Annotated in this window: 84 protein-coding genes, 6 pseudogenes and 2 riboswitches; of the genes and pseudogenes, 24 read left to right on the top strand and 66 right to left on the bottom strand. The window is 37.9% G+C overall.

The genetic code is table 11. The features are described from left to right. Positions 1-235 (bottom strand): hypothetical protein (locus ACJ004_RS24980; protein ID WP_410895840.1); only part of this gene is annotated, 235 nt, incomplete at its 3' end. A gap of 691 nt (positions 236-926) precedes the next feature. Between ACJ004_RS24980 and ACJ004_RS24975 the strand changes: the two genes are divergently transcribed. Next, a complete protein-coding gene (locus ACJ004_RS24975) occupies positions 927-1,559 on the top strand; it encodes a histidine phosphatase family protein (RefSeq protein ID WP_410895839.1) in 633 nt (210 codons plus the stop codon). 198 nt (positions 1,560-1,757) lie between these two features. Further along, entirely contained in the window at positions 1,758-2,828 is a 1,071-nt protein-coding gene (locus ACJ004_RS24970) for a sulfite oxidase (RefSeq protein ID WP_410895838.1), read from the top strand. A 45-nt stretch (positions 2,829-2,873) separates the two neighbouring features. Here ACJ004_RS24970 and sdaAA read toward each other — a convergent pair whose 3' ends face one another. From sdaAA to ACJ004_RS24925, 9 genes and pseudogenes are all read right to left on the bottom strand, one after another. Next, positions 2,874-3,773: an L-serine ammonia-lyase, iron-sulfur-dependent, subunit alpha gene (sdaAA, locus tag ACJ004_RS24965; protein ID WP_410895837.1), complete on the bottom strand. Its 900-nt coding sequence runs from the start codon at positions 3,771-3,773 to the stop codon at positions 2,874-2,876. 53 nt (positions 3,774-3,826) lie between these two features. Continuing rightward, positions 3,827-4,486, bottom strand: coding sequence for an L-serine ammonia-lyase, iron-sulfur-dependent subunit beta (gene sdaAB, locus ACJ004_RS24960; RefSeq protein WP_410895836.1), 660 nt, complete (start codon positions 4,484-4,486; stop codon positions 3,827-3,829). A gap of 122 nt (positions 4,487-4,608) precedes the next feature. After that, positions 4,609-6,006: an amino acid permease gene (locus tag ACJ004_RS24955; RefSeq protein ID WP_410895846.1), complete on the bottom strand. Its 1,398-nt coding sequence runs from the start codon at positions 6,004-6,006 to the stop codon at positions 4,609-4,611. Between the two features lie 208 nt (positions 6,007-6,214). Beyond that, positions 6,215-7,195: an L-threonine 3-dehydrogenase gene (locus tag ACJ004_RS24950; RefSeq protein ID WP_410895835.1), complete on the bottom strand. Its 981-nt coding sequence runs from the start codon at positions 7,193-7,195 to the stop codon at positions 6,215-6,217. Between the two features lie 81 nt (positions 7,196-7,276). Then, positions 7,277-8,467, bottom strand: a complete 1,191-nt coding sequence (locus tag ACJ004_RS24945; protein ID WP_410895834.1) for a glycine C-acetyltransferase — start codon at positions 8,465-8,467, stop codon at positions 7,277-7,279. A gap of 610 nt (positions 8,468-9,077) precedes the next feature. Next, a complete protein-coding gene (locus ACJ004_RS24940; protein WP_410895833.1) occupies positions 9,078-10,424 on the bottom strand; it encodes a GntP family permease in 1,347 nt (448 codons plus the stop codon). 20 nt (positions 10,425-10,444) lie between these two features. Continuing rightward, positions 10,445-10,633: pseudogene (locus tag ACJ004_RS24935) on the bottom strand (gluconate kinase); the annotation flags it as partial. A 2-nt stretch (positions 10,634-10,635) separates the two neighbouring features. Then, positions 10,636-10,788 (bottom strand): annotated as a pseudogene (locus ACJ004_RS24930) (FGGY family carbohydrate kinase); the annotation flags it as partial. A gap of 4 nt (positions 10,789-10,792) precedes the next feature. After that, positions 10,793-11,512: a GntR family transcriptional regulator gene (locus ACJ004_RS24925; RefSeq protein WP_410895832.1), complete on the bottom strand. Its 720-nt coding sequence runs from the start codon at positions 11,510-11,512 to the stop codon at positions 10,793-10,795. A 290-nt stretch (positions 11,513-11,802) separates the two neighbouring features. Between ACJ004_RS24925 and ACJ004_RS24920 the strand changes: the two genes are divergently transcribed. The 3 genes from ACJ004_RS24920 to ACJ004_RS24910 all read left to right on the top strand — a co-directional run bounded on the left by ACJ004_RS24920 (position 11,803) and on the right by ACJ004_RS24910 (position 14,459). Continuing rightward, positions 11,803-12,489 carry a GntR family transcriptional regulator gene (locus ACJ004_RS24920; protein ID WP_410895831.1) on the top strand — a complete coding sequence of 229 codons (687 nt, stop codon included), beginning with the start codon at positions 11,803-11,805 and terminating at the stop codon, positions 12,487-12,489. A 178-nt stretch (positions 12,490-12,667) separates the two neighbouring features. Further along, a complete protein-coding gene (locus ACJ004_RS24915) occupies positions 12,668-13,681 on the top strand; it encodes a zinc-dependent alcohol dehydrogenase (RefSeq protein ID WP_410895845.1) in 1,014 nt (337 codons plus the stop codon). Between the two features lie 16 nt (positions 13,682-13,697). Then, positions 13,698-14,459: an SDR family oxidoreductase gene (locus tag ACJ004_RS24910; RefSeq protein WP_410895830.1), complete on the top strand. Its 762-nt coding sequence runs from the start codon at positions 13,698-13,700 to the stop codon at positions 14,457-14,459. A gap of 110 nt (positions 14,460-14,569) precedes the next feature. On the opposite strand, the gene ACJ004_RS24905 is transcribed toward ACJ004_RS24910, so the two are convergent. From ACJ004_RS24905 to ACJ004_RS24835, 15 genes are all read right to left on the bottom strand, one after another. Continuing rightward, complete coding sequence (locus tag ACJ004_RS24905) at positions 14,570-14,707, bottom strand: hypothetical protein (RefSeq protein WP_410895829.1); 138 nt, start codon at positions 14,705-14,707, stop codon at positions 14,570-14,572. A 146-nt stretch (positions 14,708-14,853) separates the two neighbouring features. Beyond that, on the bottom strand, positions 14,854-20,466 hold the full coding sequence (locus ACJ004_RS24900; RefSeq protein WP_410895828.1) for an Ig-like domain-containing protein: 5,613 nt from the start codon (positions 20,464-20,466) through the stop codon (positions 14,854-14,856). Positions 20,467-21,359: 893 nt separating this feature from the next. Further along, the gene (locus tag ACJ004_RS24895; RefSeq protein ID WP_410895827.1) at positions 21,360-22,103 is read right to left on the bottom strand and encodes an amino acid ABC transporter ATP-binding protein; all 744 of its coding nucleotides are present in this window, start codon (positions 22,101-22,103) and stop codon (positions 21,360-21,362) included. 20 nt (positions 22,104-22,123) lie between these two features. Next, complete coding sequence (locus ACJ004_RS24890) at positions 22,124-22,807, bottom strand: amino acid ABC transporter permease (RefSeq protein ID WP_410895826.1); 684 nt, start codon at positions 22,805-22,807, stop codon at positions 22,124-22,126. A gap of 11 nt (positions 22,808-22,818) precedes the next feature. Continuing rightward, the gene (locus ACJ004_RS24885) at positions 22,819-23,640 is read right to left on the bottom strand and encodes an amino acid ABC transporter substrate-binding protein (protein WP_410895825.1); all 822 of its coding nucleotides are present in this window, start codon (positions 23,638-23,640) and stop codon (positions 22,819-22,821) included. Between the two features lie 301 nt (positions 23,641-23,941). Next, positions 23,942-24,013 (bottom strand): sigma 54-interacting transcriptional regulator, encoded by a 72-nt coding sequence (locus ACJ004_RS24880; RefSeq protein WP_410895844.1) that lies wholly within the window; start codon positions 24,011-24,013, stop codon positions 23,942-23,944. A 505-nt stretch (positions 24,014-24,518) separates the two neighbouring features. Then, positions 24,519-25,676: a trans-sulfuration enzyme family protein gene (locus ACJ004_RS24875; protein WP_410895824.1), complete on the bottom strand. Its 1,158-nt coding sequence runs from the start codon at positions 25,674-25,676 to the stop codon at positions 24,519-24,521. Positions 25,677-26,015: 339 nt separating this feature from the next. Next, positions 26,016-27,281 carry a Na+/H+ antiporter NhaC gene (gene nhaC, locus ACJ004_RS24870; RefSeq protein WP_410895823.1) on the bottom strand — a complete coding sequence of 422 codons (1,266 nt, stop codon included), beginning with the start codon at positions 27,279-27,281 and terminating at the stop codon, positions 26,016-26,018. 263 nt (positions 27,282-27,544) lie between these two features. After that, on the bottom strand, positions 27,545-28,540 hold the full coding sequence (cuyA, locus tag ACJ004_RS24865) for a D-cysteate sulfo-lyase (RefSeq protein WP_410895822.1): 996 nt from the start codon (positions 28,538-28,540) through the stop codon (positions 27,545-27,547). A gap of 84 nt (positions 28,541-28,624) precedes the next feature. Further along, complete coding sequence (locus ACJ004_RS24860; RefSeq protein ID WP_410895821.1) at positions 28,625-29,008, bottom strand: RidA family protein; 384 nt, start codon at positions 29,006-29,008, stop codon at positions 28,625-28,627. A 244-nt stretch (positions 29,009-29,252) separates the two neighbouring features. Next, the gene (locus ACJ004_RS24855) at positions 29,253-30,692 is read right to left on the bottom strand and encodes a sigma-54 interaction domain-containing protein (RefSeq protein WP_410895820.1); all 1,440 of its coding nucleotides are present in this window, start codon (positions 30,690-30,692) and stop codon (positions 29,253-29,255) included. Between the two features lie 58 nt (positions 30,693-30,750). Further along, complete coding sequence (locus ACJ004_RS24850) at positions 30,751-31,935, bottom strand: MalY/PatB family protein (protein ID WP_410895819.1); 1,185 nt, start codon at positions 31,933-31,935, stop codon at positions 30,751-30,753. A 231-nt stretch (positions 31,936-32,166) separates the two neighbouring features. Then, a complete protein-coding gene (locus ACJ004_RS24845) occupies positions 32,167-33,597 on the bottom strand; it encodes an MBL fold metallo-hydrolase (RefSeq protein ID WP_410895818.1) in 1,431 nt (476 codons plus the stop codon). 57 nt (positions 33,598-33,654) lie between these two features. Beyond that, positions 33,655-34,863, bottom strand: coding sequence for an FAD/NAD(P)-binding oxidoreductase (locus tag ACJ004_RS24840; protein ID WP_410895817.1), 1,209 nt, complete (start codon positions 34,861-34,863; stop codon positions 33,655-33,657). Between the two features lie 34 nt (positions 34,864-34,897). Continuing rightward, positions 34,898-35,680: a sulfite exporter TauE/SafE family protein gene (locus ACJ004_RS24835; RefSeq protein ID WP_410895816.1), complete on the bottom strand. Its 783-nt coding sequence runs from the start codon at positions 35,678-35,680 to the stop codon at positions 34,898-34,900. Between the two features lie 702 nt (positions 35,681-36,382). On the opposite strand from ACJ004_RS24835, the pseudogene ACJ004_RS24830 reads away from it, so the two are divergent. Further along, positions 36,383-37,231 (top strand): annotated as a pseudogene (locus ACJ004_RS24830) (LysR family transcriptional regulator); the annotation flags it as partial. 382 nt (positions 37,232-37,613) lie between these two features. On the opposite strand, the gene ACJ004_RS24825 reads toward ACJ004_RS24830, so the two are convergent. Beyond that, the gene (locus tag ACJ004_RS24825) at positions 37,614-37,739 is read right to left on the bottom strand and encodes a hypothetical protein (protein WP_410895815.1); all 126 of its coding nucleotides are present in this window, start codon (positions 37,737-37,739) and stop codon (positions 37,614-37,616) included. A gap of 382 nt (positions 37,740-38,121) precedes the next feature. On the opposite strand from ACJ004_RS24825, the gene ACJ004_RS24820 reads away from it, so the two are divergent. After that, positions 38,122-38,676 (top strand): PadR family transcriptional regulator, encoded by a 555-nt coding sequence (locus ACJ004_RS24820; protein WP_410895814.1) that lies wholly within the window; start codon positions 38,122-38,124, stop codon positions 38,674-38,676. A 2-nt stretch (positions 38,677-38,678) separates the two neighbouring features. Beyond that, complete coding sequence (locus ACJ004_RS24815; RefSeq protein ID WP_410895813.1) at positions 38,679-39,152, top strand: DUF4188 domain-containing protein; 474 nt, start codon at positions 38,679-38,681, stop codon at positions 39,150-39,152. Positions 39,153-39,379: 227 nt separating this feature from the next. Here ACJ004_RS24815 and ACJ004_RS24810 read toward each other — a convergent pair whose 3' ends face one another. From ACJ004_RS24810 to ACJ004_RS24780, 7 genes and pseudogenes are all read right to left on the bottom strand, one after another. Beyond that, positions 39,380-40,756, bottom strand: a complete 1,377-nt coding sequence (locus ACJ004_RS24810) for an MFS transporter (protein WP_410895843.1) — start codon at positions 40,754-40,756, stop codon at positions 39,380-39,382. A gap of 103 nt (positions 40,757-40,859) precedes the next feature. Further along, the gene (gene deoD / locus ACJ004_RS24805; protein WP_168241928.1) at positions 40,860-41,579 is read right to left on the bottom strand and encodes a purine-nucleoside phosphorylase; all 720 of its coding nucleotides are present in this window, start codon (positions 41,577-41,579) and stop codon (positions 40,860-40,862) included. A gap of 295 nt (positions 41,580-41,874) precedes the next feature. Then, positions 41,875-42,615, bottom strand: a complete 741-nt coding sequence (locus ACJ004_RS24800) for a GntR family transcriptional regulator (RefSeq protein ID WP_410895812.1) — start codon at positions 42,613-42,615, stop codon at positions 41,875-41,877. Between the two features lie 199 nt (positions 42,616-42,814). Continuing rightward, positions 42,815-43,750, bottom strand: a complete 936-nt coding sequence (gene hprK / locus ACJ004_RS24795; RefSeq protein WP_410895811.1) for an HPr(Ser) kinase/phosphatase — start codon at positions 43,748-43,750, stop codon at positions 42,815-42,817. A 181-nt stretch (positions 43,751-43,931) separates the two neighbouring features. Further along, positions 43,932-44,891, bottom strand: coding sequence for a homocysteine S-methyltransferase (gene mmuM / locus ACJ004_RS24790; protein ID WP_410895810.1), 960 nt, complete (start codon positions 44,889-44,891; stop codon positions 43,932-43,934). Next, complete coding sequence (mmuP, locus tag ACJ004_RS24785; RefSeq protein WP_410895809.1) at positions 44,866-46,278, bottom strand: S-methylmethionine permease; 1,413 nt, start codon at positions 46,276-46,278, stop codon at positions 44,866-44,868. Before mmuP ends, mmuM begins: the two co-directional genes overlap by 26 nt. A gap of 83 nt (positions 46,279-46,361) precedes the next feature. Next, positions 46,362-46,466: riboswitch (SAM riboswitch) on the bottom strand. A 304-nt stretch (positions 46,467-46,770) separates the two neighbouring features. Continuing rightward, a pseudogene (locus ACJ004_RS24780) lies at positions 46,771-46,971 on the bottom strand (Gfo/Idh/MocA family protein); the annotation flags it as partial. 198 nt (positions 46,972-47,169) lie between these two features. Between ACJ004_RS24780 and ACJ004_RS24775 the strand changes: the two are divergent. Next, positions 47,170-48,624, top strand: a complete 1,455-nt coding sequence (locus ACJ004_RS24775) for a phospholipase D-like domain-containing protein (protein ID WP_410895808.1) — start codon at positions 47,170-47,172, stop codon at positions 48,622-48,624. 291 nt (positions 48,625-48,915) lie between these two features. Here ACJ004_RS24775 and ACJ004_RS24770 read toward each other — a convergent pair whose 3' ends face one another. The 11 genes from ACJ004_RS24770 to ACJ004_RS24720 all read right to left on the bottom strand — a co-directional run bounded on the left by ACJ004_RS24770 (position 48,916) and on the right by ACJ004_RS24720 (position 64,357). After that, positions 48,916-50,229 (bottom strand): 6-phospho-beta-glucosidase, encoded by a 1,314-nt coding sequence (locus ACJ004_RS24770; protein WP_410895807.1) that lies wholly within the window; start codon positions 50,227-50,229, stop codon positions 48,916-48,918. Beyond that, on the bottom strand, positions 50,229-50,540 hold the full coding sequence (locus tag ACJ004_RS24765) for a PTS lactose/cellobiose transporter subunit IIA (RefSeq protein ID WP_410895806.1): 312 nt from the start codon (positions 50,538-50,540) through the stop codon (positions 50,229-50,231). Before ACJ004_RS24765 ends, ACJ004_RS24770 begins: the two co-directional genes overlap by 1 nt. Before the next feature lie 244 nt (positions 50,541-50,784). Further along, positions 50,785-51,093: a PTS sugar transporter subunit IIB gene (locus ACJ004_RS24760; RefSeq protein WP_410895805.1), complete on the bottom strand. Its 309-nt coding sequence runs from the start codon at positions 51,091-51,093 to the stop codon at positions 50,785-50,787. A 28-nt stretch (positions 51,094-51,121) separates the two neighbouring features. Next, complete coding sequence (locus tag ACJ004_RS24755) at positions 51,122-51,646, bottom strand: RDD family protein (RefSeq protein ID WP_410895804.1); 525 nt, start codon at positions 51,644-51,646, stop codon at positions 51,122-51,124. Between the two features lie 115 nt (positions 51,647-51,761). Further along, positions 51,762-53,069, bottom strand: a complete 1,308-nt coding sequence (gene celB / locus ACJ004_RS24750; RefSeq protein WP_410895803.1) for a PTS cellobiose transporter subunit IIC — start codon at positions 53,067-53,069, stop codon at positions 51,762-51,764. A gap of 172 nt (positions 53,070-53,241) precedes the next feature. Continuing rightward, a complete protein-coding gene (locus ACJ004_RS24745) occupies positions 53,242-57,570 on the bottom strand; it encodes an InlB B-repeat-containing protein (RefSeq protein ID WP_410895802.1) in 4,329 nt (1,442 codons plus the stop codon). 245 nt (positions 57,571-57,815) lie between these two features. Next, the gene (locus tag ACJ004_RS24740; RefSeq protein ID WP_410895801.1) at positions 57,816-59,756 is read right to left on the bottom strand and encodes a BglG family transcription antiterminator; all 1,941 of its coding nucleotides are present in this window, start codon (positions 59,754-59,756) and stop codon (positions 57,816-57,818) included. Between the two features lie 295 nt (positions 59,757-60,051). Then, complete coding sequence (locus ACJ004_RS24735) at positions 60,052-60,768, bottom strand: SIS domain-containing protein (RefSeq protein WP_410895800.1); 717 nt, start codon at positions 60,766-60,768, stop codon at positions 60,052-60,054. A gap of 46 nt (positions 60,769-60,814) precedes the next feature. Continuing rightward, the gene (locus ACJ004_RS24730; RefSeq protein WP_410895799.1) at positions 60,815-62,182 is read right to left on the bottom strand and encodes a nucleotidyltransferase family protein; all 1,368 of its coding nucleotides are present in this window, start codon (positions 62,180-62,182) and stop codon (positions 60,815-60,817) included. Between the two features lie 90 nt (positions 62,183-62,272). Beyond that, entirely contained in the window at positions 62,273-63,400 is a 1,128-nt protein-coding gene (locus ACJ004_RS24725; RefSeq protein ID WP_410895798.1) for a MupG family TIM beta-alpha barrel fold protein, read from the bottom strand. Positions 63,401-63,436: 36 nt separating this feature from the next. Beyond that, the gene (locus ACJ004_RS24720; RefSeq protein ID WP_410895797.1) at positions 63,437-64,357 is read right to left on the bottom strand and encodes an N-acetylglucosamine kinase; all 921 of its coding nucleotides are present in this window, start codon (positions 64,355-64,357) and stop codon (positions 63,437-63,439) included. Between the two features lie 514 nt (positions 64,358-64,871). Here ACJ004_RS24720 and ACJ004_RS24715 point away from each other — a divergent pair. From ACJ004_RS24715 to ACJ004_RS24700, 4 genes are all read left to right on the top strand, one after another. Continuing rightward, positions 64,872-65,192, top strand: coding sequence for a YbjQ family protein (locus tag ACJ004_RS24715; protein WP_410895796.1), 321 nt, complete (start codon positions 64,872-64,874; stop codon positions 65,190-65,192). Between the two features lie 3 nt (positions 65,193-65,195). Beyond that, a complete protein-coding gene (locus ACJ004_RS24710; RefSeq protein ID WP_410895795.1) occupies positions 65,196-65,420 on the top strand; it encodes a hypothetical protein in 225 nt (74 codons plus the stop codon). Between the two features lie 228 nt (positions 65,421-65,648). After that, on the top strand, positions 65,649-66,269 hold the full coding sequence (locus tag ACJ004_RS24705) for a DUF2238 domain-containing protein (RefSeq protein WP_410895794.1): 621 nt from the start codon (positions 65,649-65,651) through the stop codon (positions 66,267-66,269). A gap of 301 nt (positions 66,270-66,570) precedes the next feature. Beyond that, positions 66,571-67,512 (top strand): COX15/CtaA family protein, encoded by a 942-nt coding sequence (locus tag ACJ004_RS24700; RefSeq protein ID WP_410895793.1) that lies wholly within the window; start codon positions 66,571-66,573, stop codon positions 67,510-67,512. An 86-nt stretch (positions 67,513-67,598) separates the two neighbouring features. Here ACJ004_RS24700 and ACJ004_RS24695 read toward each other — a convergent pair whose 3' ends face one another. Continuing rightward, on the bottom strand, positions 67,599-68,165 hold the full coding sequence (locus ACJ004_RS24695) for a TetR/AcrR family transcriptional regulator (RefSeq protein WP_410895842.1): 567 nt from the start codon (positions 68,163-68,165) through the stop codon (positions 67,599-67,601). 145 nt (positions 68,166-68,310) lie between these two features. Between ACJ004_RS24695 and ACJ004_RS24690 the strand changes: the two genes are divergently transcribed. Further along, complete coding sequence (locus ACJ004_RS24690; RefSeq protein ID WP_410895792.1) at positions 68,311-69,069, top strand: SDR family oxidoreductase; 759 nt, start codon at positions 68,311-68,313, stop codon at positions 69,067-69,069. A 136-nt stretch (positions 69,070-69,205) separates the two neighbouring features. On the opposite strand, the gene ACJ004_RS24685 is transcribed toward ACJ004_RS24690, so the two are convergent. Next, entirely contained in the window at positions 69,206-69,682 is a 477-nt protein-coding gene (locus ACJ004_RS24685) for a hypothetical protein (protein WP_410895791.1), read from the bottom strand. Between the two features lie 320 nt (positions 69,683-70,002). Then, entirely contained in the window at positions 70,003-70,152 is a 150-nt protein-coding gene (locus ACJ004_RS24680; protein WP_410895790.1) for a hypothetical protein, read from the bottom strand. A 197-nt stretch (positions 70,153-70,349) separates the two neighbouring features. Between ACJ004_RS24680 and ACJ004_RS24675 the strand changes: the two genes are divergently transcribed. Then, on the top strand, positions 70,350-70,805 hold the full coding sequence (locus ACJ004_RS24675; RefSeq protein ID WP_410895789.1) for a hypothetical protein: 456 nt from the start codon (positions 70,350-70,352) through the stop codon (positions 70,803-70,805). Positions 70,806-70,961: 156 nt separating this feature from the next. Here the strand turns inward: ACJ004_RS24675 and pdxR are convergent, their stop codons facing one another. Next, entirely contained in the window at positions 70,962-72,422 is a 1,461-nt protein-coding gene (gene pdxR / locus ACJ004_RS24670; protein WP_410895788.1) for a MocR-like pyridoxine biosynthesis transcription factor PdxR, read from the bottom strand. 55 nt (positions 72,423-72,477) lie between these two features. On the opposite strand from pdxR, the gene ACJ004_RS24665 reads away from it, so the two are divergent. Continuing rightward, complete coding sequence (locus ACJ004_RS24665; protein ID WP_410895787.1) at positions 72,478-73,023, top strand: pyridoxamine 5'-phosphate oxidase family protein; 546 nt, start codon at positions 72,478-72,480, stop codon at positions 73,021-73,023. 554 nt (positions 73,024-73,577) lie between these two features. Here the strand turns inward: ACJ004_RS24665 and glsA are convergent. Together glsA and ACJ004_RS24655 are read right to left on the bottom strand one after the other, a co-directional pair. Then, positions 73,578-74,507 carry a glutaminase A gene (gene glsA / locus ACJ004_RS24660; RefSeq protein ID WP_410895786.1) on the bottom strand — a complete coding sequence of 310 codons (930 nt, stop codon included), beginning with the start codon at positions 74,505-74,507 and terminating at the stop codon, positions 73,578-73,580. Positions 74,508-74,705: 198 nt separating this feature from the next. Continuing rightward, entirely contained in the window at positions 74,706-75,035 is a 330-nt protein-coding gene (locus ACJ004_RS24655) for a hypothetical protein (RefSeq protein ID WP_410895785.1), read from the bottom strand. 534 nt (positions 75,036-75,569) lie between these two features. On the opposite strand from ACJ004_RS24655, the gene ACJ004_RS24650 reads away from it, so the two are divergent. Further along, the gene (locus ACJ004_RS24650) at positions 75,570-76,508 is read left to right on the top strand and encodes an amidohydrolase family protein (protein ID WP_410895784.1); all 939 of its coding nucleotides are present in this window, start codon (positions 75,570-75,572) and stop codon (positions 76,506-76,508) included. Positions 76,509-76,541: 33 nt separating this feature from the next. Here ACJ004_RS24650 and ACJ004_RS24645 read toward each other — a convergent pair. The 8 genes and pseudogenes from ACJ004_RS24645 to ACJ004_RS24610 form a co-directional block, all read right to left on the bottom strand. Continuing rightward, a pseudogene (locus ACJ004_RS24645) lies at positions 76,542-76,861 on the bottom strand (DDE-type integrase/transposase/recombinase); the annotation flags it as partial. Between the two features lie 404 nt (positions 76,862-77,265). Further along, positions 77,266-78,231, bottom strand: coding sequence for a carbohydrate kinase family protein (locus ACJ004_RS24640; RefSeq protein ID WP_410895783.1), 966 nt, complete (start codon positions 78,229-78,231; stop codon positions 77,266-77,268). Positions 78,232-78,281: 50 nt separating this feature from the next. Then, complete coding sequence (locus ACJ004_RS24635; protein ID WP_410895782.1) at positions 78,282-78,485, bottom strand: hypothetical protein; 204 nt, start codon at positions 78,483-78,485, stop codon at positions 78,282-78,284. 224 nt (positions 78,486-78,709) lie between these two features. Beyond that, positions 78,710-79,612: an ABC transporter permease gene (locus ACJ004_RS24630; protein WP_374193787.1), complete on the bottom strand. Its 903-nt coding sequence runs from the start codon at positions 79,610-79,612 to the stop codon at positions 78,710-78,712. 89 nt (positions 79,613-79,701) lie between these two features. Then, entirely contained in the window at positions 79,702-81,261 is a 1,560-nt protein-coding gene (locus tag ACJ004_RS24625) for a sugar ABC transporter ATP-binding protein (protein ID WP_410895780.1), read from the bottom strand. Positions 81,262-81,344: 83 nt separating this feature from the next. Beyond that, positions 81,345-82,325 carry an ABC transporter substrate-binding protein gene (locus ACJ004_RS24620; protein ID WP_410895779.1) on the bottom strand — a complete coding sequence of 327 codons (981 nt, stop codon included), beginning with the start codon at positions 82,323-82,325 and terminating at the stop codon, positions 81,345-81,347. Between the two features lie 530 nt (positions 82,326-82,855). Beyond that, entirely contained in the window at positions 82,856-83,608 is a 753-nt protein-coding gene (locus tag ACJ004_RS24615) for a DeoR/GlpR family DNA-binding transcription regulator (protein WP_410895778.1), read from the bottom strand. Positions 83,609-83,757: 149 nt separating this feature from the next. Then, on the bottom strand, positions 83,758-84,672 hold the full coding sequence (locus ACJ004_RS24610) for a LysR family transcriptional regulator (protein WP_410895777.1): 915 nt from the start codon (positions 84,670-84,672) through the stop codon (positions 83,758-83,760). A 121-nt stretch (positions 84,673-84,793) separates the two neighbouring features. Between ACJ004_RS24610 and ACJ004_RS24605 the strand changes: the two genes are divergently transcribed. Continuing rightward, on the top strand, positions 84,794-85,114 hold the full coding sequence (locus ACJ004_RS24605; RefSeq protein ID WP_410895776.1) for a thioredoxin family protein: 321 nt from the start codon (positions 84,794-84,796) through the stop codon (positions 85,112-85,114). 189 nt (positions 85,115-85,303) lie between these two features. Here ACJ004_RS24605 and ACJ004_RS24600 read toward each other — a convergent pair whose 3' ends face one another. Then, on the bottom strand, positions 85,304-85,852 hold the full coding sequence (locus tag ACJ004_RS24600) for a DJ-1/PfpI family protein (RefSeq protein WP_410895775.1): 549 nt from the start codon (positions 85,850-85,852) through the stop codon (positions 85,304-85,306). A 206-nt stretch (positions 85,853-86,058) separates the two neighbouring features. Between ACJ004_RS24600 and ACJ004_RS24595 the strand changes: the two are divergent. After that, a pseudogene (locus ACJ004_RS24595) lies at positions 86,059-86,943 on the top strand (PhzF family phenazine biosynthesis isomerase). 183 nt (positions 86,944-87,126) lie between these two features. On the opposite strand, the gene ACJ004_RS24590 reads toward ACJ004_RS24595, so the two are convergent. Then, positions 87,127-87,714 carry an MOSC domain-containing protein gene (locus tag ACJ004_RS24590; protein ID WP_410895841.1) on the bottom strand — a complete coding sequence of 196 codons (588 nt, stop codon included), beginning with the start codon at positions 87,712-87,714 and terminating at the stop codon, positions 87,127-87,129. Positions 87,715-87,864: 150 nt separating this feature from the next. Between ACJ004_RS24590 and ACJ004_RS24585 the strand changes: the two genes are divergently transcribed. The 3 genes from ACJ004_RS24585 (at position 87,865) to ACJ004_RS24575 (ending at position 90,021) form a co-directional block, all read left to right on the top strand. Beyond that, positions 87,865-89,058 (top strand): MFS transporter, encoded by a 1,194-nt coding sequence (locus ACJ004_RS24585; RefSeq protein WP_410895774.1) that lies wholly within the window; start codon positions 87,865-87,867, stop codon positions 89,056-89,058. 553 nt (positions 89,059-89,611) lie between these two features. Next, entirely contained in the window at positions 89,612-89,863 is a 252-nt protein-coding gene (locus ACJ004_RS24580) for a molybdopterin-dependent oxidoreductase (protein ID WP_410895773.1), read from the top strand. A gap of 26 nt (positions 89,864-89,889) precedes the next feature. Then, positions 89,890-90,021: a hypothetical protein gene (locus tag ACJ004_RS24575; RefSeq protein ID WP_410895772.1), complete on the top strand. Its 132-nt coding sequence runs from the start codon at positions 89,890-89,892 to the stop codon at positions 90,019-90,021. 209 nt (positions 90,022-90,230) lie between these two features. Here the strand turns inward: ACJ004_RS24575 and ACJ004_RS24570 are convergent, their stop codons facing one another. After that, complete coding sequence (locus ACJ004_RS24570) at positions 90,231-90,674, bottom strand: carboxymuconolactone decarboxylase family protein (RefSeq protein WP_410895771.1); 444 nt, start codon at positions 90,672-90,674, stop codon at positions 90,231-90,233. Between the two features lie 262 nt (positions 90,675-90,936). Between ACJ004_RS24570 and ACJ004_RS24565 the strand changes: the two genes are divergently transcribed. After that, positions 90,937-91,428, top strand: coding sequence for an RrF2 family transcriptional regulator (locus tag ACJ004_RS24565; RefSeq protein WP_410895770.1), 492 nt, complete (start codon positions 90,937-90,939; stop codon positions 91,426-91,428). 275 nt (positions 91,429-91,703) lie between these two features. On the opposite strand, the gene ACJ004_RS24560 is transcribed toward ACJ004_RS24565, so the two are convergent. After that, positions 91,704-92,183, bottom strand: coding sequence for a hypothetical protein (locus ACJ004_RS24560; RefSeq protein WP_410895769.1), 480 nt, complete (start codon positions 92,181-92,183; stop codon positions 91,704-91,706). Positions 92,184-92,643: 460 nt separating this feature from the next. Then, positions 92,644-93,558, bottom strand: coding sequence for a DMT family transporter (locus tag ACJ004_RS24555; RefSeq protein ID WP_410895768.1), 915 nt, complete (start codon positions 93,556-93,558; stop codon positions 92,644-92,646). A gap of 114 nt (positions 93,559-93,672) precedes the next feature. On the opposite strand from ACJ004_RS24555, the gene ACJ004_RS24550 reads away from it, so the two are divergent. After that, positions 93,673-95,103, top strand: a complete 1,431-nt coding sequence (locus ACJ004_RS24550) for an aminotransferase-like domain-containing protein (protein WP_410895767.1) — start codon at positions 93,673-93,675, stop codon at positions 95,101-95,103. 88 nt (positions 95,104-95,191) lie between these two features. Here ACJ004_RS24550 and ACJ004_RS24545 read toward each other — a convergent pair whose 3' ends face one another. The 3 genes from ACJ004_RS24545 to ACJ004_RS24535 are packed head-to-tail and all read right to left on the bottom strand — an operon-like array spanning position 95,192 to position 97,714. Further along, positions 95,192-96,019, bottom strand: a complete 828-nt coding sequence (locus ACJ004_RS24545; RefSeq protein WP_410895766.1) for a MetQ/NlpA family ABC transporter substrate-binding protein — start codon at positions 96,017-96,019, stop codon at positions 95,192-95,194. A 20-nt stretch (positions 96,020-96,039) separates the two neighbouring features. Beyond that, positions 96,040-96,711, bottom strand: a complete 672-nt coding sequence (locus ACJ004_RS24540; RefSeq protein ID WP_410895765.1) for a methionine ABC transporter permease — start codon at positions 96,709-96,711, stop codon at positions 96,040-96,042. Then, on the bottom strand, positions 96,701-97,714 hold the full coding sequence (locus ACJ004_RS24535) for a methionine ABC transporter ATP-binding protein (RefSeq protein ID WP_410895764.1): 1,014 nt from the start codon (positions 97,712-97,714) through the stop codon (positions 96,701-96,703). The genes ACJ004_RS24540 and ACJ004_RS24535 overlap by 11 nt, the downstream gene beginning before the upstream one ends. A 93-nt stretch (positions 97,715-97,807) precedes the next feature. Continuing rightward, a riboswitch (SAM riboswitch) is annotated at positions 97,808-97,913 on the bottom strand. Between the last annotated feature and the right edge of the window lie 225 nt (positions 97,914-98,138).

Here is a 98,138-nt window from a genome sequence, read left to right as displayed (position 1 = left end):
TGTCCGAAGTTAGCACGACTTCGGACATGACCTTGCTTTTTGGCACTTCCTTGTCCGAAGTTAGTTCGACTTCGGACATGACCTTGCTTTTTGGCACTTCCTTGTCCGAAGTTAGTTCGACTTCGGACATGACCTTGCTTTTTTTGGCACTTCCTTGTCCGAAGTTAGTTCGACTTCGGACATGACCTTGCTTTTTTGACTCTACCTTGTCCGAAGTTAGCGCAACTTCGGACATGACCTTGCTTTTTTGACTCTACCTTGTCCGAAGTTACCGCGACTTCGGACATGACTTTGCTTTTTAAGCTTTACTCTATCCAAAGTTAGCTCAGCTTCAATCACAGCCTCGCATTTTAACTTTGCCTTTTCGGAAGTGGAACCGATATTTTAAACTGCCTCTATTTATGGTAAGGTTCACCGTATCATAAACAGTTACGTTTAAATTGCAAAGATTTCATTCACACATAAAACTGACGAAATCCATTTACCAAGACATTAGTTGCTAACCACATAGCCAGAACATCTTCAACACCTAAGCAATCCCTCCACAGACACAATCGTTATTTGGCGCGGTTTAGAATCTCTTTTCCTTTTGGATACATCGGCTGCCTTAAATCAGCCTTACTGGTGACACCGAAGTGGCGGTCCCCACGAATCCCCCCAAACTCAAGATTTACTTCTGATATTCTTCTAGTTACAAATGTCTCTGAATCATCTGCAATTAATACCGCCTTTATTTTTACCTACACTTTTTCCAAATAGAAAACTCATTTCCTTACAAACATTTCCTATTAATTCTTATTCTATAAATAATACATTAAAACTACAGTTGGACTTCACTGCTTGGTGTATTAAATTTACAAACTACTGGTAATGTATGGTAAAATTCATTTAATCAATTAATTCCAATACAAAGAAGGTGTTTACATTTGTCCTCTGAAAAAGAAGTGAATCTTTATTTTGTTCGGCATGGGGAGACCCATTTTAATGTAGAGAAACGATTACAGGGATTTTGTGATTCACCACTTACAGATAACGGAATTGCACAGGCTAAATCTGTAGGAATCGGTTTATCTGAATTAGAATTTAAAGCAGTATATGCCAGTGAAAGCCAGAGAGTAGTAGATACGGCTAGGTATGCCATAGGCCATCGAAACATCCCCATTATTACTGATCCACGTCTAAAGGAAATGAACTTTGGTGTTTTGGAATCCCTTTTACAAACGGAAATTCTAGCTCAATATGGGAATATCCTAGAGACATTATTTAGTCTTAATGACCTAAATATGTCAGCACCTGAAGGAGAATCCTACTTACAGCTTTTTTCACGAACAAGCTCTGCTATCAATGAGATCATTCATAAACATAAAAATGAGGGTGGGAATGTTCTAGTATTCTCACATGGGGTCACAATCGGCAACTATTTAATGCAATTAGCAAAAATGAGGAGTTATACTCACCATGAAAATTGTAGTGTTTCTGTGGTCAAATATTTAAACGGTGAATTTTATGTAGACAGGATTGCTGACACTTCTTTTAGAAATAAATACTACCTAAAGTAAAATGATCGACCTGAACCCATAAGACATCACCCTTTTCGGGCTTTATGAACCGCTCTTATCGACCTTCATTCAGACAGCTTCAGTTTTTTTCCCTACCCCTTTCCGAATGCGGCTTGCATTCAGACAAGATCTGGGTCTAATTAGAAAAAGATTATCATATTTATTTTTATTGAATCTTTTGTAGTTAGGAGGGAACTTATGCCCTATTCACAAGATCCAGTTATGAAACCACATCTAACGACACGTAGTTTACATCCTGAAAGTCAAGAAACACCCATTCAGTTTATAGAAACTGATATCATGAATAATCATTTATTTTATAGACAAAACCACTTTTCTTATCCTTCTCTTTCTTATTCCAACTATTGGCTTCCGATAAATGGCTCTGTATTAACCCAAAAGCTGCTTTCCATGCAAGATCTTCTTCAACTTCCATCGAAAACGGTTAAAGTAATCCTTGAATGTGCAGGAAACAAACGTAGTTTTTTTGACCCTAAAGTATTTGGAGAACAATGGGAAAAGGGTGCCATTAGCCAAGGTTATTGGAAAGGAGTTCCGCTGCGAACCCTCCTTGAACTAGCTGGAATAAGAGAAGGGGCAAAAGAAGTGATTGTAGAAGGATATGATTACGGAAAAAGGACCGACTTAGATTCCATTTTCACTTACGCCAGGAGTTTACCTATTGAAAAGGCACTTCATCCTGATACCATTATTGCTTATGAATATAATAATCAACCAATTCCGTTTAAGCATGGTTATCCATTAAGATTAATCGTTCCACAATGGTATGCTATGGCTTCCGTTAAATGGATTAAGCAAATAACTATTACTGATTCAAAATTTAAAGGACCATTCCAGTCCATTGACTATGTTTATTATCCACATAAAGAGAGTAACAAAGATGCTATACCCGTCACAAATATAAATGTTAATTCTACCATACAAAAACCCTTAGATATGGATGTTCTTAATACTGGTAAGCACTTAATTAAAGGTATTGCTTGGACAGGGAAAGGTTATATAACAAGGATAGAAGTCAGTACAGATAATGGGCAAACGTGGTCAAATACGAAAATCGAAAATAAAAATGCCGATGTTTATGACTGGGTTTCTTGGTCATATGAATGGTCTATATTAGAGAAAGGTGAATACACCATTTTGTCGAAAGCAACAGATTCTACTAATAGAATTCAGCCAACAACACCATTTTGGAATAAAAAAGGCTATGGATACAATGCAATAGATAAAATTAAGGTAAAGATAGAATGATACTTCAAAAAGCTGCCTGGAATGACCGGCAGCTTTTTGAAGTAGTTATACTAAATAATCCATCAGTTTTTCTTTTGGCTGGCCAAAGATTTCTGCTTCAAGCCTCCGTCCGGTCGGGGTAGCCGCCAAACCGCCTTCGGCTGTTTCCCTTAACGCAGAAGGCATTGACTGTCCGATCGCATACATGGCACTAATGACTTCGTCACATGGAATCCGGCTGGTTACACCGGCAAGGGCCATATCGGCTGCTGTCAAAGCATTCGATGCACCCATTGCATTCCGTTTCACGCAAGGCACTTCAACGAGGCCGGCAACCGGGTCGCAAACAAGACCCAGCATATTTTTTAAGGTGATGGCCATCGCTTCTGCTGATTGCTTAGGCGTACCGCCAGCCATTTCAACAATTGCAGCTGCTGCCATACCTGAAGCCGAACCTACCTCTGCTTGGCAACCGCCTGCAGCCCCTGAAATGGATGCATTGTTTGCAACGACAAATCCAAACGCCGCTGCCGTAAATAAAAATTCAATCATTTCCTGCCTAGTTGGATTGAGTTTATCCTTTACCGCAAATAATGTACCCGGGACAACTCCAGCCGAACCGGCAGTTGGCGTGGCACAAATGATTCCCATAGCTGCATTCACTTCATTCGTGGCAACGGCCTTGCTCACCGCATCTAACAGCAATGTGCCAGTGAGAGACTTTCCGCTCTTAATATAGTTTTGCAGCAATACTGCATCTCCGCCTGTGAGTCCTGTGCGTGATTTTACTCCATTTAACCCTCGATCAATAGCCCGTTCCATTACCGTCAGGTTTTGATCCATTTTAGAAATCACTTCCTCACGGGAAAGGCCAGTAACTTCCACTTCCTGACGAATCATAATTTCGGCTATTTTAACCTGATGTTGTTCCGCCAGTGAAACAAGTTCAGCTACATTACGAAACATAACATTTCCCCCTGAATCTTCTATTCATTTATGTTTAGTGCCTGAGAACACTATTATTCAACCATACGAATTACACTTAAAACGTTATCCAGCTTTTGCAGCTCGCTCACCAACTGGTTATTTATCTTTTCATCGGACTCAATGACCATTATGGCCATGTCGCCTTTATCTTTCCTGGCTACTTCCATATGGCCGATGTTTATTTTATTTTGCGAAAAAACAGTTGTTACCGAGCTGATGACTCCAAAACGATCATTATGCATGACCAGTATTGCAGGGTCACCCGATAATTTAAGTTGGAAGGAGTTGATTTCTGTTATTTCAATGGATCCTCCGCCAATCGAGATACCTATTATCTCCAACTCTTTATCTTCAGCAAAAAGATTTATCTTTACTGTATTTGGATGTTCTGTAACAGCTTCTTCCTCTTGAAAGATGACCTCCATACCCGATTGTTCCGCTATTTCCAATGCCTCGGGAATCCGCTCGTCGAACGTATCAAAATCCAATAATCCCGCAACAAGAGCTAAGTCTGTTCCATGTCCTTTATATGTCTTGGCAAATGAACCATAAAGCGAGAGGACGGCCCTCTTCGGCTGGGTCTCGAACAGGGTTCGGGCAACGCGGCCAATCCGGACTGCACCAGCAGTATGTGAACTGGAAGGCCCAATCATAATCGGACCAATGATTTCAAATGCTGATCGAAATTTCATTGTTTTCACCTGAGTTCTATGATTATTCTTTACTTAGATGTTACGTTTGCTTTCTTGGCATCCGGCCATTAAGAAAAAATAGGGACAATTTATAAAAACTGTCCCTATTCTGATATTAAAGTTTACATTGCTTTCTTATCTGTCAGATTTTCCGCTTGGAGTTCTGCAGGCACACGCTTGTTTATTCCAAAAGCATAAAAGCTGATTGCCACAATAGCCAGGAAGACGATACCAGCGATTAGTGAAACACGAGTGTCTTCGTTGAACCACATACCAACAAGCACCGCTGTCAGATAGGCAATTGTCACATAGTTAGTGACAGGCGCAAATGGCATTTTGAATGGATGGCTGGCCATTTTATCAGCATGGACTTTCCTAAACTTGATTTGGCTAATCAGAATGACAAACCAAGGAACCATCCCTGGAAGGACACTTGAAGCATAGACGTACACAAACAGTTTTTCTGGTGCAATGAAACTTAAAACAACGCCAACGCCAAGTCCGATCAGAACGCCAATGGTACCGAATAAAGGCACACCGCTACTTGAAACCTTCGCAAACGCTTTTGGAGCTTGTCCATTGACTCCAAGAGTATAAAGCATGCGCCCTGCGCTGTAGATCCCGCTGTTGCAGCCAGACATTGCAGCTGTGATAACAACAAAGTTAATGATTCCGGCTGCAGCTGTAATACCGATTTTTGCAAAAGTTGCTACGAACGGGCTTCCGAGAGAAGACAATTGATCCCATGGATAAACTGTGACAATAACAAAAATTGCGCCAATATAGAAAACGAGGATACGCCAGATTGTACTTTGAATCGCGTTTCTTATCGTTTTCTGAGGATCTTTCGCTTCACCGGCTGTAATGCCGATAAGTTCCACACCTTGATACGCACCAACAACAAGTGATAGGGCAAAGAGGAAACCTTTCACCCCGCCAGTAAAGAAGCCGCCATTTTTCCAGAGGTTTGATAGGCCGGTCGCTTCTCCTCCGTTGCCAAAGCCGAAGAATATAAGGCCGAAACCTGCAACAATCATCAATACAATCGTAACTACTTTAATCAATGCAAACCAAAATTCGAATTCACCAAATGATTTAACTGAAATAAAGTTTGCCGCTCCAAGGATAACCATCGCGATTAGGCCTGGAATCCACGCAGGAAGATCTGGAAACCAATACTGCATATATGTGCCGATTGCAATAACTTCCGCCATACCGACAACTACCCACTGGAACCAGTTACTCCAGGCAGTCATATATCCCGCTAATGGATGGATATACTTATATCCAAATGTTGCAAATGAACCTGTACTTGGTTCCAAATAGAGCATTTCGCCCATGGCGCGCATAATCAAATATAGAAAAATCCCCGTGATTCCATAAGCGAGCATGACGGATGGACCCGTCCAGCCTATTGTGCTGGATGATCCCATAAATAGACCTACACCAATTGTTCCGCCCAAAGCAATCATCTGTATATGGCGTGAACTTAAGCCCCTGCTCAATTCCTTGTTTGCCATTTCATTTCCTCCTCTGTACTGCTTATTGTCAAATTTCAAGCAAGATACATAAACACCCTTTGTTCACATTTTGTTAGGACAAGAAAAACTAGAATAGCATAATCCCCACGAAGTAGTCCACCCGAAAAATACAATTGTCTTTTTTAAACGGATGGATTATAATAGTTTCGTAGACGGAAGCTTATTCTCATTATCCATTTTTCAGAAATTAAAAGGCTAACGCAAGCTCCCTAAAAGGAATGCCTAATTTCTCTGATAAATTTTCCAGCATATCTTTTGTCATACGATCAAGATCGTATTGTGGATTGAAATCCCATTCTTCACGTGCGGCAGATGCATCAATGCTATTTGGCCATGAGTTTGCAATACCTTGCCGTACAGAGTCAACATCGTATGAGATTTCAAATTCAGGAATGAATTTCCTAATTGATGCAGCAATTTGTTCCGGCTCAAAGCTCATCGCAGTGATGTTAAATGCATTGCGGTGCTTCAATCGTGAAGGGTCAGCCTCCATCAATTGAATGATTGCATCGATTGCATCTGGCATATACATCATATCCATATAGGTTCCTTTGCCAATGAAAGATGTATATTTCTTGTTTTTAAGAGCTTCATAGTAAATATCTACTGCATAGTCGGTTGTTCCCCCACCTGGAAGAGTCTTGTACGAAATCAGACCAGGGAACCTTACTCCGCGTGCGTCTACACCGTATTTTGTGAAATAGTAGTCGCAAAGCAATTCTCCGGCTACCTTGGTTACACCATACATAGTGGTAGGCCTTTGAACCGTATCCTGAGGTGTCATTTCTGCTGGTGTTTCCGGTCCGAAAGCAGCGATGGAGCTTGGTATAAAGAGTTTCAGGTTTAGCTCTCTGGAAACTTCAAGTGCGTTCATAAGACCGCCCATATTCAGGTCCCATGCGAATTTTGGTTTTGTTTCTCCAACTGCCGACAGTAGGGCGGCAAGATGCATGAGGGTGTCAACTTCATATTTTTTGCAAAGTCCTAGCATTGCTTCGTAATCCATTACATCAAGGATTTCAAATATACCTCCTTCGATGACTGGATTGCCTTCGATCTGGCGAATATCTGTTGCAATAACGTTTTCTGTTCCATACATTACTCTGAGACGGTGTGTCAATTCAGAACCGATTTGGCCTAGACTGCCAGTAATAAGAATTTTTTTCATTTGACGGGACCTCCTGAGGTTTCTTCTATCATTTTTCAACTGATGCAAGTATTCTGTTATTCTTTATAAAAATTTAAACGATTAGATAATAGACAATTCTTTGCCTATTTTTTCATAGACTGCCAGAACTTTATCCAGCATTTCCTTGGTATGCGCAGCAGTAGGCATATTTCTAACCCTGCCAGTACCTCTAGGAACCGTTGGAAAGGTGATCGATTTTGCATAAACGCCTTCTTCCATCAGCCTGCGAGAAAATAATTGGGTAAGATCTTCTTTTCCTATGATGCATGGGGTAATTGGCGTTTCGGAATGGCCAATATCGAAACCAAGTTTCTTTAAGCCTTCTTTTAGATATCTTCCGTTTTCCCAAAGCTTTTCAACTTTTTCTGTCGATTCGGTCATAATATTGATCGCTTCAATACTTGCCGCCGCATCCCCCGGAGTCAATGAGGTTGAAAACAGGAACGGACGTGCCCGAACTTTCAACCAGTCAATCAGCTGCTCTGTACCTGCTACATATCCGCCTACGACGCCAATCGCTTTTGAAAGGGTCCCAATCTGCAGATCAATTCGGTCTGAGAGGCCAAAATGCTTGACTGTACCGGCACCGTTACCCATTACACCTGAGCCATGAGCATCATCTACATAGGTGATTAAACCAAACTCATCAGCAATTTCAACGATTTCCGGAAGCTTCGCTACATCACCGTCCATTGAGAAAACTCCGTCCGTGATGTACATGACTTTTTCGTACAAACCGCTTTCAACTGTTTCTTTCGCAACTCGGCGCAAATCGTCCATGTCCTGATGTTTGACGCGGATAATTTTTGCTCCTGATAATCTGCATCCATCAATTATCGATGCATGGTTCAATTCATCGGAGAGAATTGCATCCTTCTTTGTCATCAGGGCTGAAATGGCACCCATGTTGCAATTGAACCCGGATTGGAACGCAATTGCAGCTTCGGTATGCTTGAACTTGGCAATTGTTTTCTCTAATTCATTATGAATTGTCAGCGTACCATTGATGGTACGGACCGCACCAGCCCCCAACCCATACTCTTCGATTGCTTCATGCGCTTTTTGCTTCATTCTTTCATTATTGGCAAGGCCAAGATAGTTATTGGATGACATATTGATTAATGATTTGCCATTGATGGTAACTATAGGGCCGTTGGGTCCTTCTATAGAGTCAATGACATTGTAAAGGCCGTTTTCCCGCAACTCGTTCAGTTGGGGTGTTAAGAAGTCCTTTAAAACCTTTTTTGCCAAAATAATTCCTCCTTTTAAATTACCTCACTCAGGATTCTTCACATAACACCTACTCGTGTTTTTTCATCGGGAAAATTATTATAAAGTCAACCAACTTGAAAGCGATTCCAAACTGGCGCCAAAAAAAAGCAATTATATCTCGATAAATAATTACTCCCGAAATTTTTCAATCCTACTTTTGAACGCATGATGCTATGCAATGGAATTGAAAGTGTAATAATAAGCTAGTTTAGTTGATTCTTCTCTCAACCGTTTTAGCAATATATAGATTCCTATATTTCAGTGTTATTCTATAATTATGTTGAAAAACTGTCAATACTATTAAAAAAAACTAATCATTCAGACTAATGTCCTCCTATTAAAGAGACATAGATGACAATAGACAGAAGTACACCCTTAAAGAAAATTTCCATTAAAAATTTTTACATCCTTCTGAGAATCAAAATTGGAGCAATTACCTCTACTTTCCATTATTCCAATCTCTTTCAATATAAAAGAGAAATTAGAGGAGAATGGTCGAGGGTTTGTACCCCTGTTCAACATAAAACCCCCACTTCAAAGAAGTGAGGGTTACTGCCCATAAAAGCCTACCATATTTGTAAGTTTAAGTTTATACTAATAAACTTAGTAATAGAACAAATCCTAATCCAGATACCGAAATAATCGTCTCAAGTAATGTCCAAGTGGCAAATGTTTCTTTCATACTTAAACCAAAATACTCTTTAAACATCCAGAACCCAGCATCATTAACGTGTGAGGCTATCAAGCTGCCTGCTCCGGTTGCAAGTACAACTAAAGCTAGGTTTACATCGGTTTGACCCAACATAGGAATAACTAAACCAGCAGTTGTTAATGCTGCAACAGTTGCAGACCCTAAAGAAATACGTAAAATTGCTGCGATGATCCATGCAAGTAGAATCGGTGAAATGGAAGTTCCTTTAAATAATTCGGCTACATAGTCACCTACATGGCCATTAATTAATACTTGTTTAAAGGCACCGCCGCCCCCAATGATTAAGAGCATCATGCCAATGTGTGTAATTGCTTCTGTACAAGAATCCATTACATTTTTGATCGGTATCTTTCTTGCCAATCCCATTGTATAAATAGCAAATAATAAAGAGATCACCATGGCAGGGGATGCACCGCCAACAAAACGGATAATAGCAATTAAAGTATTATCTGCAAATCCCATTGTTTTTTGAAGTAACGTAATAATGGTAGCAATCGACATTAAAATAACAGGAAGCATTGCGGTAAATACACTGATTCCAAATCCAGGTGTGTCTTCAAGTTTAAATGTTTTTTGTTCACCTAAAGAGGCAATATTACCAGTTTTTGAAAATGAATCCGGTACCAATTTTTTAGCTAGCTTTGTAAATAAAGGTCCAGCGATAATGACAGTTGGAATGGCAATAATAAAACCGTAAAGTAATACTTGGCCAAGATCTGCACCAAATTCACCTGCAATGGTGGTTGGTCCTGGATGCGGCGGTAAAAATCCGTGTGTTACAGATAAAGCTGCTCCCATTGGAATACCAAGATATAAAATAGAAACCTTTAATTGTTTAGAAATTGCAAATACAATTGGAATTAATAAAACAAGTCCTACTTCAAAAAATAAAGCGATTCCAATAATGAATGAAGAAGCTACTACAGCCCATTGAATATTTTTCTCACCAAATTTATTAACCAGAGTGATCGCAATACGCTGCGCGCCTCCTGAATCTGCAATTAATTTACCCAGCATTGCACCAAGTCCGAAGATTAGTGCTATATGTCCCAGTGTTCCGCCTAATCCAGCTTCAATTGTTGCGATGATTTCATCTAATTTCATTCCAAGTGCTATGGCCACACCGAATGAGACAATGATAAGTGAAACGAAGGTGTTTAATTTTAAGCCCATGATTAATACGAGTAAAGCTACAATCCCTATTGCTACTATTACTAATGGCATGTTATTTCCCCCAATAATATTTATATATTTTTATTAATTAATCCCCTTTGATAATTGGCAATCCGTGTATAATCTTCTTCTAATACTCTCGATAAGTTAATAAATATTGGTAGTAATTGCCTATATTGTTTTGCTGCTTCTTCTTTAGGTGTATGTTTGTGGGTACTTCCAATCATTTCAGAAACAACTTCAAAGGATTCGATTTTCCCTAAATCTCTTCTGGGTCTTGTTCAGCTGTTGAAATATCAGGTGTGTAGAGTGGGTAACCCATATTCTCTTGGTGGGTAACTTCTCCTTTTTCACTAAATAAAACCGCTTTAGTGCTTGTCGTACCTATGTCTATACCTAACATAAAGGTAGTCATTTTTTTACTCTACCCCTCTAGATAGCATTTGTTGTGACATCCAAAGGTCTTCCACTTTCCCTTGAACATCATCAAAGTTTTGATGTAATGACTTGATCATAAGGTCTCTATTTTTTGTATTTATGGCATCGATATAGAGCTGATGATTTTCCATAATCCGTGTAAAATCATCATATTTTTCCTCGAGACGGGCTCGCATCGATAATAGAATTAAACTTTCCATTACAGGTTTTGCATTATTCCATATCAGCAAAATGTATGAATGTCCAATCGAACGAATAATCGTTTCATGGAATAAGAGATCTTGAAATGAAAACTCATCGGCATCTTTGTATTTTATGGCAATTTTCATCATTTCAAGTATTTTACTAAGTTCTCTTACTAACCCGTTAGTATCTATTTTTACGAGCCGTTCAAAAACAAACGTTTCTATTAGTATACGAACATCATAGATTTCTTCTATCTCTTTCTTTGTTAAACCAATGACAACTGCACCCATTCTTTCTAATCGAATCATATTTTCAGAGGCTAGTATTTTTAATGCTTCACGAATGGGTGAACGACTTACATTATGTTCTTCTGCTAATTTATTTTCCGATAAAATGGTACCGCTTTCAATCAAGCCGGAAATAATTTGCATTCTTAGCTCGCATGATACACGCTCACCAGCGGAAGCTTTTGAAAGCCATTTTGTGGGATATAGAAATTCCTTTGATTGGAGCATGAAGTCACCTCCTTTTCGAGTAGTAATATACTTGTATACAAGTATTATAAAACAGATTTTTCAAAATGCAAGCGCTTTATTCAATTCGACTTTCTTCATAAAACGCTTACATTTTGTTGTTGACAGGATAATCAATGTTCCGTAAAATAACACTTGTATACAAGTACACGGCAAAATGTACTATTCTTATGCGTTTAGAGGTGCTATTTCCATTCTGGATTTTTTTCCTCTATATTTACCTTATAAGAAGGAAATCTTTTCGCGCAGACTTATAGGGAGAGTTGAAAGGTATGCAGTATCCATCATCATGGCTACAAAGGGCTTCACTTGGGGAAAAGATCGTAAGTGAGTTAAGATTAAAAATTATTAGTGGCATGATTCATCCAGGCTCATTAATATCTGAAAATCAGATTGCGGCTGAATTCGGGACGAGTCGATCGCCAGTTAGAGAAGCCTTGAGAACGCTCTCTGGAGAAGGGTTGATCCGTTTAGAAAGGATGGGTGCTGTGGTATTAGGCTTAACATCAAAGGATATCGATGAACTAAATGATGTTCGTTTCATGATTGAAAGCTTTGTATCGCAACGTCTTTCCCAGATAGACCATGAGCCATTAGTGGAGACCCTTACTAAAATCATCGACAAGATGGAATTGGCGGGTAAGCACCAAGACTTTATTGAATTTTCTTATCAGGACCTGTGTTTCCATGAAGAAATGATTTTGGGGATAAACCATACAAGAATTTCGCATTTATGGAATAGTATACGGGAAATCGTCCTAACCGCTCTACTAGTGGCAACCAAAAAAAGATTTGTAGGAAAAACGCATGAAATAGAACCACTTATTGAAAAACACCGATTAATCGTCAATGCTCTAGTTTCAAAGGATTTCCATCTTATTGAAGTAATTATTCATGAACATTTTAAAGATACTCGTAAAACTGTTAGTGAAACCCTGTTAAAAATGAACGAGGATTAATTGAAGGGTAAAATCTTTTTTAGAAAAGAGATGGCCCTTTAATGATCAACTTGTCGACAAGTACACAACATACAAATATGAAGGGTAAAATCTTTTTTAAAAAATAGATGGCCTTTTATTGATTAACTTGTCGACAAGTACACAATATAAATAATTGGAGGTTATGAAATTGGCGGTTATGAAGGCGGGTTTGTTTATCTCTAAAAAAAAGGTAATGGTTGGTGAGCTTGATAAACCAACAGTAAAACAAGGAGAAGCCTTGATTCGAGTATCCTATGCTGGAATTTGTGGAACAGATATGATGATTTATTCGGGAAAACACCCTCGTGCAAAAGCACCTCTAGCAATGGGGCATGAGTTTAGCGGTGTAATTGAAGAGTTGAACGGAGAGTCAGCTTTTTCCGTGGGAGACCGAGTGGTTATTGAACCAACTCTTAGCTGTGGAACGTGTGAAGCCTGTAGGTCAGGACAATCTCATGTTTGTAAAACATTGAAGCTCATTGGCATCGATATGCATGGTGGATTTGCGGAATACGCAGTGGTTCCCCAGCATCGACTTCATGTGATTCCTGAGGGATTGTCAGATGCCCATGCGGCCTTAGCGGAACCAGTGGCAGTGGCTGTTCACACCGTGCGCCGTTCCAATCTTAAGGTAGGCGATAATGTTGTCATTTTAGGGGCAGGACCAATTGGTTTGCTCATTGGCCTAATGGCGAGACAGGCGGGGGCGAATCAAATCATCGTTTCCGATATTAGTCCTTACCGATTGGAAAAAGCAAGGGAACTTGGTTTTACCGCATTAGATGCTAAAGAAGTAGATGTAACAGAAGAAGTTTTATCCCTAACAAATGGAATTGGGGCAGATATTGTTTTTGAAGTGGCTGGTACACAAATTACGGCTAAGCAAATGGTTGAAGTAAGTAAAATTCAAGGACAAATCATGGTAGTTAGCGTATACAAGCAAGCACCAGCTGTAAATTTAGCAGGGATGCACTTTAAAGAAATATCGATGGCAACTACAAGATGCTACAGTGGAAGTGATTTTAGAACAGCTATTCAACTAATGGCAACTGGAAAGATTGATGTTTCTCCTTTTATTTCCCATGAGTTACCACTAGAGCAAATTGTGGAAGGGTTTAAGTTAATGGAAAATCCAGATGTTTCTTTAAAAATATTATTTCAACCTAATTGATTGAGGAGGAGCAAAGATGGTACTCGAATTATTTAAACTAGATGGAAAAGTTGCAGCAGTAACGGGAGCCACTAGAGGAATTGGACGTTCAATCGCTCTCTCTTTAGCGGAAGCGGGGGCAGATATTGCCCTCCTTCAACGTTCACCTGAACAATCTGATGTTAAGGAAGAAATCGAATCAATAGGTAGAAAATGCTTGATTGTTCCTTGTGATTTGGAAAATGCCGATCAAGTAAAATCCGCAATTCCTAATGTGGTTTCACATTTTGGCAAAATTGATATTTTAGTCAATAATGCAGGCATACAACGCCGTTCGCCTTCAGTAGATTTCTCAGAACTAGATTGGGATGATGTGATAAATGTCAATTTAAAGACAGTATGGCTCCTTTGTCAGCAGGCTGGCCGCTATATGGTTCCAAACGGAAAAGGGAAAATCATTAACATGGCATCCTTACTTTCCTATCAAGGCGGATTGACGGTTCCTGCTTATGCAGCAGCCAAAGGTGGAGTGGCTCAGTTAACGAAAGCATTATCGAATGAATGGGCCAAGCATCATGTGAATGTCAATGCGATTGTTCCAGGATATATTGCAACAGACATGAATACGGCACTCATAAATGATGAAACACGTAATCGACAAATTCTCGATCGAATCCCCTCTGGTCGTTGGGGAAATCCTGAAGATTTTAAAGGGACTGTTGTGTACCTTGCATCAGATGCATCGAATTATGTTCATGGACATTTATTAGCTGTCGATGGGGGATGGCTAGGTAGATAAATAGAGTAATGGGGTTGAGCATCATCGATGGAAGCATGCAAACTGGCGCATAAATTGTGCCAGTTGCGTGCTTTTTATTGTGGTGCTCGGCAACCCATAAAAAACCGCCTCTATTTATGGTACGGTTCGCCATAACATTTATACCTGCGGTTAATTCTAGCTGCCATAAAAAAAGCACTTGCCAATATGGTCGAATACGCTTCTTTACCGATTTCAAGATGAAATGTACCGAATTCTATCAATCTCATTCAAACTATACGAAGAGTTTGCAACTTAAGCAACTCTTCTTTTCGAGCTTCGACTTTCCGCATACAAAACAAAAAAACTCGCATTTTTCTTCTCATGACGAAGGATCATGAGAGGAAAATGCGAGTTAAAGACTACTGATTTTTTATTACTTTACTGTGATGGTACGTTTAACAGAACCACTCACGTTTCCTGCTTTATCTGCTACAGTAAGAGTAATCGTATGATTTCCCTTGCTCAATTTTGATAAAGACGCTGTAAATGTACCTTTACTTGAAACTGTCACTTTTGCTGCGGTTTTGTTGTCAATTTTCACAACAACTGAAGCGCCTGCTTCTGCAGAACCACTGATGCGAAGTGTACGGTTCTTACTGTCTAAAACAAAGCTTGAAATCTTCGGTGTGCTTGGTGCGGTACGGTCTAAAACTGTTACTTTTCGTTCCGCACTGACGTTACCTTTTTCATCTTTTGCTGTAACTGTTAAAACAGTCCCCGCTTTTTGCTTAGCGATTTCCATGATGACCTTACCGTATTTATTTGCTGTTTCTGTTCCAATCACAATGCTACCACGTTTCAAAGTTACCGTTGCGTTGCCTTCGGTTGTGCCGGAAACAATCGTGTCATGGTCTGTGACTGGTTTCACGCTTGGTGCAAGAGGAGCCGTCACATCAAGAACCGTGACAGAACCTGCTTTACTTTGGTTTCCAGCAAGGTCAGTCGCTGTGACTGTTAGTACGGTTCCTGCTTTTTGCTGAGCGATCGTCACTTTATAGTTTCCGTTCGCATCCGCTTTTGCCGTACCAAGCGCACCGTTTGTGCTGCTGACGACAACTGACGCATTTGCTTCTGCTTTACCTGAAACGAATTTATCCTTGTCGCCAACTTTTCCAACAACTGGCGCATTTGGTGCTGTACGATCTGAGACCGTAATCGATATTTCATCGCTCACTTTTTCGTCTGCATTGACCACGCTGATCGTTAACACAGTACCTGTTTTTTGCAGTTCCACTGGAAGCGTGAAGTCTCCAGCTTCATTTGCTGTTCCTGTCGCGATGACCGTTCCTTCTTTTTTCACAGTAACTGTTACATTTGGTTCCGCTTTTCCTGAAATGCTTGTTTCGTTATCTCCAAGACCTTTCACAACTGGTGCTTTTGGAGCAAGCGACACATCAGTGTTTACACTCGCAACATTTGAAGTGCCCGCGTTTAATCCACCTGTTACTATTACTCGGAATTTGTAAGACGTGTTTTCAGTTAATCCAGTGACAACCGCTGTGCTCGAATCGGCCGTTACAGGATTTGACGTGGTAGACTCCGTCCATGTTGCGCCATTATCACTTGATTGCTCAAGTTTCACCGTTGTTGCGTCAACAGCCTCTAACCAGTGAAGCGTTGCTGTATGATTCGATTTTGACGTATTTTTCAATGTGTTTACACGTGTTGAGATGCCTAACATATTGAAGTAATCTGTACTGTACTTCCCGCCAACCATCTCTTTTGGAGTGATCAACGCATCTGGATTTGATTTATACAGATTGCCAACCAGGAAATTCATATCCGTTGCATTGACAATGCCGTCTTGGTTTAAATCTTCGATCGGGAAGTTTGTTGCATTTTGAACCCCGAATTTATTCGCGACTTGCTTTACGTCCAAGACGTCAATCACGCCGTCACCATTCACATCACCGGCTGGAGCATAAGGCTGCTTGTTTGAGATGTATTTATACTCACCGACATCATCGCCCCATCGCGTTTTCTTGCCAAGCGTCACGGTCTGAATGCTCTTTAGGTGCCCCGGCGCTTCGAGAATCAATTTAACCGGGTCTTTTGAAAGCGGAATTCCTTTGACATCGATATATCCATATTCATCTATTGTTCCAGGATAGGTTGAACCGTCCGAAAGCTGTGCATACGCTTTCGCTCCTAGAGTGTTTAACTTCACCGTCCAGTTGTTTTGGAACGCTTGAAGTTTAACATAGGATGTAACCCAAGAATGTTTCATAATAATCTGGAAGCTGTTGATTCTGCTAAACGCCGTAATGTCCGTCGCTTGACTTTGACCATATTGCACCATGCTAAAGTTGGTTGTAACGTCATCTGGGGTTAATTTAGCGTTTTGAATATCCCAAAAGTCATCTGTTAATTTGAATGTAACATCCAGGAATGGCATATCCCCGCTGAACCCTTTGAAGTCATCTCCGCCGCTTAAATGAGCACCCACATTGATGTCGGTTACATTATTCGTATAGTAAGGGTCAGGCTTTCCAACCGGTGTATCCACTGCCACCTTCACTCCCTGTTCGTCTGCCCACTTTTGGAATTCAGGATTTACTGAAACACCTTGCAGCTGGAAGTTATCATGGTAGTAGGCTGCATCATAAGTTCCTGACATCATTTGTTTCACATTGTTTAGATTTAACGTCATCGTTACGGTATTATCTTGATATACTTTTTGCTTATCATACGTCGGCAGCATATATGGCGTGCCTTTTTTTACGAATCCATAATGATAGAAATCGTTCACTAATTCGGCGTTCCATGCCTTGTCACTTGGGAATAACGTGATGGTCGTTGGACCATTTTCGATATCGGACTTTTCAACACCGAATTTCGCATCACCATTTGCTTCGGCAGGGAAATCTCCCTCCGGAAAGTCAATGGAATTGTGGTAGTACCACAATGTGTTATCGGATTGAGTTACTCCAATAGGTGCTAATTGAGCGGTCCCCTCATCATAAAGGTTTGTGTGAACCCAGAACGCATTATACGTATTACCGTCTTGTTTTTCGTCCGTAAAGTCAGAATCGCTTAACTCATAAACGCCAGGTTTATAGTCTTTAAATGTCAATTTCGGTAACGTGTTGTCAATGACAATCAATTGAGATTTTTCATATGTTTTCTCTTTGCTGTTGGTTGTATCGGTTGCACGGAATTTTATTGTATATTGACCTTCTGGTAATGCTGCCGTCTTCGCAAACGGTCCGCCCTCGGTTGTTTCATTCTTTGGATCGCCGATAAACGGATAATAAGAGTTAGCGGAAAAGTTAACATATACATCCGTGTCAAGTGGTGTTGCTCCATTTGCGCTTATCGGTGATTGACTCGCTGCTCCAAGTGGTTTACCGTCTTTGTCATAGATAACCGCCCAAACGTACTTAATTGGGCTGTTTAATTTGAACTTTAAATAACGTCCAGAGTTTCCATTGAAGTCAGAATAAATAAGCGATGTTGCCAAACTGATTGCCGGGTTATCGATTCCAAGTCCGCTGATGCCCTTTTCAACCATACGAACAGCAAATGGAATACGATAATGTTCGTTTGGATTGTCATGGTTGACAATATTGACATACCCTTCGTATCTGCCAAATTGAGCGCTTCCTGGTACCGTAATGGATGCCGTAAAATTCTCAGTTTTACCTGCTGCAGCTGTAACGGAAGCCGGTGTTGTTACGGTTACATGATTGCTCGTGGCATCTTTGACATTGTTATTTGGTTTAATAAATTCAGCCGTAATATCAAATGTTTTATCATGAGCGCCCCGGTTTGTTACTTTCACCGTACGGCTGCTCGAGCTTTCGCCACTGTCTTGTTTGTATACGGCACCAAAAGTAAGGGAGCCTTTTTCATAGTTAAGCTTCACAGGGTTTCCGCTTAAATCCTTATCGGTTGTGTCCTGAGCTTTGAATGAAGCATCCGCATGAACCGCTTCTTTTACATCTACCAATCCTGCTCCCACTTCGTATACTGAATAGTCGCCGTTTAGTTTGTCTGCGGTATTCGTAAGCGCGGCTTTCACATCTGCCGGCGTATAGTCTGGATGAGCCTGCAAAATAAGAGCAGCAATTCCTGCTACGTGCGGAGAAGCCATTGATGTACCCGAAATGCGAGCATACGCGTTCGAATAATCGATTCCTGCTTCTGGACTGTGGATATATTCTGGATACGTTGAGTAAACAGATACCCCAGGCGCCACAACGTCCGGTTTAATGTCATAACTTGACGTAACCGGTCCTCTTGAACTGAAAGCTGCCAAATGGTTTCCTTCTGTTACAGTTGACCCGATCTCAGTAAACGTAATCGACGCAGTTTCTGCTGCTGCTTTTAAGCGCGCACCATCTACATTTGACATGCGGAATGTTGGGATAAAACCAACATCACTTGCTAAATAGTTATCGATGTCGCCGTCGATATTGTTATACATGATTGCCGCTACTGCGCCTGCTTTTTGTGCATTGACTATTTTTTCGGCAAGCGCATACGTTCCACGCGCAATCAATGCCACTTTTCCGTGCAAATCAAGATCTTTGAAATCATCTGCGCCACCTAAGCCAACAAATACAACTGGATATGTTTTGTTCGCTAGTGTTTCCACATTGTCATTGTACCCTTTTCCAAGCAATTTAAAGTTGGTGAAGGTTTCGTTTCCAACTGTTGCCGTTGCGGTCGGAATCGACATCGAGAAGTCACTTGCACCAACCGTAATTGGTAGAGCAGCTGCTCCAGGTGATCCAAGTGTCCATTCCTGCGGACCTGAGTTTCCTGCTGAAATGACGCACGTTACACCAGCGAGTGTCGCATTGTTCACTGCGATTGCTTCTGCTGATAATGGGTCGTTAGTCGGTGCACCAAGAGACATATTAATGACCTTCATGCCGTCACTAACTGACTTGTCAATTCCGCCAATAATCCCACTCGAATACCCAGAACCGTAAGGACCTAGTACGCGATAGACATATAAATCAACGCCAGGGGCAACCCCTTGTGCTGGACTTTCTACTTCGGCTTTCGATTGTGCTGCGATGGTTCCAGATACGTGCGTACCGTGGTAAGTCACATATTCATGTCCAGGTGTAACTGGCTTTCCTGCTTTCTCCCAGTCATCAGGGGTTGTTTCCATCGGATCTGCATCGTTATCGACGAAATCCCATCCACCTACTGAACTCGGAGCCACTTTGCTCGGATCAACGCCTTCTTGTTTGCGGTACCCTTTATACACATCCGTTAAATCCGGATGATTGTAATCAATCCCTGTATCTAACACGCCGACTTTAATGCCTTTTCCATTTACGCCTTCGTGATGGAGTTCATCAATACCGGGAAGCGGAATGGTATTTTCTTTTGGCGCTTCGCCTTGTCCGCTTTGCTGCACGGCTTTCATTTCACCCGGGTCAAGTTTGACGACCTCATCTGCGAGGACATGACTAACAAGTCCAGAATCGAACAATCTCTCAACCATGTTTCCTGGAAGCGTCATGGCTACCCCATTTAAAGCGTTCTTGTATTCGCTTGTAATTTGGATGTCAGATGCGTTTCCAGCATCTTCTTCACTCGCTGCAGTTTGCGCAGTCACAGCATTCACACTTACGCTTGCTTTGTGCTGAGACATTCCTACCACAAATGCACGAAATTGACTGTGTGAATCGTTTACGTCGCTTCTTTCTTCTTTTAACGATGTTTCTTCTCCAGCTAGTTGCGCCTGCATCACAGCTACTTTCGCCGGTGATTGCTTGAATTCAACAATGACACGAACAGGTGCCGCGCTTGATGTGTTAATTTTCGACGAAATTTTCGGACCACCTATGCTGATCTTATTTAATGCTGCAATCTGTTCTTTCGTTAACTGTGGTGCGCTCGCTTCCTGACGAAGAGGATAGCTAGGTGTTGATGTCGTCGCCAACACATTGTATGGGATTACCGAGGACATCAATAGACAGCTCAAGGTGGTATTTGACAATATTTTCTTTAGTTTATTTTTCCTCAATTCAATTCCCCCTATTTCGAATCTTTCGACAAATTAATTGCTTGTTTCCATTGTACTTTTAATTATTCATGTTGTGCATTGGGGGAATTTCGCTAAAAATCGATAAAAAAATCAAGTAAATCCGTGTGAAAATATCGTTAAATTTTTGTAAATCTTTATTTAACAGGCTTTTCGGAAATATTTATATTGGGTGAATTTTTAATATTTTGTGATTTATTTATACTAAAATACTAATTTAGATTTCTATTGTAAATTTTTACATAGAAAAAACTGCACCTCTAATTGTTAATGGTGTTTAACAATTGGGGTGCAGTTCAATTAATCTCTATTTACTCATCATTTATATAAGCAAAAACCATGCCAACTGATTTCTCCTATAAAACCGCATGGTTTGCGCACCCCGCTCTATGGAAATTCCCAATTTTGCTATCAGTCATATTAACCAAGCCTTTATCATCAAGCTTAAACTCTTCCTAGGACTAGGAACTAGTTTTGCATCTGTGATAAACTCTTCAAGTTATTTCTATAAAGTGATTCCCTAACATATCAGTTAACAAAATTTTTTTATATTTCGCTTAACTGAAATAGCATACAATACGGTATAACATGTTAAAGAAATATATACAGACTTTTTAAAAAGAAATTACGAATGGTGCAGCGAGTAAGAAGTAGACGAATGATAGGAAGAAAAGTTTAACAATGATAATGACTAAAAGCCTCAAGAACTGAGTTTAAAAAAAGCAAACAGAGCTACTTCTGTTTGCTTTTTTTCATTATTTAAATAGAGGAAAGGAAACCGATATTGTTTTTTCAATTAGATAACCATCGAAACAAAAATGAAAACGCATATTCATTCATTGCTGCTTTGCCAGATTATGCATAGTTAAATCGTTTTACGAACAAAGTTTATTTAAAAATTGTAATGTACGTTCATGCTCTGTATTTTCAAAAATTTGTTGTGGTGTTCCTTCTTCGACAATCACACCATTATCAATGAATACTACCTTATCCGCTGCCTCACGAGCAAAGTTCATTTCATGAGTTACAACAACCATAGTCATTCCTTCTTTAGCCAGTTCTTTCATAACCTTCAGAACTTCTCCTACTAACTCAGGATCTAACGCGGAAGTAGGTTCGTCAAAAAGTAGGACTTCAGGTTCCATTGCCATCGCTCGGGCGATTCCTACGCGTTGTTGTTGTCCCCCGGATAGCTGATATGGGTAGTGGTTTGCACGTTCCTTTAATCCTACCTTTTCTAGCAAGTGAAGAGCTTTAGTACGTGAAAGTTCTTTGTCTTGCTTACGAACAATGACCAGACCTTCCATAACATTTTCAAGTGCAGTCATATGAGGGAACAAATTATAACTCTGGAAAACCATACCTGTTTGTTGACGGAACTTAATTACCCTATCTTTTGGAACTTGTTTTTTATCCCGAAAATCCAAAGAAAATTTTCCAAGCGTGATAGTTCCTTTTGTAGGTATTTCCAGTAAATTCAAACAACGTAACAAAGTTGTTTTACCTGATCCCGAAGGCCCAATAATACAAACCGTATTGCCTTCCTCTATTTTCAAATCGATTCCCTTTAAAACTTCTGTTTGCCCAAACTGCTTATGCAGGTTCTTTATCTCAATCACTTGAATATCCTCCTATCAAATCAGCCCGCCACATATCGATCAAGTCGTTTTTCCATACGTCCTTGAGCGTTAGAAAGAACTGTACTGAAAAGCAAATAAATAAATCCTGCTAGACAATATAGTACCAATGGTTCATAGGTTGTTGCTGTAATTTGCTGAGCGATTCTAAACATTTCGGTCACTGTTATTGTAGCAGCCAATGATGTATCCTTTACCAAGCTAATAAAACTGTTTGACATGGGTGGGACAGACACCCTTGTTGCTTGAGGAAGAATAATCCTTTTTAATGCTTGACGATAACTCATCCCGATTGAATAAGCGGCCTCCCATTGACCCTTGGGAATTGAAAGTATAGCTGCGCGAATAATCTCTGAGTTATAGGCGCCAACACTAATAGTAAAACCGATAATAGCCGATGGCAGCGGACCAATTGTAATCCCAACACTTGGAAGACCATAGAAAATAATAAACAACTGAACAAGCAGCGGTGTTCCCCTAATTACCCATACATAAAATCTTGCAACAGCGTCGAGAGGTTTATTTCCCGAGATTCGAGCCAGTGCTGTAAGCAAAGCAAGAATGAGTCCCAGAAAAAAAGATATAAGAGTCAACGGTACGGTAAAAGCGATCCCTGCTTTTAACATTGGTAAAAATGAGTTTACAATGATGTCAATAATTCGTAGCATTCTTTCATCAGCAAACATTGGAACACTCCTTATTTTGAAACATCGGTTTCAAAGTATTTTTGTGAGATGCTTAAATACGTACCATCTTTCTTCATATCGGAGAGTGCTTTATTTACGGCCTCTACCAATTCTTTATTCCCTTTCCTAAACATAATTCCCATTTGTGCCGGTTCAGCAAGCTCTGCTACAACTTTAATAGGTGCATCAGGTTTTTGCTTTTTGAAATCGAGATAGGACAATCCATCATTTACAGTCGCATCAGCGCGTTTTGAAAGTATTAAATCAACGGATTGATTAAATCCTTCGACTCCCACGATCTCAGCACCGTTGGATATTGCTATATCCTTAAAATTACTAGTTAGTGTCTGAGCTGCTTTTTTTCCTTTCAAATCTGCAAATGATTTAATAGTGTTATTGTCTTTGTGAACAATCAAGAAAGGTTTTGACACAATATACGACTCAGAAAAATCGTATTTTTCCTGACGGTCAGGACGTATTCCTACTTGATTAACAATGATATCGAATCGCTTCGAATCAAGTCCTGCAAATATACCGTCCCATGGGGTTTCAATAAATTCTGGTTTCGCACCAAGTCTGTTCGCTACTTCCTCAGCGATTTCGATATCAAAACCAGTTAATTTTCCTGAAGCATCATGGTAGCTAAACGGTGCATAGGTTCCTTCTGTTCCAATTTTAATTTTTCTATCTGCTTTAATTTGCTCTAGCAGATTCTTACTCCCAGCTGCCTGATTATCCGGTTGAGTGGTTGCTTGATTTTGCGTTTTTCCACATGCAGTTAACATAAGTGCAACGAGTAACGAAAAAGCGACTATTTTAAAACTCTTTTTCATAAAAATATCCCCCTTTGTATTTATTGAATTAACCATTGCTCTCATACTGGATCTATACGCAAATCGTTTCTTCCTAAAAGTCTACAATTCTTTCTAATAAAATATTTAAGAAATAACACAATGTCATCTTGTCGTTCCCTTAGAGGTTTGGTATATAGGGAATGACATTAAGACGGTAATATAAATCTTCTTGAAATGCACCCTTTCCTCTGAATTTCTATGTGTAGCTGCAATCACTTTTACATTGATAGGAATGACTTTTTCCCACCAATACGTTCAATTGTTCTCTCCTGTAAAACTCTTAATAATTAGGTTGTAAGGAAAGTGGCATATCGCCTATTTCGTCTAGAAATATTGTCCCCCTTGTGCGCATATTCAAATTTTCCAATATTCCCTTCACGTCTTGACACTATGAAATCACCTCCCTCATAACCAGGTAATCTAGCAATAACAGCTTATTTTCTAGCAGAGAACTCATATGTTGTAAAAACCTTATCAACATTTCAGAGTTTCTAATCATCCTTTCTTTCTGTTCTCCTATCCTATTTCGATATGCGCCAGTTCCACTAATTCGTATGCCGTTTTCATTGAGTATTGTTACATCAAATCGAAGGACTTCAGTAATATTTTCTGAGAATGTTTGGACAATCGACGGAAATTATACTATTAAAAATATTTCTATTTATTTATATTTTTGTATTATTCTGATATTTTTTTATATTTATACTCTACACAAAAAATTATGAGTGGGTTGTTTACAACTTCTCGCCCTAGTGCCTTGGTGTGTAAATGAATGGATAAACTAGGATAATGCCGGGAGGATACCCGGAGTTTAGAGCTTCCTCCGTAGGTGGACAAAAAGTTCCTGATACCATCCGTTATTCTAATGCCATTTCGAGATCCTTCCATATATCTTCCACATCTTCAATTCCAACAGAAAAACGAACGAGTCCATCATTAAGACCAGCTTTTTCTCTTTCTTCTTTAGGGATAATCGCATGTGTCATCGAAGCTGGATGTTGAATTAGTGTACCTATGTCCCCTAGGGAAACTGCTAAAGTACACAATTTTACTGAATTCATAAGTTTAACACCTGTTTCGTACCCCCCCTTCAAGACAAAAGAAATCATTGCTCCAGGACCTTTCATTTGTTTCTCCATGATATTTTTATCTTCGAAACTTGCTAGTCCTGGAAAATAAACCTTCTCTATAGCCTTATGTTTTTCCAAGCGGTCAGCCAAAATTTGTGCATTTTCTTGTGAGCGATCCATGCGAATGTGTAATGTACGTATCCCTTGACAAAGAAGCCAGGCATCCATAGGGGCCAAATTTGCTCCCATAGTCTTCTGCACTTCTTTTCTCATCGGATCAATAATTTCCTTGCTGGAAATCACTAGTCCACCAATAAGATATCCATGACCGGACAAATATTTTGTTGCACTGTGGACGACAATATCAATTCCGCATAGAATAGGATTTTGCAAATATGGGGACAAAAACGTATTATCAACTACGGTCAAGATTCCCTTTTGCTTGGCGATCGCCGCTACACTTTTCATATCCACTAAGGAAAGCGTAGGATTGGAAGGTGTTTCAAAGTAGACCACTTTCGTTCTATCTGTAATGTGTGGTTCAAGCTCTTCCCCATTTTTAAATGGTACAAATGTTACATCAATTCCAAACTTCTTTACCGTTTTGGTTAGAAATGCATGCGTCGCCCCATACAACGCTGTGTGTGCAACAACGTGATCTCCTGTCTGCAAAATACCCAAAAGACAACCAGTTATAGCAGCCATCCCAGATGAGAACGCCAAACAACCTTCACCAAATTCCAATGCTGCTACCTTCTCTTCTAGCTCTCGTACATTTGGATTTCCCAGGCGTGAATACATAAATCCTGGATCTTCTCCTGCGAAGCGTTTTGCTCCAATTTCTGCATTATCAAAAACAAACGTTGAAGTCATATAAACAGGGGAGATGTGTGAGCCATGCCCTGGATCTTTATTTACTTTTACTAGTTTTGATGAATAGTTCATTATTACAACGCCTCCTAATTTTAGTAATCTGAATTGCTGTCGTTTTTATTTCTTCCTGCTTAGTTGTATACCCCTTTATCTTTGCCAAGATAAGTGGTTAAGGACTTGACATGGAGCCTCTATGGGTATAAAAGAAGTAATTCTTGCCATACCCTAAGTAAACAACTTTTTTTGCATTAAACAAAAGTCGAATTTCTCAGCATTAAAATTGAGAAATTCAGCTTTTTTCGTTACTTTACAAACGCGCCCGCTTGTAAGATCAAGAATGCCAAAGAACTAAAAAAATCGTTATTGTTATTTCTTCTTAAGATTAACTTCGATCTTTTACGAATAATCCCTTCAAGAAGAAATTTTTTGAGTGGGTTGAACATCCTCGCTATCTATTTCCTCAGGCTTTAGCTTTTTCATCGTAAATCCAGTAGCTGCATAAATAATATCGAATATTGGTGTAATAAAGGCTAGGTAAACATAAGGGAAAAATGCATATGGTGATACTCCTAGCATTTGCGAAGCGTATATCGCGTTAGAATTCCATGGAATAATAGGTGCTCCAATCGTCCCCACATCCTCAATATTACGCGAAAGATTTTCTGGAGCAAAATGATTCTTTTTAAAGACATTTCTCATAAGTGAACCTGTTACAATAGCTGTTAATAACATCGATGATCCAATTGCATTTGTAATAAATGCGATTAACTTAGTTACTAGTGTTATCTTAAAAATAGATCCCTCGGTTCGTTTTACTAATGGAAACACTAAAGCACTCAGAATACCAGACTCTTCTAACATGCCCGTAACACACATGGCTAAATAGACAACAAGAAATGAGCTCATTAAACTAAAGAGTCCACCTCTACTGAGGATTGTGTCAACTAATTTACTTCCACTTTCGATCACAAATCCATTTGTCATCATATTAAATATTTCACTTAAACCGTAACCCTGATTAAGAACAGCGACGATAAGACCACTAAACACGCCCATTAAAAGAGAAACAATAGATGAAACTCCTTTAATGAGCAGAGCCAATACAATAACAAGAGGAATTAATTGTATCCATGATAAATTGAAATTTTGCGTTAATGCAGAAGTTATTTCTTGAATCTGCTGCGGATTCATACCTTCTTTTCCATAGTTTAAACCTAAAAACAGAAATATTACCGCTGTAATTACATATGCTGGAACGGTTGTCCACAACATATGTTTAACGTGTGTCATTACTTTAGCACCAGAAACAGAAGACGCTAAAATCGTACTATCTGACAAAGGAGACATCTTATCTCCAAAGAAAGCTCCACAAATAATAGCACCAGCTGTCATGGGAGAAGGAACTCCAAGTGCATTACCAACTGCCATTAAGGCCAAACCAACAGTACCTAATGTCCCCCAAGAGGTACCTGTTGAAAGGGATGTTGCTGAAGCAAGGATTAAGGCCGTTATTAGAAAGTATTGTGGTGAAATTATTTCTAAACCCCAATAAATAACATAAGGGATTGTACCAGAAGACATCCAAGTGGCAATCATAACACCTACCACTAAAATAATTGTATTCGGCTCAAAAGACTGCTTTCCCTTATAAGGGCCATTTACTAAGTTTCTAGGCAATTTTCGCAAATGTTCTTACGAAAAGATGCCACGAAGCATCTAGTTATACGGGTTGATGAACTTATACGAAAAATAACAATCTATGCGAAAATAGCCTTTCGTAAACTAAATTCATTCATACAACTCTTTTTTTTAATCTGATGGACACATCTGAAGATATGTCCATCAACAGACACTTTTTAAATCGATCCATATAACATATTAATTTTCTCATCCATCCAGAAATACCACCCGTAAGAATAGGAGCAATTCCCTCTTAAACTTCAACAAAAGAGCGAAGTATTGGCGTATAACGCTGAGGCTCCGCCAGAATGTACAAATAGGATGTTATCGTCCGGCTTAAAGGTGCCTTTTTGTATTAGATCAATGAGTCCTGCTGCTGCTTTACCTGTATATACCGGATCCAGCAAAATCCCTTCTGTTCTTGCCATGAGCTTGACAGCTTCCACCATTTCAGGCGTAGGTAAAGCATAGCCTGGTCCGACATACTTATCAAAACACGTAACAGCCTCACGAGGGATTGCATTGGGAATGCCAATATGTGTTGAAGTTTCTTTAACAAGCTGAAAGACTTTCTCTTCTTGTTCCATTTTTCCTCTGCTTACGTTTATTCCGATTACCGGTATTTCACTTTGATTTCCATAAAAGCCAGTCACCAAACCTGAATGCATTCCCCCGCTACCGCTTACACAAACAACAGCATTCATATTGACTCCTTGATCAAAGGACTGTGCCAAAATCTCCTGAGCGCAAGCAACATATCCCGTTGCACCAATGCCATTCGATCCCCCAACCGGAATGATATAAGGTTTATATCCCTCATTCGTTACCTCTTTAACTACTTTCAGCATTTCTTTCATCAAGTCCGTCCCATTAGGTACAACCTTGACTTTTTCAGCGCCCAGTAAATGATACAGAAAATAGTTACCATTAAAATCTGGCTCAGAATTTGTTAAAAGCCCCTCTTCCAATACGAGAATGCACTTCATTTTCTCTTTAACAGCAGCGGCCAGCGTTAAACGGCAATGATTTGATTGAATGCCTCCACATGTAATTAACGTATCCGCGCCTTTTTCCAATGCATCGGCAACGAGGAACTCTAGTTTTCTTGTTTTATTTCCACCGGCCGTCAGCCCAAGTAAATCATCTCGTTTAATATAAATCGAAGGGCCACCAAGAACTTCAGAAAAATGATGTAATTTCTCAATGGGTGTATATGTTGGTGTATATCGTTGTCTAGGAAATTGTGCTAAATTCATATTAATCTCCTCCTGTATCCTCTGTTTAAAGCCATATGTAAATTAAGAAAAGAGAATATCAATCTGACGTTCTCTTTTCAATTATTATGATTGAATCATAGCAACCGCTTCGATTTCAATCAAAGCATCTTTTGGTAAACGAGCAACTTCAATCGCGCTTCTAGCCGGATAATTCACGGAAAAAAATTCTCCATATACTTGATTCATCGCGGCAAAATGATTCATATCGCTTAAAAAAACCGTTGTTTTTATTACCTGCTGTAAGCTTGCTCCCGCCGCTTCTATAACCTGCTTGAGATTCTCCAGTGACATCCTTGTTTGCTCCTCAATATTATCAGGCATTTCTCCGGTTTCAGGATGAATCGGGAGCTGCCCTGAAGTATACACTACATTTCCTGCTTTAATACCTTGTGAATAAGGACCGATAGCCTTGGGAGCTTCTTTGGTTATGATTGTTTCTTTTATCATAAAAACCACCTCTTTTTTTTTATAATCCTATTTAAAGGGAATTGTGTTTAATGTTCCTCTGAATCTGGCTGTTCTTTTATAAAAACTCTTTATTAATAATTTTTATAACTTTCAGTCATTTTATAATGTACCTCTACCTTCTGCTTTTGTCCTCACCCCTCACTCGAGAAAATGATAGAAGCACTCTCCCGATTTAATTTCAATTAACTTCTAATCAAGAAAAATAGTTATCATTTTAATAAAGTTAACATAATTTATATTTTTCTAACTTGCGATAAAGAGTAGACAGGCTAATCTGTAGTTCCCGGGCGATTTGTTCTTTATCATATTTTTCAGCTAAGAAGTAGCTCTGGATGACATCTCTTTCATATTCTGAAATCATTTGTTCTAAACTCATTCCTCTACTCTCGACTGAGAGTCGATCCTGTTGAAGTAAATAATCAGGTACATCATGGAAGCAGATAATATCTGATTCAGCCATATTGACCATATATTCTACGGCGTTTTCCAACTGCCGTATATTCCCCGGCCAATCATAACGTATAAGCCATCGCTCTAGCATAGGGTCAAGTCTCAGTGGAGACCTTTGCATGATCCTGCAATGTTTATGAATGAAATGATCGAGATACAAGACGATATCATCACGCCGCTCTTGCAAGGATTTAGTATAGAGGGGGATGACATTGAGACGATAGTACAAATCCTCGCGAAAAGTGCCCTTCTGCACCATTTCTTCCAGGTTTCGGTGAGTGGCCGCAATCACCCGTACATTAATCCCGATTGCTTTTTTTCCACCGATTCTTTCAATCTCTCTTTCTTGTAAAACCCGTAATAATTTGGGTTGCAGGAATAGAGGCATATCCCCAATTTCATCAAGAAAAATGGTTCCATTGTCCGCTAATTCGAATTTTCCTATTTTCCCATTCCGGTTTGAACCGGTAAATGATCCCCCCTCATAACCAAACAACTCACTTTCCAACAAGCTTTCAGGTATGGCGGCGCAATTGACTGCTACAAATGGATACGTTCGGCGCTTGCTTTCAAAATGAATCGCTTTGGCTAATAATTCCTTCCCCGTACCGCTATCTCCCCTTATCAGGACAGTGGATGGGCTGTTTATAATCCTTCTTGCTTTTTTAATCACATCTTGAAGCCCAGAATCTTTACCAAGAATGTTTTCAAAGGAAATGGTATTTGGGGGGACAGGGATATCCTCTTGAATTTTACAACCCTTTTCTTTAACATGGTCTAGCATTGCTAATTTATTGCCTAACAATGTACTACCATTACTTAAAAAACGTATCAGCTTCTCTGATTCTATAATCATTTTTTCCTTTTGTTTATGAGAAAAACCAATCATGCCAATGACGCCAACTAGTTTATCTTGCTTTACAATAGGAAACCCAATGGTGGCGAGTTCTTTGCATTGGTTAACGAATTGACACTTCATACATTGCGACTCATCTTTTTTTACATCGTAGATTACTCCAGGCTCTCCAGTTTCCAATATCATTTTGAAAAAGGAGCCTTCCGGAGCCGCTTTGCCAATGAGCTCTTTATAATAGCCGGTCCCGCTAATGCGAACTCCCTTTTCATCAAGTACAGTTATATCCAAACCAAGGATTTCTGCCGTGTTCTCCGTGTAGTCTTGAATAAACTGCTGTATGCCAATAAAGCCTGCCATATGATCCTCCTCTCCTAAAGCGTTATATGGAATAATAAAAAAATTATCACAAAATAACTTAATGAACTTTACATAGAGAAGCGACAGCGTTTTCTATTCCACCCAGCGCATTTTTTAACATCGAACGCGGGCAAGCAATATTTAGCCTCATAAATCCTTCACCTTCCCTACCGAAAATGTGTCCTTCATTCATTGCAACTCTTGCTCTCTGTAACATAAATTCATCCAGTTCTTTAACTGAAAAACACAATTCCCGGCAATCCAGCCATACAAGGTATGTGCCTTCTGGCTGGATGACGTTGATTTGCGGAATGTTGTTGCGGAAGTAACTCAGAGTGTACTCCAAATTCCCCTGCAAATATTCAAGGAGCTGATCCAGCCATTCTTCTCCATAGCGGTAAGCAGCCTCTAACGCAACAACGCCAAATATGTTTGGCGAGCCAATGGATAGTGTATGAAGTTCCTGATTATACCTATCGCGCAGTTGCTGATTTGGAATAATAATACTCGACGTCTGCACACCCATCAAGTTAAAAGTTTTGCTTGGCGCAATACAGGTAAGGGAATGATTCGCAAACTCTTCTGAAATGGAAGCAAAAGGAATGTGAGTATGTGTCTTATAAACAAAATCACAATGAATTTCATCTGCTACAACGAGAATGTTGTGCTTTAGACAAATCTGTCCCAACCTCGTCAATTCTTCTTTACTCCATACCCTTCCGATCGGGTTATGAGGACTACATAGAATGAACATTTTTACCGATGAATCGATCTTTGCTTCCAAGTCTTCAAAATCAATGAAATAACGTCCATTTTCAAGCATAAGTGGGTTGGTTACAATTTCACGACCAGCCGCTTGGATCACACGGGCAAAATGATGGTATACAGGCGGTTGGATCATTATTTTGTCTCCAGGCTTCGTAAAAGACTGAATCGCCAATGATAAGGCCGGAATCACGCCTGGGCTGTGGGTAATCCATTCTTTCTTAACGGACCATTGATGTCTTCTTTTTAGCCAGTCAACAATGGATTCCATATAGGAATCAGATCGAACAGCGTAACCATATACACCGTGCTCGGCCCGTTGTTTTAACGCTTCGATGACAGGTTTTGGTGACTGGAAATCCATATCGGCCACCCACATCGGAATAACATCCTTTACACCAAATTGATTTTTAAGATTATCCCATTTTTCACAATCAGTGCCCAGGCGACAGATTTCTTGGTCAAAATTATATTTCATGAAGTATCTCTCCTTCTCATGTTTGCTTTTGCATACTGCTTCTTACGTAATTTATATAAGCAATTTTCATGCGACTTATTTCCCTTATAAAATCGCCTTTTTTAATAGAAATTCTTGATTGAATTCCGAATACCGCGAATGTCAATTTTATAAACGCTTTCATTATAAACATTGGCAAGTTTGCAAACATGGTAAATATTTCGCATAGATGAAAAAATTCAAAGATTTCATTTATAAATCTCTAGTGGTTCGCAACTTTTCCTGTTTTCTCCATTCCTCATAACCGCCCACAAGACTTTGTACGTCTTTAAAACCATGAACTTGCAGAAGGCTTGCAGCGATAGCAGATCTTCCGCCAGTTTTGCAATAAACTAAAATGGGTTTATCATGCGGAATGGTGTGTGCCTGTTCCTGCAGATGACCGAGCATCACGTGCTTCGCCTGCGGAATATGTCCTTCTTCCCACTCGCCCTTACTTCGGACATCAAGTACATATATGCCTTCTGTTTGAATTGCGCCCTCTACCTGATCCAATGTCACTTCTTCATATTTCATTCCACGCGAATCAGATTCACCTAGCAGCTCCATCACACATGAATCCATTGTGGCAACGATACAATCCAATCCAATGGACTGGAGATCCTTCACGATATCTGCCACATCCGTATTGGTTGCTAGAAGATAGATTGACTGGTCATAATCCAACAGCCATCCCGCCCAAGTTACAAATGAATTATTATAAGGGATATTAATCGTGCCTCGTATATGCTTGGCAGCAAAATCACTGGCTGGACGCGTATCAATGGCCATTCCCTGTTCTACCCATTCCTGCACAATTTCTATCGAAACCTCCATACGAAGCGGTACTGCCATCCTTTGGATTTGCTGTGCCCCCTCTTTATTCAACCGCTTCATCATTGAAAAATAAGGGGGTGCCTCCGGCTGTCCAGCCAACAGCGCTTCTATAAAACGATCCTCGTTATCATATTGCAATGCCCAATTTGTCCGTTTTTCATAGCCGATGGTTGAAGAAGGTACTGCTCCTAACGCTTTACCACAGGCACTGCCCGCTCCATGTCCTGGCCATACTTGCAGATAGTCAGGAAGCTTTTTAAACTGCTTTAGTGACCGATACATCATGCGTGCCATTTTTTCTGAGGAACCTCGTACCCCCACGGCTTTTTCTAATAAATCGGGACGCCCCACGTCACCGACAAACACAAAATCTCCGGTAAATATGCCGATCGGGCCCTTGATAGATGCACCGCCATCTGTTACAAGCAGCGATATATGTTCAGGTGTGTGTCCTGGTGTATGCATCACCTCAAATTGGATATTTCCAATGGCAAAAACATCTCCATTTCTAAGATAAAAGTGTTCATACCCAGTTGCGTACTCATATTTCCAGTCCGGTCCTCCTTCATCAGAAAAATACAATGTGGCTCCCAGCCTGGAAGCTAGCTCCTGCGAACCAGACAAAAAGTCCGCGTGGATGTGTGTTTCCGTTGCTCCCACAATCCGAACACCATGTGCTCTTGCTGTTTCTATATAAGGTTCTATATTGCGTGACGGATCAACAATGATTGCTTCGCCCGTATCCTGACATCCCACAAGGTATGAAGCTTGAGCCAGTTTCTCATCATAAAAGTATTTGAGTAACATCAGTCATCCTCCTTTTAAGCGCTTGCTTTTGTTTTGTTATGACCATCAGAAACATGATCACATCCTACCCTTGAGCATTCCCTTCCAATACATAACAGGAAGGAAGTTTTTCTTCAATACATACATACTGAACCTCTCGCGTGCCTGATTAATCGGGAAGGTTTCTTGCGGCTGTAAATCATAATTGAATTCAGCCAGTATAAGCCGTCCATATCCGGTAACAAGCGGGCATGATGTATAACCGTCATATTGATGAACCAATGGTTTGGCTCGCATCCGATGAAGTAAATTTTTTACAAGTACGGGTGCTTGTTTACGAATCGCAGCCCCCGTTTTCGACGTAGGCAGGTTGGTGCAGTCCCCAATGCCAAATACATTGTCAAAGCATACATGCTGCAGCGTATATTTGTCTACATTCAGCCAACCATTACTTGCCGCAAGCGGGCTATTCTTAATAAAGTCAGGGGCGCTCATTGGTGGTACCACATGAATCATGTCATATTGGATACTTACACGCTCTTGTGTGTTCAGATTTTCGAATGTCGCTTGCTTTTTTTCACCATCGATTTCAATGAGATGGTGCATAAACCATGTCTCGATTTCTTTTCGTTTTATTATTTTGTTAAGTGCCTGTTCATATTTTTCCACATTGAATATGCTTGGGCTGCCTGAAACAAAAATAACTGAAGAGTGTGGTCGCACTCCTGATTTTCTGAAATAATCATCCGCCAAATACATGATTTTTTGAGGGGCTCCACCACATTTCACCGGAGTGTTCGGATTGGTAAAGATGGAAGTTCCCCCTTTGAAGTTGCGGATCGATTCCCATGTGCTATCAACATAATCATAGGAGTAATTACTACATACCCCATTCTTTCCAATGCTTTTTTTTAATCCTTTGATTTTATGCCAGTCAATTTGAATCCCAGCCGCAACAACCAGATACTCATAGTGCAGTTTCTTTCCAGATGCTGTTACAACCGCATTTTCATCTGGTTGAAATACGGTAACCGCATCCTGCACCCACACGGCTCCACTCGGAATAACGGATGCTTCTTCCCTTTGTGTCACCGTTTTATCCGCTTCGCCAGCTCCGACAAGCGTCCATAATGGCTGATAATAATGTTTTGTTGCGGGTTCAACGATGGCAATATTTCCGCTTAGGCTGAGTGATTCACGCAGGAGACGGGCTGCAACCGTAATTCCAGCACTCCCACCGCCTATAATCAAAATTTTGTAATGTATCTCATTCTTCACCTTTGGCATTCTTATCTCCTCATCTCCATTTTAGTAAAGCGGCTCACAAATCTAAGGCTTCAGCATTAATAATCAGCATGTAAATGGCTACCAACATAACGACACCGGAAAATATATGATGGAGTGTACGCTGTTGTTTACTTAAGCGTGCCGCAAGCCAAGCCCCCACCATTCCACCGCCAACTCCGCCTCCAACAAACGCCAACATAACCCACCAGTTCACGAGACCGGATAAACTGTAGCTCACCGCTGTTGTAAGTCCAAATGTGCCGACTGATACCAATGAGGATCCAATTGCCGCAATCATTGGCATTCTTGTCGCGAAAATCAAGCCTGGAACAATCAAAAATCCGCCGCCAATCCCGAAAAAACCGGATAACAGTCCCACCAGGATAGCCATGATGATTAGCTGTGGCAGTTTTACTTGATTTTTAATATCGTCTGCTTGACTCTTCTTTTTCTTTGGCATAGCCATTTTTACACCCATAACAATCATCAGAATAGCAAAAAGAAACAACAACTGTTTCCCAGGTACCAACTTTCCAATCATTGATCCTGTATAAGCACTCAGGGCACCAGGGACTGCAAAAACAATCGCCGCTTTCCACTGCACATTTCCGGCTCGTGCGTGTGGAATTAGGTTTGCATAGGCATTTATGGCAACGGCTGACGCTGAAGTGCCAATTACCACATGAGGATCTTTTATACCAACAACGTAAAGTAAAAGAGGAACAGCAAGAATGGATCCACCTCCGCCGAGCAAACCAAGTACGAATCCGACAATAGTTCCTGAAACAATGGAGAGGAGCACTTGAAACGTTGTCACTCTTTTCTGAGACTCTCACAGAGTAGTTGGTGATTCATCTCCTCCCTCCTTTCTCTATTTACTTATCATTATATATTGCAAGAACCATGCCAACTGATTTCTTCTGTAAAACTGCTTGATTTGCGGACCCCACTCTTTGGAAATTCCCAATTTTGCTATCATTCATATTAAAAAAACCTTTATCATCAAGCTTAGACGCTTCCTAGGACTAGGAACTATTTTTGCATCTGTGATAAACTCTTCAAGCTATTTCTATAAAGTAATTCAACTAACATATCAGTTAACAAAATTTTTTTAGATCTCGTATAACTGAAATAGCGTACAAGAACATGTTAATGTGTTACCTCTGATAGGGATAGCACCATATACCCATCAAGCTAATTAACTCGAAATAAAAAAAGCTTGAGAAAATTTTTTTGTCCTCAAGCTTTTTTACATTATCAATATTAAAGCTAACTGACCCATAATGCCCCGTGAGAAAAAAATCCTATAACAACAGTTTCAAGGAAAATTCAGAAGGGAACAATTAGTACTTCCTTATGCCATAAAAGGGACAGATTCTTGAATAAGAGAATGAATTAGTAGGAGGGAATCGAGCCCTAAGATATTCAATTAACTTTCAGTTTACTATAATAAATTATCATTTTTATACAATTAAGTAAGCTAAAATGGAAAGACAGATAGATGTAATCCCCATCGCGATTTTCACGTGCAGCAGAAGAATTACATATGACTCAACCTGCAGTAGGCCAATATATTCAATCTTTTGAGCGTACAATGGGGACAAAATTGTTGGAGCGCAGTAATAAATTTGTACGCTTAAATAAAGCTGGGGAAATTGTCTATCATCACGCAAAAGAGATATTAGGTCTCTATACAAAAATGCATTACTTGATAGATGATCTAACCAACAAGATGAGTGGACCTCTTTCAATTGGTGCCAGTTATACATATGGGGAATTCGTTTTGCCGTATGTTATTGCAAAAATGTATAGGAAATATCCATTAATCACTCCAACCATTACGATTGGGAACACAAAAGAGGTAGCAAAATTAGTTTTGGGGCACCAATTAGATGTGGGAATTATGGAAGGGGAATTCAAAGATAAAAATTTAGTAATCGAACCTTTTGCAGAAGATTCCATGTATCTGGTGGCATCACCAAAACATAGCTTGGCACAAAAAAATGGTGAAATTAACATATCAGAATTAGAGGAAGAAACGTGGATTGTCAGGGAAAATGGTTCTGGAACTAGAGAAGTAACTGAGAAAATGTTCAGATTATGTGAAATCATTCCGAAAAAAAAATTGGAGTTTGGAAGTACACAACTAATTAAGGAATCTGTAGATGCAGGTCTTGGTGTTAGTCTACTTTCTTACTGGGCGATTCGTAAGGAATGTTCAATGGGCTCTTTAAATGTCATAAACGTAAAACAACTTCCATTTATACGGAAATTTTCAGTTGTCTTACGATCCCCATTCCAGACTAAAGCGTTAAGCGTATTTTTAGAACTATTAAGAGAAAGTAATAAGGCCATACCTGATTTATGAAGTAGTTGCAGTTTTGTTGCATTATACAATAGGGCGCCATTCTTTAACAAGAAGGCATCCCCTTCTATTGGGACATATGATGGAGTAACGAAAAAAGCCCAATTTCTCAATATTAATGATGAGAAATTGGGCTTTTTATATTGGCATTTCCTTAACGCTGTAAATACGCGGTTATCTTAACTCGTATATTGAATCCGTGCCTGTCACTCCCCGAATTTTCTTGTTTCACAACGATGTTCCACGAATAACTTTAATCAATATAACAAATTTTTATAGTAAACCAATCGAATTGTTTCATTCCCTGCTATTAATTGCATCGGATTTTTAAAATCATTAACCAATACCTGAACTTCATCATTTTCGTGAATGATTCCAGGCCTTTCTACTGCACATACGATCCCCCGACGCTTATAACCTGACGTACAAAACGGAAGGATAACTTTTCATGATCTTCATAATGCTTTTGGATTTCATCACCAGGTAAGGTACAAGGCTGGTTTTCACCCATACATATTAATCCTGCTCCACTTGGAAAAAGGATACGTGAACCAATGGTGAGTTTTGCATAGATTTAATGCTTTTCTGCTGCATCAAAAATCCACCTCTACAAGTAGTTAAAAAGTCTCAATCAAAGTAAATATTATACAATATCTTCCATTATTACTTTAACTACGATTTTTATAGATTATGAACCTATACAAAAACACATACGGCTACACTCACTCTCTATTAGTATTACTCATCAAAAATCAAAACGATTGATTAGTTTTTTTGTCCATTTATAACAAGTTTTAATTATTTTTTCTATTCTGAAAATTAATTTGTTATTTTTTAGTTTATTTAATAATATATATCTAAAGGATATATATCTTTTAGATAGGTGAGGATATTTGAAAAATTATAACGATACAATCTATGCGATTTTAGGAATTTTAACCACTGACTGCAAATCTGGTTACGCCATTAAACAACTCATTGATCAGAGCTTAAATCATTTCTGGAAGATAAGTTATGGTCAAATATACCCGACTCTTAAATTAATGGTCCAAGAGGAATTAGCAGAAGTTCGTACTTCATCAAACCCAGGAAAGCCGGATAGAAATGAGTACTTCCTCACATTAAAAGGAATAGAAACTTTAAAAAATTGGTTGGAGCATCCCATAGAACAACTACCTGTTGAACGAAATGAAATTTTGCTCAAATTGTTTTTTGGACGCTATCAGTCCAGAGAAAAGACGGTCTTGCTTCTAGAGAATTACAAGCAAAAGTTAGAAGGGCGTTACCAAACTTACTTATCGATCGAACTAGCCATTGTTAATCACAAAGATAACGAGGAAGATTCAATGTATTGGTTGTTTACATTAGATTATGGAAAAAGGACCACGAAGGCTGCCATGGACTGGTGCGAGTTTACTCTTGAGAAGTTTTTAACTAAGGAGGATTAGTAATGGCCAAACATATCTATACTGGGCGTTATACCACTGAGAATACAGAGGATATTGTCGTTTTTATTATAGGAATGAGAATTAACAAGCGATTTTCATTTCATAAGTGGTTACCAGTATTTAATGCAATGCCTGGAATGATTAAGGAGCTTTATACGAACAAAGATGAATTGGGATTTTTATCGATGGAAAGCTATTTTGGACTTAGAACGACAGTAATGATTCAATATTGGCGTTCAATGGAAGACCTACTTGCTTATGCAAAAAATGAGAAGCATTTGAGTGCTTGGAAAAATTTTAATAAAAAGGTAGGAAACAATGATGCTGTTGGAATTTACCACGAAACCTATCAAATAAAAAATGGATCTTATGAATCTATTTATGGAAATATGCCCCACTACGGCTTAGGTAAAGCACTGAAACATATTCCAATTACTGCAAAACGAAATTCAGCTAAAGAACGCCTAAATCATTAGCGTTTCCGTGCATGTCAAACCCCGGATTTTCTTGTTTCACAATTCACATTCATAGGCCTTGCCACCTAGGATGGCTGTTCTACAATTCATCGTTTGCTCCTGACTATATGATTACTGTCGATGTCTATATTGTTATTTATTAGTATTTAATCCTAACAAATATAAAAGAGCGTGGCTTAATGCCAAGCTCAGTCTATATTACAGCAGGGTGATCACGTCTTAAATATTTATTTTGAAAATCGTCCTACTAACGCCCAATACAGGAATAAGCTAAAAACAGTAATGAGTGAAAGGACCAATAAAATATTACTATATAAGGAAGCGTCCGGATTACTTAGATATTTAAGGATATTTCCTCTCATTGATAAGTGATCCATCATTGCTGCTGTATAGGCTATACCAATGGAAGCAGCTACATTAAGAATCAAATTAAAAAATCCAACCGCTGTTCCCGAGTTTTCTTTCGCAATCGTGCTAACACATGAATCAATCATCGGAGCATACATAAACGCAAACGAACTAGAGAATAGAATCATGGAAATAACGAACACAATCACAGAACTTTGTACAAAAAATCCGCCCACCAATAGACTGGTGGTAATACCAGCCATTGCAATAGTAATACATTGCTTGGTTCCTAATACTCTAGCAATTTTTCCAGAAAGTGCCCCAACAGTGGCAGCTAAGATATAAGCCGGGATTAGCAATAATGAAATAGTATCAAGTTTCAAATTATAAAGCTTTTCAAGGAGAAACGGAAACAAGAAAATATACGCTAATTGCACGGAGTAAATAACAAAAGCGATCGCTAACAAAGAGATGAAACGCTTATTTTGGAAGAATGAAATGCCAATGAATGCTTTGGAATCCTTGCTGATATACACTAAGAACAAGGCAATTGCGACAATAAACACGAGAAGATAAATATAGTTAAAACCAGTAATATATAACAATAGGGATGCAGCAATGGCTCCTACTAAAAATAAGCCAATTATATCAATATTACCGCCTTTCCTTTCTTCTGTTGGAAGATGCTTCAAAATAAAAGGAAGGAAGAAAAGGGTAACTAATGGAACTAAAAATAGAGTTGTCCAATGAAAATAAGTGGAAACATATCCCCCAGTCAAGGCTCCGATTACCTGTGAAAGGGCAAAACTGCTAGTACTTAAACCCAAAAACTTCTTTTGTTCCCTTGGAGGCAAGTGTTTAGTCACAAATATTACATATAACGTTTCAGCTGATGCCAGCCCGGCGGTTTGAATAATGCGTGATAAAACAACCAGAATAAACGAATGCTGAAAAATATAACCCAAAACTGAACCGATACATATTAATATAATACCCACGATAAAAAGTCTTCTAATACTGATGGAATCCGCCAGGGCTGCGTATACCACTGCTCCGATTCCAATCATAAGTCCAGCCAAGGTGGATTGCCAGCTAACCGTGGTCGCAGATATATTAAAATCTTTGGCCATATCTACCGAAATAATTTTAAATGAATTGTCAATGACCAAACATAATAAAAATAATAGCAGGATAATAGGTACAGCTTTTTTTACATTATATTCTTGAGCTTCCGTCACACTTACACTTGCACTCATTGTAGTCATTTTACTATTCTCCTTCTCTTCCAGAAATAAGTCGTCTTTATGGTGACTAGTCAATGCCTAGACTAGGGGCTGCCACTTTAGGATAGTGCTTGGCTTAAGCAAGTTTCAATGCAATTTCCATCATATTAGTAAATGCTGTTTCTCTTTCTTCCGATGTTGTTTGTTCATTTCTAAAAATATGGTCACTTACCGTTAAAATCGTAAGCGCATTAACCCCTGCATAGGCAGCATTCATATAAAGTCCTGCAGTCTCCATTTCAACACTTAAAATCCCCATTTTACTCCACTTTTCTACCGCTGTTGGATCAGCATGATAAAAAATATCACTTGAAAGAACATTTCCAACATGTACTGGAAGACCTTTTTCATCAGCCACTTTTTTGGCTTTTTCCAATAACGAAAAGGAAGCAATATTCGAATAGTGTCCAGGAAGATTATATTGGTGTACATAATGGGAATCTGTCGAGGCACCCATTGCGAAAACGATATCATACAAGTTCAAATGATCCTGAATGGCTCCACATGAACCAATGCGAATTAAGTTTTTTACACCGAATACATGAATCAGTTCCCAAGAATAAAGACTCATGCTAGGCATCCCCATGCCTGTTCCCATAACCGATATTTTCTTTCCATTATAGGTCCCTGTATACCCAAACATGTTACGAACGGAATTGAACTGTACCACGTCTTCCAGGTAGGTTTCGGCAATAAATTTGGCTCTTAATGGGTCCCCTGGTAATAGGATGGTCTCTGCAATCTCTACCCCATTTGGTTTGATATGCGCTGTTTCTTTTAGTTCAGTTGTACTCATTTTTCATTTCTCCTTTTTTAGAATTTTGCGGAATTACCAAAAGTAAAGTTCATTCTTTTTGTTCCGCTTACATTTACTTTAAGGGTAAAGCTTCTCTTTTATACAACATTGTATAGTTGTATAAAAACTTGTATATGATTTAATACTGAAAAGAATATCACACCATGAATTCGTTTACAATCTATTTTTTTACAAACAAATAAAAAAAACAGTGCATTTCATAAGAAATGACACTGCTTTCAATGGCATTATTTATCTTTTGTCAGCTTGAAAAAATCGTCTTCATTCGGTTCAGTTATTTGGATGCATTAATTGTTATTTGACTAAACTCAGTTGGGATATAGTATTTATTATAGACAACAGGATATTTGTCACTTATGTATACACTTTCTAAAATCAAATCACATTCTTCTCCGTTGAAAATTTGATATTTTAGTGATGGTGTATTGATGGATTTGGAACGCTTAATTTCGATCGTTGATGAATTCGCAAGTTCATATACTTTTTGATCAAGCATTTCTAATAATTGTTGTTCATTCTGTAAATCTAAATTTAATTCAGAAACTGCTTCTATGGCCATTATGGTAAAAGCATATGCTACTACCTGTTCACCGCTTTTATACCAGCGTTCAAAAGCAACAACTGCGGTCATATCGCGATGTAATACTTGTTTAGCATAGTCGCTTACCAGTTCAATTCTAAAATTCAATTCTACGTCATCCACGTTTTCCGGATAGCATTTGTATAAAGGGTTCCCCAGCTTTTCCAATCCAGCCATATTTCTATTATGATGAAATTTTGTAATAAAATTACCTTTCCCATGGATATTTTTTACCAATCCATCTTCTTGCAATAGCGACAAAGCATGCCTGAGTGTCATTCTGCTGACACCAAATACTTTTGCCAATTCAGGTTCCGTTGGCAGCCTGCTATCTGGAGGAAACGTTCCATCCATAATAAGTTTATACAATTTATCATAAACAACGGCAAATAATGGCCGTTTGGTTTTACTAAGATTATCAAGTTTACTATTCATTTTCCCTACACACCTTTAAATAGACTTGCCTATCCATTATATAAACAACCTAAAATACAATACAAGCTAATCCCTGTTTATTATACTTCTATATATTAATAATCTATGGAATAGTGTAGGGAAAGCGGAAAAGGTTATCTCCGGTTAATATAGTGAGGATTCCCTTTATTCTTCATAAAAACCTCATTTGCATATGAAGTTAATCCATACCAGATTTCATGATATCAGCCTCAACTCTGCTCATGAATTCCTCTACTGCGCTGTATCCTTGCTGCTTTAAATACCAGTTATTTGCTGCTGCCTCTATTAACCCTGCCACATCACGTCCAGGCTGAAGTTGGATTTCCAACGAAGGAATTTTAACACCCATATAGTCGGTATAATGATATTCCTGTTCTAAGTCATTATATAAGGCATCCTTTTCCCACTTCGTCAAATGAATATCAAGGGATATTCGTGTTTCATCCTGAAAAGCCTTACGACCGTACAAGCGGACTACATTTAATAACCCGATACTACGGAGAGCCAAAAATTCCTTAGTTTTCCCATCATGAGTACCGAGAATGGTTTGTGTACTCAGCTTCTTTAGAACAACGTTATCATCCGATACTAGCCGGTGTCCGCGGCGAATTAATGTGTGGGCCGTCTCGCTTTTTCCTACCCCCGAACTTCCACGAAGTATGATTCCAATGCCAGACACATTCATACAAACTCCATGAATAGTTATTTCTGGTGCTAGTTCCTTTACCAAAAACGCATCCAATTTAATGATAAACTCTGAAGTAATCTCAGGCTGGTTTGTTACTAACAAGGGGATACCCTGCTCTGTACAATGGTGAATTAAATAGGTAAGTCCTTCTTCACCAGCTGTTACGATAAAGCACGGCGGATGATAGTGAACAATATTACCGATACGAATTTTACGTTCCTCTTTACTTAACTTATGTAAGTACGTAATTTCCTTTTTTCCTAAAATTTGAACCTGTTCTGTTGGAAAAAAGTCAAAATGGCCTACAAATTCCAGTCCCGGACGATGCACCCGTGATTGCGTAATGATCTTCTTCAAGTGGCTTTCTCCAGCCAGTACTTTCAATGAATACTTTTGAACCAAGTCTTCTACTGTTATTTTTTTCAACCTATTCTCACGTCCTATTAAAACTTTAATAATAAAATTATACTTAAGTTCACTGGAAACGTCATCCATTTAGGATTTGATTCCTTAGAGGTGGAAAAGTTCTAAGAAAAAGAGAAGAGAAATGATCCAAGACAATCTTTCTCTTCCTACAAGTATATATCAATAATAATAGAAATGGCCTCTATTTATGGTACGGTTCTCCGCGCCACTTTTTTGAAATCTCTTCAATATGATGAGGTGCTGTTCTACAGCATCCCCCTATTAGTCGTGCCCCTGCAAGGTACCATTCTTCAGATTTAAAGTCGAGCCCATCACATACTTCTTGACCATGCCATGTTTTAGTTTCTGGATTATAGGTTTCACCAGAGTTCGGATAAACAATAATCGGTTTTTGGGCGTTTGTCCGCAACTCTTTGATCGCTTCCGTCACGATTGTCACTGGTGCACAATTGAGACCAATGGCAACAATTTGTTCGTTGTCACCAAAAACTCCCGCGCACTCTGCCAGCGGCGTACCGTCACTTATCGCTTTCTCATTTTTCAAAGAAAAGGATAGCCAGGCATATGTATCTGGAAATTCCTTCAACAATAAAGCTAATACCTTCGCTTCCTGCAGGGAAGGAATCGTTTCGAATGCTAATAAATCAGCTCCTGCTTCAATCAACGCTGACATTCTTGTGCGATGAAAGTCTATTAATGTTTCATCCGTAACACCGTAGTTTCCTACATACTCTGAACCATCTGCTAGGTAAGCCCCATAAGGTCCAACGGATGCGGCAACCAATGGCTTAGGTCGATTGGTTTGTGTATTTTCCTGCCAAAAATCATCTCTTGCTTTTCTCGCAAGTAACACAGTTTTCTTAATTAGTTCTAAAGCTTCTTTCTCTTGAATACCACGCTTGGAAAAACCGTCAATGGTTGCTTGGTAGCTTGACGTTATGGCGCAGTCCGCTCCAGCATGAAAATAGTCAGAATGAACCTGATAAATCAATTCTGGATTTTCAAGTAATACACGTGCAGACCAGAGGGGATCGTCCAAATTACACCCATGCGACTCAAGCTCTGTGGCTAAAGCTCCGTCCAGCAGCATAATAGAATGTTCGGATAAAATAGCCTTAATAGGGTTGATTTTGATGGACATAGTCTGCTCCTCTTTTCTTCTTTAAACTTTGTGTTAGATAATAACTTCCATAGCAAAACAATATAAATGGTATGCCGCAATAAAGTGCAATTCGTTGTGTCGGATCAAAGGCTATGCCAATACAAGAAGCAAGACAGAGTATAAAAGAAGCGATTGGTACCAAAGGATAGAATGGTGTACGATAAACCAAGTCCTTTACGGAATTTCCTTCTTTAATATATTGTCTGCGAAATAAAAACTGTGAAGCACTAATACTTATCCAAACGACCACCACAGCTAGGCCCGAAATGGATACAAGTACGATATACACTGTATCTGGTGCAATAATACTTGAGAACAAAGCTAAACCACCGCCAAGCATACTGAAAATGACTGCATTTATTGGAACACCTTGTTTTGTTAATTTTGTAAAAATTGGTGAGATCGTATTCTTATCTGCAAGTGACCAAAGCATTCTTGAAGAGGCATAAAGACCTGAGTTTGCAGCCGATAGAATGGCTGTTAAAATGACAAAGTTCATCATATCAGCTGCATATGGGACTCCAATTTGTTCAAGAACGGCAACAAAGGGGCTCTCTAATACTCCTGCATCGGAAGTAGGCAATAACGCAGATAATACAACAATTGTTCCTACAAAAAAGATAATCAATCTCCACAATGTTGTCCGAATGGCCTTTGGTATCGTTTTTTCCGGATCTGCTGTTTCCCCCGCTGCAACTCCTATTAATTCCGTTCCTGAAAAAGCAAAGTTAACCGCAAGCATGGTCATGACAATCGCAAAAGCACCATTTGGAAATAAACCTGCACTTGTAAAATTAGAGAAGAACGGTGCCGATTCGGAATGGGTCATCGGAACAAAACCTACCATTGCCGCTGCTCCTACACCAATAAACAGAACGATCGCTATGACCTTTATAGACGCGAACCAGAATTCAGATTCAGCGAAAAACCTAACCGTCAGTATATTTAAGACAAAAACCAAAATAGCAAACAGCAAACTCCAAATCCAGACATTAACGGATGGAAACCATCGCTGCATTAATAATCCTGCAGCCGTAAATTCAGAACCTAAAGCAACCGTCCAAGTTAGCCAGTACAACCAAGCAACGGTATACCCCGTCCCTGGTCCAATATATTTAGTCGCATAACTGTGAAAGGCACCCGTTTCAGGCATATGTACGGAAAGCTCTCCTAAACATAGCATGACGAGATAAACCACTAGTGCACCAATCAGATAGGACAGAATGGTCCCAAACGGGCCAGCTTGTTGAATCGTGTAACCCGAACTTAAGAATAATCCTGTTCCAATCACCCCGCCGAGCGATAGCATGACTAAATGTCGTGTTTGCATTTGTCTTTGAAATTTTTGCTTGCTTTTCTTTTCCATCATAGTCTCCTTTTCCAACATCCAGAAAAAACAAAAAACGCACTCTGATAAATGAGTGCGTTACTGATCAATAATAACGTAAGCTCTTATCTATCAAGGGATCACACCCGATGGAATTAGCACAGTGTCATATTAGACCTGCTGCTGAGGTTTCATAGGGCCAGTCCCTCCACCTCTCTGGATAAGAAATATTTTTTTATAACTCTACCAATCTATGAAATATCTGTCAATCTATTTCTGAGTTTTTAAAATTTTAAAACCCTTACAAACAAAAAATATTATAATGGCTGTTATAAAAAAAAAATCTCTCCTTATAAGATTTTTCTGCAAGGAGAGACTCTATTTAAATAGTAACAATACTATTTGTTTCTGCTGCTTCTATAATCCCTAAAATGACTTTAAGAGAAGATAATGCATTGTCGCCTGTTACAAGTGGAGCATGATCAAGATGTACACATTCAATAAAGGCATCGATTACACCACTGTTCTTCCTGAGCGTTCCTTTTTAAAGAACCACGTTGAGTTTGTTTTTTTTACACCCCATTGCTCTGGTCCAGAGTGTCCAAACGTCGTTCTAAAAGTAAGTACTTTTCCAAGCTCTCCATTCTGTATGATTTCTTTAGCCTTTTGATGGGCACCAGTAAACCGTTGATTATGATCCACCATTAATTTTTTTCCAGATTCCATTTGGGCATCGACTAAGTGGCGGGTCTTTTTGAACAAGAAACAAGAAGACACACCCATAAAAGGGATGAAATGACAGTAATTTGAATGAAGAAGAATAAAAATTTACAAACTCTTTATAAACATTGTGAGAGTTTCTAATCTTTGCAAATTGTTTATTTGCTAAAATAGAAATGTTTCAAACTAAAGAAAAAAGGTGGCTAAGAGATGTCCAAGAATTTATTTAGAAGAATTTCCTTACTGATTTTTGCAGCAGTATTAACGTTTAATTTTGTCCCAGACGTTAATAACAAGGTTAGTGCAGTAACCTATGATTCTGAAACAGTATCCTTCGGTCCAGGTCAAGCGGTAAACCTGGTGGACGCACTAATTACGGAGGTTAATAAGGCAACTTCCACAATTGATGGAGCATTTTATGAAATCCGTTATCAGCCATTTGTTGACGCACTTATTCAAGCAAAGAACCGCGGAGTAGCGATTCGCATTGTAACCGATTCAGATTACATTTCCAACACCTTTACACAGCAACTCATCAATGCGGGCATTTCTGTAAAAGGAGACAACCGATCTGCATTAATGCATAACAAATATGCCATTATTGATGGAAAAGAAGTTTGGATGGGTTCAACTAATGTTACCGATACCTGCAATGCTAATAACTATAATAATACAATCCTATGGAATTCTTCTTCTCTTGCATCTATCTATAAAACTGATTTTGAAGAAATGTTTGTATACAACCAATTTACAAAGACTGCTTCTCCTTCCACAATAAGCTCGCAAAAGGTGACCGTTTCAACCTCAACGGCAAATATACCTGTGGAAGTTTATTTTGCTCCTGAAGACAATCCGATTACTTCTATTATCGATGTCATAAATAACGCTAAATATAATGTTTACTTCGATTACTTCTCTTTTACAGATGATAACGTAAGAACAGCATTGATCAATGCGAAAAACCGCGGGGTAAATGTTGAAGGAATATTTGACAGCAGCCAATATGGGAGCAACGGTCCATATGGGGAGCTTGCTTACCTGGCAGAGGCTGGAATCCCAGTCAGTATTGCAGATAACCCTTATGATGGAAAATTGCACGATAAAGTTTTGATTGCTGACAAAGGATATACAATCGCTGCTGTGGTTACAGGTTCTTTTAACGCAAGTGCAAATGCAAATGACACCAACAGTGAAAACCTAATGGTCATCCATGATAAAGCTACTGCTGACAAATACTATAATGAGTTTTTAAGAATAAGCGGTTCCTATGGAAGGGGTAGCGTTTCGATTGATAAGAGCACTGTTTCGGCTGGAACAAATCAAACGATAAATGTGACTCTTCGTGCTCCGTCGACTTATCCGATTCAAAAGGTAGAGATTATGGCTCCTCCTAAATGGCCAGATCCAACTGCGGCTACTGTTACAGCTACAAAGAGTGATGGAACAAACCTTTCAAGCCAGTTAAAGTTTTCTGGAAATTATGTGTATATTGACACGGCTGGCCTTGCAGGAAACCAAAGTATCACCTTTACTTTTTCTGATTGGCTGTCTCCTACCATTCTTGGAGATTATACCTGGTATGCGCAAACCATAACAAGCTCAGCAACCGATCCATATGATTACTTACCAGTAAACTACCAAGCTGCCACTCTAAGTGTGCAGTAAAGGCAGGCGAGGGTGACATTAAGGGTGATTCCACGATCGTAAGGTCATCATTCTTAGTTATATCATTAACAATACAAAGCGAATTATTAAATAATCTAACTAGATTGGTTGTTTCATTATGATTTTTATTATAAAAATTGCGTTCAAACACAATATAAATATATAGATTAACATCAACAAAACCCACCGAATAATGATTCGGTGGGTTTTATGTGTCAATGTGATATGAATACCACTTTTTTTTATTATCAAGAAATCAGATAAAAAATCTGACAATCGGATTGGTTATTTTTAAAAAAATCTTGGTAAATATGCTTTGTGCGCCTCTAGCATTTCGTCTACAATAGCTATAGCCACTTTATCGTTAGCAACAAGCGGATTGATAGTCAATGCAACGATTGCTTTTTCACGACTTCCTTCTACCGCAGCCTCAATTGCCATCTGTTCAAAAGATTTAATCGTTTGTATCAATCCTCGAACTGGAACTGGCAATTCTCCCATCGTTAATGGAACCGGACCATCCTTCGTAATGACACAGCTAACTTCAACAGCACTGTTATATGGCAGGCCTAAAATTGCCCCTTTGTTCATTGTATTCAATGGTTGAATATCTCGCGTATCATTGTAAATAGATGAAATCAAACGACAAGCCGCATCGGAGTAGAATGCTCCACCACGTTTTTCTAACTCAGGTGGTTTTACATCTAGCGTTTCATCTTTATATTTTTCAAATAGAGATGCTTCAATCCGTTGTACGACTTCTGCACGTGTATCATTAGACTCAAATTCTTTCAATTCTCTTGCCAACATCTCAGATGTTTTGTAGTAGTAGTGATGGTATGAGCATGGGATGACATTGATACCTTTGAGGAATTCAGGTGCCCACTCCTCTGCGTCAATATTTTTCACAAAACTTGCATTTGCAGGATCCATTATCATTTCAAGAACTTTATCTTTTACACTAACTCCATCTAAATAAACATCTAATCCAAAAACCATATGATTAAGACCTGCAAAATCAATACGAATACGAGAGTGATCCACGTTTAAAAGTTCTGCAATACCCATTTCCATTCCAATCGGTATATTACAAAGGCCAATAAATCTCTTAATATTTGAATATCTTAATGCTGCCTCTGTAACCATACCTGCAGGGTTTGTAAAATTAAGTACCCACGCATTTGGACAAAGCTCTTCAACTTCCTTACAAATATCCAAAATAACTGGAATCGTACGGAGCGCTTTAAACAAACCACCTGCACCGTTGGTTTCTTGACCAATTACACCATAACTTAATGGAATTCTTTCATCAAGTGCACGTGCAGCCAATTGCCCAATACGAAGTTGTGTAGTAACGAAATCAGCATCTTTCAAAGCTTCACGACGATCATAAGAAAGGTGAATTTCAATTGGAACCCCAGCCTTTTTTACCATGCGCTCTGCTAGCGCTCCAACTGTTTCTAATTTTTCACGACCTGCTTCTACATCAACAAGCCAAAGTTCGGTAACTGGTATTTTATCATAACGCTTTATAATACCTTCAACTAGTTCCGGCGTATAACTAGAGCCCCCACCTATTGTCACAATTTTAAATTTCTTTGACATTATTTAAGGCCCCTTTCATACAATTCAACAATCTCTTTTGCTAAGTCTTTTACGGTCATCGCATTCATCAAGTGATCTTGCGCATGAATCATTAAAAGTGAAATTTCTGTTGGATTTCCACCAATCTCTGATTGAATTAACGATGTTTGAATATGATGTGCCTGATTTAAAGAATCATTTGCTTCTTTTAATTTCTCCCGTGCTAAATCCATATTCTGTTCTTTTGCGGCATGAATGGCTTCCATTGCTGCACTTCGACCATTTCCACCATGTAAAATCAATGTAAAAATTTCTGTTTCATGTTTTACCATAAAACTGACCTCCTTTCTCTTTCAAGAGAAATTTTGAAACTCTGAAACCTTATGGCCACAAATTTTCTATGTTAAAAACCCCTTTGGGTATTCTTGTATTCTATAAATATTCAAAACTTTCAATCTAATATTTTTTATATTATCATGTATTTTTTCATGTCATTCATAATGCCTTTTGAACTCAATGTATCTTTTGATTTCAAGAGGCATTATGTAGGAAGAAACACTTCTTTCGAATTGTATACTACTTATTTTCTTTTAGTTTTATTGCTTGCTCGAGAATAGCTTCACCATTACACATGCCATAATTCATCATATCAATCACTTCAACTGGAATATTTTTCTCTCCACAGATGTTTTTCATTTCGTTCAAAAGAAAACGTACTTGTGGTCCTAACAATAACACATCAACCTCGTCGATTTGTGAGCGAACAACTGATTCAGAAACTGCCCAAATGCGAGCTGAGATCCCTTTTGCCTCAGCAGCTTTTTCCATTTTTGTTACGATTAGACTTGTAGACATACCGGCAGAACAACAAAGTAAAATATTCATTATTATTTCCTCTTTCTTTATTAAGCTTTTAAAGGTCGTTCTTATTGGATACTACTAATCGAGCGACTCGATCGTGTGCAGCTAATGACTTTGGATTAGCAAATATGCTTATAACGGATATCAAGAATGGGATGCCTTGAAAAAGAAACATCAATAAAAATTTAAAGAAACTTCTAACAATCACTAATAATACATAAGCAAACTTACCTTTTTTGTTATTGATGTGTGTTAATTTCAATCGAAAGATCATCTTCCCAATTGTAGATCCTCTTAATAAAAGCGTTGTTAAGACGTCATAACAAAACCAGATAAAAAGCGATTGGAGAAAGGCTTCATTAAAAAGAGCCATTACCTGTACAGTAGCATCTTGACTAGCAGCTTCACTTATTGTTTTTTGAACTTCAATCATCTTTGTTAAGACTCCAGGAAAGTTTGGAAATCCGGTTATTCGATAAATAATTGAAAGTAGGATTGAGACTATCACCGCATCTATGACAAAAGCAGCCATTCTTTTTAATCGAAATTGAGTAAATAATTTCTTTTTGATGTCCATAGTAAGTATTCGCATATAAAAATTAAGGATTCCATTTGGATCTATCCTATTCAACAACGAATAGGATGGGTGTCAAACTTGAAAAGATTGACACCCGAAAGAAGACAGGCCTTAATTAATTATTAGCTTTCTCCATTTCTAAGTTTTTCTTATCCCACATTTTAATGAATGGGAACCAAATTGAAAAGGCAACTGCAAAAGCAACCAATTGCATTACAACACCCATAATTTTACCACCAGTCATAAGATAACCACTGATGAAATATGGTGTTGTCCACGGAATGATTGTACCATTCGTATATGGGAAAATACCCATTGATGTACCAAAATAAGTAACTGTTAAAACTGCTACTGGTGCAAGCATGTAAGGAATTATTAAGAATGGGTTTAAGACAACCGGAACTCCAAACATAATTGGTTCGTTGACGTTAAAAATGGAAGGTCCGATTGCCAAACGTCCAACTTTCTTAAGAAGGTTCGATTTTGCTAAAAACATCATATAGATAGCAACTGGTAAAGTAGCACCTGATCCACCCATCCAGATACCATTCTCATAGAATGTATATGTAATGATATGTGGTAGTGTCTTCGCACCCTCTTTTGCTGCTGCTAAGTTTGCATCTGCATTTGTAATCCAAATAGGTTCCATAACAGAAGTGATGATTGATGAACCATGGATTCCAAAACTCCATAAGAGATGTTCCATTAAACATGCGATAAGAGTACCAATGTATGTTGAACCTAAAATCGTAAATGGTTGTGTTACAACCTCCTGTATAAAAGTTGCGAAATTTTCCCAACTGGTTTGTGCAAATCCAAATCTAACAAATAAGAAGAAAATAATAATAACAAAACCAGGAATAAGGGCTGTAAAAGAACGCGCAACTGTTGGTGGTACAGTATCTGGTAACGTGATGATAATCTTCTTTTGTAAGAAGTAACGATAAATTTCAGCGGTAATAATTGCAACAATTAATCCAACAAACAAATACTGTGCACTAAAAACATCAGGTGACCAAGCTGATACGCTTTCTTTATCAACCGTGAAAGTGCTCATAATGTTAACAATTAAATATCCTGCTAATGCTAAAACACCAGCTGGAACACCGTCAATATTCTTTCCATCGACTTTATAACTGCCTGCAAGTGAGTAAGCTACACCAAACACAGCAATTAAAGCGATGATACCCATTGTGCCGTTATAAACGATGTCTCCAAAAGCATTCCAATTGTCTCCAAAGGTTTTTGCCATGAAGTTTTGATACCATTCTGCTTCTAACCAAGCTACGATAATGAAAAACGAACCAATTATCATTAACGGCATTGCAAACATAATACCGTCACGTAAGGCAAGCAAATGTCTTTGATTACCTATTTTCGAAGCAATCGGTAAAAATTTCTCTTCAAAAAAATTACTTTTCATTGAATTATCACTCCTATAAGGAAGGATCTTGGTAAATCAGTAATTTTCCCTTATACCAAGATCCTTTTAAAATATATTTATATAAATAAGGAATAATATTAATTAGCTTTTGCAAATACTATAGTTACGTCGCAGCAGTATACATTAACATTATTTACACTATTTCACTTAATTAATAAAGTTTGTATTTTACAACTGTTGTGTATTTACTGTAAACTTTAACTTTTCCAACAACAGTGTAAGAACGAACTTTAAAGTAGTAAGTTTTACCTTTAACTAGTCCTGTAGCAGTAAAAGTTCTTGTTGTGGTTGTTTTTGTCACTTTGCCTGTGAAATTGCTTGCTGTTGCGCGATCAATTTCATAGCCTGAAACACCACTTACTGCAGTCCAAGTTAACTTAATTGAAGTCGTACTTGCTTTTGCCGCTTTTAGGGCAGTTGGTGACGCAACCATCCATTTTGCGTAAAGTGTTGAATTTGCTGTTAATTTATCAGTTGTAAAGTTCCAAGCTGTTTTAAACGCTGCATCTTTGTACCAACCAACAAAGACAAATCCTTTTTTCGTTGGATTAGTAGGTTTTGCAATTACAGTATTGTAGTTTGCTGTTTTATTAGTTACTGCGGAACCACCGTTACTGTTAAATTTCACTGTGTAACTATTGATTTTCCAATGAGCAGTTAGCGTATCACTTGCAGATACTCCTGTATTGAAGTTAAATGGTACTGTTTTTGATACTGCTTCATTGTACCAGCCTGCAAACGTGTAACCTGTTTTAGTTGGTGCTGATGGTGCTGTAATAGCAGTTTTGTAACCCGCAGTCACCGAATTTACTGTTGATCCACCTTGTGAATCAAATGAAACTTTATATGTCGGATTCTTAGAAACAGGGCTTACAAATGTCATCACGTGACTATCGTTTGGAAATTGAGCTTCCCCATTAAGTGTCATACCTGAGTATATAACTGTTGCAATGATGTTAGCTGGTTTTTCAGTCTTATACGTAATGTTTCCAGTTTCCTCATCAACCGCTACATCGTCTGGTGAAGATGATTCGTAACTAACTTCTACAAATTTGTTTCCGTCTGTATTTCTTTTTGGATCCGCCATTGCAACTTTTAACCATGTCGGATAGGCAAAAGTAACCTCGTCAACCTTAGCAGGCGCAGTCTTTTCTGCTGATTTCTTAGGGTCAACAACTTTGATTGTGTATGTTATTTTAGCAGGTGTTCTAAAGAATCCATCAATAACATACGCTGTAACCGTAGAAGTTCCTGGTTTTAAAGCAGTTGCATAAGCACCATAGTACTCGCCATTTACACTTAAATCGGTTGGACGTACGTTTCCTTCATCACCGTAAGTTGCTATATTTCTTAGGTCAAGAACTTGAGATGTATTTGCTTCAGGATTGATTTGTGTAGGTAATCCATTGCTATATCCTGCTTGATCCCAAGCATTCGTTGCCCAAGACACATTTCTAACATATCCCGTTGTTTTAGCATCAAGCTTTACAGAGTCACCCACATTAATTGTAAATGTATGTGAATCTGCATTATATTTCGCATGAGGATTCATAGATGCTAAATTAGTTGGGTATGCAAGGCTTTCTGTACCATTATTTACTGGTGCAGTAACTTTTGATCCTAAATCTTCTACATAAGCAGCATCTTCAGGGTTTTGCGTGATCCAGTAAGGCATTGAAATTACAGTTGAAGATTCCATTGATCTGCTGTTACCAGAGTCAATTGTTCTTCTATCCATCGTTCCGAAAATGTTTGTGTTGTATTTTGACATCATAACTTCATCACGTGGGATTAATTGGTCAACCATAAGATTTGGTGCTACATGTGTTACGTCATTTCTGTTTGCAGAAAGAACATCCCAGTTCATGAAATTGTTAGGTATACGTGACATGTACCATTCTGAACCTGCAAGGTCAACTTGTGCATTTCCGATATCAATCCCTTTAGCTTTCAATGCACCTAGAGAAGCTGCATAGAAAGTTGTCATGAATGGGTTTTTCTCTCTCTTTTCGTTTGTCCACCATTGGTTCATGCCTTCTAAGATTTCATCACCGTTAAACTTATCAGCATGGTGAGATAATGTGTAGTATGCTAGTGCTTCTTCTTCTTCATCAGAATAGTTCATGTATGATTCGTGAGTTACACCGCTTACACCGATATCATCACCGTTATGAGCAGCAATACCAAAGTATCTTGCAAGATATTGTAATGTCATATCAAGCATCGATTTTGAGTTATGTGTTTTTGGATATCTTACTTCAAAATCATTGTGTTGATTAGCCTTTTCTGGCGCTTTTACGCCATTCATTACTTTGTATTCGTTTTCAAAATCAAGTGGTTTAATTACATCAATGCCTTGAGCTTCAAGGATTGCTTTTTCTTCAGGAGTATAATCACCCAAATCTCTTGCAACTACAAGTGCTTGTAACTGTAATTGTGCATTTAATGGACCATCTTCATAGTCTGCGTCTCTTCCCCATGCATCCTTATTACCATCAAGGTATTCTGGGTTCAAATTTGCCCATCTAGTTGGAGCATTTGGAACGTTTAATCCATTTCCACGAATGGTTCCCTCATTAAAACGGGATTCAGCTGCGTTCTCACCATTAACAGTCAATTGGAAATAGTTGTTTAGAACTAATGCATTTGTGTGGTTAATCATATCATTTTTGATTAGCGCTGCTAGTTCTGGATCCTCTTCTTTGAACGCTTTATATGCTAGATCAAGTGTAAAATAATGACCTACTAATTCATCTGTAGATGTTGTTGCTTTGTAAACAACTTTATTTGAGTCTAAAGCTTTTGTATCAGCGTCAAAATCACCGTTTTGGTTTGCAAAAATTTCTGTTAAACGTGAAGGTACTGCAACTGTGTCATAAGCTTTAAGAGCAGGATTAGTTCCATTTTTGAAAGATCCTGGGGCATTATAGTAAACTGTGTTTCCATTTATATCTGTAGTTTGTCCTGCCTTCTTTTTAATCCATGCATTATCCCAAGTTTCAGCTTCTGGAATTGTAGCGCCATTGTTACTTGTGTTAACTTTGTACGATCTAGCAAAGAAACCAGATGAAGCAGGTTTTTTTGTGTGATCTAATGTATACTTACCATTTTCATCAACGTAAACTGGCTTTCCTTCGTTCGCTGTAAGCCACGCTTTTGCTTCATCGATGGTTGATACGTTTCCACCATAAGAGTTAACAACATACACATAGTCGTTTACATTGTTTTTAGATGTAACTTTTAATTGCGTACCAGATACATAACCAAGAGTTACGATGGATTCAACTGCACGAATAGCAGATGCTTTTGCATCTTTTGTTCTAGCATCAGATTCTCCGAAGTTTTCCTTCATGTAGTTGTATCTCCAGATTTCACCAGAAGCATACATTGTCGTCCATAGACCATCATTGTCTGTATCACCTGTTGCTCTAGCAGCGTCTTTATCAGCTGTCATAAGGGCTTTAATCATATCCGCTGTAGAAGAGAAAGACATACTACCAGATTGGAATCCGAATCTATCTGTATAGTTTCTAGAAATTTCTGTTTGAAGTAAAGCTTTGCCCATTAGGGACATTTGCTTTCTCACAATGTGAGTTGCATTTCCTTTTTCGCCTAGAACCCAAAGTCCATTATTACCATCAGGCATAATGTTGGTAATCACTTCTTTTGCGTTAAATGTTGCAGCATTACCAGCATTATTAGTACCAGAACCTGAAGATTCACCAGTTTGAGGAATATATCTTCCACCTTGCAAATATTGAATTTGATCAGCTGAAGAAAGATTCGGATCATAGAGTGTGATCGCATCAGATACGATACCAGTAATTACGCCATGAGGCTTATCTTCTTCACCAAGAAGAATTTTATCATTTGACTTGATTAAAGTATCTTTTGAAACCATCCATTTTACGCCATCTTCTCCATTAACAAAGCCAACATAGCTTTTAGAAGGGAATTTCTTTCCTGATGGAGCAGTAGGAATATTTGTTGTTTGCCAAGTCGATGTTGAAAGGGCAGCTGGGATATTTGCATCCCCTGCATTGTAATAGTAAACTACTTTTTCAAGATTTATAGTTGCCTGTGACTCTGTTACTGTAACAGTAATGTTCACAGTTGCAGCTGCACCAGTTGAATCTACTCCAGTACCAGTGATTCTTGCAGTACCACCAGACACACCTAAAATCTTCCCGCTGTAATCACCATTTTCGTTGCCAATCATATCAACATAGGCAACATAGGGATCAGAAGTTGTCCATTTTACTGGCTTTGTTGTATCTAAACCAGTAGGTTTTGCATGAGTGATTTGTGTAGTATTCATATAAATGCTTGTGCCAGTTGAAACATTTTTTACAGTAAAAGCTTGAGTTGAAACAGTAGGAGCAGCTTCAACAACTATACTACTAAAATTACCTGCAACCATTGAAAGAGCTAAAGCAGTAGCTGAAACAGATCTACTAAAACGCCATTTACTTCTTTTCATTTATCTTCCTCCTAAGTAATATATTCGAATCAATTTTCTAACTCATAGATTTAACCATACATTATAAACAAGTCCTTACTTTTTTCGCTTCTAACCTCCTCCATACTTTGTGGGATTATAGCTTTAAAAAATTTATCTATACAACTATTCCTTTCTTCAAACGAGTAATCTATCTTACCAATTTGGTAGAATTGCAATGAAAGGAACAATTTATATCGTAAAGTTAATTACTTTTCTAATAACTATTACGAACCATACTGAAACAAGATCTTTGAAATTTCATACTGAAAATCGTTGAAATTATTTGATTTCAAGACTTTCTGTTTTGCTTCGGGATGATCCATTAAATGTAAAAACAATCGACTTAACTCCTTGTGTAAAAATAAGTCTCCAGCGCGTAGATTAATTAAAAAAAGTATTTGTACTACTTTTCCATCGTAAGTCGGTGGATTCTTAAATATCACAACACTTATCGAATCTTGAATAGCAACCATTTTTAATGCATGTGGCACTGCAATCCCATTTTGAAGAATCGTCGATATTTTTTCTTCTCGTTCAACAACCAAATCAGGAAAGTCAGGTGTTGCAAAACCCAGTTCAACAACTCTTTTTGCTTTTTCTTTAATGAAAGCTTTGTAGTCAAAAGACTCTCTACTTTCTTCTATATAAAACAATTCTGAATGAAATAGAGATAAGAGTGTTGGTACATTTTCCTTAACTCTATTCGCTGGGTACCTTGTGAGCGTACGACGAATTCTCTGGATATCTGTTTCAGTTAATATTGGTGCTACTTGAATATACGGAATAGAACTATTGTCAAAACGAATCGGATGGGATGAAACTAATAAATCATATTCTTCTAGATGAACCGATTGAAGTTCACTATACAAAACGATGTCAATTGTTGCACCCTGGAAAAGTGATGCGAGTTTCATTTTAAGTAAATCGGCCGATCCTGCTCCTGATCCGTACGATAGGAGAATTTTTTTGTAGGAACTTAATTGCTTGTGCTTCTCCCTTTCCATATGGGCTGCAAAATGCATTGTAAGGTATCCCATTTCATCACTAGAAAGTTCGAATCCCCATATTTCCTTTATCATTTCAGAAAATTTTAAAGCAATCATAAAGACATCGGAATATCTACTGTATACATCATCTATCAATGGATTTGTAAGCTTTAAATTGAAATATAACCTTCTTAACAAAGGATACATATGCATCATAAGCATATCCAAAAGTAGCTGATCACCTGTAAACTGCGTCAAGAAAGTTTGATCTAATTTCTCCAAACACTGCTTTAGTTTTTGTTTCAAATCATTCTTTTCTTGTTCCTCAATATCATCCACACTCGATTTACCACTTAAATGTGCAGCAAGATAAATAATCTCACTCTCTGGTAGTACGACATGATATAGTTCAGAAAGAATTTCACAAATTCTCTTGGCTATATTCATATACGATGGCTTGATCAGGGAAACATCTAACTTCTTTTCTTGATTAGGCAATATAAAATTGTGTTGAGTTACTCGAAACGAGAGTATTTGAATATGTCCTAAAATGTTCTCTAGTGCAAAATAACTCAATTTCAAATGATTGTTTTGTACTTCTTCACTCAAAACAGTTCTAATTTCTTCAAGTGGAAACGCTTTCTCGAAATTTAGATAATTAGATTTCTTTAACAATCCTGTTTCTTTTTGACTTAAGAAATAGGAAAACGCCCTTCTAAAATTAGTTTCGTCACCTAGTAAACGAACACCGTAATGTGATTTTGTTTCTACTTTTAGATCAAAAATCCTCACTTGCTTTTCCACTTCAATCATGTCGCTAAATACTGTCGATCTGCTTATCATTAGGCTATCAGCAAACATATCAATGGTTTGAAACTCAGTCGTTTGAAGCAGGAGCATAATGATATTGATTACACGAACACGAGGTAAATCTGGGGCTAAAGCTCCCTCAATTTCTTTCATATACGATTGAACCATTTCTTGATTTACTACATGAAGTAAATATCCTTCACCACGTTTTTTTTGAATAACAAATCCAGATTTTTCGCCAATAACGTTTAATTCTTTCAATTCATTTCGTAATGTCCGATTTGAAATAGCGAATTCTGATTCAAGTTCATGTGATGTTAGTGATTTTCCTTTTTGATACAAATATTGCAAAATTAGATCTCTTCGCATACATTACCTCATCACTCTAGATATTACTTTAGTATTTTAAGTATAATTCCCACCAAATTCATTTAACAGTTTGAATTTTTCCAACTTTTTTAGCAATATGCAACAAATTTATCATTGCTATCGTATAACTTTTGTACTACAAAAAGCACAGGTACTTTTTAGTAATTTCAAGGTATATCGCTCTCTTTTTGAACTTTTAATGTCTTTATTGATCACAAAAAAACGTTCCCAAGACCTGGGAACGCTTCTCTCATTAAGCTCATCCTCACTTTTCTAGTTACTTTTCAGGGCTAAATTAAACCCCATAATACTTCGCAAAAAGTTGTTTATTCCATTCATCTCCACCATCAACATTCGAGCTCTTAAACACTGGCGGTTTCAGTCCAGCTTGATGGTATTTTTTTGCTAACAAAATCGAAATGGTTTGAGCAACAAAAGCTCCCGCCATAGTAGAAGTTGCTCCCATACCAGTGTTGGCTTCTTCTACATAAAAAGCAGCATCCCCAGGTCCGGTACAACTATCAATGACTACATCACTAAAGCCGTAAAGATATTTTCCGCTACTGTGTCTTGATTTTGAGCCTGCAGGATGATTCGGATTCGTAAAAGCTATGACCTTTGCACCACATTCCTGTGCCATTTTTGCCAATTCAACAGTCATTCCATTTCTTCCTGAATTGGAAGCAATGACAAGCACATCCTTTGAGTTTATTTTGTATAAATCAAAGATAACTTTTGCATAGGCTTCTATGCGTTCGATCACAGTACTTTTTAAAGGATGATCGTGTAAGAAAAACTCATTCGGCAAAATAGGAGAAACTTGAGCAAATCCACCCGCTCTTACATAGAATTCTTCTGCAAACATATGTGAATGACCTGAACCAGTAACAAGGAAGCGACCTCCATTTTGAAGTGCTTCAAAAATGCATGTTGCCGATTCATCCATTTTTTCAATCTGTGTCGTATACAGTTTTTCGAGATTTGCTGTCACATATTGATAATAATTCTCCATTTTAACTATTCCCTCCTTTTATTGATTTGAGTACCCAAAAATGTAATTACCACCCGTACTTATTTTCGCTCCATTTTTTTATAATTAGATCTTGTTTTACGAAAACAAGGCTATTTTTTTCGATATCTTTATCTATGATTGCACCAGCTCCGAGAACACTATAAGCACCTATTTTACAGCCAGGCATAATAATAGTATTTACGCCCGTTCTGCAATAGTCGCCAAGATAAGCAGCATTTGAAAAATGTAACGGTACTTCTTTTCGTCCATTCACAACGTGCTCAGTTTCTCCATCATCAAAGCGTAATGTTCCGCAAACGGTTGCTGCTCCAATATCCGTATGACTGCCAATTGCACCATAAAACTCGCCATAGTGGTAAAGATATACCTTATCCATCACCATTCCACCAAGGAACTCTGCACAATGGTCGAATATACAATTCGATCCTATCGATACTCCATCATAAATGATGCAGTAATTACTAATTTTTGTATGATCACCAATCACGGCATTGCCATTAAAAATGGCTCCATTATCAATGATTGTATTGTCACCCACAATCAGGTTACCATGAATGACAACTCGATCACCAATTGAGGAGTTCATGCCCAGTTTTACATGGCCATGAATGGTTGCATTTGCTGAAATCGTCGCACCTTCTGCTAGTTGGTTCTCTTGTAGTGCATGACAAAAATGGTCCACCATAAATTGGTTCGCTTCTAACATATGCCAAGGCTTGTCAATATCAAAGAAATATCCACTACATTCGATAGCATTCAAAATTACGTTTTCAAGCGACTTCAGAAGTCCAGCTTCAATATATCTCTCTTTTGGAACACCTACACCAACTTTTACATCTGGAAAATAATCTGGAGTTCTTTTCACATAATCTAAAAGTGTATCGTCAAAGTGAAATCCTGCAAATTGATGGGTAATGCTGTTCCCACGATAGTGGGCACCGATCGACTGAACGAACCCATTCTCCATACTCGCACCAATCCAGTTTCTTGAGGATTCCTCTAAATTTTTCAACAACACAGTAGGTTGTATCGAATTCACTAAATTCTCTAGATCTTTTTGTTCAATGATGGTATCCCCATAGAGAACGATAAAATCCTTCGTATCAGAGAGTTTCTCAGCTCCCTTTACCAGACTTTCTGCGCTTCCTAAATTTGTTTGATCACTTACAAATTTAACGTTTTCTATATCTGACAAAAGATTTTCTATTTCTCTTTGATGTTCTTCATTAACGACAACAACAATTTCTTCTATTCCCATTGCCACAATGGATTCAATGTTATAGCGGATTAATGGCTTCCCTGCGATTTTTATTGTTGTTTTGGAGCGAACCGCGTTGAAAGGAAACATTTTACTACCTTTACCCGCCGCAAGAATAATGGCGCTTTTCGCCATTCCATCACCTCCGGTTTCATTCACATTTTATAACCTTGTTTTAAACACATCGAATTACAGTCTAAAATCATTTTTCTACTATAAAAATTTTTACTTATATTCTACTAATCTAAATTTATTTTTCCCTGCTGAAATATAAGGCAATAAATCTTTTGCAAAAGGATGAACAAATCCAATGACATTGTGCTCAACCGATTGTCCTAAATCTTTCAATGAGATTTGTACTTCCCCTTCATATTGCGCACTTCTATTATTTAAAACAGAGATTGTATATTTTCCTCTTGGTGCACAAAAGCAAGGAGGTACTTCTATTCCTCTCGTATCAGTCGCCCGAATTAGATTTGCAGGCTGATCCACTCTTGAAATTAGGACTGACTCTTGAATTGTTATTTTTGTATTTTGAGGAACAAACTGATTAAATACAACTGGAATCTCAATATAATCTTGTTTGTAGCACCTTGCCATTTCGATAAGCTCTGAAAGGTCGGCAAACGAGTCACCAATTAGCACATCATCAAAACCATTTGCAAATAACTCTAACATCGCAATATGACAAGGCAAAAAGCGGTGTTTTTCAATCGTACAAACCCCATGACCTAAGTGGTGCAAATCTTTAGGCGAAAGTTGCGATGCAATAAACCCACCGACCGGCACACCGAATGAGACAAACAGGTCGTTAATTGGGCGAATGTCCTCAAGAGACAATGCTGTATCTGGTAGTGGGAAAAAATTGTGACAAGCCGTTAGTTGACCAAGATTTCCTTCTTTTTCTACCGTTTCTAAAAATTCACGACATTCACGTATAGCGCTTCCATTCTGATTATCAGAAGAAGACATCGAAGCGTTTACTTCTATTTGAATCCCCTGCTGATTTTTTGAAAGAAGTGCTATTTCTTGGCTCGTAAAACCTCCATCAATACGGAGTTTTGTGATGCCCATATTTTGTAACGCTGTAAGATCGTTTGATGTACAACCCAACTCGTTGAAAACTTCATCATTCATATCAGCTGATACAGTCATACCAAGTTCTTTACAGTAACTTAGTATGTCATTCCAAGTGTTCGCATTTACATCCTCTGCACCTTCAAAACCATGATTATTTAAAATCAGTGAAACAAATACTTTTTTAAAACCATAAGAATTGGCCTTTTCCAAATAATCTTTAATTTGATCTACTGGATAAAAGTTGGGATACACACTAATTCCTATTTCACGCATGTTAATTCCTCATTCCTTACTATTCTTAATTTGTATTTACTTGTACCCCGCACCAATAATAATGGCACCGAATACTGGATCATAAAGTGGTGCAGAAATCTCTACTTGTGGTAAAACCACACTTAACTTCTCTTTTAACGAACCGAAATAATCTGTTGATTTCGTCAACAAACTGCCTGCAACAGAGAGACAGAACTTTTCTGACCCCATTTGTCGACTGATTCCAACGACTAAACGAACTAATTTCTCTAGTTCTGCTTCAACAATCGTACGAGCAGCTTCGTCTCCTTTTGCCCATGCTTCTAGGATAATTGGCGTACATGAAGCTACCATGTCAACTGGTATCGTATCTCCCAAATATAATAAATCCATAAATTCTTCTGGAATAGTCAACTGAAAATGAGCGAGCAACTTTTCTGTAAATGATGTAGGTGCAATCACTTTGTCGTACTCTTGCATAACAGCTGCAATCGCATGTCGACCAATCTGGAAACCGCTTCCTTCATCACTTATCACTCCGCCCCATCCACCAGTGCGTACGATTTTTCCTTTTGAGTCAATTCCCACAACAATGGAACCTGTACCAGCAATCATCAAAGCATCTTTTCGATGTCCGTTGCCACCAACAAGGGCAATTTCTGCATCATTCACCACTTCTAGTTGGCAAGTAAATCCACTTTCTTTTAATGCAGACAGATAGATTTCAACATCCTTCGGTCTATCGACACCTGCAGAACCTAATACGAGAATCGCATTTTGCAGTCGCTCTTGAAAACAAGAGACTAATGCTTCATAAATTTCACGAAATACTGGTCTAAGACCTTCTACGCCGATGTTATTATAATTTGACATCCCAAAATTTTGGTCAAATAGCGTTTCTCCATCTGGTCGTTCTTTGACCATGACTCTCGTTTTCGTTCCTCCACCGTCCATTCCAATAATCAATCTATTACTCATTATCTGTCCATTCATCCTTTCATTAATAATTTATTTCTTTCTAAAAGCAAAATCTTGCGCCTTGATTTTATGGTTATCAGATTTAAACAAAAAAAATTGAAATAGTTAGAACATCAAAAAACACAACTATGTTATTCATCGAATAAACCTAGATCCTACTCTAGTTTATTTAAGTATACTTACCACCCAATACATTAAACAGTTGGATTTTTTCCAACATATTTAGCAATATTATTACGCATATACCCGGTAGATTTAAGGGATACCATGGTAGATTAGACGACTTTATCGTAAATCTTCGAAAAATAGGAATGCTCTATTGCAGATAATTGCCAATCGTCCCTCCAACAGAACCTGAAAAACTCACGGCAACCCCTTGGGATACTTATGACCGTTTTGGGATATTTACAACGGAAAAAGTCGAAATAATTGTTATAACAATTAATGGTATTTATATCCAAAACACAGTAAAATTAACTTGTATTAATCATTTTTGGTTAAGGAGCGGATTCATTTGATTATCGTAACAACCGAGAATATTGCTAACCATAAAATTACAGAAGTATTAGGTCCAGTATTTGGATTAACTGTTAGGGCAAGAGGAATTGGTAAAGATATCGTTGCTTCTTTTAAGGGGCTGATAGGCGGAGAGATCAATCAGTATACAGAAATGCTTGAAGATGCCAGAAAACAAGCAATGGACCGTATGGTGAAAAACGCTTCGTCAATGGGGGCAAACGCGATAATTATGATGCGCTTTGACTCGGGTGAAATTGGTCAAAATATGAGTGAAATTGTAGCTTATGGAACCGCTGTTATTGTGGAAAAGGTATAACCAATGAAATGGATTGTTGGCTTTTACGGTATCCAACTGTTAATACTGATTATTTTAATCATCGGATCGTGGTTCATTTGGGACCGCCGCTTCAAAGCAAAACATGGTCTGCAAGTACCTAAAGGCTTCGTCCGAACAAATGAAGTATCAATCGATCCAACCACAAATAAAAGATTAGTCGTTTATTTCAACCCGGAAACCGGAGAGCGCTTTTATAAAGAAGAATAATGCAATTTATATAATTATATTTAAAAGGAGCCACCGGCATTTATTTTTAAAAACCGAGCTCCTTTTCATTTTGTTTTCTTATTTATAAAAACACGCTTCTATTTATGATGCGGTTCACCATGATGTACCTAAATGAGGTTTTACAATTTTAAATCTATACCTCTTTCTATACTATTTAAATGTTTAGCAAATACTAAATACAACTTGTATTCTGATGGAGTGATTTGAATGTCACGTAAAAAAGATAGTTCGATACATTTTTTCTTGTTATTTGTTGTTATGCTTGTTCTTATTTGGTCCCTGATTAAACCTGAGGCAGGTTATATGGTTTTGTTGATGGAGGTTTTACCTTCAGTATTAGTTTTAATATTATTGGTATCAACATACAATCATTTTCGCCTTACCACTGTTTCCTATGTCATCATTACCCTTCTTGTCATTTTAACGTTTATAGGAGGGCATTATTCTTATTCGAAAGTTCCTCTCTTTTCATGGATCAAAGATTATTTTGGTTTACAAAGAAACCACTATGATCGGTTCGGTCATTTTCTTAAGGGGGCTATGGTCATAGTTATAATAGAGATATTATTAAGGAAAACAGCTTTATTGAAAAGTAAAACGACAAATTTTATTGCTCTATGTATAACACTAGCAATCGGGGCTTTCTACGAAATCATTGAGTGGGCAAGTGCAAAAATAGGGAAAGAAGGGAAAGTCACAAAAGATTTTTTAGGTATGCAAGGAGACATATGGGACGCCCAGTGGGATATGGCATTTTTACTAGTAGGTTCCATTCTTTCGCTTTTTTTCACAAAGATCCTTTATAAAGAATTAGAAAAATCTAGATAATCGGCTACATAAAATAACGTAGGTACAAAATTTAAGAAACAAGAGAGATGACCAAAAATATGCAAGTTATTATTCATAACTTGGTATTTTTGGCTTGTCATTATTTTCAAATACAAAACCTCATTTACTTATGGTATGGCTACCGTATCTAATTGAACAATGGTTTTATTTGTCGCTTACCCATTCCAAATTTGTTCACAAATTGTCCACAATCGCCTTTTTATTTATAAAGAATCTAGGAAAAAATGGTAATACGAAGCATGGGGATGTTTTCGTATTCTATTTTTAAGGAGGGGTGAGCGTGACAATAAAGCGTTTAGCTTTGTTAATTATTTTGCTCACATATTTATTAATTGTTTTTGGGGGCTATGTGGCGTCATCAAAGTCTGGGATGGGATGTGGACCTGAATGGCCCTTATGTAATGGTGATGTTGTACCAACTTTACATGGGGACACCTTGATTGAATTCACACACAGAGTGATTGGGGCAATTCTCGGTATTGTTTCTTTTATTCTATTCGTCAAAATTCTACGTACAGAAGTAAGTCCTTCGGTTCGTACTGTTGGATACTGGATGCTTGTTTTACTTATTATTCAAGTGGTTCTAGGTGCAATCGTTGTGTTAAAAGATTTGCCCACTAGTATTATAGCAAGTCACTTAATCATTGCTATGCTCTTTCTGACAAGTCTCATCTGGATTTGGCGACGCACAGAAGAAAATGCAGATATCCAGCACCACCCTTCGGCCCATTCTAAGAAAAAACAAAAAGAAATTAAACTTCACTTCAATATTGTTCTGATTCTTTTACTACTTATTTTGGGATTTGGGGCATATGTGAAACATGAGTCTTTGGGAATGATATGTGGTGCGTTAGAGTGTAGAAATTCATTTTTACCAAAGACAGGTCCTGAATTCATTCAAACCATTCATAGAGTTTTAGCTTTCGTTTCAGCATTGTACATCTTCTTTCTCGTCTATTTGTCTTTCAAAAAGGGCTGGGGAGAAAAACTGCAGAATAGAATTATTTTTTCAGCCATAACGGTTCTCATTCAGGAAGTATTAGGCGTCCTTACAATTATAAAGGTTATTGATATTTCATGGGCAATGCTTCACCTTGCAGCAGGTACGCTCTTGTTCGCCATAGTAACGGAGGCACGGGTTTATATTGGTTCTGCTGCCTTCTTGAAAACAAGGCTGAACATTGTAACGAACCATCCGATTATAAATAAAACAGATGTGTAGAATAGAGGGTGTTCCAAAAATCTAGCTTTTTGGGCACCCTTTTTAGTATCATAATTGTTTTTTTCAATTTATATGAGCAAGGTGAACTATGTGTCTGTTCTCATATTTAAGATTTGAACAAGCTGATTATTTAAATAATTGGCATCATAAGAAAAGTCATTTTGATACCATTCAATAATCATGCCAATAATGGCATTAGCTTGATAGGCAAAAAAGAGTTGATGATTTACGCCTTCTTTAAGCCATCCATCTTTATCTTGAAGTAACAAATGCTTTATTTCATCGAATAATAAATAATAGTACATTAATGGAACTTTTTTTGACAAAACAATCCGGTAGAATGGTTTATATTTTTCGATATGATGAAAAATACGAATTGTGGAAGGATCTAATTCAGTGATTTTCAATACAGGCACGCGGCGATAAGGCTCTTGATAAGAACGTGCCAAATCTGCTGTAATTTCTTTAAAATACTCCTCAAATAAATCTTCTATTTGTGCATAATGCAAATAAAATGTACCACGATTAACTCTTGCCTTTCTGCAAATCTCCGAGATTGAGATGATTTCTAGACTTTTTTCTTTTAATAATTCTAACAATGCGTTATGAAGTGCCTCTTTTGTTTTCACTATACGCAAATCTGTTTGCAAAATTTTTTTCACCTCTTATTGAACACATCTCTTATTATTTGTTAATTATTAAACAAATATCGATTTTTTGCTTATTGTAGGCGTTTTCATATATTATTATAATATTTATTGAACAACTGTACAATAAAATGCAAGGGGATGGTTTCGAATGAGATTACAAGGAAAAGTAGCAATAATCACTGGCGCCGCTTCAGGCATGGGAAAATCAATAGCAGAAGGTTATGCAAAAGAAGGGGCAAAAGTCGTTGTATCTGACTTAAACTTAGAAGGTGCAAAAGATGTAGCAGAGAGTATCAAGGCTACAGGTGCAGAAGCCATTGCCATTCAAACAAATGTAGCTTCTGAAGAAGATTTAATACGTCTATTTGATGAAACAAAACAGGCTTTTGGAAAACTAGATATTCTTGTCAACAATGCAGGCATCATGGATGGGATGGAGCCTGTTGGTGAAATTTCAGACGAACGCTGGGAAAGAGTCTTTTCTGTTAATACACTTGCAGTTATGAAATCAATGCGTATCGCGGTGAATCTATTTTTAGAACAAGGACACGGTACTATCGTCAACAATATTTCCGCTGGTGGATTATACGGAGCACGCGCAGGTGCTGCATATACAGCTTCTAAGCATGCAGTAGTGGGCTTAACAAAAAACACTGCATTTATGTATGCAGACAAAAACATCCGTTGTAACGGTATTGCTCCTGGAGCAGTTATGACTAATATTGCTGCTTCCATGAATAATATAAGCGAATTTGGTGCGAGCCGCCAGGCATTGGGTATGGCTATTAACCCACGTGCTGGACAACCAGAAGAAATTGCAAAAATGGCCATCTTCTTAGGATCAGACGAAGCTAGTTTTGTAAATGGACAAGTTATTGCAGTAGATGGCGGTTGGACTGCTTATTAGTGGTCTTTGTATAAAAAGGGCTTAGTTCACTTGAGCTGAGTCCTTTGTTTAACCTTACCTTAAATTCATCTTGCACGTTTCGCTTTTATTTAAAACAGTGTAACCCCTAATAAAATGTGTATCATCACTAATTGGGTTACCGATAATTTATTGTTTTTAAATGTTGAATGTGGATGCCTATATGTCCAATGCCAATTATGATAGCGGATGTGGTCAACCAAATAACTTTACCATAAATACCTAATAGCAAAAAAGCCATGACAGGCAGACTAGCACCGGGTACAGGAATTCCACAAAAACTTCGATAAAAATTTTCTTCCGTATGCTCATGAATAAAATATCTAATCCAACTAATCTCATATAAAATCATCAGAAAAAATGATGCTATTATCCACCAACTCCATGCTGAAAACGGAGTAATGTTATAATCGCTAAAAATCAGTATGCTGCAAGTACAGCACACTTGTCCAACACGCTCAAACAATAGTAATATTTTGTTTTCTTGGGTAGTGTTATAGTCAATTGGCTTATTCTTACTCCATATGGTGTTTGGAATCCATAACATCAATAAATATATCAGACCTACATATGAAAATCCTAAATGACCTAACATATATTACCTCCTGATAAGATTCTATAAATTTAATTATCTATGATTACTTATTTTACCATTTAACAAGGAGCCGAATCTTACACAAAAAGGAAATTATTATGAATTTTTCTTCAAAGTTTAGGAACAGGCTTTCACCATCTTTACATTTATATGAGCATAAATGACATAAACGAAGAATTCCTTTAGTACTCCCAGTCCAAACTCAACTTTATGAAGGAATCTTTTTAAATCATTACCTACACATCTTGAGTATCCAACTAACTTCCCATCCACTTCTACAACCAAAAACAGATTTCTTTGATGGTTCGTATCTGCTTCGATTATTTTTTCAAAACCTGACTCGTCGATGAACGCCTCTCCCTTCTCCCTTGTAATCTTAACAAAGATAAATCTTTTGCATCACTTTTCTTGGCAGACCTAATCGCATAGTTTAATTCTTTAACTTTGAAGTCTTTTTGGTTAATTATCATTTACTTTACTCCTTTATTTTTAAAATCTCATTCATTAGTTTTGGGTTCGCGATATTCACCAATTTGATCTTTACACATAAATTAGGATGATATGTTCAAGAAGGTAGGTATGTGTCTTGTATTACAATCATTATTATCGTGGTAGACAAAACACGGCTTCACAAATAGATTTTCATTCTTTCCATGGTATCGTAACTATGATAAGTGATTTTATTATTGGAGCAAATAGCGAAAGCGACGGATGTTATAAATTAATATCTGTAGAGGATGGAGTGGAAGGAATCGCCAATTTCGTTGTCTCTCCTACAACTTACTTTGTTGACCAAGCAATGGTGGCTGTCGGAGATAGGGTAACGGGCTATTATGATGCGAATGCCCCCGTCCCTTTAATCTATCCACCACAATATCGTGCACTTGTCATCGTAAAACATACTCCATCCCAAAATGTAAAAGTTGACTATTTTGACTCTCAACTTGTGAGTAGTGATGGCCAGTTAAAATTAAATCTATCCCCCTATACCCAAATTCTCTTGCCAAACGGGGAAGCATTTTCAAAGAACATTGGAAACCGTAATCTCATAGTGATCTATGGCCCTGCCACAAAAAGCCTCCCTGCTCAAACCACCTCTTTTAAAATTGTAGTTTGGTGTTAAAAGGTTTTGTTTGAACGGTACCTTGCCCCTTCGCGTAATCGCAATTCGGTCAGGTACCTGTTTATTTTTAAAAACCTCATCTACTGATCTGAAGTGAAGCGACCCCTGAAAGTTTAAAAATGAGATTTTATAATTCTAATTTAGTCCATTTTTTTATCATGCCTCACCAATTTCCATCCCCGGAAGGCAGCTAGCGAGCAATCTGACTCCTTTATCAATTTCTTCAATCGATAAACCACCAAATCCTAACATGATATAGGAATGACTCTCGGGAGTTGGCTGAAGCCAAAACATTGCCGGTGAATAAACTTTGACACCCTTCTTTTGACCCCTTTCGATCAGTTCTAAGGCAGTTATCCCTTTTAGTTTCAATAAGATATGTAAGCCTGACTTTTCTCCCACTATTTTTACTTGAGTGCCCATATATTGTTCAATACTCCTTATCAGAGCCTGGTGTTTTCTTTGGTACATCTTTCGCATTCTTCGAATATGCCTTTCGAATTCTCCAGATTGTATGAACAGGGCTATTGCCCTCTGAATAATAGGAGAGACAGATTGGTTATAAGCCGCGAACTTTCGTGAATACTGAACTATTAATGAAGGTGGAAGTACAATATAACTTAATCTGGCTGAAGGAAGAAAGGATTTAGAAAATGTACCTAAATAAATAACCCTTTCCTCTTCATCCAGGGATTTTAGAGAAGGAATTGGCTGGCCCAGGTATCGGAACTCCCCGTCATAATCATCCTCGATAATGTATCCCCCAGTTTGATACGCCCATTTTAGCATTCGCATTCTTTTCGAAATGGACAGAACCATACCAAATGGAAATTGGTGAGAAGGCGTTAAGTATACGGCTTTTGCCCTACTCTTTCGAAGGTATTCCACTGACAATCCGTCCTTCTCAAGAGGCACCGGTTCAATATGGCATCCCTGATCTTCCAAAACCGCTCGAACACCATTGTAACCTGGTTCTTCCATTGCCACGGTTTTTCCCCTGAGTGCTAAAAGTTGGCAGATCAGCGTCATGGAGGCCTGTGTACCTGCTGTTGTCAGAATTTGTTCTGATGTAGATCGCACACCCCTCGATTGCAGTAAATAGTTTGAAATCTCCTGCCGTAATGCCAAATCTCCCATTCTTTCACTATACTGATAGCTCTCTTGATCAACTGCATCTGTAAGACATTTTTTCCACTGTTTTAAAGGGAATTTCTCAATATCGACATTCCCATATTCAAAATCAACAATGACCTCGCTTGGCGGCTTACATTCCAGCCTAATAGGATGCTCCCCCGCAATCGGATGCAAAAAAGGTTTCTCAATCTCACATACCCATATTCCACTTTTAGGGACACTTTCAAGGTATCCCTCTGATTGTAATTGCTGATAGGCAGCCTCAACTGTGTTCCGGCTGACCTTTAAATGAAGGGTTAGCTGGCGAATGGATGGCATCTTCATTCCTGGTAAAAGCCTGCTTTCTTCAATTTCCTTCTTAATCCAATGATACAACTGCATGTATAATGGCTCTGGCAATTCCTTTTGTAAAAATGGGGTAAGTTCCAAAGTCAACCCTCCGTCTGTCCCTATTAAACTTTTAAATTCTGTCACTTTTCTCATGTACAGAAATTTCTTACAATGATTTTATCATTATTTAAGAGAGTGGGGATGAAAAATGAATAAGATTCGCCAAGAAAAATTAGAATGTACTGATGATAAGCGTATTGAACTGTTTTTAAGCCAGGCACGGACAGGTTATCTTGGATTAACGGATGGGGAGGTTCCATATGTTGTCCCTTTGAATTTCGTTATGATGAATGAGGCCTTATATTTTCATGGAGCTGCACAGGGGAGAAAAATAGATTTGATTCATGCCAATCCCAACTGTTGTGTCACAGTATCTGAAGATTATGGAACTATGGTAAGTCCTATACCAGCCAAGACAGATACTGCTTACATGAGTGTGATGCTGTTCGGAGCACTCGAGGCGGTTACTGATTTAAATGAAGCAACAGCCGTAATGCAAGCCATGCTGGATAAGTACGTACCCGGCTACTATAATAATAGCCTATCACAATCCCACGTTGAGAAATATCGCTCCTCACTAGGGAGTCATACTTTGGTTTATCGACTAGTTCCCAGCATACGAACAGCAAAAGAAAATCAATTGAAACCGCATTTGTCTTTTTACTCAGGCAGGAAAGTTGATATGGATATTTAAAGCTTTGGAAAATGGACCGACTAGAGTCCATTCCAACTGCATTCCTCATCATTGCTTCGTTAACAAAGATAAAGGAAAGGAAGCTAAAATTTTTAATCAGGGTCATTACACTTTTAGCTTTTGAATACTGAATCTCTTTGTTTGCCTCCTTTAAATTTACATAGTTCAACTTTTTTGGATTTTTGCCTACTAAACCAAGCAGGAACCAAATGACTATACTTAAAATAGGCAAGATAAACAGGATATATTTGGAACCCCAGTTATCTGGTGTTTCCCCACTATAATAGATAGCGAACAGTGCCTGGCACTGTTCGGTCCACTCGGTGTATAACGAATAATGAAAAACACAAAGAGAAGCCATCGTATTTGTAACAGCCTGCATTCGATTTTGCAGGTTTATGCTTTTATGGATTCACCGAACCTTAAATCAATAGATGTTAATGAAAGTACACCTATCAGCAACCGGAACCTGAAAATACAAGTTTTGATTTACTGAACACCGTTTCCTTAGCCAATCATAAAAATACCCCATCTGTCATTAAGTGGGATTGCTCTCAAAACATACTCAACCGATAATTCTTCGATAAAAGTTCCAAAAGTTTAAGCCCAGCCACACTGTTCCCTTTTTCATCTAATGCAGGGCCGAATATTCCAATTCCGAATTTGCCAGGAACGGCTCCCATGATTCCGCCAGATACACCGCTTTTTGCCGGTATACCTATTTTTATCGCGAATTCGCCCGATGCATTATACATTCCGCACGTAACCATAAATGTTTTGCAAATTCTTGCTACATCGTCGGGCATGATCCTTTTCCCGTTAAGAGGATCCACTCCATCCATTGCAAAAATCATGCCGATCCTCGCTAAATCCAAACAATTCATTTCGACTGCACACTGCTTTGTATATAAATCCAATAACGTTTCAACATCCTCCGTGATGATTTTATGCTGCTTGAGAAAGTAACATAATGCCCGGTTTAAATGGGCCGATTCAAATTCAGAACGGGCTACCTTCTCACTATATACAACGGAAGGGTCGCCGGCCAATTCCCGGATAAAGCCCAATAACCGATTGAACCGCTCCTCTACCGAATCCCCTTTTATCATATGGGTCACGACAAGCGCTCCTGCATTGATCATTGGGTTTAAAGGTTTAGCAGGTGCCATTGTTTCTAGTTTGGCAATCGAATTAAACGGGTCTCCCGTAGGTTCCATACCAACCCGTTCAAAAACATAACGAAAACCTCTTTCCATTAATACAAGAGCTAAGGTTAGTACCTTTGAGATACTTTGTAAGGTAATGATTTTATCAATATCTCCAGCTGAGATACATCTTCCATCAGGATAATTTATGGCAATGGACAAATCATCTGGATTGGCTTTACGGAGCTCCGGAATATAATCTGCAACCTTGCCATCCTTTGTATATCTTTTTGCTTCTTCCACTAATTGCTTTAATTCATCACTTTTTTGACATGGCACTAGTCATCACCCATAGTAGTATGGGCGAATAATAGGGGGTTCATTCACCTGTATTATGAGCAACGCGATTAACTTTTTCTCTAGTTCTCTTTAGAAATTTATATGATTGACAGAAGATGAAAGGGAAATAGTAACTTGTTGTAGTTTTAAGGATAAAGAAATGAAATGGAGGAATTCAGAAAAAACTCTAAAAGAACATTAGCAAAAACATACTCTTACATTTTCTTCTTTCTTTGCTGTTGCTAAGCAGTTTAAAATAAAATTCAGGATTTGTTTTTTATCCCAAGATAAATCATCACTTTCTAACCGTGAATCCTTATTATCAAATAATTGATTGTAGGCATTCAAAGCCTTTTCAATTTGTTGTATGGAGAATGTAGAAACATCGCCTATTCCACTAACCCCTGCATTGTAATGATTTGCATCAAGTAAACTGTACAATATTTGAGCATTGTAATTCCCCATGCTGAAACGTGCATACGCAATTTCTTCTCCTGCTTTATTGAATCCTGAAATATCGTGGCCCATTGGTTATCCTCCTTCAAATTTTGTATTTCATTTCCAGAAATAATAGTCTTATTCTTTAAATACTTAAAAGTGATATAAATAGTTTGCTTGAACTTATCACTCATTTCAGGTCTGTTTTTTATATAAATATATTTTAAAAAAAGTATTAGTGAAAAAAAGGGGTGTTAAGGTGGATTAACTTGAAGATCCATTTAAGAGGTTGTTTAAAAACGTTGGGATCATTTATCAGTTGTTTTCATGTCTTTGTTTTATCTTTCATATTGAAACTAGTATGGTTTTATGTTCACAAAAGGTTTAAAACGATGAATTTATAGTGGAAGATTGCAATTTTACAAGAAAGATATTTGTTCATTTACAATTTCTACCTCCTTTCCGAAAATATTATATCATATTAAACTTCATATTCATTTAGACTTTACAAAATCTTTTCTACAACTATGTGAACAGATTGAAAATTCCCATTGACATAAAAAACAGGGGGACGGTTACTGGAAACATTAATTTATTCAAAAGAGAAAAAGGAGCGTGATTACTTTGTTTGATATGCATGCTCACTTCATTCCGCCAGATGTCTTGCTTTGGCTTAAGGATAACCAGAATTTGGTTCAAGCAAGATGGGAGAAAAAATCGCCAGATCAAGCTGACTTTCTTACAGTAAATAATAAATGGGGATTTGAGCTGAAAGAGTCATTTATCAATCCTGGATTATATCTGCAGGAACAAGAAAATGCTGGCGTTTCTCATTCCCTTGTCTCACCTATTCCCCAGCTTTTTATGTATGATTTTCCTGAATATATTACAAGTGAGCTTTCAACAGTCTACAATCGTTCACTAGGCAATTGGATTCATGACAACAGTGAGCGATTATCGGCACTAGCTACCATTCCATTAAACAATCCTGTTCATGCAGCGAACGAATTAAAGCATGCGATGAATTTAGGATTAAAAGGAGCCATTATTGGGCCCGGGCTATCAAATGTCATGTTAACAGATGAATTTTTTACTCCTTTTTGGGAGGAAGCCAATTATCAAAAAGCCATTATTTTTATTCATCCTCTGCTTTGTGAGGATCCGCGACTTCAGAAAAGGATGATGCCTAATCTAATTGGGGTTCCGTGGGAAACAACCATTTGTGCTGCAGATTTATTGTTAAGTGGTTTGCTGGACAAATATCCAAATGTAAGAATTTTGCTAGCTCATGGCGGCGGCTTACTTCCCTACCAGATTGGTCGTTTAAATAAAGGATATGAAAAATGGACAGGGGTTTCCGCTTCATTGCAAGCTCCTCCAGAAGAGTACTTGCGTCGCTTTTGGTTTGATAGCGTACTTTGGAACAATACAAGTTTGAATTTTCTTATAGAAATGGTTGGATCCGATAGAGTGGTTCCTGGATCGGATTTTCCTTTCGACCTATGTGCTTGGCCTCCTATAGCAAATAATGAGAGTGGAGTTAAATCTCTCCTATCTATCTAAAGGAGTTATTGTAGAACGACAAGTAGTCAAGGCCTTCTGAAAGCGCTTGACTGCTTGTGTATCTCTTGATTTGCTATAGATAAAAATCAATGGGATCCCTTCTACATCTACTGCCCCATATAAGTAAACCCATTGTTCTTTTACTTTTACATATGTTTCATCTACTCGCCAGCGCTCGTTTGTTAGCTTCATGTTCCGACGAACTCAGTTCTCTATCTCAGGACCATATTTTTGGTGTCCCTTCCGCATAATCATTGTTTGCGCTTGAATCAGCTTCGTTCACTTTTGATTTCCACTAAGTCGCGAATACTTAGATTGTTCCATAGGTACCACCTTACTGTTAAAAGGAATATTTCAGATTGATAATACTTTTACCATTGATAGGAGTGAAAAAACACCTTAGTATGTAACCTTTTTACAAACTTTTTAACATATATGTCATGGCATTCCTATTCCTATATAACTAAAGCTTAGCAGCAATTACCAAACCGGGATGGTTGTATCTGGCAGCGGGAGTCAAGAGGATGCTCGGAAACAGAAAAAAATCCAACGAATGGCCGTACCTCATCTGTATTAAATTTTCTTTTTTTCCTCCATATCTAATGTCCCCTTTTTTCACTTTTGAACCTGTAATATTCCTCTAAATTGGGAGCATATTTCTTGAATTACTTGAATGCTTTGAAGAAGTGCTTTAAGAATGACTTCTATCTAATTCTTGTAATCATACTCTTTAAACTCACTGAATGAGTAAAAATGACTAAATTTTTAATATATCCTCTTCGTTTGGTAAGGAAGATATCGCTCCTACCCTAGTACATACTAGTGCCCCTACTTTATTTGCAAATAGAATGATCTCTTTCAGTTTACTAAAATCATTGAGAATTGTGTTAATGGACTCAAAGTTTGCAAACTGATATAAAGCAGCACCGACAAATGCATCACCAGCACCCGTAGAGTCAATTGAATTTATTTCTATACTTTTTATTACACTCACATCATTTCCATTTGAAAGAAGTGTACCTTCACTTCCAAGAGTCACAGCCACAATTTTCGCTCCTAAATTATGGAGCTTCTCTATTCCTTCATACTTATCCATTTTTCCTGTGATAAGTTCAAGCTCTTCTTCGCTGACCTTTACAAAATCAGCCATGGATATACCTTTTCTAGCTAAATTAATAAATTCATAAATTCTATTTCTCCATAAATCCTTACGGAAATTAGGGTCAAATGATAGGAATATTCCACTATTTTGCGCAAACTCCATTGCATTAAAATAGGTTGTTTTAAAAGGGTCATCAAGTAACGCTGTTGCGGATCCAAAGTGTATTATTTTTGCTCTACTTAGTCTATCTAAATTTAAGTTTTCGTCTGCTAGATTTTGATCTGCTCCTCTATTGAATACAAAATCCCTTTCACCGTCTGCTTGGAGAGAAACAAATGCTAAGGTTGTTGGTGCTATATCATCAGTAACAACCATTGATGTATCTACACCCACCTTACTTAAAGTTTCTATCAAAAATGATCCAAATGGGTCATTTCCTACTTTTCCAATAAGGCTCGCTTCCCCACCTAGCTTTGAAATGGTAGCTGCTACATTCGCTGGAGCACCTCCAGCCTTCTTTAGAAAATGATCACCTTCTTTTAAATTAACACCAATATCTGTACAGTAAAAATCGATTAACAGCTCTCCAACGCACATAACTGAGCGGTATGTTTTATTCATTTATTTTCCACTCTCCATTCTTATCCCATCTTTTTTCAAAATTAAAAGGTTCATGGTCTTTTATCCACATTAAAGAAGGTAGTAAAAAAAACAGGAGAAAGTGCATTCAGGGTTTGCCTTCCTACTTCTTCCTTTTGAATTTTTTTATGTATGGAGTGGATTTGCCGCTGACTTCGTTGGTTATGCATTTGTCCAGAAAAACCAATTCCAGTAAATTCAACAGCAAGTCCCCCCTTTTGATCGCAAAACTGCAAGAAGATTGAAGGCCGTCGATCATTCGACAGCCTTTATAAAGTCTTAATATCAATGAAAAGATTTCCTTATTAATAGGAAAGATATTTAATCATTTTTACTTTTTATTACTCTTGTCTTAACATTATTAAATTTAGTTGTTGAACTCCACACATTTAAGCCAATGAAACCCTTTTAAATGTCTGTTCTTTTGCGTTTTGAAATTCTTATGTGAACTTGATAAGAATTAAGCTGCACTATTTCCACGTAAGCGATCTAATAAAACCGCGGCAACAATTACTCCACCTTTGACTACAAGCTGCCAATAATAGTTAACGTCCATTAGAGTTAAGCCATTACTAATAACGCCCATAATTAATACCCCAATGATCGTTGCTTGTATCTTTCCTTTACCACCTGTTAAACTTGTTCCACCCAAAATAACCGCTGCAATTGCATCTAGCTCATACATTTGACCTGCAGTTGGTTGACCAGAATACAACCTGCCAGCTAACACGACCCCACCTAAACCTGCTAATAATCCACTAATGGAATACACATTAATTAATGACTTCTCAACCTTAATCCCTGTTAATCGTGCTGCTTCCTCATTTCCACCAATGGCATAAATATGGCGGCCAAACATGGTATACTTTAAAACATAAAACATAACGATATAAACAAAAATCATGATATAGATAGGAGTTGGTATTCCGAAAATAGCTCCGCCACCAATGAATTTGAACGTTTCATTTTGTAAAACAATCGGATAACCACCACTAATGACATAAGCAAGCCCTCGAACATAGGTGAAACTACCTAATGTAACAATAAATGCTGGTAATTTGGTTTTAGCAGTGAAAAATCCATTTATTAGTCCTACTGCATACCCTACAGCCACACCTGATATCATGGCAATGACGGGGTTAACTCCTGCTGAAGAGACCATAACTGAAATAACACCGGATAAAGCAACTGTTGACCCGACCGACAAATCAATTCCACCAGTTAATATCACAATTGTCATTCCAGCAGCTAGCACAGCAATGATGGAAACCTGCTTTAATACATTTAACATATTGGCCGTTTCTAAGAAATTAGGCGCGGTAAAAGAAAGGACTACACATAATAAGATTAAAATCATTATCATACCTAATCGATTCCATAATCCGTGAAGGATCTTCCCAACATGAAGGCTTTCTCTTTGTGATATTGTTTGAGTATTTCCCCTCATTTTCTTTACTCCCCCCTAGTAGCTAAGTACATAATTTTTTCCTGTGTGGCTTCTTCCCTCGAAAGTTCTCCTGTTAATCTTCCTTCGCACATGACGAGGATTCGATCACTTACGCCTAAAACTTCCGGAAGCTCAGATGAAATCATTAAAACTGCCAAGCCATTTTCGGCAAGCTTCGAAACAATTTTATGTATTTCAGTCTTTGCCCCAATATCCACACCTCTCGTAGGTTCATCAAGCAGTAATACTTTAGGTGCGATGGACAGCCATCTAGCGATCACAACTTTTTGTTGATTACCACCACTTAAGTTCGATACCTGCTGTTCCGGTGAGGCAATTTTTATGTTTAGTTCTTTTATATAACGATCAGCGGTAGCATTCACTTCTTTCCAACTAACAATTCCAGCCTTCGTATGCTTTTTCAACTCTGCCATTAAAATATTCTCTTTTACGGACATAGATAAAAATAAACCTTGCTCTTTCCTGCTTTCAGGTACATGAGCAATTCCATTAGCCATTGCGTCTATGGGGGATTGTATTTTAACGGACTTTCCATCTACAAATATTTCCCCACTTACTAACTCAGATGCACCAAATAGGGCCCTAACTAACTCTGTTCTACCTGCACCTACAAGCCCTGCTAAACCAATAATTTCACCTGGGTAGATTTTAAACGAAACGTTTTTAACAATGGTGTTATCAGATACATTTTTCAGTTCTAGAACAGGGGAACTGCTTTTTGAAAGTTTTTTTGGATCAGGTGACTTATCTCGATTAAACAAATCTTTTAAATCACGACCTACCATTAGCTTCACAAGGTGATCGGGGTTTGTCTCTTCAATGGGGCCACTTGCAATCCACTCACCGTCACGTAAGACAGTAAATCTATTAGCAATCGTAAAGATTTCTTCCATTCTATGAGAAATATAAACGATGGCAACACCCTGTTTTTTTAAATCCTCAATAATATCAAATAGTTTCATAATTTCTTTATCTGTTAAAGAGGCAGTTGGTTCATCCATAATAAGAACCTCTGCCTTAAAGGATAACGCTCGAGCGATCTCTACCATTTGTTGTTGAGCAACGCTTAGGGTTGAAACCAATTGGCGTGGATTAAGATTAGACCCCATTGAATCTAACACCTTTTGTGCACTTTTATGCACCTCTCCCCACTTAACCATCCCTAGCCGATTTCTCGGAAAGGTTGAACCCATTAAGATATTTTCACTAATCGTCAAATTTGGAGAAAGGTTTAACTCCTGATGAATGACACTTATTCCTTTGTTCCTTGCATCAACAGGATCCTTCCACAAAGTCGCCTGACCTTTAAAATAGATTTTTCCACCATTATTATCAGGTGTATGGATCCCTGCTAGAATTTTCATAAAAGTTGACTTTCCGGCTCCATTCTCGCCCATTAATGCATGTACTTCGCCTGGAAAAAGTTCAATTTTCACATTGTTTAATACGGTTATACGTGAGAACGTTTTACTAATCCCTTCCATATTCAACACTGGATTCTTATGTCCATGTTGAACCTTCAATAACCTTTCTGTAACAGCCATACTTTTATCTCACCCCTTTTTTTAATTTAAAAAAAGGCTGAATAAGGGGTCTTTCCTTATCAGCCCTATTGATTAGAGGAGGCTTACCACCCTTGGTAAGAATCTAATTTATCTTGAGTAACAAGTTTAACCGGGACTTTAATAAGATCTTCTACATCTTCACCATTTTTCACTTTCATTCCAATTTCAACAGCCTTTTTCACCATTTCGCTTGGTGATTGTGCTGAAGTTGCCCTAATAGTACTTCCCTTTTTTGCCATAGCTTCTGTAACTTCAGGAGCACCATCTACACCCACAATGAAAAATTCATCTTTACGATCAGCTTGCTCTTGAGCAATTTCAACTCCGATTGCTTCAGGGTCATTGATAGCAAATACTGCGTCAATAGAACCTGATGGATTAGCTTGTAAAATACTTTCCATAACGGTTAATGCCTTTTCACGATTTCCTTCGCCGTTTTGCTTCGCTACTATTTTAATTTTAGAATCTTTAATAGCATCCTCAAACCCTTTAATACGGTCTGTTACTGCTGAAACAGGAGGTCCATCAATAATAGCAATGTTTCCTTTTCCACCTAATTGTTCAATGACATATTCTCCAGCTAGTTTACCAGCTTGATAGTTATCCGATGTAACAGTAGCATCGACACCACCTTCAGCATTCGTATCTACAGCAATTACAGGAATACCAGCGTCTTTTGCCTGTTGAACAGCTGCTGCAATTCCTTTTGTATCAACAGCATTTAATAAAATAACATCCACATTTTTTGTAATGAAATTTTCAATTTGAGAAGTTTGCTTTGCGAGATCATATTCAGCACTTTCAACAAAAACCTCTGCACCTAATTCTTTCCCTGCTTCTTCCACCCCTTTCGACATGGCAACAAAAAAAGGATTGGCCAAAGTACCCACAGTTAATCCAATTGTTAACTTTTTGTCACCTTTTTGCTCTTTCTTATCTTTCGTAGATTCACTTGATGATTCACTAGCACTAGTACACGCAGTCATCACAACCATTACAAACATTAAAACTAGTATTAATAGCATTTTTACATTTTTTCTCATTATGATCCCCCTATTTTTAAAAGATTACTTACAGGAATTTAGATATTGTTATCGCTTTCAGTATTAATTCATCACCACCTTAAATAACATTTTTTGCTAATTTAAATTCTACTGTTAGCGTTTTCATCTTTTTGAAAACAATTTCATTCTAATGGAATATTTTTTTAATTTCACTTGGTTGTTTTTGATTGTTTATGCTCGTTTTTGAATGTTTTAAGTTAATTCAGATTATATTATGCGTGTTTATAATTGTCAATGATGGCATATTTATCCATAAGTTATAGTAAAATAATAAAATATTAACAATTTAAATAAATAATCCATATTTTTCTTTTGATTTATTATTCTGGTAAAATACGACTTAAAATATAAATAAAATTATTTATAAAGGGAAAAAAATCAATCTACTATTTCCAATTTGGACAACAAAAAAAAAGCTGAAACTCAGAAAGTCTATAATAGACATGAGTCAGCTTTCATTACTTGCTATAAACAACTATGCTTAGATAAGACAGCGCATAGGCGATATCTTATTTCTTTACGAGAATAATGTCTGTTTTCTCCTTATATTTTTCAAATTCTACGCTATCTTCTTCATTCGTAATAATTTTTGTCTGCTCTAATTTCGCAAACTTAGAAAAAGAAACTTCTCCAAATTTTGTATGATCTGCTAATATAAAAGACTCACGTGCCAAAGAAATTGCTTTTTCTTTCATTTGCGCCTCCATCGGATCTGGGGTAGTTAATTCTAAATCATAATGAATGGCGTTGGCCCCTATGAAACACTTATCAAATCTGTATTTTTTTATACTTTCATAAGCATGAGGCCCAACAGACGCTTTCGTATTCTTTTTAATAAATCCACCAATAAAATATGTACATATATCATTTTCAAGTAATGCTTCTAAATGATCAATTCCATTTGTTACTACAACGATATCTTTTTGTTTAATATGTTTTATCATCTGATATGTTGTTGTGCCGGCATCGATATATACACAATCACCGTCCAATATAAGACCTGCTGCATATTTGGCTATAATAGCTTTCTCCTCAAGATTCTGAGTGATTTTTTTAAACACACTTGGTTCATCTCGTTTTTTATGCAAAAGTGAAGCTCCACCATGAACGCGCTTTAGGTAGTTCTGCTTTTCTAATTGATCTAAATCACGGCGCAGGGTAGATTCAGATGTATTTGTTAATTCAACTAACTCTTGAACCATAACATTCTCTTTTTCTTTTAGTAGCTTCAAAATTATTTGATGTCGTTCTGAAATAAGCAAGATTTCTTCTCCTTAAAAATAGAGGTAATTAAAGATGAAAATTACAAGAACTCTGGTTAACAAATTTACAGTTCTCTTTCTAGATGCTTCTATTATAAAACACCAACAAAAAAAATGGTGGAAATAGTAGGCATGCAAGCATGAATCCATTATCTTTTTTTCACTACCACAGAATGATAACTGTTAAACAACTTCAATGATAAATTCTTGGTGAATTCTTGTGCCTCATGAATAAATGCTGTTACCGCAGGGCTTGTATACTCTGTTGAACGGACCTCAATCCCTAAATTTTGGTATACTTGCGGGCTTAAATAAGAAGCAGTGATCTTGGACAAGGTGGAGGGGATGGCTAGCTCCGGAAGAATCGTATTTCCGACCCCTTCTTGAACCATTGCGATGATGGTAGCGATATCACTGACTTCAAATTGAATATTCGGTGAGAAACCTTGTTCCTTAAAAATCGCCCGGATGACATGACCACATTCTTTTAGCATGATGAGAGGTTCACTGGCTATATCCTTTACTTCGATCGATGATTGATGACTCAGTGGATGGGCCTCTGGTACAAAAACGATCATTTTATCCTGCAGTAAAGGAAAAAATTCGAATTCATGCTTTTCTTCCGTGACCACGGCCACATCCACGACTGACATTTTAAGCCAATTTCTAACCTCTTCATAATTCCCCTCATAAAGCACTACCTCTACTCCGGGAAACCGTTTTTTAAAGGAGCTGATCATTCCTGGCAGTAGTTTGGCTGACATGCCCGAAATGCTGCCGATTCTAATCGTCCCTGTTTCAAGTCCCGTGATTCCGGATGCCTCATTGATGATCTTTGTTTTAATCATGATTAAATCTCTAACTAAGCTCGCGATGCGTTCGCCGACTTTCGTCAAACTGACTCCAGTCCTGTGCCGATTTAATAATTTTATATTTAGCGCTGATTCCAATGCTGCTACCGCTTGACTAACTGCCGATTGTGAGAGGCCGATTTGCTCACCAGCTTTTGTAAAACTTTTTGTTTCTACTACCTTTAAGAAAACCTCTAATTGAAATAGAGTCATAGGATCCCTCATTTCTATACATTAGTTTTTACTTATGTATAATATTCAAAGTATTAATTTTACTTATATCATGACTCATCATATACTACAATCAAAGACGAACAGAAAGGTGAGATTGTTCATGAGCATTTTACAGGCAGATGGTCAGGAAATTCTAAAGGAAATTCAATCAAGCAAGTCGGTACTAGTCGATTGCTGGGCCGCATGGTGCCCTCCTTGCAGGTTGATAGGAGCCGTGTTAGAGGAAATTGATCTAGAATTTGATTTAAAAATTGTAAAGGTTAATGCCGATGAAAATGTCGATTTTATAAGTGAGTATCAAGTATTAGGAATACCTACATTATTGCTATTTCAGAATGGCCTGCTTGTGGGGAGGACATCTGGTTTTCAACCTAAGGCTGTGCTTGTCGAGACCTTAACAAAACATGGATTGATAGAATAAATGATGCTTTTAATCTCTTTCCAACTTAATAGTTGTTTGCAATCGAAAAATTATCACGAAACTCGAGATTTTCAAATACTGTTAGGATGAAATTATAAACAGCCCCTATCAAAGTTGTTATGTCATTACACACAAAAAGGTTCACAACTTCGTGAACCTTTTTATTGTCTTCTTTTGGTTTCTACTTTTTCAGTTTAAAAGTTTAATAAACTCTTTCATAAATCCAGGTAGATCTGGCCATGCATGCCCTGAAACGAGATTGCCCTGAACATGGAGAGGATTCTCAATATAGGTCGCCCCAGCTGCTTCCAAATCTGGCTTGCAGGCGATATAGGCGGTCAGCTCTCGACCATCCAAATATTGGCGAACGGTTGTTAACACCTGGCCTGCATGGCAAATTGCCGCAACAGGTTTATTTGCTTCAAAGAAATGGGCGACAATCCTTGGAACATTTTCATTTAAGCGAATGTATTCCGGAGCCCTTCCCCCAGGAATAATTAGCCCGTCAAATTCTTCCGGATTTACATCTTCAAAAGCTAACTGTGCTTCAATTAAGTATCCTTTTCTTTCCGTATAAGTATCCCATCCAATGAAGTCATGGACTACTGTTTGCAGTTTCTTTTTTGATGGTGCAGCTATTTGTACATTGTAGCCTTCTTCAAGACAGCGAAAATATGGATAATAAATTTCCAACGCCTCTACAGCATCTCCAGCAATGATTAATACTTTTTTTGACACCTTAACTACTCCCTCTCTTAAAAAATTAGGCTGTTGCCAATATTTATATATTCTAATTTCTTCCTATAATTTCCTTTAATCTAAAAATAAATAATGTTGTTTATGTTGACAAGAAAAAGAATAGTTCGATAGAGTTTTAGTTAAAGGATGACAATGCAGCAATTAATTGATTAGAAAATAAAATGATGGAATAGGGGGAAATGAAAATGAAATCAGTTACGGTTTATCATTATGATGCATTTAGTACAGAACCCAATAAAGGGAATCCTGCAGGAGTCGTGTTAAATGGTGACCGACTGACGGAAAAGCAAATGCAGGAGGTTGCCTATTAAGCAGGATTTAATGAAACAGCTTTTCTATTGGATTCAAGTACAGCTGACCTTAGAATACGTTATTTCACCCCCGGCCATGAAATGAACCTATGTGGCCACGGTACAATGGCTGCTATCTATGCCTTAAAAAGGAATGGAACCATCCCTCAAAAAGAAAACTTAACCATTGAGACACTTGCAGGAAATCTGCCCATAAAGATTTCAAGTGAAGATAATCGGATCACTATGAAACAGGCTTCACCTCAGTTTGCAGAATTTAATGGATCAGTGGAGGCTTTGGCTGACTCCATTGGGCTGGTAAAAGAGGAGATTGACGATGCTTTACCAATCCTCTATGGCAGTACAGGTATCTGGACTCTATTAATTCCAATAAAAAAACTCGAATCTTTTAAAAAAATGAGACCGAACAACCCATTATTCCCTTCTATTGTAAAGGAAATGCCAAAAGCATCTATTCATCCCTTTTGCTTAGATACCTATGATATTGATGCCCATATGCACGCACGGCACTTTTCGTCCCCTTTTTCTGGAACCATCGAGGATCCCGTAACCGGTACAGCTTCAGGCGTAATGGGAGCGTATTATGCAAAATACATAAAAAGCGATTTTGAAAAAACTCTCCATCTTTTAGTAGAACAAGGTCAGGAAATAAATAAGGATGGCAGGGTCATGGTGCATGTCACGAAAAATTACGATCAATATGAAATAGAGATTACAGGAAATGCCGTATACGTAAAAGAGTTTGAAGTGCTTTTATAGACAAGAAAGCCGCAGTGTCAGGAGTTGGCTCCCTAACTGCGGCTTAAGTGATGTTTAATGTATTTCAATTCTTTTTTGTTCAATTTTAGGAATGCTAATAAAATTCTCCTTTTCGGCTTTTACATTTGAATCCAGGCAATCCTGCCTCGATACCATAATAGTCTCCGCAACAAAACACTCAAGTTATTGCATCGGATTGGCAAAATCATTAATCCAAATTTGAACTTGGTCATTTTCGTGAATTTCCCCTGGCCTTTCTACTGCACAGACGATCCCCCGTCGCTTATAACCCGCACGCACAAAACGGAAAGATAACTTCTCATGGTTTTCATAATGCTTTTGGATTTCATCCCCAGGTAACGTACAAGGCTGGTTTTCACCCATACATATTAATCCTGCACCACTTGGAAAAAGGAGCCGTGATCCCATGGTAAGCTTGGTTAATTCCGGAAATCCTTTTACCAAGATATTTGCTCCTAACCACTCTGGAAGCACCGAGTCGACCCCTAATTCTTCTGCAATCCTGTCTAGTTCTTCCTCAGAAACGATCGTTATTTGGCGCCGGTTTAATATCTCTGTTCCTCTTGGATACATCGGCTGTCTTGAATCTGCTTTACTAGTTACACCAAAATGGCGATCTCCACGAATCCCGCCAAATTCAAGATTCGCTTCTGAAATTCTTCTAGTCACAAATGTCATTGGGTCATCTGCAATTAATACCGCGTTTATGCTTGCCCATACTTTTTCCAATAATAAGACCCCTTTCCACATAAAAATTTCCAAATATTCCTTAATCTATAAATAATACCACACACCCATCCTGCACTCAGGGCTTCTTCGTTAATTTGTTTTATGGTATGATTATTTAATTGTTTACCTATCCTATTACACATTTTCATTCATCTAAGAAAAGAGGTATTTATGCAAGACACTGTATTATCTAAGCAACATTGGTTTCTCATCTTAACACTTACATTACTAACATTTGTTCTCGGGACAAGCGAGTTTGTTATCGTCGGGATCTTAACTGATATTTCCTCGAATCTTCATATCACAAATGCAAAAGCAGGTACTCTTGTTTCTGCCTTTGCCATTACTTTTGCCATAGCTACACCACTCGTTATGTCAGCAACAAGCCATTTTCCAAAGCGCAAATGGATGTTGTTTTTGATAGGATCGTTCATCATCCTGAATGCTTTGTGCGTGATATCGACTAGCTACATCATGCTCCTTTCCCTTCGGATGATAACCGCAATTGTAACAGGTGTTTTAATCTCACTTGCGATGATTGTTGCCAGTGAAACGATACCAATCACAAAACGTGGAATTGCTATATCATGCGTTTTTGGTGGGTTTACTCTCGCCAACGTGATTGGCGTACCCATTGGAACGGTCATCGCTAAATGGTACGACTGGCATGCAACCTTCCTATTAACAACTTTTCTGGGTGGAGTTGCATTTTTGGCATCTATCTTGAATTTGCCTAAAAAGCTCAGTCAATACCGTAGTTCGATGCGTGATCAATTTTCTTTGTTGACACACCCACGAATACTAATGGCTTTTTTCATTCCATCTCTTGGATTTGGAGCCACGTATGCCGTTTTTACTTATCTTGTTCCCATCCTAAAGCAAATGGAAGCACCCAGTAGTTCCATTAGTTTAATCTTGTTTGGCTACGGATTTATTTCGATTTTTAGCAACATACTCGCTGGAAAAATTGCCAGCCACAATGCAATTGGACGCCTTCGGTTTGTTTTCCTTGTCCAAGCTTTTGTTCTGGTCAGTTTATATTGGACATCCAATCACTTTATCTTTGGATTGATTAACATTGGCATGATGTCATTAATGGCCATCCTTTTAACAACATCTACCCAGCTTTATTTGATAGACCTTGCCAGTATTTATCAACCAAAAGCAACCGGACTCGCGGCTTCATTGATGCCAGTCGCCAGTAATGTGGGGATCGCCTTTGGCTCCGCATTAGGAGGCATTGTTTACCATCAAGGACCTTTGATGAATGTAACACTTGTTGGTGGGTTCATTGCTATCTTTGCAAGTCTTCTAACTTTCCTAAGTCATCGATTAGACCGACAACAAATGAAACTATCATTGTAATACCTTGCTCTTATATAGATTCATTACGGTTCACCGTAACCAATTTAACAGAAATGATTTTCATTAAATATCTTGTCGATGAATAAATATTCTAATTTTTAATAGCCACGTATAGTGTTCATTGTTAAGAACTTTTGAAAACTAAATAAACACCAAAAAGGTTTGATACTCTTATTGAGCATTAAACCTTTTTTATTAGACGGAATTTTGTACCTATGGTAATTGAATGAGTTAGGGCGGAAGATATGGTTGACCTAAATGCATAGAAGCCCTATTTAATTACGCGTAGTTTACAACCTGAAAATCAGGAAACACCTATTCAGTTTGGCGAAACTGATATATTGACTAACCATTTATTTTATAGGCGTAATCACTTTTCATATCCTACACTTTCCTATTCAAACTATTGGCTGCCTATAAATGGATTGGTCACATACCCCAAGAGTTCTTTCCATGCTAGAAATTGTAAAATTGCCTTCAAAATCATTAAAAGTTGTCCTAGAATGTTCAGGCGACAAGCGTAAACTTTTGAACCTAAAGTATTTGGAGAACAATGGGAAAAGGGTGTATTAGCCAAGGCTATTGGAAAGGCGTTCCTTTACACACTTTACTTCAACTTGCTGGCATAGTAGGCGGGACAAAAGAAGTTGTCGTAGAAGGAGACGATTATGGAGAAAGAACTGACTTAGATAAGGTTTATAGCTTCGCTAGGAGTCTGCCAATTGAAAAAGCACTTCACCCTGATACCCTTGTTGCTTATGAATATAATGGTCAGTCCATTCCATTTAAGCATGGTTATCACTGAGGTTAATAGTTCCTCAATGGTATGCAATGGCCTCAGTTAAATGGATCAAACAAATAAGTATTATAGGTTCTAATTTTATCGGACCCTTTCAATCAATAGATTATGCATATTACCCAAATCAAGGGAATGACTATGATGCTTTTCCTGTCACAGTTTAAGTACAATATTTCACAAATATGTGTAATAAGAAGAAGGAGACCATCATGCTAGATAATTATAGAAAGTTCTGAAATGAAATAAGCTAAACCTAGCAAGAGTATTTTCAGGAACTATATAAGCATAAAATGCAAAGCATCCAAATGAACCAGTTTGGATGCTTTTTGTCTACAATCTGAGACGAACACTATAAGATGTTCATTGAGAGTAATTATTTATCAGTTGCTGTATTACCCATTGAAATCGAAATTCTATTCCAATTGTTTATTTGATTGATTATTAGAACAAGGTCAACATATTGTCTCTCGTCATAATGTTCACGTACTCGTTGATAAAGTTCATCGGGTACACGTTTTGTCGGGATTAAAGTTACATACTCTGTCAACTCAAGAGCTACTTTTTCTGCATCTGTGTAAAATGTGCACTCTCTCCAAGCACTAATACAATATAAACGTTGTTCCGTTTCTCCCATTTTTCTAGCATCAGCTGTATGCATGTTAAGACAATATGCACAACCATTTATTTGAGAAGCCCGAATTTTTATAAGTTCACGAAGTTTACGGTCTATACCTGTAGTTTTCGTATACTTCTCCATTTCCATCATTATTTTAAGTGCTTCTGGTGCTACATTGTAATAATCAATTCGTTGTTCCATTTAAATTCCCCCTAAAAAAGTTTATTCAATAAAAAATTGAATTGAAGATAGTAATCTAATGATCACCTAAATTCATAATGAATTTAGGTGATCATTACAGACTGACATAATCGGCGATTAACTAAGTCTACAATATATGATATAATTATTTTTGTCAAATGAATATGATTTACCAAAAAGAGTTTTCTTTTATTTGACTAACACTCTAAATACTCATAAGATACAATTTGATAACCCTTAAATTAAAAGCAGGTGAGTTTATATGCAGTATAGTGTCGGAGTTGAATATGCTTTACATTGTCTGGTTTATTTAATTGATGCTCCTTCCAAGGAAAGTATTGGGATAAAGGATTTGGCAGAATTCCAAGGACTTTCTGAGACATTTCTTTCAAAAGTTTTCGGTAAATTATCTAAGGCTGGTATTGTAAATTCTGTCCCTGGCGTAAAGGGAGGATATAGGTTATCTAAGTCCCCAGAAGATATTTCCTTTTGGGAGGTAGTTGAAGCAGTTGAAGGTCCTAAGCCTATCTTTCAATGTAAAAATATTAAAGATAATGGTTATTTGTATAGAGAAAACTGCTGTTCAGCTCCCTCCTCTTGCACCATCAATTTAGTTATGCTTTCTGCGGAAGAAAAAATGCGTGATTACTTGCGTAGTAAAACACTTTCATGGTTAAACGAAGAACTTGATCGTGTCATACCCAAACAAATACGTGAAGATACTCGGAAATATTTTTCAAATAGCAACGTATAAAGCAAACCTCTAGTGAAATTGCTTAAATAATAGCAATTTAGAGATGTGTTTTGGTTCAAAAAAAACGTAACTTTCGACTGCCTATTGATAACTCGACCAATCCTCAACAAACTTGTAACTATAGCTCTAAGAAAAGGTCACCTTGATCGCAGCAGGTTCGATTGCTTTCTTCAACAATCCTGCCCCTTTAGTGCAATAAAAAAAGCTGTCTAAATGACAGCTTTATCTGGAATTCAAGCACCCGGTAGTTGAAGAACAGAAAAATTAAATTCTAATTAAAACTCTGATTGGGGATTTTTTACTTTCATAATCGATTTTTCGACTATATACTGATACCCATAAATAATAATTGCTAATGACACGCATATAAAATACCATATAGTATGATTCAACTTTTTAAATTTAAATACTCCTACCTTTTCCCATATTTGAGCAAATGGATAAGCACAAATAGCATCTATTATCATATTTGCAATTAAATATTTGAAAAAATTCCCGTATGTTAGTTTAAATGCCCATAGTGTGGCTACAAAAAAAGGACCTAATATATATGTAAAATCTACAAAACCGGGAGATAAAGGATTTTTATTTACCCACCATTTTTTCTTATTAGCAATTACACTTAACACACTTATGAATAAATTAACAAAACTTGCTACAGGTAAAAACCTAAAAATTGATTTTTTCCCCATGAAAGGAACAGTTAGCCAAGGAACGATTAACATCGCTAAAGCGAATGTCTTTTTCTTAACCATATAAATCAACTTCCTTCTGATTTGATTTTTATAACATTCCTTTAACTAAATCTTATTATTATTTTTTCTTGGTAAACTATCCTGCTTCGTTAGCTTAAGTACATTTATTCACAATGTTTATTTCATCTTAACATAAATATCCAATTGTATTTAGACTTAACATACAGTCTAATCATTTTTTTGTAAGAAGATTTGCATATCAAAATGTGGGTTAAATTGTAGGGGTAAACAGACAGTGTATCCTTACAATTTGGTGTGCAATTTACTATACAAAGTTTAGTGTAATTTCTGCAAAAATCACTTTACATCAATAAAAAATAAGTGCCAAATTTATATACAATTTGGCACTCATTTTAATTTACATTTTGAATGTTTGCGATAGGTAACGGAACCCGTTAGGATTTTTTCACCTGCTTTTATAGTATGAATAGACCGGATTCAAGCAGAATCCGGTCTATTATCATTTCGACATACTTCGAGTGGTGACAGGCACCAGGCGTTGGCGGTTGCCATACTGCACCAGAATTGTCCCTAAAATAACCGTTAAAGCACCTATACCGGCTTCCCAAGAAAGAGATTCATGATAAAACATACCACCTAGTACCATTGCAATGAGAGGAGAAATAAAAAGCCAGGTAGACGGAAAAACAGGGTTGGTCCTCGAGACCAGCCAGTAAAAGAGAGTATGACCAATCATTGAGCCAAAAACGATTAAATAAAGAAACGAGCCTATAGATGCGGGACTAGTCAAGCTAGTAAACTGTATATTTTCTGTAAACAACGACAAAAGAATGAGTAAGATTCCCCCATACATCATTTGAGCTGCATTTAATGCAATGGGGGAATCTGATTCAAACTTTTCCATCACATGTTTGGAATAAATAGCCCCAGAAGCATAAAATACCTCACCAATAACAATCAAGAGACACCCTATTAACCAATACCGTTCCCCCTGAAGAGTAAAGCTTGGCAAAATAAGAAGAGCAACTCCCACAATACCTACAAGGCATCCAATAAAGGAAATTTGATTCACTTTCTTCTTCAATAGGGTCGTTTGGATCAATAAAATCATCATTGGACCAGTAGCCGATAGCACAGCGGCAGCACCAGACGTCACATATTGTTCAGCCCAATATAAAGTTGCAAACGTCCCAAAGGTTAAACCAATCCCTGTAATTAGCATTTCCTTACGAAATAACAAACCAATCGTTGTTTTTTTTCGCAAGACCATGAACCCAAATAGAATAAAACCAGCAATAAAAAACCGAAGACCAGCGGAGAAAAAGGGTGGAATTCCTGCATCTATCCCTATTTTTATTGCTAAAAAGGTCGTACCAAAAATCAAACACATGAACAAAAAACCAATCATCACCATTAACAATTCCTCCTTTTTAATCCATTATAGGAGATTGAGGATAGAACAGATTATCACCAATAGAACAGTTCAAAAAGGTATCGTGGTACAATCAAGGAGAAATGGGGGAAAGACATGACCAACGGTGATTATCTATTTAAACAAGTATATGATTATGTTTTACACGGGATCGAACGCAATGAGTGGCAGGAGGAGGATAAGCTTCCCTCTGTAAGAAAATTAGCTGAGGAAATGAATGTTCATCGTTTAACAGTTTTAAAAGCCTATCAGTTGCTTAAACAACAAAATAGAGTATATGTCAAAGATAAATCAGGTTACTATGTTCAATTAAATGGAAGAGCGAAATTTGAAAATCTAGATAGTCCGCTTATTTCAGTCTACACACAAAAAAATCACTTATCCGAGATTCATCAAGTTCCGGTTTCCTATAATTTTTCACAGGCGTTAATTGACCCCAGCCTTTTGCCTAATCTCTTTTTATCGGATTATGTAAAAAAAGTGTTTGATCTCTATCCCAAAGTGCTGGCAACCTACTCGACCGTTCAAGGTGACGTGGAGTTGCGTGAAGTCCTGTGTGAATATTTTATTGACCAGTATAAAACGATTACGACCGCGGATAACCTGTTAATCACAACTGGTTCTCAGCAAGCGATTCACCTTATTGCTCAAGCTTTTGTTAAATCAAGAGACACCATATTAATGGAACAGCCAAGCTATAGCGCCGCCATTGATACCTTTAGAGCACAAGGGGCAACTATTGTAACCGTGGACATCCACCCTGACGGTTACGATTTAGAGCAGGTTGAATTTATGATGAAGAAATACAAGCCTCGACTCTTTTATATGAATCCGACCTTCCATAATCCAACTGGATACACAGTTCCGGCCGCACAAAGAAAACAATTAGTTCAATTAGCTGAGCAATATCGATGTCTCTTAATCGAAGATGATGCCTATCACGACATCTATTTTGATCAGGAGCCGCCGCCTCCCTTTTACACGTATGACACAACTGGAATCGTGATTTATGTAAAGAGCTTTTGCAAATATATCTCACCTGGTCTTCGAGTTGCGGCAGTGATTGCACAATCACCAATCATGAAACCGCTCCTAGTGGTGAAATCCCTAGCCGATAACGGGTCTCCACTCCTGAATCAAAAAATTTTCCTTCATTACTTTTTATCACCTAGACTGCAACAACACGTTGAAAAACTACGAATTGCCTTACAAATAAGAAAGGAAATCATGGAGGAAGAACTAGCTGAAACAGATTGGCACTGGACCAGCCCAGAAGGAGGCTTGAACTTATGGGTTCAGCTTCCCAACTATCTATCGACAGATGAATTATTAGGTAAGTCCCTAAAGCAATCAATCTCCATTGTTCCCGGTCGTGTTTGTGATCCTTTAAATCGGCCATCCTCATGGGTGCGCTTAAGCTATTCCTATGCTAATGAAGAACAAATCCGTAAAGGAATAAGGAAATTTATCAATTTAGTAGATGGAAACCATGAGACCCGTTCTTGTGATAAAGTCAAAGAAACATAATAGACAAAAATGCGAACAGTGCTTTTCACTGTTCGCATTTTCTTATAACTATGGATTATGTTGGTGCCTGACACCACACCATTTCTTACTACTTCATCCAGTTCGGTTTTCCAAATCCTTCAAACTGTTCATCAATGACTTTTTCAAAGTCATCAGATTCGACAACGGCTTTAATATCTTTGGCAAGCTGGGAATCTTTATTTTCTGTTTTAACTGCAACAATGTTGCGGTATGGGTCAAGCATATTTTCAAGTGCAAGTGCATCGAGCAAACTCATTTTAGCAGCCAACGCGAAGTTTCCAGGCACTGCAGCTATATCGACACTGTCTACAGAACGAGGAAGCTGACCCGCTTCAATCGGTTGGAATTTCAAATGTTTCTTATTTTCAACAATATCCTTCTCTGACACAGTTATTGGATCTGCACTTTCATTGAAAGTAATCAAGCCTTCATCACGAAGTGTATTTAAGGCACGAGCCGCATTCGTCGGGTCATTCGGAAGTGTAACCGTTGCTCCATCTTTTACTTCATCCAATGATTTGAATTTCTTTGAATAGAGCCCCATTGGTGCCGTTGGGACTGAAATCAACGCGGATAACTTCAGATTATTTTCCTTCGCAAAACTTTTAAGGTAAATGGAGTTTTGAAAGAGGTTCGCTTGAATATCGCCATTATCCAAGGCCATATCTGGCTGAATATAGTCGCTAAATTCCACGATTTCTACTTTGTAGCCCTTTTTTTCTAAACCAGGTACAATCGCTGTTTTCAACATATCACTATACGGTCCAGCCGTAGCCCCGATTTTAACTTCCTTTGATTTTGCACTTGCCTTATCGTTACTTTCTGAACTCCCCCCACAAGCCGCTAAAGCTCCTACTACTGAAAGTAAAACAATTGCTAAAAACCATTTTTTCATGACATTTTCCCTCTCTCTTATTATCTTTTATCGACAACTTTGGCGATGAAATCACCAAGCAGCTGAACAAACTGAACTAAAATAATTAATATGACGACTGTAGCTATCATGATGGTATTATCATAGCGGTAATACCCGAAGCGAATGGCTAAATCGCCAATTCCACCGCCGCCAACTGTACCAGCCATCGCCGAAAAACCAATCAAACTAATAAGTGTTAAGGTAATCCCTGAGATAATCCCCGATCTTGCTTCAAGGAGCAGGACATCTTTAATGATCATTGTTGGAGTAGCACCCGCAGCAATTGCCGCTTCGATGACGCCTTTATCAATTTCTCTTAAAGCCGTCTCAACAATCCTAGCAAAGAAGGGTATCGCCGCAACGGAAAGTGAAACACTCGCAGCTGATGGCCCAATCGTTGTTCCAACTAGAAATTTGGTTAATGGAATTAGTGCAACCAATAAAATAATAAAAGGAATCGACCGGACTAAATTAACAACAAAGCCCATGCAAAGCTGGATCATGCGATTTTGCATAAACAATCCTTTGTCAGTGACGTATAATAGAATCCCTACCGGCAGGCCAATAAAAATCGCAATCACTAACGAGATCAGGATCATATAAATGGTTTGTACAAAAGCTGTATTAATATCTGGAATTAGCTCGATAAGATGCTGAAAATCAAAGCCCATCACGTAACACCTCCACTTGCGCTGCCCGGTTCTCGATATATTGAAGTGCCGTTTTCACTTCGTCCTTCTGACCTTTCAGTTCCATAATAAAAATGCCAAGCGGCAATTCTTGAATATATTCAATGGATCCATGAAGGAAGTTGCCTTTTACGCTAAATTGCTGCAGCATATCGGAAATGACCCCCTCACCAGCAACTTTCCCCTTGAAGATCACCTTGATAATTGGTCCTTCACAAGCAGTTAAAATAGACTTTGGAACATCGAAGGAAACAACACTTTCAATAAACTCCTGGGTAAGCCCAGCCTGCGGGCTGGCAAAGAGATCATACACTGCTCCCTCTTCAATCACCTTTCCATTTTGCATAATGGCCATTCGGTGGCATATTTCTTTGACAACATTCATCTCATGGGTAATTAAAACAATGGTAATGCCCAGCTCTTTGTTGATTTTTTTCAATAAAGTTAAAATCGACTTAGTTGTGGTTGGATCTAGAGCCGATGTCGCTTCATCACATAAAAGCACCGTCGGATTATTTGCTAGCGCCCGTGCGATCCCAACCCGTTGTTTTTGTCCGCCACTCAGTTGCGAAGGATAAACGTCTCTTTTATCCGCAAGCCCCACCGTTTCAAGCAATTCTTCCACTCGTTCTTTGATTCCGCTCTTTGGATAGTTGGCAGCTTTCAAGGAAAAGGCAATATTCTCAAAGACTGTTTTTTGACTGATTAAGTAAAAATGTTGAAAAATCATGCCTATTTTTAACCGTGCCAATCGCAGCTTCTCACCTTTCAATTGAGTAAGATCAATTCCATCAACCGTAATGCTTCCTGAAGTAGGCCGCTCTAATAGGTTAATACAGCGCAAGAGCGAACTTTTGCCGGCACCTGAATAGCCGACAATCCCATAAATCTCGCCTTTTTGAATAGTTAGCGAAACTTCATCGACCCCTTTTACCGTGCCATTTTTCGTTTGATAAACCTTTGTAAGATTACGAATTTCAATCATATGATGACCTCTTTTTTTAAATACAAGATTTTAGAATACAAAAATGCCCCTTTCAAACTGAAAGAGGCATCGAAATACAAATGGTTAAATTTCGACTTATCTTTCAGAATGAACATCATTCTGCTGGAATTGGCACCTTCCCAATCAGGGGGTTGCCGGACGTCATAGGGCCTAGTCCCTCGGTCACTCTCGATAAGTTTTATGTGTTTATTAAGATATTTTAGATAATACTAATCTAATTTTATCTTGTCAATCATCAGAAAATAGTATCTTGCTATAAAAGAACGCTTTCATCCCTACAAAATCAATCTATTTAGTAGGTATTAAAAAATTTACAGATAACTTTGAACTTATGGAATTTAATATTAAAATAATTTCCACTTGTTGCGAATAATCTAACACTAGGAAATTTAACCTATTCAAA

Source organism: Neobacillus sp. 204 (genome assembly GCF_046562815.1).
Classification (GTDB): Bacteria; Bacillota; Bacilli; order Bacillales; family Cytobacillaceae; genus Neobacillus.
This window is presented reverse-complemented; position numbering and strand designations above follow the sequence as displayed.

Excerpts from the sequence above, each read along its gene's own strand:
- ACJ004_RS24920 (WP_410895831.1), top strand. The coding sequence starts at position 11,803 with ATGCAGTATCCATCATCATGGCTACAAAGGGCTTCACTTGGGGAAAAG.
- ACJ004_RS24740 (WP_410895801.1), bottom strand. The coding sequence starts at position 59,756 with ATGCGAAGAGATCTAATTTTGCAATATTTGTATCAAAAAGGAAAATCA.
- ACJ004_RS24610 (WP_410895777.1), bottom strand. The coding sequence starts at position 84,672 with ATGACTCTATTTCAATTAGAGGTTTTCTTAAAGGTAGTAGAAACAAAA.
- ACJ004_RS24735 (WP_410895800.1), bottom strand. The coding sequence starts at position 60,768 with ATGGAGAATTATTATCAATATGTGACAGCAAATCTCGAAAAACTGTAT.
- ACJ004_RS24765 (WP_410895806.1), bottom strand. The coding sequence starts at position 50,540 with ATGGTAAAACATGAAACAGAAATTTTTACATTGATTTTACATGGTGGA.
- ACJ004_RS24925 (WP_410895832.1), bottom strand. The coding sequence starts at position 11,512 with ATGCTCCAATCAAAGGAATTTCTATATCCCACAAAATGGCTTTCAAAA.
- mmuP (WP_410895809.1), bottom strand. The coding sequence starts at position 46,278 with ATGGAAAAGAAAAGCAAGCAAAAATTTCAAAGACAAATGCAAACACGA.
- deoD (WP_168241928.1), bottom strand. The coding sequence starts at position 41,579 with ATGAGTACAACTGAACTAAAAGAAACAGCGCATATCAAACCAAATGGG.
- ACJ004_RS24955 (WP_410895846.1), bottom strand. The coding sequence starts at position 6,006 with ATGGCAAACAAGGAATTGAGCAGGGGCTTAAGTTCACGCCATATACAG.
- ACJ004_RS24575 (WP_410895772.1), top strand. The coding sequence starts at position 89,890 with ATGGCCTCAGTTAAATGGATCAAACAAATAAGTATTATAGGTTCTAAT.
- ACJ004_RS24565 (WP_410895770.1), top strand. The coding sequence starts at position 90,937 with ATGCAGTATAGTGTCGGAGTTGAATATGCTTTACATTGTCTGGTTTAT.
- ACJ004_RS24825 (WP_410895815.1), bottom strand. The coding sequence starts at position 37,739 with ATGGGTGAAAACCAGCCTTGTACCTTACCTGGTGATGAAATCCAAAAG.
- cuyA (WP_410895822.1), bottom strand. The coding sequence starts at position 28,540 with ATGAATTTAGCACAATTTCCTAGACAACGATATACACCAACATATACA.
- celB (WP_410895803.1), bottom strand. The coding sequence starts at position 53,069 with ATGAAAAGTAATTTTTTTGAAGAGAAATTTTTACCGATTGCTTCGAAA.
- sdaAA (WP_410895837.1), bottom strand. The coding sequence starts at position 3,773 with ATGTTTCGTAATGTAGCTGAACTTGTTTCACTGGCGGAACAACATCAG.
- ACJ004_RS24810 (WP_410895843.1), bottom strand. The coding sequence starts at position 40,756 with ATGAGTGCAAGTGTAAGTGTGACGGAAGCTCAAGAATATAATGTAAAA.
- ACJ004_RS24760 (WP_410895805.1), bottom strand. The coding sequence starts at position 51,093 with ATGAATATTTTACTTTGTTGTTCTGCCGGTATGTCTACAAGTCTAATC.
- ACJ004_RS24950 (WP_410895835.1), bottom strand. The coding sequence starts at position 7,195 with ATGAAAAAAATTCTTATTACTGGCAGTCTAGGCCAAATCGGTTCTGAA.
- ACJ004_RS24840 (WP_410895817.1), bottom strand. The coding sequence starts at position 34,863 with ATGCCAAAGGTGAAGAATGAGATACATTACAAAATTTTGATTATAGGC.
- ACJ004_RS24800 (WP_410895812.1), bottom strand. The coding sequence starts at position 42,615 with ATGAATAGTAAACTTGATAATCTTAGTAAAACCAAACGGCCATTATTT.
- ACJ004_RS24535 (WP_410895764.1), bottom strand. The coding sequence starts at position 97,714 with ATGATTGAAATTCGTAATCTTACAAAGGTTTATCAAACGAAAAATGGC.
- ACJ004_RS24710 (WP_410895795.1), top strand. The coding sequence starts at position 65,196 with ATGAAATGGATTGTTGGCTTTTACGGTATCCAACTGTTAATACTGATT.
- ACJ004_RS24755 (WP_410895804.1), bottom strand. The coding sequence starts at position 51,646 with ATGGACATCAAAAAGAAATTATTTACTCAATTTCGATTAAAAAGAATG.
- mmuM (WP_410895810.1), bottom strand. The coding sequence starts at position 44,891 with ATGTCCATCAAAATCAACCCTATTAAGGCTATTTTATCCGAACATTCT.
- ACJ004_RS24905 (WP_410895829.1), bottom strand. The coding sequence starts at position 14,707 with ATGAGATTGATAGAATTCGGTACATTTCATCTTGAAATCGGTAAAGAA.
- ACJ004_RS24590 (WP_410895841.1), bottom strand. The coding sequence starts at position 87,714 with ATGTGGAAAGGGGTCTTATTATTGGAAAAAGTATGGGCAAGCATAAAC.
- ACJ004_RS24860 (WP_410895821.1), bottom strand. The coding sequence starts at position 29,008 with ATGATAAAAGAAACAATCATAACCAAAGAAGCTCCCAAGGCTATCGGT.
- ACJ004_RS24705 (WP_410895794.1), top strand. The coding sequence starts at position 65,649 with ATGTCACGTAAAAAAGATAGTTCGATACATTTTTTCTTGTTATTTGTT.
- ACJ004_RS24570 (WP_410895771.1), bottom strand. The coding sequence starts at position 90,674 with ATGGAACAACGAATTGATTATTACAATGTAGCACCAGAAGCACTTAAA.
- ACJ004_RS24970 (WP_410895838.1), top strand. The coding sequence starts at position 1,758 with ATGCCCTATTCACAAGATCCAGTTATGAAACCACATCTAACGACACGT.
- pdxR (WP_410895788.1), bottom strand. The coding sequence starts at position 72,422 with ATGAGAAAAGTGACAGAATTTAAAAGTTTAATAGGGACAGACGGAGGG.
- ACJ004_RS24730 (WP_410895799.1), bottom strand. The coding sequence starts at position 62,182 with ATGGCGAAAAGCGCCATTATTCTTGCGGCGGGTAAAGGTAGTAAAATG.
- ACJ004_RS24585 (WP_410895774.1), top strand. The coding sequence starts at position 87,865 with ATGCAAGACACTGTATTATCTAAGCAACATTGGTTTCTCATCTTAACA.
- ACJ004_RS24845 (WP_410895818.1), bottom strand. The coding sequence starts at position 33,597 with ATGTTACTCAAATACTTTTATGATGAGAAACTGGCTCAAGCTTCATAC.
- ACJ004_RS24910 (WP_410895830.1), top strand. The coding sequence starts at position 13,698 with ATGGTACTCGAATTATTTAAACTAGATGGAAAAGTTGCAGCAGTAACG.
- ACJ004_RS24775 (WP_410895808.1), top strand. The coding sequence starts at position 47,170 with ATGTCCAAGAATTTATTTAGAAGAATTTCCTTACTGATTTTTGCAGCA.
- ACJ004_RS24890 (WP_410895826.1), bottom strand. The coding sequence starts at position 22,807 with ATGTTTGCTGATGAAAGAATGCTACGAATTATTGACATCATTGTAAAC.
- ACJ004_RS24745 (WP_410895802.1), bottom strand. The coding sequence starts at position 57,570 with ATGAAAAGAAGTAAATGGCGTTTTAGTAGATCTGTTTCAGCTACTGCT.
- ACJ004_RS24665 (WP_410895787.1), top strand. The coding sequence starts at position 72,478 with ATGAATAAGATTCGCCAAGAAAAATTAGAATGTACTGATGATAAGCGT.
- ACJ004_RS24770 (WP_410895807.1), bottom strand. The coding sequence starts at position 50,229 with ATGTCAAAGAAATTTAAAATTGTGACAATAGGTGGGGGCTCTAGTTAT.
- sdaAB (WP_410895836.1), bottom strand. The coding sequence starts at position 4,486 with ATGAAATTTCGATCAGCATTTGAAATCATTGGTCCGATTATGATTGGG.
- ACJ004_RS24680 (WP_410895790.1), bottom strand. The coding sequence starts at position 70,152 with ATGATAATTAACCAAAAAGACTTCAAAGTTAAAGAATTAAACTATGCG.
- ACJ004_RS24580 (WP_410895773.1), top strand. The coding sequence starts at position 89,612 with ATGGGAAAAGGGTGTATTAGCCAAGGCTATTGGAAAGGCGTTCCTTTA.
- ACJ004_RS24550 (WP_410895767.1), top strand. The coding sequence starts at position 93,673 with ATGACCAACGGTGATTATCTATTTAAACAAGTATATGATTATGTTTTA.
- ACJ004_RS24560 (WP_410895769.1), bottom strand. The coding sequence starts at position 92,183 with ATGGTTAAGAAAAAGACATTCGCTTTAGCGATGTTAATCGTTCCTTGG.
- ACJ004_RS24690 (WP_410895792.1), top strand. The coding sequence starts at position 68,311 with ATGAGATTACAAGGAAAAGTAGCAATAATCACTGGCGCCGCTTCAGGC.
- ACJ004_RS24885 (WP_410895825.1), bottom strand. The coding sequence starts at position 23,640 with ATGAAAAAGAGTTTTAAAATAGTCGCTTTTTCGTTACTCGTTGCACTT.
- ACJ004_RS24625 (WP_410895780.1), bottom strand. The coding sequence starts at position 81,261 with ATGGCTGTTACAGAAAGGTTATTGAAGGTTCAACATGGACATAAGAAT.
- ACJ004_RS24685 (WP_410895791.1), bottom strand. The coding sequence starts at position 69,682 with ATGTTAGGTCATTTAGGATTTTCATATGTAGGTCTGATATATTTATTG.
- ACJ004_RS24620 (WP_410895779.1), bottom strand. The coding sequence starts at position 82,325 with ATGAGAAAAAATGTAAAAATGCTATTAATACTAGTTTTAATGTTTGTA.
- ACJ004_RS24640 (WP_410895783.1), bottom strand. The coding sequence starts at position 78,231 with ATGAATAAAACATACCGCTCAGTTATGTGCGTTGGAGAGCTGTTAATC.
- ACJ004_RS24850 (WP_410895819.1), bottom strand. The coding sequence starts at position 31,935 with ATGAAATATAATTTTGACCAAGAAATCTGTCGCCTGGGCACTGATTGT.
- ACJ004_RS24915 (WP_410895845.1), top strand. The coding sequence starts at position 12,668 with ATGAAGGCGGGTTTGTTTATCTCTAAAAAAAAGGTAATGGTTGGTGAG.
- ACJ004_RS24720 (WP_410895797.1), bottom strand. The coding sequence starts at position 64,357 with ATGAGTAATAGATTGATTATTGGAATGGACGGTGGAGGAACGAAAACG.
- ACJ004_RS24555 (WP_410895768.1), bottom strand. The coding sequence starts at position 93,558 with ATGGTGATGATTGGTTTTTTGTTCATGTGTTTGATTTTTGGTACGACC.
- ACJ004_RS24540 (WP_410895765.1), bottom strand. The coding sequence starts at position 96,711 with ATGGGCTTTGATTTTCAGCATCTTATCGAGCTAATTCCAGATATTAAT.
- ACJ004_RS24815 (WP_410895813.1), top strand. The coding sequence starts at position 38,679 with ATGGCCAAACATATCTATACTGGGCGTTATACCACTGAGAATACAGAG.
- ACJ004_RS24855 (WP_410895820.1), bottom strand. The coding sequence starts at position 30,692 with ATGGCAGGCTTTATTGGCATACAGCAGTTTATTCAAGACTACACGGAG.
- ACJ004_RS24630 (WP_374193787.1), bottom strand. The coding sequence starts at position 79,612 with ATGATAATGATTTTAATCTTATTATGTGTAGTCCTTTCTTTTACCGCG.
- ACJ004_RS24875 (WP_410895824.1), bottom strand. The coding sequence starts at position 25,676 with ATGAACTATTCATCAAAACTAGTAAAAGTAAATAAAGATCCAGGGCAT.
- ACJ004_RS24725 (WP_410895798.1), bottom strand. The coding sequence starts at position 63,400 with ATGCGTGAAATAGGAATTAGTGTGTATCCCAACTTTTATCCAGTAGAT.
- ACJ004_RS24605 (WP_410895776.1), top strand. The coding sequence starts at position 84,794 with ATGAGCATTTTACAGGCAGATGGTCAGGAAATTCTAAAGGAAATTCAA.
- ACJ004_RS24545 (WP_410895766.1), bottom strand. The coding sequence starts at position 96,019 with ATGAAAAAATGGTTTTTAGCAATTGTTTTACTTTCAGTAGTAGGAGCT.
- ACJ004_RS24655 (WP_410895785.1), bottom strand. The coding sequence starts at position 75,035 with ATGGGCCACGATATTTCAGGATTCAATAAAGCAGGAGAAGAAATTGCG.
- ACJ004_RS24940 (WP_410895833.1), bottom strand. The coding sequence starts at position 10,424 with ATGCCATTAGTAATAGTAGCAATAGGGATTGTAGCTTTACTCGTATTA.
- ACJ004_RS24675 (WP_410895789.1), top strand. The coding sequence starts at position 70,350 with ATGATAAGTGATTTTATTATTGGAGCAAATAGCGAAAGCGACGGATGT.